Here is a 96,135-nt window from a genome sequence, read left to right as displayed (position 1 = left end):
AAGCTGCAGCAGGAGGCGCGCTTCCCGGAAGCACAGAACATCGTCACGATCGACGGCTTGCGGGTGGAGTATGCGGATGGATTCGGGCTGGCGCGTTCGTCCAATACCACGCCGGTGGTGGTGATGCGCTTCGAGGGCGAATCGGCACAGGCATTGAAGCGCATCCAGGAGGAATTCCGGCGCGCCATCCTTGCCTGCAAGCCCGATGCGGTGCTCGATTTCTGACAGGCGCGTGATGCCGTGCGGTCTTTCCACGGACGAACGGACATTCTCTAACGTATATCAAAACGTCTCCGCGGAAAAGGCCTATTTTCAAAGAGGTTTGAAATCGGCGGTGACGTAACGGAATTCACGACTTTCAGGCGATTTTTTTCACTCGAGGGAAGAAGAAGAAAAATGTTTATCGATACGCGACGAGTTGAACAAGGTACTGCGGTTCAGGCCACTGTCTGCATTATTGGCGCAGGCGTTGCGGGTATCACGCTCGCAATGGAGCTGGACAAGCAGGGGATCGACGTCTGCCTTCTCGAAAGCGGTGGGTTCTCACCGGACGACGGCACGCGCGACCTCTACCGCGGCGAAGATGTGGGCGAATGGCGCTACAACTTTGCCGACGGCAGCCGCAGCCGTTTTCTCGGCGGCAGCAGCAATTGCTGGGGTGGATGGTGCCGTCCGCTGGACCCGTGGGACCTGGAACAGCGGGACTGGATTCCGTACAGCGGCTGGCCATTCAGCCTGGATGAACTGCTGCCTTACTATGACCGCACCCACTCGCTGCTCAAGCTCGGCCCGAACAACTACGACCCGGAATTCTGGGAGCGCTCGATCGGCCGTCCCGACGTGCGGCGACTGCCGCTGGTGACAGGCAAGGTGCGCGATACCATTTCGCAGTTCAGCCCGCCCGCGCGGATGGGCAAGCTCTATCGCGAAACGCTGAAACGCTCGGATCGCATTCGCGTGTTCCTGTATGCGAACGCGACGAATATCGATACGGACAGGTCGGCACACACGGTGACGCGCATCCAGGTTGCCACGCTGACCGGCAAGTACATGGAAGTGTCCGCGAAATACTATATCGTCGCGACCGGCGGCATTGAAAATCCGCGTCTGCTGCTGGCATCGAACAAGGTCTTGCCGTGCGGCCTGGGCAACGGCAACGATCTGGTCGGACGCTTTTTCATGGACCATCCACGGCGCTATGTCGGCAACATCCGCTGGGCCAAGGAATGGTCGCGCAACAAGCTGTCCGATGTGAAGTATCACTACATGAATTCGGCTGTGGCTGCGTTTGGTACACATGTGGCGCATCAGTTTGCCTTGACCGAGGACGTGCTCCGCGAGGAGAAGCTGCTGAACGCACGCGTCTGGTTCTGCTCCACCTTCCCGGGCGAAGGCAGCGAGGGTGCGCAGGCGCTGTTCAGGATCAAGCAGGCGCTGCTTCAGAAAGATCAGGAAGACTGGAGCCTGACCAAGGACATCCTGACCATGTTCGCCCATCCGATCGATACCGTCGGCTACGGCTATACCCGTCTGTTCCAGCCGCGCTGGCTGATCCAGGGCGTGAAGTTCCAGCTCATCGTGGAACCGGAACCGGATCCGAACAGCCGCGTGATGCTGTCGCCGTCGCAGAAGGACCAGCTCGGCATGAACCGCGTTCGCGTGGACTGGCGTCTGGGCAGGAACGTGCAACGCACGATCGACCGGACGCTGGAAATCATGGCCGAAGAAATGCGGCGCACCGGCGTTGCCGAGGTTGAACTCGATCCGCCGATGGAAGGAAAGAAGTGGCCTTCGGACCTGGAAGGAACGTGGCACCACATGGGGACGACGCGCATGCACGATTCGCCCAAGTACGGCGTGGTAGACCGCGACTGCAAGGTGCACGGCATGTCCAATCTGTACGTTGCCGGCAGCTCGGTGTTTCCGACCGCGGGTGCGAACTTCCCGACCATCACGCTGGCGGCGTTGGCCTTCAGGCTGTCCGACCATATCGCTGCGCAGATACGCACATCCACTCTTCACTTGGCGGAAGAAGCGGCCTGACAGACCGCCAAGAGAGAGTTGAAGCTGCGTCGGTATTGATGCAACACCTGTCCGGGCGCCGCACCGGGCAGGTGCTTTTTTTCGGCAACGAGGTCTTGCCGCAGGAGCAGTTCACCCGCGTAGCGGGTGCCACTGCGGCGAGGCTCTGGAACTCTCCAACATGACGACACATAAAACGATTCTGGTTACCGGCGCAGCGGGCTACATCGGCTCGCACACCTGCGTGGAACTCCTCGAGGCCGGCCACTCGGTCGTCGCGCTCGACAACCTGTGCAACAGCTCCATCGAATCGCTCAAGCGGGTCGAGAAAATCACCGGGCATCTCATCCCGTTTTACGACGCCGATGTGCGCGACAGGCTGGCATTGAATGCCTTGCTGAAGACGCATCGCATCGATGCCGCAATCCATTTTGCCGGACTCAAGTCGGTCGGTGAATCGGTCGAGAATCCGCTGGCGTATTTCGAAAACAATGTCACCGGATCGATCACGCTCTTGCAGGCGTTGCGCGATGCCGGCGTCAAGAAATTCTTGTTCAGCTCATCGGCCACCGTCTATGGCGATCCGGAATCGGTGCCGATCAATGAGTCGGCGCGGCTCTCCGTCACCAATCCGTATGGACGTTCCAAGCTGATGGTCGAGCAAGTGCTGGAAGACCTTGAGAAGTCCGACTCCTCGTGGGCTATCGGGGTGCTGCGTTACTTCAATCCTGCCGGCGCGCATCCCAGCGGACTGATCGGCGAAGACCCGCGCGGCATTCCGAATAACCTGATGCCGTATGTCGCGCAAGTCGCGATCGGCAGACGCGAACGCTTGTCCGTGTTCGGCAATGATTACCCGACCCCGGACGGCACCGGCGTGCGCGACTACATCCACGTGGTCGACCTGGCGCGCGGCCATGTGGCGGCGCTGGCCGAACTGTTCCGCTCCGAGCAGGGTTTTACCCTGAACCTCGGCACCGGTCGCGGCTACAGCGTGCTTGAAATGGTGCGTGCGTTTGAAGATGCAAGCGGCCGCTCGATACCTTATCAGATCGTTGATCGTCGCCCGGGAGATGTGGCGGTGTGCTACGCCGATCCGAGTCAGGCTGCGCGGGTGCTCGACTGGCGCGCGAAGAAAGGGCTCGCTGAAATGTGCGCCGATCACTGGCGCTGGCAGAGCATGAATCCCGACGGGTTTCATGAAACGCACTGAACGCGATGACGAGCGCGTGATCATCGCCAGCGCCTCAGGGACAATCCTCATGGATCGATCATGCGAGTAAGAAAACATCTTCATCATGCGGCCTTGCTTGCGGCCTGCCTCGCCATTGTCTTTTCCGCCGCGTGCGACGAGGTGAATGTGAACAGCGACGCACTGGCGGCTATCGTTCCTGTTGCGAAAAAGACGGCGAAGCCGGTCGCCAAGTCGCCATTCGGGCAGGATGCCGCGGACTATGTGCTGACCTTTGCGGAAGAGTTCGATACCTTCGACAGGCAACGCTGGAACGATCACACCTGGTACGAGACGCCCAATCCGACCAGGAACTATCTGGTCGAACACGGCATGCTCAAAATCTGGCCGCAGCGCGATGCGTCCGGCAAGTTCTTCAACCGGACGCTCGACACGGACGGCAAGTTCGAGCAGACCTATGGCTATTTCGAAATCGAGGCGAAGCTCCCGCGCGGGAAGGGGACCTGGCCGGCCTTTTGGCTCTTTGCGCATCCCGACAAACGACGCCCCGAGATCGACATCATGGAAGCTTATCCCGGTGGCGTCGAGCCCTGGGGCATGATCGATGACGCTGGCGTCGCGCGGCCGACTGCCTATGGAATGACCGTGTGGCGCGATGAAGGCATTTCAATCGCAAATCGACAGTTCGACGCAGGCACCGACCTGTCCCTCAAGTTTCACAAGTATGCGGTGAAGTGGGAACCGCACGGACAGACTTTCTACTTCGACGGCAAGAAAGTGCTGGAAGTGGCAGAGCGCATGTCGGACCCGATGTACATCATGGTCGATCTGTGGTTCGGCAGCTCGAGCGGCGAACCCGACGAGACAACGCCGCAGGGAAAATCGAATGCCTTCGAAGTCAGCTACGTGCGGGCCTGGCAGCTCAGGCAGCACGCTCCTCGGCACTGAGAGCTCATCTCGGCAAGCTGCAGACGCTCCTACTGAAATGAGCATTAAGAGCGCCTGTCAAAATGCGTAGCAGCGTTTTGGCAGGCGCTCTTGGTCCTTCTTGCAACATCGCGCGCGCATAACCGAAAGTAGTGCGTCCTCACTCGGCATCGTGCCAAATTTTTCATTCTTCACAGATCGACAAGTTGTAACGGCGAGTTACAAAAATTAAGTTCATTTTTGCAGATTCCCCGCGGAACTATTTCTGATCGGAAATGCTCAGAAGAAATTCTTGCTGAGCCACATCAGTAAATTTCATTCCGAAAAGGGGACCATCTTGTCGAATTTATCTTTCCATCGTTTGTCGGTGTCTGCGCTGTCGTCCGCATGCGCAGCGGTGCTGCTTGCTGCTTGCGGCGGCGGCTCTGGAGACGTTGCAACACAGGACACTTCCGCCAACGCAGACTCGACGCTGCTGGCGACGACGACGTCCAGTTATACCAGCTGGACGCGCTGCGCGGTTGAAGGCGGCACCTGCTCATTTTCCGGAACGCGGAAGGTGCGTTATGGTTTGAGCGGCAAGTACGCCTACAAGTCCGCAACCGGTTCCATCGCCTGCACGAACGAAGTGTTCGGTGATCCGTATCCGGGCGCGGACAAGGTCTGCGATTATGCGACAACGACAACAACCACGGCACCTGCTCCGGCTCCCGCTCCTGCACCTGCGCCCGCACCGGCGCCCGCACCTGCGCCGGCACCGGCTCCCGCACCTGCGCCGGCACCGGCTCCTGCACCGTCAACGACATGGACGCAGTGCGCCACTGAAGGCGGTACATGCTCGTTCTCCGGAACGGCCCAGGTACGTTATGGCTTGGATGGAAAGTACGCAACCAAGACTGCAACGGGTTCCATCGCCTGCACGAACGAAGTGTTCGGCGATCCGTATCCAGGTGCGGACAAGGTCTGCGATTATGCGGCAACGACAACCACCACAGCCCCGGCTCCTGCACCTGCACCTGCACCTGCACCTGCACCCGCACCCGCACCCGCACCTGCACCCGCACCTGCACCCGCACCTGCACCCGCACCGACGACAACCGCTGCCGGACCGTACGGCCAGGATGCAAGTTTGTACACCTCCAGCTTCTCGGAAGAGTTCAACAGCTACAACACCAGCCTGTGGAACGACCATATCTGGTATGAGTCGTCCAACGCGACCAAGAACTACACGGTTGAAAACGGCACACTGAAGATCTGGCCGCAACGTGATGGCAGTGGCAATTTCTTCAATCGCACCATCGACACCGATGGCAAGTTTTATCAGACCTACGGCTACTTCGAAATCGAAGCCAAGCTGCCGCAAGGCAAGGGCACCTGGCCGGCGTTCTGGCTGTTCAACCACGTCGGCACTCGTCGTCCTGAAATGGACGTGATGGAAGCCTACGCAGGCGGTGCTGCACCGTGGGGTTTCAAGGACGCCAACGGCATTGCTCATCCGCAAGCCTACGCACCGACCGTGTGGAAGGGCGATACCGACGGCCAGCTGGTTGGCTCGCGCCAGTATGACACCGGGATGGACCTCTCAGCGGGCTTCCACAAATATGCGGTGAAGTGGGAAGCGAACAAGCAGACCTATTACTTCGATGGCAAGGAAGTGCTGACGCTGAACGTGTCGATGAGTGATCCGATGTACATCATGCTGGACCTGTGGTTCGGTAGCGCATCGGGTACGCCGGACAACTCGACGCCGCAGGGGAAGACCAACTCCTACGAAGTCAATTACGTCCGTGCATGGAAGTTCAAGTAATGCCTAGCCGTCCCCGTCAGCGGGGACGCACACTAGTGTTGCATTGACTTGCAAGGAAGGCCAGCTCACATGCTGGCCTTCTTTTTTGTTCTGCTTTCTCACGCCCTCTCGCGACGGGCTCTGCATGCCGCCTCAGCAAGCCGGCGCAACCGTCGGTATGGCGCTTTCCATGACATTGCGCCGCGCGCCCACGTGCCATGTCGTGCAAAAGAGCCACGGACATTGGCCTTCAATTGTTCGATGTGCGCGCGTGGAGTCACGCTGTTTCAGCAAGACCTTGCCGTTCTGTCCATGCAATCCATCCTGCCGCCGCCCTTCGCTTGCCATCTTCAATCTTGTTGCGTCGGCAAACTTGTTTGCAGGCTGCCAAGGAAAGCCTTGTCAAGGAAATTACAAAGGCCAAAAAAAGCCCGCTTTCTTCATATTTCCCGGAACCATTTTCCGTCGGGCAAGCTCTGAAAGGCACTTGCTAGCGAGAATTATTGGTTATCATCAATCTGAAGAAAGAGGAACTATTTTGCATAAAATCACTTTTCACCGATTCGCGATTTCCGCATTGTGTTGCGCCTCCACAACTGTTCTGCTCGCCTGCGGCGGCGGCGGTGGCGTAGGCGATCCGGCTGCCGATGCATCCACAACGCAGACCCTCGCATCGACTGCACAAGTGCAAGCAGTTGCAAAGGCCAATGCCAATGCTCCTTCCGCTGATGGCGGCGCGGCGGCGACTGACGCAGCCACCGGTACAGCTCCCGCATCATCGACAACAACATCAACATCAACATCAACATCAACATCAACATCAACATCAACATCTACTATTCCTGAGGCTGTTCCAGCCCCCGCGCCTGCCGCCGAAACCAAGACTCCTTTCGGCCAGGATGCAGCTGCCTATTCGCTGTCCTTCTCCGAAGAATTCGACAGCTTCAACAGCAGCCTTTGGAATGATCACATGTGGTATGACTCGTCCAATGCGACCAAGAACTTCGCGGTCGAAGACGGCAAGCTGAAGATCTGGCCGCAACGTGACGGCAATGGCAACTTCTTCAACCGCACGGTCGATACCGACGGCAAGTACTATCAAACCTACGGCTACTTCGAAATCGAAGCCAAGCTGCCGAAGGGCAAGGGCACCTGGCCGGCGTTCTGGCTGTTCAACCATATCGACAGCCGCCGCCCTGAAATGGACGTGATGGAAGCCTACGCAGGCGGTGCGGCACCGTGGGGCTTTACCGATTCCAGCGGCGTCTCGCATCCGCAAGCCTATGCGCCGACCGTATGGAAGGGTGATCAGGAAGGGCAATTGGTTGGCTCGCGTCAGTTCGATACCGGTACGGACCTGTCCGCCGGCTTCCACAAATACGCTGTGAAATGGGAGCCGAACAAGCAGACCTACTACTTCGACGGCAAGGAAGTGCTGACGCTGAACGTGACGATGGGCGATCCGATGTACATCATGCTGGACCTGTGGTTCGGCAGCGCATCCGGTTCTCCGGACAACTCGACACCGCAAGGGAAGACCAACTCCTACGAAGTCAATTACGTCCGCGCATGGAAGTTCAAGTAACGCACAGCGTTCCCGCCAGCGGGGACGCTTGATCAGCGAGGAAGGCCAGCTCATATGCTGGCCTTTTTTTCGTCGCCTGTTTTTCCGGTGCATGTTGCCGGAGCGCGCCGTACACGCCATCGTGATGCGCTCTATCTATGACTATCGTTGTAATACCTCAAAGGACCGCATGAGCGTTGGATGATACTGTGAGATGCAATGCCAGAGGGCCATAGCCGGCCGGCAAGCGCTGCAGCCTGCGCGGCGATTCATGCGTTGAGTCATACGAATGGTTCTGGATGATCAACAATCCGCCGGATGCGGACCGACCATCGCATTGTCTCGTTATCGATCATCACCACGGCGGCAATCATGAGGTATCGCGATCTGACGATTTCCTGCTACGACAATGAGGTGCCGTCATTCGTTGAGCCGGAAATCGAGCGTCTCTACGGCAATATTTTTTCGTCCCTGCGCGGATTCAGGACCTATGGCTGGACCGGAAAGGATACCAGCACGTATGTCGTCCGGAAGAGCGGAAAGATCAGCACGCTGATCCTGTTCGAGCGGCGAAACGGAAAGGCGCGCGTATTGAACGAGGGGATCAGGATCAGCGGCGAGGAACTTGGCCGCTTTGTTGACTACCTCTTCGCCACGGATGAATCGCTCAATGTCATTTCCTTCAAAGCAGTTGAGACCGACATCCGCAAGTCGCGCTTTCCCTTGCAGCGATTTAACCAGCTTGAAGACCTCGCCCTCGCTTTGCCGCCGACGAGGGAAGAATATCTTGCCAGTCTGGGGAAAAACACCCGGCGCAACATCAAGCGCTACACCGATCGCCTCCTGCGAGCATATCCGTCGTTCCGCTTCGATGTCTGCGAGAGCGAGAAGGTGAATGAAAAGGATATCCACACACTGATCGCATTCAATCGCGCGCGCATGGCAGGCAAGAACGTAGTGTCCACCTACGATGAGGAAGAGACGCGGCAAGTCGTCGATTTGACAAAGTCATGCGGGCTGGTCGGTATTGCCAGGATCGACGGGCAGATATGCGCGGGAGCGGTCAGCTTCAAGGCGGGCAACAACTATTTCCTCAACCTGCTTTCGCACGACCCGCGATACGACGATTATTGGGTCGGCTTTCTCTGCTGCTATCTGACGATGTGTGAATGCATTGCGCGCGGCGGCAGGGAGTTTCACTTTCTTTGGGGGCGGTATGAGTACAAGTACGCGCTCGGCGCCAAGCCGCGCGACCTCGATAACGTGAACGTGTACCGGTCACGATTGCATGTCTTGCTTAACGCGGACTTTGCGTGGAAGGCTGCGCGGGAGGGCTATTTCCGTCGTGCCAAATGCTGGCTCAAGTATGACGACAGTTCCCTTTCGAAACACCTGAGAGAATTCATCGCGGACCTGTTCATCGTGCGGCGATCGCTGTCCGATATGTTCGGCAGCAGGAGGCGGGCCTTGATCCGATCGCCGCAGGAAAACTAAAACGAATCGCCGCCTTGCGCGCTTCCGGGATAAATCCGGGGCGCCGGGTGCAGGGGGATTTTCTGGAAGAGGAGTGCGTTTCTATGTTGCTGCCTGTTGCGAGGCCACCGTGGTCTCCTCAAGGATTCATCACCTGCAGGATAGGGTGAGGAATTCACATCAGTGCCCGACATCCTCGTCTGTCGGCAACTTTTCCATTAATCAACGGAACACGATCACGGATCGACATCACGTCTCCTGAGTGAGATGAATGACGCCGCCGCATTCGGCCATTTTCATGATTTACGTCATCTATCGTTCCGCTGCACACATTACGATTAACCCATGACAAGACTTGCCATTATTACCAACGAGCCGCCGCCATATCGCCTTCCCGTGTTTCAGCGCGTCAGCCGCACGCCGGGCATTACCTTGCAAGTGATATTCTGCGCCAGGCGAGAACCGAACCGTCATTGGGATCTGCCGCCCTTTGAATTCGATCATGTCTTCCTGCGTGATCGGATCAGTACCGTCAACGGGCGCTATATCCACAACAATCCGGATGTCATTCCCGCACTCAGGCGTTTCGCCCCCGACCTGGTGGTGATCGACGGCTTGAACCCGACCCAGCTCTATGCTTTCTGCTATGCGTGGATCAAGGGCATACCGCGCATTCCGCTCACCGACGGCACCTTTGTGTCCGAGCAAAAGCTGAGCAAGGTTCACAAGCTGATCCGTAGCATCGTGTACTCGCGCTCGTCGGCTTACCTGTCCGCGAGCCTGGGTGGCCGCACTCTTTATGAGAGTTACGGCGTCGCGCCCGAGCGCTGCTTTCGCTCGTATCTCTGCACGGACAACGATGCTTTCATGCAAGCCGGCGAACCAACAGAGAAGAAATATGATCTGATTTTCTGCAGCCGCATCGTCGCAGAAAAAGGCCCGCTGTTTGCGCTTCGTGTCGGAAGAGAAACCGCCAGGCGGCTGGGGCGGAAGGTCAACATGCTGTTTGTCGGTTCCGGCGACGAAGAAGAACGGCTGAGAGCCGCGGCGGCGCAGCAGACCGATCTGGTGGAGAGCGATTTCCATGGATTCGCCAAGCAGAAGGAATTGCCCTCCTTGTACCGCTCGGCACGCATCTTCCTGTTCCCCACGCATGATGATGTATGGGGCGTGGTTGCCAACGAGGCTTGTGCTGCCGGCTTGCCTGTCATTGTCTCGCCCTATGCAGGCGTGGCAGGAGAATTGGTAGTCAATGGCGAAAACGGCTTCGTATGCGACCTGGATGCCGACTTGTGGGCGGACCGCGCAGCGCTACTGCTGACGCAGCCGGAACTCCTCGAAAAATATTCCCGGCGCAGCCTGGACCTGGTGCGTGAATATTCCTTCGACAATGCCGCAGCCGGCCTGGTTGACGCTTGCCGGTTCGCCATGGCCGCAGCCGAGAGCAGCAAGGCACGGCGTCTGGTGTAAGGCGGGTGTGTCGGCATGTCATTCACTTCTTTTACTTTATCCTTGTCCTATGAATGGTTTCGGCAGCAAGCCATGGAAATAATCCGGAGTTGACGATGGGACCTCTGTTTACCTGCTCCATTGACGATGGTCATCCATCTGACCTGAAAACGGCCGAGATGCTGCATAAGCACGGTTTGAGCGGCACGTTTTACATTCCGATCAGGAATTGCGAAGGAGATGCCGTCCTGACCGACGCGCAGATCCGGGATCTCGGACGTCTGTTCGAAATCGGTTCGCACACCTACGATCATCGTTACCTGAAAAAAGTCGACATCTGGCAGGCATACCATCAGATCAACGACGGCAAGAGGAAGCTGGAAGACGTGCTTGGTGCGCCGGTCAACGGATTCTGCTATCCGGGGGGACGCTACTGTCCGCGCGACGTTGAACTGGTCAAGGCCTGCGGCTTCACCTACGCAAGGACAACGATGAACCTCTGTTTCGGCCCCGGTAACAAACCCTATGAAATGCCGACCACCATTCAGTTCTACCCGCATGACAGAGCGGTCTATATGCGCAACTTCCTCGGCTCGGGCAATTGGTACAACCGGATTGACGGACTGCTGCTGGCCATGCAGCATGAAAACTGGATTCGCCGGCTCTACGCAATGTTCGACTATGCGTGCAGGAACAACGGCACCTTCCATCTATGGGGACACTCGAAGCAGATCGACCAGTTGAACGCGTGGCATGAGCTGGACGTCTTCTTCAAGCATGTTGCCTCCAGAATCGCGTCGCCCCGCCGGCTGAGCAACGAACAACTTGCTGCCCGCTCCACATGGGTGCCGGAATCCGGCATCGCGCATTCCATCTGAAGCCATCCGGCTTCACACGCAGACACCTCCATAACCGGATATTGAGTCCTGCCACCGGCGGACGCGTGGCCGCACGACCCATGTCGTGCGGCCCGCTGCTGCCACTCTGACACGAACCTGTGCGCTCGTGACGTTTTGACTATTGGGAGATCTCGCCGGACGTTTTGCCAGCCACGGGCGTGGCGGCGGCGCGCAGGACGCGCGAGTTGACGAAGGGATTCCCCTGGAGAACGATATATCGCTCGCCGAGCAATGCCGCGGCCTTGGCGTTGATATGATTGCCGTCCTTGTAGAGCGCGATGTTCTGCATATAGGTCTTGCATTCCGTCTTGTCGCACATGACACGCTTGGGATCGATGACCAGCACTTGCGGATTCGCCGCCTTGACCTTGTCGATGATCTCATCCGGCGATGCCTGGCTCTGTGCGACAAAGCGGTAGGGAATATTGCAGTTGCGGTTTGGCGTTATCCAGCCGCGCTTGCGATAAAGAATGCAACGCGACAGGTCGGGTTCATAGAAGGGATTGTCCTTGAACAGGACAGGCGTGGCTCCCATTCTCATGATCCTGTCGACGAGCTGCGGAATTTTCTGGTCGAAGTGACGGCCCGGCTCAGACCAGAAGCCGGCGACGACCACGTACTTGAAGTTGCCTGCCAGCGCGAGCAGGTCCTCGTTGCGCTTCTGGCAGGTCGATGCCTCCTCGGCGGCCTTCACCCCTGACGGCGGAAGATCGGTGGGGAAGCAGCCGCCCTGTACATGGAACACCGCCTTGAGTCCGGCGTCCTTCGCCAGTTGCTCAACGAAAGGCTTGAAGTGATTCGCATGCGAGTCGCCGATCAGCAGAATGTCCGCCTTTTTCCGATTCATGTCGCCAAACGCGCAGTGCTCCACTAAGTGCGCCATCGTGACCTTCTGATAATCCTCCGCACGGATCGAGCAGGCTCGCGCCAGATCCCGCTCGAAGGAGTAGCTGGAGATGAGATCCCGCATCTCGCTGGAGAAACGATTCGGCGCGCCTTCCGTCACATAGGAATACAGGCCGACCGTCATGAAGGCCGCGGCAGGTACGAGATAGAGCTGCAGAAAGGCTTTCCGGAAGCGAATCGTCTTGTTGCGCCGGATGGGACTTTCCACGCATTGCCAGGTCAGGTAAGCCAGCGCGAAAGCGAGCGCAATGGCGGCAGCGATCACCGGCACGCTGAAATCGATCTTGCGATAGCGCAGGAAGGAGAAAATCGGCCAGTGCCACAGATAGAGGGAATAGGAAATCAGGCCGACAAAGACAAAGGGGCGGCTGGCGAGGATTGGCTTGATCACGTTATCCGCGCTGCCGGCATAGATCACCAGCGCCGCACCAATGCAGGGGTAGAGCGAATTGACGCCGGGGAATGGCGTCTCCTGGTCGATCAGGAAAAGAGAACCGAGCATGAGTGCCATGCCGACGGTCGCCAGCACGTTTGGCACGACACCCTGCCGGACGGGAACCCGCTGCGCCAGGAAGAAGGCGAGTGCGCCGATGATCAGTTCATGTGCGCGCGAGGTGAGCAGGAAGTAGGACTTGATTTCGCCTGTCTTCAACTGGGAGATCGCGACAAACAGGAGGCCGAGCAAAAGCAGCGCAGAGACGATATGCCGCCTGGAGTAGCGGAACAGGAAGATCAGCAGGATAGGAAAGACAAAATAGAACTGCTCTTCGACGGACAGCGACCATGTATGCAGTAGCGGAAATTCCTCTGTGCGCTGTCCGAAATATCCCCAGCTCAGCATGGAGAAGAAGACATTCGACAGGAAGGCCCACGACGCCGCCAGCGACGTGGTGTAGAAGATGTAATCGTTGGGAATGAGCAGGTAGGTGGACACGGCCAGCGTGGCCAGCGCGACGACGATGTACGCCGGGAAGATGCGCTTGATGCGCCGTGTGTAGAACTCGGTGAAAGAAAAGTTGCCGGACTCGATGCCGTTCGCAATGAGCCCGGTGATGAGATAGCCGGAAATCACGAAGAAGATGTCCACGCCAATGAAACCGCCGGGAACGATGCGTGAGCTGGCGTGGAAGGCGACAACGGCAAGTACGGCAATCGCGCGCAGGCCGTCGATATCGGGCCGATAGGAATGTGTTGGGATCGCTGAGTTCAATGTCATTGGCAGATGGTTGGATAGTCAGAAGTTTTAACGCGGCACGAGCAGAAGTCTGCTTGCCGATTCCTGAACAGAGAGGCCGATATGCGACTGGCGCACGGCCAGAATTCCATGCAGGGCCGGGCCGGCGCCTGCCTGATTCGCAATAGATCTCGTTATCGCCACTATTCGTACAACCGGGATGCGACGAAGTGTCTATGATTCCATTTCTGGCTGTTACATGATTGATGTGGCGTAAGCGCTTGATTTGATCGCACGCAATTCAGATGGGCTGGAGAAATGCTTGTCAAGACGCTGAACGCGTTGCGACAGCAGGTGCCCTGGACGGGGCCTGCGGGAAATTTTCATCATTGGACATGCAGGGATTATGCGTCGCTCAGCGGAAGTTTTGCGATGACGATCTGGCGCAGGAATCCGAGCACGAACAAGGTGTTCGTCACCAGATAGCGCTTGAACAGTCGGCGCGGCTCGGAGCCGAGTCGATACAGCCATTCCAGCCCGTTGCGCTGCCACCACAAAGGTGCGCGCTTGATGACCCCGGCGTGATAGTCAAAGGCGGCGCCGACACCGATCATGACCGCATTGATGCGGCCGCGATGGTCGGCCATCCATTTTTCCTGCTTCGGACAGCCGAGGCCGACGAAGACGACATTCGCTTCCGAGCTGTTGATCTCCTCGATCGTCTGTTCATCCTCTTGCAGCGACAGAGGACGGAAGGGCGGCGAAGACATGCCGGCGATGCGCAACAGCGGGAACTTCTTGGCGAGCGCAATGCGCAGTTTCGCCAGGGTTGCATCGGTGCTGCCGTAGAAGTACACCTTCTGATCCAGGCGTTCTGCTTCGGCGAGGTATTTCATCATCAGGTCGGGACCGTTGATCCTTTCCTGCGAGGGATGGCCCAGGCGACGCAGTGCCCAGGCGATCGGTGCGCCGTCCGGCGTTGCCATGTCCGCGTTGTTGACCGCAATCTTGAATTCGACGTCGCGCGTCGTGGTCACCACCGAATGCACATTGCAGATACAGACATAGCGCGACTCCCGCGCCGCACCCCATTGCGTGATGCGCGCAAGCGCATCGTCCCACGACAGTGCGTCGATGAATGCTTCGAGCACGGCCTGGCCATCACGCGGCGCGGCGTTCTCTGTGTCCTGTAGAAATAGCATCTTCATATATGTCCATGAGCATTTCGTAATTGCGATCCGGCGTGTACTGCGCGTCATACTCGGCGCGCGCCGCATGGCCCATGCGCGCCATCTGTTCCGGGTGTTCGTTTGCCCAGTCAATCTTCGCGGCCAGATCGGCCGGATCGGCAGGATTGAAAAGCAGTCCGGTCACGCCGTCGTGCACCATATCGGCAAGAGCGCCCAGGCGGCTTGCGATCACCGGAAGGCCGCAGGCAAACGCCTCGACGATGGTGCGTGGCGAGTTCTCATAACAGATGCTCGGGAGTACCATGAAGCGCGCCTTGCCCATACGGTCCATGATGTCGCTCAGCGGCCGCACGCCGAGATAGCGTTCGCCAAAGGCGTCTTTCACTGCCGCTTCCATCGGGCCGCCGCCGATGACTTCGACTTGTGCTTCGCGTGTGAGCGGCATGGCTGCCGTCAGCACGCCAATGCCTTTCTCCGCCGAGAGTCGTCCGACATACAGGCCGCCGCTACGGCGGTCCCGGACCGGCGATACGGTCGCATGCACGAAGTTCGGCTTGATCCTGAATCGTTCAGCCGGCAAGCCGCCTTCGATGTATTTGTCGCGCGCAAACCGGTTGAGCGCGATGTACCGCGTCACGCGTTCCCGATAAGTTCCGATCATGCGGTGGGTAGCCAGCATGGCGGTAATTACAGCCGATTGCGCTGCCGAATCGCGATAGCATTTTCTGGCGACCGAGCGCCACGGCAGTTTTCCGATGCAGTCTTCGCAGATCTTCCCGTCGCGCAGGAATATCGCTTGCGGACAGAGCAGGCGGAAGTTGTGCAAGGTTTGCACGACCGGCACGCGCCTCTTTGCCGCGGCCCAGTACAAGGATGGCGAAATAAGGGGAAAGGTGTTGTGTACGTGGATGACGTCAGGTGCAAAACGGTCGCACAAGCTGTCGATCTCATCGGCGGAGCGCTGCGACCAGATCGCCGACACGGCCGCTGCCGAGCGAGACATCTCCTTCAGTGCATCATTGTGCCGGGCGTAGACCTCGACCTCGTGCCCGAACTGGCGCAGCAATGCGATCTCGGCGTCGACGACAACGTCTTCTCCGCCTCGATGTTGATATGCATTGTGTGCGATAAGTATCTTCATGGTTTATGCATGCCGCGCAAATTGCGTCGGCTGTTCGCCTCGACCGTTCAGCGGAATTCCTTGCCTGCGTTCCCGCGTTTTTCGGAATTTTTCTCTTCGATGGCGTAGCTGCAGGCGTCGACAATGCCGGCAGCAGCGTGGTCGAAGGTATAGTTGCTGACCAACGCCACGCTTCGCTTTGCGAGACGCCGGTAAAGTACCTCGTCGGTTAGCAATGCTGCTACACGCTCCGCCCACAGTGAGACATCCAGCTTGCAGATGAAGCCATTTTCCGCTTCAACCACGAGCTCGCCGGCGACTCCCGCGTGCGGCGATACGATCGTGGGCAGACCGGCCGCACAGGCTTCATTGGCGACCACGCCCCACACGTCGCGGGCTGTCGGAAACAGGAAGATGCGCGCTGATCCATAGAGGGTGGGCAATTCATCCTGCGATGCATGACCATGAAATTCCGCCTCGATCAGAGGCGACATGTGTGCGGCTTCTTCCTTCACCTGTTCTTCCTGCTCGCCGGTGCCGATGAAAAGGATGCTGATTTTGCGATTGAGCAGTCGCGCGGCGCCTTCTGCAACCGCAAGCGCGAACAAGGGGTTTTTTTCCTGCACCATCCGCCCGCAGAAAACCAGATCGTGTTGTTTCTCTTCATGGTCGACCTGCCGTGCATAAAAATCATTGTCGATGCACAGGCACGACTGGAAGCAACGATTGGCGGGAACGCCATAGCTCTGGTACAAGCGTATTCCGCCATGGCTGGCGGCGATGAAAGCCTGCGAGCGGGAATAGACCATGCGGCGTATCAGCCTGTGCGGCCCGCTCAACGATCTCTCGGAGATCTCGGTACCGTCCGTCATCGGAACATGCGGGATGCCTTTTGCCAGCGCGTAGCCGAATGCATAGAGGAATGTCGGATTGAAACCGGTGGTGATGATGACATCCGGAGCAAGCCGTCTTAACGCACCGAACACATCGGGATTGTTGTGGATGAAGTTCGAGCCGCGCGTGAGAAAACGTTCCCTGAGAAAGACATGATTGAATCGGAGCGGTGGCAGCTCCCACTGCCGGTTGGGCTCGCGCGCGCTGCAAAAGACCGCGCGCAGGTCGACCCCCGGCATGCTCCCGATCTTCTCGTAGATCGGGATTCGAAATGGCGGCGGGTGATTGGTGATCAGCGCAATCCGTACCGATGACGCTTCACACATCGGTCCCGATTGATGCGGCGATTCAATTGCGGAGGCAAGGCGTCTCACCTTGCTTTTCGATTCATCCATCCTGGAATACTCGATTGGTTTCGACATGGCAGAAACTTCCCCTGCGAAACGGCCCTCCGCTATGCTCGGCAAACGAGGTGATATCAGCGTTTTCATCCGGTATGTGCTTTTATTGTTGTGCCGACTATGCGGCGTCGATGTGCTGCTCTCTGAATTTTGATCGCGACCCGTGCACGCGTTCCGCTTTAGATCAAAGCAGATGAATTTCTCCGGGGTTTCTTTTGTAACATAGTGTGTACATTCCCCAGCAACCCTTTGGCACCGCGGGCCGTGCCCGGGCGCTGCCCGGATTGCCCGTCTCCGGATGCAAGCCGGTATCGATGACGCGTTTACGACTTGGTGCGCCGCCAGCCGAGCATGCCGTCGAGCCGTCCCAGGGTCGTTGCAAAACCGAGCGCAAGTTCCGCGCCGAACGATCCTTTCATCAGGGGGCGCAGCAGCGGCGCCGCCAGGCCGCGCGCAATCACCCATGCCGGCAGGCGATGTTTGGCGTACAAAGCGCCGGTGCCGCGCGCGCGGTGCCGCACAGCGAGGCGGGCCTGCCTGGTCGCCTGCGGTTTTTCCGGATTGATTGCATGATGCACTTCTGCCAGCGGCTCGTACGCGAACTGCGCGCCGGCACGCAATGCTCTCAGGACAAAGTCTGTTTCCTCGCCCGCGCCAAACCATTGGCCGACGCCGAGTCGGGCGTCGAAGCCGCCGATTTCCTTGAACAAGGCGCGATGGCAAAACATGGTGATGGAACTGACGGGGATATCGCGGAAAGCGCGGGACCGCTCCCATGACAAGGAGGCGGCGGACAAGGGTTGTTCGTCCTGCTCGACCCAGCGCACGATCAGGCCGGTCGGCTTGTCCGGGCGATTGAAGCGCAGCGCCAGGCGTTCGAGGAGACGGGCGTCGTACCAGCAGTCGTCGTCGGGGAAGCCCAGCCACTTTCCCTTGGCGGCGTCAATGCCGGCATTGCGGGCCGCGGCGAGATTGGCCGGATGATGCTTCAGGTGCTTGACTGCGATGCCCAGATAACGAGCGCGCTCCAGATGCGAAAGCAAGCGGTCATCGTCGTTCTGGTCGACAACCACCACTTCGAAATTGCTATAGGTTTGTCCCGCCAGCGATTCGAACAGGCGGCCGAGCTCATCGGTTCTTCCGACGGTTGCCAGGATCAGCGAAATATCAGGCCGTCTCATGCGTGCCCCTTCGCCTGCATGATGCGACGGCGCCGCACGAAGTAGCGCGCATAATGCGCCAGCCGCTCGATCGGGTTGTTGCTGGCATAGGTCAGCCGCACGCGGAAATCCTCCGCCATGGCGGCGAGGCGAGTGCGTGAAGATGTGGACAGACTGCCTTCGTGTTCGCGGAAAGCGGTAAGCGCATCATCAAGCTGCACCGGTTCGCTCAGCGTGGCCAGTTTCAGCCAGAGGTCGTAGTCCATCGCGTACTTCAGGTTGGTGTTGAAACCGCCGGCACGCAGCATCAATTCGCGCCGCACGAAGGTCGCCGGATGCGGCACGAAATTGCCGCGCAGGAGATTGTTGTAGCTGAAGCGCGGCGCAACATAATTGTCGGGGCGCAGCTCATGTCCGATCAATGCCATGGTGCGGCCGAACAGCCAGCCGCGTCCGCTTTCTTCCAGGTGGCGCGCGACCGTCGACAGAACATCCGGACGCAGATAGTAGTCGTCCGAATGCAGATAGGCGATCACATCGCCGGTGGCGACTCGCAGTCCTTCATTCATGGCACGGCTGACGCCGCCGCGCACGTTTTCCAGAAGCTTGTAGGGACGGTGCAGTGCATGAATCTGCTCGAGCGTGCCATCCTTCGATCCGCCGTCGACAAAGATGTATTCAATGTGCGGATGATCCTGCGCAAGCACTGATGCAATCGATTCACGCAAGTACTGCGCGCTGTTCCAGGTGCAGGTAATGACGGAAAAAGTAAGTGCCATGAACTAACCCATTAACAAGTGGAATGGCCCGGAGGAGCCTGGTAAATCTGCAATAACTTTTGCGCCGCATCGTCGGCGCTGCCCAATCCTTCTGGCGCGAAACCATAGCTGGTACGCGGCTTGAAGCTGATCAGATCGTTCACGAGCGATGACATGTCCGGATGCAATCGCAACTGCCCCGGCTCCGCCTGATAGGCCGCAAGTTCCGGCGTGCCTCCTCGATGCAATGCAAAGGTCGGCTTGCCTAGGAAAAGCCCTTCCAGCACGGTCGTCGCACATGACTCCTCGCAGATCGAGGGCACCACCACGGCGCTCGATGCGGCAGCCAGCTTCAAGGTCTTGTCCTGCGTACACCAACCGAGAAACTGGACCTGGTTGCTTTCAAAGTGTCTACGCAGGCGTGCTTCATCCCCGCCGTCGCCGACCACCGTGACGCGCATGTGGGAGGGGAGGCGTGGGATGAGCGTTTGCAGGAAATGCTCGACGCCTTTCGCCGGGTAGAGCTTGCCTGCGATGAACACATGGAATTCGTTCGAAGGGGGAAGCATTGTGGCCGCTTCGCGGATGTCCTCCAGCAGCGCGCGATCCACGAAGTTGTGCACGGTGGCTCCCCACGGACCGGGGCCGAGGGTACGGGTGAGATTGCGCGCCAGCAGTTGCGACACGAATACCGTCTTGTGCCTGCGGAAGCTCGCTGCCACTTCACCACGAAACTTTCGCACCGCGATCGCCGACACCTCGCGCTGCACGACATTCGGCTTCTCACGCAGGCATCCCGCGCAATCCTCCGGATTCGCGGACGTGCAGATCTCGCCGTTCTTGAAGCGCGTATGCCGAAAACAATCGCTGCCCTGGTCATGACGGGTCTGGACAAAGTTAAGATCCGCAGGCACGAACAGCGCAACATTCGGGAGGTGGCCGTGGTAGTGCACCACGTCATAGTTCGGCGCGTGGCGCATGATGATGGATGCGAATCGCCTGGCCAGCGCGGTCCGCTTCGGGGGCATGTACATGCCGAGGCTGATTTCCTTCCACCCGGCGTGATAACCGTTGAGCTCGCCGAAAAAGCGGCCGCCGAACTGGCCTTCCTCGCCGCACACTGTGATCGGATGTTCGTCATTGCCGAGAATATCGACCGCATGGCCGGCGCGCACCAGCGCACGCGCGAGATTCAGAGCATGCTTGGCAAGGCCACCCATGCTGGGATACGGAATGTCTTCGCTGACGAGTAGAATGCGCATCAATACAATCCTCAAGAACGAAGCCGTCGGGCAAAGGCCATCATGGCGGCACGTTCATCCACATCGACGATCAGGAACAGGCCGGCCAGGGTCAGCGTCAGCAAGGCGGCCGAGACGATCGCCACGGTTCCGACCAGTCCGGCCGGCATCAACCACTTCACGGGCAGCAGCGCGCAGATGATCAGTGCGCCGACCGCAAGACTGCGACCGAAACCGGTACGCAGGGTTTCCGTGAACGTAATCGGCACCGTGCGGCCGTGCACGAAGAGCAGGAAGCCGATGCCAAGCGCCGCCGACGACAACAGATGCCCGGTTGCGGCGCCGACAATGCCGCCCATGGTTGTCCCGAGGTAGACCATCGCCACGCCGAAGACGCCATTGGCGAGTGCGAATCTCCCGCTGATGCGGGGATGACCAAGTGCGTCATTGACCAGCGAGGGGATGTTGGTGAGCGAATCGACCAGCAGCGCGAGGGTCATGAGTACCAGTACCGGATAGCCCTTCAGCACGAACTCTTCGCCGACCCAGCGGCGCAGGAACTCGTCGCCGGCCAGCACGATCACGCCGAGCGCGGCAAGGTTGATATAGGTGACATAACGCATCACGCCCAGATAGACCGGACGCAGTTCGTTGATGCGGCCGGCCCCGGCGAGTGCCGACGCACGCGGATAGATCACGCTGGAGAGGCGATAGGTCAGGCCGAGTATGCGGCCGGCCAGCGTAACCGGCACGGTGTAGAAGGTGAGGGCGACCGGCCCCGCGATTGCGCCGACGATCAGCTTGTCGGCATGCTGATGCAGGGTCGATGCGATCTTGCTCAGGTACGCATAGGCGCTGAACGACGTGAGCGAAGCGCGCACTTCCTTGCGCGGCCAGCATGGCGCGAGGCCGAGATCGAATCCGCGGATCAGCCACACGAGGTACAGCACATTCACGGCCGAGACAGCGACGCGCGCCGCGATCACTCCGGCGATGCCGGCGCCCGCAAGCGCCGCGGCAACCGAGGCAAGATTCACGACGATGCCGAAGAAGGCCTCGCTCTGCGCAGAACGGTCATACCGCTGCAGCGATTGCGGCACGACCAGCAGATAGTTTTGCGCCTGCGACAAGGCGAAACCGAGTGCACCGATCTGGAAAGCCTGCACCGTTGCGTCATGCATCGCCGGCGTGACTTCAAAGAAGCGGTTGACCAGTGCATGCGCCCCGAAAAAGACGGCTGTTGCGCCGAGCATCCCCAGCAGGCCATAAAACATGATGCCAAACCAGAAGGTCTCGGCAAAACGCTGGCGGTCGTCCGCCGCATGATGCTCGGACAAATACTTGATCGCACCGGCGCTCAGGTTGACGTCGAGTACGCCGAAGTAGCCGATCACCGAGCCGATCAGCGTGACGATACCGAATCCTTCGGTGCCGAGGGCATGAATCAGGAGAGGCACGGTCGCAAGGGCGACCACCATCGGGATCGCCGAACCGGTCAGATTCCAAAGAGAGTTACGCAGCAGCATATTGGGATTCTTGGTGGAGGTATCGACGGACCTGGTAGTTCTGCATGCCGACCGCCACGAATGGCAGCGCCAGAGAAAAGCCGAGCATCATCATGCTGCGGAATTCAATGATCGGCGTGCCGATCAGCAGGGTAGGGATCCAGAACAGAAAACCCGCAAAGCCGGCATCCGCGATCAGCCGCTCCTTGCCGGCGAGATAGCTTCGATGCTTGCGGTAAAAGGAAACATAGGCGCCGAGGATGCAGATAAACAGTGCCAGGCCGACAAATCCGGTCTTCAGCAGCACATGTCCGAATCCGCTATGGACGAAGCTGAAATCATTGCCGTGGTAGGACAGTGCGTCCTTGTCGCCGACGAAGGTGCCCCAGGTGCCCCGGCCGAACAACCAGTTTCCATCCATGCTTTGCGCCGCCGCATACAGTTCGTAGAACCGGTTTTCCTTGATGCCGCCGCGATCCGGTGCAATGTCGTAGATCAGCGATTCAAGAATGCCGCCCGTGGTGTTGAACTGCAGCCGCTGCTGGAAGAAAACGGACGCGACCACCACGAGCGCGGAAGCGCCGAGCAAGGCAAACACCATCTTTCTCCTCCCCGGCAACTGCAGGAACAGGAAGCCGAACATCAGCGCAAGACCGATCAGCGAGGAGCGGCGGAAGGACAAGGCCACAGCGGCAATCTCCAGTCCGATGAACAACAGGATCAGCAGTCGGGTATACCAGCGCATCCTGAACTGCGGTGTAGTCAATAGCCATGCCGCGCAGAACGCTGCCAGGGATGCCACGAAGTTGTCGTTGATATCGAAGAAAAAGATCTTGATGTCGAGGCCCTCGAAGTTGCGGTAAGGATTGGCACTGTCGCCGTCGAACAGAAAATAGCGGACGGCGCCGAAGGCCGCCCGGATACCGGCCAACGCGAGAACGGTGACCAGCAGTCGCGTCGAATCCTTGTCCTTGTCGAGCGCCATGATCACGACATACATGAATATCAGCATGTTCAGGATATTGAACACGCCGTTGTATCCGAGGATGACGTTGAGGTCGATGCCCAGCATGAGTCCCATGACGACATGGGAAAGCAGCAGAAAAATGAATGCGACGAAGTATTTCGAAATCGATGGCGCCAGCTGCGGCCCGTGGCGGATGGCCATGCGCTTGATCAGCGCCGCGACGCCCGAAATCAGCAGAATCAGGTTCAGCAGGGAGAAATAAAACATCCCCGCGCCGCGCGAATAAATGGTCGCCTCCTGTTCAATCTGGCCCCAGGTTGAATCGGAAAACATGAACAGAACGCCTAATAAACCGAACACGATCAGCTTCGGCGCCTTGATGAATATCCCGGCAACAATGGGGATGACGAATAGCGCGGCAAGGAGATTGATAAGAATCTGGCCTGTTGTCAGTGCTGGTGTCATGGCTGTGTTCAGTGGGTTGAACGAAAGTCCAATCGGACGTACTCACGATCGGGTCAACGCGGATGCCGTCGGCACGCAGGGAGCGGATGCTCCGTCGACGATGGCCGGCGGACAAGCAACAGTGCGGGTTTAGATAGCTGCTGATCGCGAACCGGCGGCACGCTTCATTTGCTGCTCATCATGTGCACCAAGCACGGCCCGACGATCGCTGTTTCCTCTGTGCCGCCGCGATGGCCTCGGCATGCCGGGCACGACTCTTCCTGGTACGCAAGCTTCATCTCGATGGCCTGTTCGTGTTCCATTTATCTGGTTCGGCGAATGCGCAAGCATTTTTCATTCCCTGCTCGCGCACTCCGGTTTCCATAGTCGATTCAAGCTGTTTCCGAGCAATTACTGCTGTTGCTGCTCGGCCTTAAAGCATTCATAGGTCTCCTTGATGCCTTCACCCAGGCGCATGCCGGGCCGCCATCCCAGAGCCGTCAGTTTTGCCGTGTTCATCAGCTTGCGCGGTGTGCCGTCCGGCTTGCTGGAGTCGAACTCGATCGCACCATTGAAGCCCACGACTTTCCTTATGATCTCGGCAACTTCACGTATTGTGACGTCCTCGCCTGTCCCTACATTGATATGGGACAACATAGGTGTCGTATGCTTCTCATAGGTATTACGATCGAGATCCATGATGTGTACGCAGGCATCCGCCATGTCATCGACATACAGAAATTCGCGACGCGGCGTACCTGTTCCCCAGATCACCACTTTGTCTGCGCCGCTCATCTTTGCCTCGTGGAAACGGCGAATCAGCGCGGGAATCACATGGCTGTTTTCCGGGTGATAGTTGTCGCCCGGCCCGTACAGATTCGTCGGCATCACGCTGCGGAAATCCGTGCCGTACTGGCGGTTGTAACTTTCGCACATCTTGATGCCGGCAATCTTCGCGATGGCGTAGGGTTCGTTGGTCGGCTCCAGCGATCCCGACATCAGGTACTCTTCCCTGATGGGTTGTTCGGCCAGGCGCGGATAGATGCAGGACGATCCCAGGAACAGGAGCCGTTTGATACCGCTGCGCCATGCTTCATGAACGACATTCGATTGAACCATCAGGTTGTCGTAAATGAACTCGGCCGGGTAGGTGTTGTTGGCATGGATGCCGCCGACGCGCGCCGCCGCCAGATATACCTCGTCGATTTGTTCCGATTCGAAGAATGCGCGGACCTGCGCCTGGTCGGTCAACTCCAGCTCGGCATGCGAGCGCGTGACGATGTTGTTGTAGTCCCGCTTTCGCAGTGCGCGCACGATCGCCGAGCCGACCAGGCCGCGATGTCCGGCGACGTAAATCCGTTTGTTCAGGTTGGGTTTCATTATTCACTTCCTCTCGATGGGTTGCGGGCCAGCCCGATCGCGAATCGTCCGATGCCCGGATTGGAGATGCACGGGGCGAGGCACGCCCCGGCGTTCACTCCTGGTACGTGTATGGCGCGTTGTCCGTCTGCGCGAGCAACTGGTCCTTGCCTGCGGAATCCAGATCCGCGCGCACCATCTCCCTGACCAGCTGTTCGAACGACACGCTGGGTTGCCAACCGAGTTTGTCGCGTGCCTTGCCGGGATCGCCCAGCATGCGCTCCACTTCGGTCGGCCGGAAATAGCGTGCGTCCACGCGCACGATGACCTGTCCTGCCTTGACGCCCGGATGCGGACCCGGATCAACGACGGTGGCGGTCTCGTCGATGCCGTGCCCGTCCCAGCGCAGCGTCATGCCCAGTTCGGCAGCAGCAGCGGTCACGAACTCGCGCACGCTGTGCTGAATGCCGGTCGCAATGACAAAGTCCTCCGGGGACTCCAGCTGCAGCATCCTCCATTGCATTTCCACGTAATCGCGCGCATGGCCCCAGTCGCGCTGCGCATCGAGATTGCCGAGATAGATGCAGTCCTGCAGATTCAGTGCGATGCGTGCCAGGCCGCGCGTGATCTTGCGCGTGACGAAGGTCTCGCCGCGCAAGGGGGATTCATGGTTGAAGAGAATGCCGTTGCAGGCATACATGCCGTAGGCCTCGCGATAATTCACCGTGATCCAGTAGGCATACAGTTTTGCGATCGCGTAGGGACTGCGCGGACGGAAAGGTGTCGTCTCCCGTTGCGGAGATTCCGAGGCATCTCCGTACATTTCAGAGGTCGATGCCTGGTAGAAGCGCGTCTTCTTTTCAAGGCCGAGCTGGCGAATGGTTTCCAGTATGCGCAGCGGTCCGAGCGCGTCGGCATTCGCGGTGTATTCCGGCTCTTCAAACGACACCGCGACATGACTTTGCGCGGCAAGGTTGTAGATTTCGTCCGGCTGCGCTTGCTGGATGATGCGCCACAAGGACGATGAATCCGTCATGTCGCCGTGATACAGGATGAAGCGCCGTTGCTCCTCCTGCGGTCCCTGATACAGATGATCGATGCGGTCCGTATTGAAGCGCGAAGTGCGTCGCTTGATGCCATGGACAATATAGCCTTTAGCAAGCAGGAACTCGGCGAGATAGGCACCGTCCTGTCCGCTGATACCAGTGATCAGCGCGACCTTGGGCTTTTGGCCGGAACGAGAAGGCACCAGATGTTCCGGCATCTGAGGATTGGTCGTCATGGTGTTTTCCTTCATCTCCATGGCTTAACCCGTGCAGGCTACCGCTTCCGCGGCAGGCGTTTCAGTGAGTGACGCTTGCGCTGGCACGGTGGATTGGGCGAACGGCAGGTGTTGCAAGAAAGTGCGAAAATCTTCGCGCACTTCGGGGTGGCGCAATGCGAATTGCACCGTTGCCTGCAGGTAGCCGATCTTGCTGCCGCAGTCGTAGCGAATGCCTTCGAACTGGTAGGCGAGCACGGTTTCCTCCGTCATCAGGGACGCAATGCCGTCGGTCAGCTGCACTTCGCCACCGGTGCCCGGGCGCACATTGTGCAAATGCCGGAAGATGGCCGGCGTCAGGATGTAGCGGCCGACCACGCCGAGCCTGGATGGCGCAAGTTCGGGCGCGGGTTTCTCGACGATGCCATGCAGCTTTATCAGGTGCTCATCGAAGGCGGTCCCGGCGACGACGCCATAAGAGCGGCTATGTTCGCGCGCAATCGTCTCGACGCCGATCAGGCTGTTGCCGCGTTCTTCAAACAGCTCGGTCATCTGGCGCATGACCGGCACTTGGCCGTCCAGCAAATCGTCCGCAAGAATCACTGCGAACGGTTCATTGCGGACAAGACGTTCCGCGCAAAGCACGGCATGCCCCAGGCCCAATGCTTCGGCCTGGCGCACGTAGAAACACTCCACGTTGTCGGGCTTGATGCCATGAAGCACTTCCAGCAAGGCCTGCTTGCTTCGCGCTTCCAGCTCGGCTTCCAGCTCATAGGCCTTGTCGAAATGGTCCTCGATCGCGCGCTTGTTCCTTCCCGTGACAAAAATCATTTCGGTGATGCCCGCTGCGATGGCTTCCTCGACCGCATACTGGATCAAGGGCTTGTCGACGATCGGAAGCATTTCCTTCGGGCTCGCCTTGGTGGCGGGAAGAAAGCGTGTCCCGAGTCCGGCGACTGGAAAGACTGCTTTGGTAATCTTGTTGTTCATGGTCTTCTTTGTAAAAAGTATCCAATGTGCTGGCGCTTATTTCCGTCGTTTGGCCGGGCCTGCTGCGTCGGGTCTGGGTATCATTTCGAGGGAGAGCCAATGCGTGAAAAGAAGTAGGACGACGCAAGACGCCGACGCAAGCACATCGAACTGCCAATCGAGCCAGTTCGCGTCGCGGTAAGGCATCAATGACTGAATCGATTCGTCGATGCCGCCCAATAGAGCGGCGATCAGAACGGTCTGTGCGGCGCGATACAGCGGCCGGCTGGTGACCGCGCCCCAGACGAGGCCGGTCAGAAACGCGTAGGCGGTCACATGCAAGAGCTTGTCGTAGACCACGGTCGACAGCGCCTGCGCCTGGCCGGGGATGGCCCCGACGCCGACCATGAGCGAGAAGAACGCGGCGGCGGCAAACAGATAACGGCGCGGCGTCATGGACGCATGTAGGGGCAGCAGTGGATAACGCATGAGGTTTTGCTTGTCCTATGTTGAGTGTCAAAGCAGCGCGACATCTCGAACTGCGAGACAGGTGAAGAGCGGCACCTTCGCCAACAGGCTTGTCTTAATATGCATTCGTTCCTGTCCACCCCCTGAATGCCGTCCAGGCAATGATGCGTATATCCATCCAGAGCGACCAGTTCTGGATGTAATGCAGATCGAATTTCACGCGGGCCGCCATCTTGTCGACCGTATCGGTCTCGCCGCGAAGCCCGTGGATCTGTGCCCATCCCGTGATGCCGGGCTTGACGCGATGCCGCAGCATGTACGTCTCGAGCAAGTCCTTGTACATCTCGTTGTGCTGCAAGGCGTGCGGACGCGGTCCGACGACCGACATGTCGCCGAGCAGGACATTGATGAACTGCGGCAATTCGTCGAGGCTGGTACGCCGGAGGAATCCGCCGATCGAGGTGATGCGCGGATCGTTCTTGGTTGCTTGCGTGACGGTCTCCTGTTCCTGATGCACTTTCATCGTGCGGAACTTGTAGACATTGAAGTGGCGTCCGTTCAGGCCGAGCCGCGGCTGCCTGAAAAACACCGGGCCGGGGGAAGTGCGCTTGATGGCGATCGCGATCACGATGAACAGCGGAAGAAGCAGCACCAGCACGACGATGGCAAAAACGCGATCGAAGATTTCCTTGATGATGCCGTTCAGCCCGCTCGAAATCGGCTGATTCAGATCGACGGCGGGCAGGCCGAGGAAATTGCCCATCTTGTTGCTCAGCATTTGCACGCCGAGTATGTCCGGCACCCAGCGCATGTCCACGAAGGTATTGCGCAGGAGATACTGCAGCTCCTGCAGCTTGGGCGATGCCAGCAGGGGGAGCGTGATCCAGATCTCGTGGACCTGATTGGCTTCGACGAATTGCTGGACCTCCTGCAAGCTTGCGATGCGCGTGACGGAAGGATCGAGGATCTTGTCCATATCTTCCGGTGCGGCGTGCACGGCCTTGACGTCATAGCCGGCCCAATCCTGCTCCATGGCGCGGCGATGCATTTCGCGCCCGGTGCTGCCGTATCCGACGATGACCACCCGCTTGTTGTTGAGTCCCTTGGTGCGCAGGAAGCGCAGCATGAAGTAGGCAACGGAACGGTAAAGCACGAGGAAGGCGACGCCAATCGCGTACCAGTAGAACATCCACAGGCGAGAGACATTGCCTACATGATGGATCAGGAAGCTGAAGAACAATCCGATCAGCAATACCAGTGCCCAGGATGCCGCGAGCCGGACAAACATGTCCGGCATCGAGCGGCCGCGCCACGAGCCATACAAATCGAGTTGAGGGAAAACGAGAAAGGCGAGGGCACTGCCAAAGTGCAGCAGCACGGTGTGGATCGGCGCCGTTTCGCTCAAGGGAACGTGGAAGTGCATCAGGCCCGCAACTGCTCCGGCAAGCTCAAGCGCCAGTATGTCCATCAACCGCATTGACAGTTCCAACCGGGATGAATTTGTGATGATGAAATCTCGCATGGCGTTTCTAGCGTTTCGTCGGTTGCAACAATCTCAAACCAGTGACATGTGGTTACGGTATGCTCGTCGCTTCACGCACTTGCTTGTGGCCATGCGGGTCGGCGGCTGCATTTCCGTGCGATACAAAGGCTGTCTATGTGGATATCAGGTTGTCGAAAATGGCTCTCTGGATGTCAGTAGTGTTATTACCTTTTAGACAATGGTAATCACTAAAGAACCCGATAATTTGCTAAGTACTGTTTGCTTGCGTACGCTCAAACAGGCGGTTGCTGGGCGTCAAACTTGCTGTTGCGAAGTATCAAACCGGGGCGGTTCGCGATCCGTTTGGCAACATCATTTCCGGGCGGACATTGGCCGGCGGCTATCATCGAGCGCGAACTTCTTTCCATCTGCGCATCGCTTTCCTTGCGCGCAGGAACTTGATTCCGTGGCGACATTCAATGCGCTATCATTCGGGGCATGGCAATTGAAGAATCCCAAGAGAAGTCCGCGTACGAACAGGCAGGCGGAAGCGAGAAACTGCGCGAGCTGGTTGATCGGTTCTATGACCTGATGGATCTGGAGCCGGAATTCGCAGACATCCGCGCGATGCATCCGACTACACTCGACGGTTCGCGCGACAAGCTTTACTGGTTTTTATGCGGCTGGATGGGTGGCCCGGACATGTACATCGAGCGATTCGGGCATCCGCGCCTGCGCGCGCGTCATTTGCCCTATGCCATCGCGTCGAAGGAGCGCGATCAGTGGTTGCGATGCATGGCGCTTGCCATGCAGGACGTTGGCATGGCGGAATGCTTGCAGGAGCGCCTGATGCAATCCTTCTATCAGACCGCCGACTGGATGCGCAACCAAGCCGGTTGATCGCCGCACATTGAAGACAAGCGCATTAATCCCTACGGGTCATCATTTTCATGAATTCAATCGAAATTATCATTCTGTTGCTGAGTGCAGCGATCATCGTTCTGCAAGTGGTGCTGCTGCTGCGGTCGCGCGGCGCGGACGCTTCATCGCAGTTGCTGCAGATTCAGAATGCATTGCAAGGACATCAGCAGCAAACCGGCGAGCGCATCGAACGCGAATTGCGCAACCAGGTGCAAACCAGCGCACAGGGTACGCGCCAGGAGCTGAGCGGAAATCTGCTCCAGTTCCAGCAGGCACTGACCGCGCAATTGACCAGCGTCGCGACGATCCAGAACAACCAGATCGATTCCTTTGCGCAGCAACTTGCCAAACTGAATGAAGTGAACGCAAAGCAGCTGGAAGCGATGCGCGACGCCATCACCTTGCAGGCAAAGGCCGGCCGCGAGGAACAGGCGACAGCCTTGAAACGTTTCGGCGACACGCTGAACCAGACCCTGGCGACGCTCACAGAGTCGAATGCGCAGCGCATGACGGAAGTGCGCGCGACCCTTGAAGCAAAGATCAAGGATCTGCAGACCGATAACGGCGCGCGCCTGGAAGAAATGCGCAAGACCGTCGACGAGAAACTGCACGCTACGCTCGAACAGCGCCTGGGCGAATCGTTCAAGCTGGTTTCCGACCGCCTCGAAAAAGTGCATCAAGGCCTGGGCGAGATGCAACAGCTCGCCATCGGCGTCGGCGATTTGAAACGCGTGCTCACCAATGTGAAGACGCGCGGCACCTGGGGCGAGGTCCAGCTGGAAATGCTGCTCGAACAGGTGCTCACGCCCGATCAGTACGCGAAGAACGTGGAGACCGTGCCGGGCTCCGGCGAACGCGTTGAATTTGCCATCAAGCTCCCGGGCCAGGACGACGGCGGCCGGCCGGTCTGGATGCCGATTGACGCCAAGTTTCCGAAGGAGCAGTACGAACGCCTGGCCGAGGCTGCCGAACGCGCCGACACGGACGGCATTGCGACGGCGGGCCGCGAACTGGAACGCGCAGTGCGGCTGGAAGCGAAAACGATTTCCGAAAAATACCTGTCGCCGCCACTCACCACCGATTTCGCCATCTTGTTCCTGCCAACCGAAGGGCTGTATGCGGAAGTGATGCGCCGCCCGGGATTGGCCGACGAATTGCAGCGCGCATGCCGCGTCAGCATTGCCGGCCCATCCACCTTGTCGGCGCTGCTCAACAGCCTGCAGATGGGTTTCCGCACCCTGGCGCTGGAGAAACGCTCGTCGGAAGTGTGGCAGGTGCTGGGCGCCGTCAAGACCGAATTCGGCAAGTTCGGCGATGTCCTTGCCGCCACCAAGACGACGCTGGAACGTGCCGCAAAGAACATCGAGCAGGCGGAGACGCGCACGCGGCAAATGTCGCGCAAGCTTAAATCGGTTGAAGCATTGCCGTCGGAAGCCGCCCAGCTGCTGCTGGGAACCGACGGCTCCGAGATCAATGACGAATAGTCCTCACCCCATGCCGGAGCAGCGCGCCACCGCATCTGATCAGGCAGAATTTCCGCGCTCCGATAGACGAGCGACAAGGCATGCTTGCCGCAGGCGGATTTAGCATGCAAGTATCTGTAATAATTTCTCGACATCCTCCTGCCCTGCGGTCGCATGGCGGGACGCATCTGTCTTTCACACCTCGAACGCCCGATTGGGACTGATCTATGGAAATCGCGATATTACTCGGTCTGATTCTCGTGAATGGCGTGTTTGCCATGTCGGAAATTGCATTGGTAACAGCGCGCCGGGCGAGGTTGCAAAGACTGGCGGAAGCCGGCGACGCGGCGGCGGCAGCAGCGATCGAACTCGGCGACGATCCAAACAGATTTCTCTCGACCGTGCAGATCGGGATCACATCCATCGGCATCTTGAACGGTATCGTGGGCGAGGCGACACTTGCGCATCCATTCAGTGTCTGGCTGGCCCACATGGGGGTGGAGGGACGGGTGTCGGAGTATCTGGCAACCGGTCTGGTCGTGGTGTCCATTACCTATTTTTCGATCGTGCTGGGCGAACTGGTTCCGAAACGAATCGGCCAGATCAGTCCGGAGCCGATCGCACGCATTGTCGCCCGTCCCATGCTCTGGCTGGCCGCGCTGACCAAGCCTTTTGTCCGATTGCTCTCCGGTTCGACACAGCTCGTCTTGCGCACCTTCGGCGTGACGGAACGCGGCGAACCCAGCGTCACCCAGGAAGAGATCAACCTCATGCTCGCCGAAGGTTCCAGCGCCGGCGTCATCGAGCATCACGAGCATCAAATGGTGCGTAACGTGTTTCGGCTGGATGATCGTCAGATCGCGTCGCTGATGGTTCCTCGTGGCGAGATCGTCTATTTCGACGTGAACGACCCGCTGGAAGACAACCTCATGCGCTTCGAGGAAAGCGACCATTCGCGCTACCCGGTCGTGCGCGGTGGTTGGGAAGAAGTGCTGGGCGTGGCCAACGCGCGCCAGATGCTCGCCCAGACCTTGCGCGGGGAAAAGCCGAGCCTGACCGAGAACCTGCAACCCGCGGTGTTCGTGCCCGAATCGCTCACCGGAATGGAGCTGCTGGAAAATTTCAGGAATTCCGGGGTCCAGCTTGCCTTCATCGTCGATGAATACGGCGAAGTGCAGGGCATCGTCACACTGCAGGACGTCATGGAGGCCATCACCGGCGAGTTCAAGACGCACCGCGCGGAAGACGCCTGGGCGGTGCAGCGGGATGACGGTTCATGGCTGCTGGACGGCTTGATCCCGATTCCCGAACTGAAGGACCGCTTGTCCCTCAAAGGCGTGCCCGAGGAGGAGCGAGGCCGCTACAACACGCTCAGCGGCATGATCATGCTGCTGCTCGGCCGGATTCCCCAGACGGCGGACCACTGCGACTGGGAAGACTGGACCTTCGAGATCGTGGACCTGGACGGCAAGCGTATCGACAAGGTGCTGGCGACGCGCAGGGCGCCGCTGCAGGAAGAGCTGGCACTGCCTTCTTCTTGACCGAGATCGTGGGCGCCATGGGCATGGCTTGCTATCCTGAGTGCGACTGCATTCGCACGGGCGCAGTTCAGGCATAATTACCCGCAGGCACTATCATTCCGCCAACGCAGCCGAGGCGGCCGGTTCGACAAGCCATTACGGAGGCATGCATGGTACATCGCATCCCGGATCCCATGTCAGGCGGTTCGCGTCCTTCCAGTCGACACAAGATCGTCTCCGCGGCCGAGGCGGTTCGCCTGATCCATGACGGCGACACGATTGCCACCGGCGGTTTTGTCGGCATCGGTTTTGCGGAAAACATTGCTGTCGCCCTCGAGAAACGTTTCCTCGACGCCGAGGACGAACTGCTCGGCATCGGAAAACCGAGCAATCTCACGCTGATCTATGCTGCAGGACAAGGCGACGGTCAGGATCGTGGCCTGAACCACCTGGGACATGAAGGGCTGGTAAAGCGCGTCATCGGCGGGCACTGGGGCCTGGTACCCAAACTGCAGCAGCTCGCAATCGCCAACAAGATCGAGGCCTACAACCTGCCGCAAGGCGTCATCACGCATCTATTCCGCGACATCGCCGCCGGCAAGCCCGGGCTGCTTTCTACGGTCGGCCTCGGCACCTTCGTCGATCCCCGCTACGGCGGCGGCAAGATCAACGAATCAACTACCGAAGACCTGGTGGAATTGATGACGGTCGGCGGCAAGGAATACCTGTTCTACAAGTCGCTGCCGATCAACGTCGGCATCATTCGCGGCACGACCGCCGATCCGGACGGCAACGTAACGATGGAAAAGGAAGCCCTGACCCTGGAAGCGCTCGCCATTGCGATGGCTGCGCATAATTCCGGCGGCATCGTGATCGTGCAGGTCGAGCGCATCGCAGAAAGCGGCTCCTTGCATCCGCGACAGGTGAAGATTCCCGGCATTCTGGTGGACTGCGTGGTCGTCGCGGAAAAGCCGGAATACCATATGCAAACCTTCATCGAGCCGTACAGCCCTGCATTCGCGAGCGAAATCCGCGTGCCCATGTCTTCCATTCCTGCGATGGAAATGAGCGAGCGCAAGATCATCGCCCGCCGTGCGCTTCTCGAACTCAAGCCGAATAATATCGTCAATCTCGGCATCGGCATGCCGGAAGGTGTCGCCAGCGTCGCGGCCGAGGAAAAGGTGCTGGACCTGGTGACATTGACCGCCGAGCCTGGCGTCATCGGCGGCATTCCCGCCGGTGGTCTTAATTTCGGTGCCGCCACCAATGCCGCAGCGATCATCGACCAGCCGTATCAATTCGACTTCTATGACGGCGGCGGACTCGACGTCGCCTTCCTGGGGCTGGCGCAGGCGGACCGGCAAGGGAACCTCAACGTCAGCAAATTCGGTCCGCGACTGGCCGGCGCAGGCGGCTTCATCAACATCAGCCAGAATGCGAAAAAGGTCGTGTTCGTCGGCACCTTCACCGCCGGCGGGCTGGAGGTCGCGATCGCTGACGGCCAATTGCGTATCAAGCGCGAAGGCGCGGCCATGAAATTCATCGACTCGGTGGAACACCGCACCTTCAGCGGCGAATATGCAATGCAGCGCGGGCAAGCGGTTCTGTACATCACCGAGCGCTGCGTATTCCATCTCGTGCAGGAGGGGCTGGAAGTGATCGAGATTGCTCCCGGCGTCGATCTTGAACGGGATGTGCTGGCGCAGATGCGTTTCCGGCCTGCAATCAGCCAACAGCTGAAGCTGATGGACGCACGCATCTTCCGAACCACGCCGATGGGACTGCGCAACGATATCCTGTATCTGCCGCTGGAGCAGCGCCTTGCCTATGACGCCAAGCGGGACATGTTCTTCGTCAATTTCGAAGGCTATGAAGTGAAGAACGTGGCCGACATCGATCAGATCCGTGATCTCGTCGAAGCCCACCTGCGGCCGCTCGACCGCAAGGTTCCCGCGATCGTCAACTACGATAATTTCTCGATCACACCGGATCTGCTGGATAACTACGTCGAGATGGTGCACGAACTCGCCGAGCGCTTCTACAGTCGCGTCACGCGCTACACCAGCAGTGCGTTCATGCGCAGCTATTTCGGCACGGCCTTCCAGCGTCATCATACCGATCCGGCTCTGTATGCGAGCCGCGAGGAAGCGATATCACACCTGCGCGAGTAGAACGCGCAGAGCGCCTGTCACTTTCAGCAAAGACCGTCGAACAGGACCACATCCACGGCATCGCCGGCGTTCACGCTGCCTTGTTCATGGTGCAGGATGATCATGCAATTGGCTTCCGACATCGAGCGCAGGATGCCCGAACCTTGCGAGCCTGTGACGCGCACCTGAGGATGACCATTCGTGTCCGCAGACAGAATACCGCGCTGGTACTCGGTGCGTCCCGGCTTCTTTCGAATCGACGACTGTGAAGTCGCGCGCATGAGCGGCAAGGGATCGTTCGCGGCTCCCATCATTTGCAGCAGTGCGTCACGCGCGAAGAAGTAGAACGTCACCATCACCGCCACAGGATTGCCCGGCAGGCCGAACAGATACGCGCTCTTGCCGTTCGATGCGATCCTGCCAAAACTCATGGGCCGCCCCGGCCGCATGGCAAGTTGCCAGAACATGACATCGCCCAGCTTTGCCATCATCTCCTTGGTGTAATCCGCCTCGCCAACGGAAACGCCGCCGGACGTGATGATCGCGTCGGCGCTTTCGCATGCCGTGTGCAAGGCTGCTTCCAACGACTCGCGATCATCCTTGACGACGCCCATGTCGACAACTTCGCAACCGAGGCGGACCAGCATGCCATGCAGCGTGTAGCGATTGCTGTCGTAGATGCAGCCCTCGTCAAGGTGCTCGCCGATGGAGCGCAGTTCATCGCCCGTGGAAAATATCGCGACCCGCAGCCGGCGCTGCACCGGTGCATTTCCGATGCCGAGGGATGCCAGCAGGCCGAGATCCGCGGGACGCAGGATTTTTCCTTTACACAGCGCCGGTTTGCCGGCCGCCAGATCTTCGCCTTTCAAGCGCCGGTTGTCGCCTGGCTTGACCACGCCCGGTTCAAGTGTGATCGATGCATCGCTCGCGCTTTTCACCAGCTCTTGCGGCACCACCGTATCGCAATCCGCAGGCATGACTGCACCGGTCATGACGCGCACGCATTCGCCTTCAGCGACAGGGCCATCGTACTTGCGGCCGGCATAGGCAATGCCGACGATCCTGAATTCCCGGGCAGCGGCGGCGAGCGCATTGCCGCGAAACGCGTAGCCATCCATCGCCGAATTGTCATGCGCCGGCACGTTGATCGGTGAGATGACATCCTCACTCAGCACTCTGCCCAAGGCAGCGTGCAGGCCAACCGTTTCAACAATGTCGACGGACTGCACGAAGTCACGAATCCACTGCTGCGCTTGGGTGACGGTCAGCGAGTCGGGATTGTGTGCGGGCAGGCGAGAGCTGATTTCGGAAAGTGTGGGGACGGTCATGGTGCTTCGAGCTTGTGCAATTCTTCCAGCGTATTGATATTTTGAAAGGCCTCTTCGTCATCGAAGTGCACCTTGATCGCGCGCAGCGATCCGAACCAGGTGCCCATCTTGCGTCCGCCTGTTTGCAGGTACGCGCTCAGGCTGGGCAGCACCGAGGTCTTTAACAGGCAAAAGACGGGATGCGATTGGCGGGATTCGCCCTCGCCAGTCTCGGCGAAGGAGAGGTCGGCGCTTTCAGTCTGCAGAGCATCCCTCAGTCGTGCGACCAAGTCCATAGGCAGAAAGGGGGAGTCGCAGGGCGCCGTGACGAGATACTCCGTATCGCAATGCATCAGCCCCGTTTGCAGGCCGGCCAACGGCCCGGGAAATTCCTCCATGCGGTCCGGCCACACCGGCAGGCCGAAACGCTGGTAAACATCCAGATTCTGATTCGCATTGATCGCGAGTATGCCAACCTGCGGTGCAAACCGGCGCATCACGTGCGCCACCATCGGTTCGCCGCGAAATACTTGCAGGCCCTTGTCCACGCTACCCATGCGCGTTCCTCGTCCACCCGCAAGAATCAATCCGGTAATCGACATAGCTCAGCCTCCGATGTAGGACATCTCGACTTTCCTGGTTGCCTGATCGAAGCCCGCCGTGTTGGCGGTTCGCAGTTCCGAATACCGGTCCGCACGGGCGCGCCACACGTGCGCAATCGCCGTCGAAATCTCTTCATCACTACGGCCGGCGCGTACCAGCGCGCGGAGATCGTGTCCTCCGGTCGCGAACAGGCAGGTGTACAACTTTCCTTCGGTGGACAAGCGCGCGCGGGTGCAATCGCTGCAAAAGGCCTGCGTCACGCTGGAGATCAAACCGATCTCTCCACCGCCATCACGGTAGCGCCAGCGTTCCGCCGTTTCGCCCGTGTAGTTCGGGTCGATTGCTTCGAGCGGCATCTCCTCATCGATGCGGCGCATGACTTCGGCGGAAGGCACCACTTCGTCCATCTTCCAGCCATTGCTCGTGCCGACGTCCATGTATTCGATAAAGCGCAGGATGAAAGGCGAGCCTTTGAAATGACGGGCCATCGGCAGAATCTCCTGATCGTTCATGCCGCGCTTGACCACCATGTTGATCTTGATCGGACCAAGCCCGGCCTTGTGCGCCGTCTCGATACCGTTGAGCACATCGGCAACCGGAAAATCGACATCGTTCATGCGGCGGAATACTGTCTCATCGAGCGCATCGAGCGACACCGTCACGCGCTGCAAGCCTGCATCCTTCAATGCCTGCGCTTTCCTCGCGAGGAGCGAACCGTTCGTGGTCAGCGTCAGGTCAAGCGGATGCCCCTGCGGGGTGCGCAGCGCGCTCAGCATTTCGATCAGGCGCTCGATATCCTTGCGCAGCAGGGGTTCACCACCGGTAAGACGAATCTTGCCGACGCCATGCGCGACGAAAATACGGGCAAGGCGCGTGATTTCCTCAAACGAGAGCAAGGCGGCGTGTGGCAAAAAGGCATAGTCCTTGTCGAAGACAGCTTTCGGCATGCAATACACGCAGCGGAAATTGCAGCGATCGGTCACCGAAATGCGCAGGTCCTGCAGCGGACGCGCAAGCGTATCCGAAAGCAGCCCGGTGGGGGCTTCCAGCGGTGATGGAATAGTCGGGCCAGTCGTCGTCAGACGCTGGTCGACGAGGGGAATGAATCTGTCTGTCATGCTTGGAGAGAAAAACGGAGGGCGCAACGAGAGTTGCGCTATCGAAGATAAGATACCACGAGCCCCGCCAGCGCACATGCGGCGATCAGCTTGATCGTGCCGAGCTTGAAGCGGAACAGTGCAAGTGTTGCCAGCAGTGCAATGGCAATCGACGCGAAGTCCCACTGCATGACAGGCATCGCCAGCCTGAAAACATGCTCGGCAAAGAATACCGCCAGGCTCACGATCACCCCCACGACGGCTGCGGAAATAGCCGTCAGCGGCGCGGTCAGCCGGATATCGTCGCGTGTGGATTCCACCACCGGTCCGCCGGCGAGAATGAACAGGAAGGATGGCAAAAAGGTGAAAAACGTGGCAACGGATGCTCCGGTCACGCCGGCGAGCAGCAGATGGTCCGGGCCGAACAGGATTTTGGTCCAACCGCCCAGGAAGCCCACGAATGCCACGATCATGATCAAGGGACCCGGCGTCGTTTCTCCAAGCGCCAGGCCGTCGATCATCTGTATCGGCGTCAGCCATTGGTAGGTCTCGACCGCGCCTTGATATACGTACGGCAACACCGCATAGGCACCGCCGAAGGTCATGAGTGCGGCCTTGCTGAAAAACACAGCCATTTGCGGCAAGGGGTGATGCACGTTCGATATCAGAACAATCGTTCCCCACGCGGTGACCCCAAGGAGTGTTCCTGCCATGCTGAACGCTATCAGTTTGCGCCAGGAAAAGCGTGCATGTTGTGGAGGCGGCGTGTCGTCGTCAATCAGAGCCAGGCCAAACGTGGTGCTGGTAGTGGCATGATTGCCTCCGAGCCGGAACAGGTCTGGCGCAACTCGCCCGCCAAACAGACCGATCACGCCGGCGGCGATAACGATGATCGGAAACGGCAGTTGAACGATTGCGATCGCCACGAAGGCCGCAACCGCGATCATGATCAAGACCGGGTTTTTCAGCGTCCTGGAGCCAATGCGCCAAGCGGCTGCCAGCACAATGGCCACAACCGCCGGTTTGATGCCATAAAGAATGCCTGCGGCCAGCGGCGCATTGCCAAACGTCAGGTAGATCCACGACAGGATGCACAGGATAATCAGCGACGGCAGCACGAACAGTGTACCGGCAATAATGCCGCCCCAGGTCCGATGCATCAACCAGCCGATATAAATGGCAAGCTGGGTCGCCTCCGGGCCGGGCAGGAGCATGCAATAGTTGAGAGCATGCAGAAAGCGACGCTCCGATATCCAGCGGCGCTTTTCGACGAGATCGGCATGCATGACAGCGATCTGCCCCGCGGGGCCGCCAAAGCTGATAAAGCCGAGTTTCAGCCAGTACCAGAAGGCTTCGCTCAGGGTGATGTGGGCAGGGCGTTCTTGCTCGTTCGTGGGCATTCGGAATTTGTGTCAGCTGGTGGTCGAGGTATTGTGACGGCCTGAACGAAAAAAGGGAGCATTCGCTCCCTTTTTTGAAGTAACACCTGACGCTCCGGCGTTCGACACCGGAGCGAAGGGTTCATTACCGGCGAGTTTCAACCTGGACCAAGGGCTCGTTCGAAACCGGCGGCAAGGGCTTGCGCTCACGCGGAACGCGAGGCGCGGGCACATTGCGCGACGCGGCTTCCTGTGCGGCGCGCAACTTCTCCGGATCGGTGACAGCCAAGGTCAGGCCGGCTGCCGCCAGCATGTCACTCAGATGTTCCAACGGCATGGGCTCCGTTGCGACTGAGGCCGGTGCTGCCACAGGGCTTGCAGTCGGCGTCACAGGCGCTTCAACTGCCTGGGCGGGTTCCGGTGCTGCTTCCGCCACAACGGGGGCAGGAGCCGGTTGCGGTTCAGGATGGATCTCCGGCGCGGCAACAGGTTCCGGCGCAGGCTCTGCAACCGGTGCCGAAATCGACTCAGCCACAGGTTCAGCGGCAGGTTCCGTGACCGGCGCCGGTGCAACTTCTTCCGGACTCACAGCGACAGGTTCTGCAACTGGAACCGGGGTAGCTTCGACTTCCTTGGCAAGCGCTTCTTCCGGAGCACTGACAATCGCAGCCTCAGGTGCCGAGGCAATGGGCGCTTCCGTTTCCGAAGGGGCAACCACTTCGGAAACCGCCACCGCTTCAGTCGGCATCGCCACTTCGGCGATTTCCAGCTGAACCGCTTGCTGCCTGACGACTTCATCACCAGCAGTTTCCTGCTCGGTTCCAGCAGCCAGTTCGCCACCTTCACGCTCACGACGGTTGCGATTGCGACCGCCACGGCGACGGCGACGGCGGCGCTCCTCGCCTTGCTCGGCGCTACCTTCTTCGCCGCCCGGAGCAACTTCCATCAACTCGGCTTCACCGGCAGGAAGTTGTACCTCGGCAAGAGGGACGACAGGAGCTGCCACCGGAGCAGTCAACAGCTCTTCGGCTGGCGCTTCCTTGCGCTCTTCGCGCTGACGCTGCTGCCGTTCTCCGCGCTCACCACGTTCTCCACGCTCGGGGCGTTCGCCACGTTCGCCGCGTTCACCGCGTTCACGGCGCGGCTCATTGGCCTCGCGTGGCTCGCGTTGCTCGCGCGGTTCACGAGGCGGACGCGGCTGACGTTGTGCCGGCTGGGCTTCCACGGCAGGTGCCGCGGGCTGCTTTGTCGTCTCGTCGCGTGCTTCTACACGTCCGGTTTCACGTTCCTCGCCGCGCTCACGGCCGCCACGTCCGCGGCCACGATTGCGACCACGTCCATTGCGCTCGCCGCGCTCACGGGTCGGCTGCGGTTTCTCTTCGACCACTGGAGCCGGCGGCGCAACTGGCGCAACGGCCTTCTTGCGGAAGAATCCGAACATCCGGCTGAAGAAACCTTCCTCGGCAGGCGCCGCCACAGGAGCCGGAACCGGGGTGGGCTCGACCGGCTTGCGTTCGACGATCGGCGCCGGCTGGTCTGGCGTAATGCCTTTGACGACAGCTTCCTGGCGCGGACGAATTTCTTCTTTCTGACGCTTGCCGTAGCTGATGTCGGTATCCGCTTCCTCGGCCATGTCGTAACTGGCCTGCGGTTCTTCCAGGCGCGCGTCGTCGTGCTTGATGCGCTCCAGCTTGTAGTGCGGCGTCTCGAGATGCTTGTTCGGAATCAGGATGACCGTGACGCGATGGCGGGTTTCGATCTTCAGGATTTCGCCGCGCTTCTCGTTCAGCAGGAAAGCGGCAACGTCGACCGGTGCCTGCACGTGGATGGCCGCGGAGTTTTCCTTCATCGCCTCTTCCTGGATGATGCGCAGGACTTGCAATGCGGAAGATTCGGTATCGCGGATATGCCCGGTGCCGTTGCAGCGCGGGCAGGTCACATGGCTGCCTTCGGAAAGCGACGGACGCAGGCGCTGACGCGACAATTCCATCAGGCCGAAGCGGGAAATCTTGCCCATTTGCACACGAGCTCGATCGTAGCGCAGCGCATCCTTCAGGCGGGTTTCCACTTCGCGCTGGTTCTTCGCGTTCTCCATGTCGATGAAGTCGATCACGATCAGGCCGCCAAGGTCGCGCAAGCGCAACTGACGGGCCACTTCATCGGCGGCTTCAAGGTTCGTATGGAGCGCGGTGGTTTCGATGTCGCTGCCGCGTGTGGCGCGGGCGGAGTTGACGTCGATGGAAACCAGAGCTTCGGTGTGATCGATGACGATGGCGCCGCCCGACGGCAGCGGTACGGTGCGGGAGTACGCGGTTTCGATCTGGTGTTCGATCTGGAAGCGCGAGAACAGCGGCACATCGTCGCGATAGCGCTTGACCCGATGCACCATGTCGGGCATGACATGGCTCATGAACTGCTGGGCCTGCTCGTAGATCTCGTCGGTGTCGATCAGGATCTCGCCGATGTCAGGCTGGAAATAGTCGCGGATGGCGCGGATTACCAGAGACGATTCCTGGTAGATCAGGAAGGCGCCCGGCGCGGATTGGCCGGCACCTTCGATCGCACGCCACAACTGCATCAGGTAGTTCAAGTCCCACTGCAATTCCTCGACATTGCGGCCGATACCCGCGGTACGAGCAATGACCGACATGCCGGAAGGCAGATCCAGTTTGTCCATGGTCTCGCGCAGTTCCTGCCGGTCTTCGCCTTCGACCCGGCGCGAAACGCCGCCACCGCGCGGATTGTTGGGCATCAGGACCAGATAGCGGCCAGCCAGCGAGATGAACGAGGTCAGGGCAGCACCCTTGTTGCCGCGTTCCTCCTTTTCCACCTGGACCATGATTTCCTGGCCTTCGCGCAGGGCGTCCTTGATGGATGCGCTGCGGACATCCACGCCATCCTTGAAGTAGCTGCGGGCCACTTCCTTGAACGGCAGGAATCCATGACGTTCTTCGCCATAGTTGACGAAGCAGGCTTCGAGGGAGGGTTCGATGCGGGTGATGACCCCTTTATAGATATTCGATTTACGTTGCTCGCGCCCCGTTGTTTCGATATCGATATCGATCAGCTTCTGCCCATCGACAATGGCCACGCGCAATTCTTCCTGCTGCGTGGCGTTAAACAACATCCGTTTCATTTTTTTACTCCGTGACTCTAAGGTCAACTCTAAAGCCGCAATAGGCAGGATTCACCAATGCGGCAAAGTACAAGGATGTATGCGAGGGCGGAGTGCTTGATGGAGGGAACTGCCTTAGTGTGCGGCAAATCGCAGCAAGAGCGCGAAAGCCGCAACGGGGCGCGGATGGGGTTGATAGCGATGCCGAGTATGCTGTTCATCCGCGCCGCGCAGGTCGAACGGGCCGCAATGGGCCGGGTCGGGCGCAGCGTCAGGTAGCGAACAGCTTGGTGGAGCCAAACAAAACATGAGGTCCAGCAGAATCGGCAAACAGGCTTCTCAACCACATCAACCAGCAAGCATCCTTCGCAGGAAGTGCTTGCCGGACTTATCCTTGAATTTCAAGCAATCTTGTCCAACACCGATGCGCGCGATCCGATTGCAACTGCGGTGCAACCTTGATTCGCACAAGGGTGATGCATACACATCTTTCGGCCATCTCTAATCATTATTCGCCTAAAGCGCCCACTCTCAAGTGCGCGGTGCTAAAAGTACCTAAACGTACCTGTCCACGTCGCGAACCGGCTTTGGGCGCTTATGTCAATTTTTAGAGATGCCTTTTCCATCGAATTTGCAAATCGGCAGGGCCGATGGAGACGCCCCTGTGTAGAATGTGCTTTTTATTCTTACACACGCACCGGATTTGTAACCGATGCGAAACAATTATATATTCAAAATGAAGGACTTAGCGAGATTTTCTGGGGAACAGGCGAATCCCGCTGTGCTTGACCGGCCCTCACAAGCGCCCGTGCAAGTCCGACTGATCACGATTTCCGGCGAAGAAGCAGAGCAGCGCATCGATAATTACCTGTTGCGCATATGTAAAGGCGTGCCGAAAAGCCATATCTATCGTGTCTTGCGTTCCGGCGAAGTCAGGGTAAACAAAGGTCGTGTCGATCAAACCTACCGACTGAAAGAGGGCGACGTCGTTCGCGTCCCGCCGGTGCGTGTTGCCGAGAAAGCAACGCATTCGGTGCCTGGCGCGGAATTCGAGATTCTTCTTGAAGATTCCCATCTTCTGGTCATCAACAAACCGGCCGGCGTCGCGGTGCATGGGGGGTCTGGAGTCAGCTATGGCGTGATCGAGCAGTTACGCGCCGCACGACCCGAAGCCAGGTTTCTGGAGCTGGTGCATCGTCTGGACCGCGAGACCTCGGGCATTCTGCTGCTCGCGAAAAAGCGCTCCGCATTGACGAACCTGCATGAACAGATTCGGGAGGGCCAGCTCGACAAACGTTACATGACATTGGTTCACGGAGACTGGCAAAATACCCGCCAGCATGTCAAGCTTCCCCTATTCAAGTACACGACTCCGGAGGGAGAACGGCGCGTACGGGTCCAGGCGGACGGCATGCCTTCGCATACGATATTCAGCCTGATACGGCGTTACGGTGAGTTTGCACTGCTCGAAGCCGAGCTGAAGACGGGCCGGACACATCAGATCCGTGTCCATTTGGCATCAAGCGGCTTTCCGATCGTCGGCGATGACAAGTACGGCGACTTCGGACTGAATCGCGCGCTGCAAAAGCCGGATGGTTCACGCATTGCTCTCAAGAGGATGTTCCTGCATGCGCACCAAATTACCTTCCGGCATCCTGAAAGCGGCCTGCCGGTTACCCTGAAGGCGCCGCTGCCACCGGAGTGCACGAGGTTCTTGAAAAGTCTGGAACTGCCCAACAACTAAAATCGTTTAATTCCAGCAATCCAGATAAGGCAGTTGCACGCACTTCGACAAACATGGAAAAAAAGCAATTTGATTTAATCGTCTTCGACTGGGACGGTACGCTGATGGATAGCACCGCCACCATCGTTGCCTGCATCCAGGCAGCGGCAAAGGATCTCGGGCTGCCGATTCCTGACAAGAAGCAGGCATCGTATGTCATCGGCCTCGGCTTGCAGGACGCAATGCAGGCCGTATTACCGGGGCTGGATTCCAAATACTATCCCCATATGGTTGAACGCTATCGCTACCACTATCTTGCCAAGGACAAGGGGCTGACGTTGTTCGACGGCGTGCGCGAAATGCTGAAAGATTTGTCGCAACAGGGATATTTCCTCGCAGTTGCTACCGGCAAGAGCCGTGTCGGTCTCAACCGGGCACTCGATGCTGCCAACTTGTTATCGGTATTCGATGCTACTCGCTGTGCGGACGAAACCTTTTCCAAGCCACACCCTGCAATGCTGCATGAGTTGACTCGCGAGCTCGGTCAAGACATGCAGCGCACCGTCATGATCGGCGATACGACGCATGATCTTCAGATGGCAATCAACGCGGGCGCTGCAGGGATTGCGGTGCATTACGGGGCGCATTCCGCGCCTGAATTGCAGGCGCTGAACCCGGCCTATGCGGCAGCATCCGTGTTTGAGTTGCACGCTTGGTTGAATGAAAATGCATAATTCGGAAATGGACGACGTTCTCATTCCAATTTGCGCATCGTCTGATCTGGTGGACGGAGGAAAAGGCATTCGTTTTCCTCTCACCGCCGGCGGGGAAGACGGCACCGGCTTTGTGGTGCGCTATGACAACGCAGTCTATGCTTATCTGAATCGATGCGCTCATGTGCCTATCGAGCTTGATTGGAATGAAGGGGAATTCTTCGAATCAAGCGGTTTGTATCTGATGTGCTCCACCCATGGCGCGATTTACACCCCGGAGAATGGAAGATGCGCCGGCGGCCCATGCCGCGGCGGACGTTTGCGACCAATTACCGTATTCGAAAAAGACGGCCAGATATTCTGGCGTCCCGACGATTACATCAAACCTGCGCGAGCTTGAGTCGCGCTGAATAACCAGAGCAAATTGCGATGATGGACAATAATTTCGAGCAAAACAATCAATCGACATCCGGCACGCCGTCACGCAAGGAAGGATGGGAGCGCGACATCCTGGAAAAACTCGCCCTCGCCACGCTGAACGAGCAGCGTGCACGACGGCGCTGGAACATTTTTTTCCGCTTTTTGACGCTGGGCGTTATTGCCTTCGGCCTGTGGATTGCATTTGGCATGGCCAACAAGGAGGACGAAATCCTCGGGCCGCACACGGCTTTGATAGAGATAGACGGCACCATCGAAGCAGGCACCTCGGGCGCCGCGGATTCGGTGATTCCCGCTTTGGATCGGGCCTATTCCGAGGATAACGCTGTTGGTGTCATCCTTCGCATCAATAGCCCTGGCGGTAGTCCGGTGCAAGCCGGCATGATCAACGATGAAATCATCCGTCTGCGCAAAGAGTATCCGCGCAAGCCTCTCTACGTCGTGGTCGATGAAATCTGTGCCTCTGGCGGCTATTACATCGCTGCCGCGGCGGACAAGATTTTCGTCAACAAGGCCAGCATTGTCGGTTCGATTGGCGTACTGATGGACGGTTTTGGTTTTACCGGGTTGATGGACAAGCTAGGCGTTGAGCGACGCCTGATGACTGCCGGTGAAAACAAGGGTTTCCTGGATCCATTCAGTCCGCAAAGTGCAAAGCAGAAATCCTATGCACAGGAGATGCTGAACGAGGTTCACCAACAGTTCATCGACGTGGTCCGACAAGGCCGTGGCAAGCGCTTGAAGGAAACGCCGGAAACATTTTCCGGATTGTTCTGGAGTGGAAGCAAGGCGGTCGAAATCGGCCTGGCGGACGGTTTCGGCACAGTGGATTCCGTCGCACGGGACGAACTCAAGGCGGAAGACATCGTTGACTATACGCAGCACGAAGGCCTGTCGGAGCGCCTCCTCAAGAAATTTGGTGGCGCGGTCGGTACTGCGGTAATGGCGTCGATTTGGAGTAGTGCGGCGAAACCGGGTTTCCGGTAAGACGTATAGCTCGGCGAGCGGGGTAATGCAGAACTCCTTCGCCTCGATTGCGCCTTGAAACTTGAGCATCGCGGCGTATACTTTAGCTGTCTGATTCTGTTTCGATTCTGTCACGCATAAAAAGCACGTTACGGGAAAAACTCACGAACCAGACGTTACGATACCGCGTCTCGGACGCGGTTCCGAGAAGCTCCTGTCTTCTCGAAAACTGCCCGATCGGGCATGCAAAACGGCGGCGCAATACCGCCGTTTTGCGCGTCTGACGCTGTGTTTTTCTACGCGGCGAGCAGCAGGAATACCGTAGGCCTCTTGTGAAAATCCGGCGCTTTCCTGGCGGCCAGATCTTCTTTCCATTTTCCCGCAGTCTGCGTCCTGATTGATTCCGTTGTGAGGCTCAAATCCGTGGCGACACACACCAAGGTATTTGTATGGCAAGTCGAGACAATCGCCTCCAGCAAAGCCCCGTTTCGATAGGGGGTTTCAATGAACAACTGGGTTTGCCTTTCCGATCGCGACCGTTCCTCCAGCGCTTTCAACCGTTTCGAGCGCTGCGTGGCGTCCGTGGGCAGATATCCGTTGAAGGCAAAACTCTGACCGTTCAACCCACTTGCCATAACGGCAAGCAGTATGGATGAGGGGCCGACTAGCGGCTTGACTGGTATGCCATGGGAATGTGCCAAACGGACGAGATTCGCGCCGGGGTCAGCAACGGCCGGTACACCTGCCTCGGAAATCAGACCCGCGTCTTGTCCGGCCTGCAATGGCTCCAGTAGTGCCGGCAGGGCGGCCGCATCGGTATTGACATTGAGTTCGCGGATTAAAATTTCTTGCAGCGGTACGGCCAGCGGGTGCTTGATGGCAATCAGCTTCAAATAAGCACGCGTTGTCTTGGCGCTTTCTGCTACGAAATAGCGGATCCCCGCGGTCACAATCTGCACATGTTCCGGAATGCATTCTGCGAGGGGGTCTTCCTGCGAGAGATCCGACGGGCCCAAGGTGTTTGGAATGAGATAAAGAGTGCCAGGCATCGCTCTATTCGCCAAAGAACGTTACGCCTGCATTGCGCAGCATCGTGGTGAGAGTAATCAGCGGCAATCCTGTTAGTGCCGTGGGGTCGTCGCTTTTGATTTTTTCGAGAATCGCAATGCCAAGCCCCTCGTTTTTTGCGCTGCCAGCACAGTCATAAGGTTGTTCGATGCGCAGGTAGGCATCCAGTTCATGGTCCGGAAGGTCGCGAAACGTGACAAAGGTCTGTACATTCTGCAATTGGGCTGCCTTTTCGTCATCTTTGCGCCGTCCATCCCACAAACACAATGCGGTGTGAAAGACGACTTGGCGGCCACGCATCTTGCGCAATTGCTCAAGGGCGTTGGCATGTGTGCCTGGTTTGCCGATTTGTTCGCCGTCGAGAGTCGCTACCTGGTCGGAACCAATCACCAAGGAGTCCGGGGTTTGTTGTACAACGGCAAAAGCCTTCTCTTTGGCTAGTCGCAATGCGGTTGTTTCCGGTGTTTCTCCAATGCGCGGGGCTTCGTCAATTGCCGGTACCAAAATCTCGAACGGGAGGCGCAAACGGGAGAGCAATTCCTTTCGGTATTTCGAGCTGGAGGCAAGGATCAGGCGAGGAAGAGCGGTCGAGGAAGGCATCTTTGCTGTCTTATTTGAATAATCGTCCAATAAAAGCAAGCTAACGCTTTGACGAATAAGGGAAAAGCCTGTTATTATCGCAGGTTTTCCGGGTTCGGCTTGTGGTATGAATGCTTTTGTGATCGACGCGTTCGAATTCTGTCGGCTCAAAGAGCGCCGCGAGGGCGAAGTCGCGGTTGCTGATCTGCCCAGATTGGCGGAGGAGTCGGCTGATCGGTCTGGTACAGTGCGCTGGTCTCTGCAGGGTGGCAGCAATCAACACGGACATCCGCAATTGGCGCTTTCGGTGACGGGGACGGTTAGCCTGATGTGTCAGCGTTGCTTGAAGCCGTTTGCATTCGAAATCGCATCCGAATCAGTCTTGGTGCTCGCGCCGGATGAGGAAAGTGCGGATGAAATCGATGCCATGCTTGGCGACGAGTCCGTTGAGGTCATCGTTGGCAGTCGCAATTTCGATATCGCGCAACTGATTGAAGATGACGCATTGCTGACCATTCCTTTGTCGCCTAAGCATGCGGCCTGTCCGGATCAATTGATGCCGGAAATGGAGAAAGAAGCGGAAAAGGAATCCCCATTTGCAGTGCTGAAAAGCTTGAAGAAATAAAGCTTTGTGCGGCGAAAGATGCGCGCCGAAAAACAATAAACGCAGCAGGAATTCCCGGTTTGCAAGAGGTTGGCAGGCCGGATATGTTAAAATTTCAGATCTTTAGGTTTAGGAGTCATCATGGCCGTTCAACAAAATAAGAAGTCCCCGTCCAAGCGTGGTATGCACCGTTCGCATGACCACCTGTCCGTGCCGCCGCTGGCAGTCGAACCGACCACTGGCGAGACACACCTGCGTCACCACATCAGCCCGAATGGCTACTATCGCGGTCGCAAGGTCCTCAAGACCAAGAACGACGAGTAATCTCGGTCATTGTTTTTCGATAAAAAGCGGCGCGGGGAGTTTGACTTGGCGCCGTTTTTTCATATGCTGAAAAAACGCATTGCGTCATTTTGAATCGCACCGGATCTGGCCCGCCGGGAGCCCGCAGGCTCCGGAAGTTAGAGCGAGGTACTGAGTCAAAACAATGACAATCAAAATTTCTATCGACTGCATGGGTGGTGATAATGGCCCGTCAGTCACCATTCCTGCTGCCGTCTCCTTCGCTAATCACGAACCTGACGCCGAACTCATTTTGGTCGGCCTTGAGGATGTTATTCGTGCCGAGTTGAAAAAGCAGGACGCATCGACTCACCCCCGTCTTTCCATCGTCAATGCGACGGAAGTCGTCACCATGGACGACCCGTTGGAGGTTGCCTTGCGTCGGAAGAAAGATTCGTCGATGCGGGTTGCCGTCAACCTTGTGAAGGACGGTAAGGCGCACGCCTGCGTGTCGGCCGGCAATACCGGAGCGCTGATGGCGGTATCTCGCTATGTACTGAAAACCATTCCCGGCGTCGACCGCCCTGCGATCTGCTTTCCAATGCCGAATCAAAAGGACTCGCCGACCTACATGCTGGATCTTGGCGCGAACGTCGACTGCGAGCCGCAACATCTCCACCAGTTCGCCCTGATGGGTTCCGCGCTGGTATCTGCACTGGAAGACAAGCCGAAACCCACTATCGGCCTGCTGAATATCGGCGAAGAGGATATCAAAGGCAACGAAGTCGTGAAGCAAACGGCAGCACTGCTGCGTGCAGATCACGAAAAAGGTGTTCTCAACTTCTACGGTAACGTGGAGGGTAATGACATTTTCGAAGGCACCACTGATGTTGTCGTTTGCGATGGCTTCGTTGGAAATGTGGTGCTGAAGGCTTCGGAAGGACTGGGACGCTGGGTCAAAACGATCTTCAAAAGCGAATTCAAAAGCAGTCCGATCAATATTCTCGGTGCCTTCATCGCCCAGGGTGCGCTCAAATCGATTTCACAGCACATGAATCCGTCCCGCTACAATGGTGCCAGTTTCCTCGGCTTGCGGGGGCTGGTTTTCAAGAGCCATGGCGGTGAAGACGCATACGGATTCGAGTGGGCGATCAAGCGCGCGTACGACGCAGCGAATCATGATCTGCTATCACGTATAACCAAAACCATTGCGGAACTGATGCCGCAACCAGGCCCGGGTTCAGAACCTGAGGCCGCAAGCGCACTCACTGAATTAACCAAACAGAAAACGGCATGACTCTCTATAGCAAAATTATAGGTACGGGAAGTTATCTGCCACCCAAACGCGTCACGAATCATGATCTCGCCGCACAGTTGGCGAAAAAGGGGATCGAGACTTCAGATGAGTGGATCGTGTCCCGCAGCGGGATTTCGGCTCGCCACTATGCTGAACCGACCGTGCAGTCGAGTGACCTTGCGGTCGAAGCTGCGAAGCGCGCTCTCGACATGGCTGGCCTGAGTCCGAACGACGTCGATCTGCTGATCCTTGCAACCTCAACCCCGGATCATTTCGGCGGATTTCCGAGCACTGCATGCGTCGTGCAGCGCAAACTTGGTATCAGCAATGGCAGTCCGGCATTCGACGTGCAAGCGGTTTGCAGCGGTTTTGTCTATGCGGTCTCGATTGCCGACAGTTTCATCAAAACCGGAGTACACAAGAACGTACTGATCATCGGTGCGGAAGTGTTTTCAAGGATTCTCAATTTCGATGACCGCACCACGTGCGTGTTGTTTGGCGACGGTGCTGGTGCAATGGTGCTGACTGCAGCTAGCGAGCCAGGTGTACTGGCGACGAAATTGCATGCCGATGGCCGCCATGGCGATATCCTTTGTGTTCCGGGAAGCGTTAGTGGCGGTGCGGTCGAAGGCAGCGCTTTCCTGTATATGGACGGGCAAGCTGTTTTCAAACTCGCCGTCTCCGTGCTCGAAAAGGTCGCCAATGAAGCTCTGGACGCTGCCGACATGAGCCCATCTCAAATAGACTGGCTTATTCCGCACCAGGCCAACATCCGCATTATGCAAGGTACTGCGAAAAAACTTGGATTGCCGCTTGAAAAGATGGTGGTGACTGTCGACCAGCACGGCAATACGTCAGCCGCATCGATACCGCTGGCACTCGATGTTGCCTTGCGTGATGGCCGTGTGAAGCCGGGGCAAAACGTCATGATGGAGGGCGTCGGCGGCGGATTCACTTGGGGTGCGATCCTCGCACGCATGTAAACTTTTTTCACGAATCAAGCATGACCAAATTCGCATTTGTCTTCCCAGGCCAGGGCTCGCAAGCCATTGGCATGCTGAATGGCTTTGCCGACAATGCCGTCGTCAAGCAGACGATCTCGGAAGCGTCGGACGTTTTGCAATTCGATCTTGGCAAATTGATTGCAGACGGCCCGAAAGAAGAGCTCGACCTCACAACAAACACGCAGCCGGTAATGCTGACTGCTGCCGTTGCCTGCTATCGTGCGTGGATTGCCGCCGGCGGCAAGACGCCGGCCATCGTTGCTGGTCATAGCCTTGGCGAGTACTCGGCTCTTGTCGCTGCAGGTGTAATTCCCTTTAAGGATGCGGTACCGCTGGTGCGGTTTCGCGCCCAAGCCATGCAAGAAGCGGTGCCAGTCGGGCAGGGCGGCATGGCAGCGATTCTCGGATTGTCGGATGACGACGTGCGTGCCGCATGCGCGGAAGCGGCGGCGGGTGAAGTGGTAGAGGCGGTGAATTTCAACGCGCCGGCGCAGGTCGTGATCGCCGGTCACAAAGCTGCGGTGGAGCGCGCTTGTGAAGCCGTAAAGGCAAAGGGCGCAAAGCGCGCGTTGCCACTACCCGTTTCTGCTCCATTTCATTCCTCGCTCTTGAAGCCTGCGTCGGACCGTCTGCGCGAATACATGCAGAACCTGCCGTTCGCGGCGCCCCGAATTCCGTTAATTAACAATGTTGATGTCAACATTGCTCAAGATGTTTCCAGCATCAAGGACGCCCTCGTTCGCCAGGCTGCGAGTCCGGTGCGATGGGTTGAAACCGTGCAAAAAATGAAGGCTGAAGGAATAACGCATGTCATCGAATGCGGCCCGGGCAAGGTGCTGGCAGGCTTGACCAAGCGTATCAATGGCGAACTGATTGGTGAGGCAATCGTCGATCAGGCATCTCTCGACAAAGTTTTGGAGCTCCTCAAGTGAATCTGGTTAATCAAGTGGCGCTGGTCACCGGCGCTTCGCGCGGCATCGGTCGTGCCATTGCGCAAGAGTTGGCGAGGCAGGGGGCGAAGGTCGTTGGGACGGCAACGACTGAGGCAGGTGCTGCAGCGATTTCCGAGTATCTGGAAACGGCTCAACCTGGATGTGGCAGAGGTGTGGTGTTGAATGTAACCGATGCCGAACGCTGCTCTGCCGTAATAGACGAGGTACAAAAGGAATTCGGCAGTCTGTCGATCCTTGTCAATAACGCCGGCATCACGCAAGATCAACTGGCAATGCGCATGAAAGACGAGGAGTGGGACGCAGTCATTGCAACCAACCTCACAGCCGTTGCGCGCCTCTCTCGCGGGGTTTTGAGGGGGATGATGAAGGCCCGGTATGGTCGCATCATCAATATCACCTCGGTGGTGGGATCGGCCGGCAATCCTGGACAAATGAATTACGCCGCCGCGAAAGCCGGGGTGGCAGGAATGAGCCGTGCCCTCGCACGTGAGATCGGCAGTCGTAGTATCACGGTTAATTGCGTCGCCCCTGGATTTATCGACACGGATATGACCAGGGAGCTGGGCGAGCAACAGGTCTCTGCGCTCATGCAGCAGATCCCGCTTGGCCGATTCGGTATGCCGGAGGATATCGCTGCTGCAGTGGCATTCCTTGCTTCTCCACAAGCCGGTTACATCACTGGTACAACGCTGCATGTCAATGGCGGCATGTACATGAGTTAAACAATAATTAGACACAATTGGCTGAAGTTAGAGCATTATTCAAAACAAAAGCCAAAAGTGAATTTTCACTGCGCAAACCTGATAAAATGCGCGCACTTTCTGTAACCCACTGGAGGGATAATATGTCCGATATCGAACAACGCGTTAAGAAGATCGTCGCTGAGCAACTGGGCGTCGCCGAAGCCGACATCAAGAATGAATCGTCTTTCGTCGATGACCTCGGCGCCGACTCGCTTGACACAGTCGAGCTCGTGATGGCACTCGAAGACGAATTCGAAATGGAAATTCCGGACGAGCAGGCTGAGAAGATTACGACGGTGCAGCAGGCGATCGACTACGCCAAGGCTCACGTCAAGGCCTAACATAGATTTGATTGAATCCAGGAGAACCGCTTGAGCCGCTCACGTGAACGTCGCGTCGTAGTGACTGGCCTCGGTTGCGTTTCACCCATCGGCAACACGGTCGCCGATGCGTGGGCCGCGCTTACCGAAGGCAAATCGGGCATTGCGACCATCACAAAATTTGACGCCACGCCTTTCTCCACGCGTTTTGCGGGTGAAGTAAAGGGCTTCAATATCGAGGATTACATTCCCGGTAAGGAAGCGCGCCACATGGACACTTTCATCCACTTCGGCATGGCTGCGGGGATTCAGGCTGTTCAGGATAGTGGCTTGGCTGTTACCGATCAGAATGCCGAACGCATCGGCGTTGTCATCGGTTCGGGTATCGGCGGCTTGCCGATGATCGAAGAGACGCATGCAGAACTGACCAATCGCGGACCGCGAAGGATCAGCCCGTTCTTCGTGCCGGCATCGATCATTAATATGATTTCCGGTCACTTGTCGATCAAGTACGGCTTCAAGGGCCCGAATCTGGCGATCGTGACGGCATGCACGACAGGCCTACATTGCATTGGCGCGGCCGCTCGAATGATCGAGTACGGCGATGCCGACGTAATGATTGCCGGCGGTGCCGAATCAACCATTTCGCCATTGGGTGTTGGCGGATTCGCTGCTGCTCGTGCACTGTCTGCACGTAACGACGATCCTGCCACAGCGTCGCGTCCATGGGACAAAGACCGCGACGGCTTCGTACTTGGCGAAGGCGCGGGTGTTATGGTCCTCGAGGAGTACGAGCACGCAAAGGCTCGCGGGGCAACGATCTATGCGGAGGTGCTTGGTTTCGGTATGAGCGCGGATGCTCACCACATGACAGCGCCGCTTGATGATGGCGATGGCGCGCGGCGGTGCATGATTGCGGCGATGAGCAATGCACAGATCAACCCTGATCAGGTTGATTACGTGAATGCGCACGGCACGTCCACGCCGCTCGGCGATCTCGCAGAGACTATTGCAATCAAGCGCGCGCTTGGCGAACATGCGAAGAAAACAGTCGTCAACTCCACCAAGTCGATGACCGGGCATTTGCTCGGCGGCGCTGGCGGACTGGAGTCGGTTTTCACCGTGCTCGCGGTACACAAACAATTGTCGCCACCTACGATCAATATCTTCAATCAGGATCCCGCCTGCGATCTGGACTATTGTGCAAACAACGCGCGCAATATGCCTATTAATGTCGCGGTCAAGAACTCGTTCGGCTTCGGTGGCACGAACGGGACTCTCATCTTCGGCAAGGTCTGATATCGCGCTTCCTTCCTCACAAAGAGGAGGGAAGCTGTCCTTGGCTTATCTTCGTCATGTCTATCGCGGTATCCGCCGTAGTACGTCCATCCCGGTCTTTGCGAGCGATGCTTGGCACTATGTCGGCTGCGGGCATTCTCATCGGCGCTGCAATGGGCGCCGGCTGGATCGGCGATCTATCCACCATAGCTCGATTCGTAATGGCAGTCCTCACGATTTTCCTGTCATTTTTTGGGTTTTATCATGACGCGCAACAGCGAAAACCCATACATATTGATATCACCGGAACAGGACAGTTGCGATTAGCTGAAGTAAACGCCGAAAGGCCTTGCGCAGAAACGGACTGGCCACATCTTAGAAAGAATGGCGAAGTCGTTCACTTATTGAGGGGAACGACATTGTGGCCGTGTTTGCTTCTGCTGCACGTGCAGAACGAAGACGGCGTGAAAAGGTCATTGGCTATCTTGCCGGATTGCGTGTCGAAGGATAGTTTTCGGGCATTGTCGGTGGCATGCCGATGGGTGATGGGGCAAGGCACACAACCCAAAAATTCTAGAAAATGTTCGAAATAAATTGAACTTCTTGCATTTCCTACAGTCAACTACTCTAGCCGCGCATATGTTGCAACGAAACAAGGGAACGGGGATTGACGACAGAACGCGACATTGATCAACTGCTTGTCGAGCGTGTTCAGCGCGGCGATAAAAAAGCGTTCGAGCTCTTGGTTACCAAGTATCAACGGAAACTGATGCGGCTCGTGTCGCGGCTTGTGCGCGACCAGGCTGAAGCGGAAGACGTCGTGCAGGAAGCCTTCATCAAGGCATATCGTGCATTGCCGCAGTTCCGTGGAGACTCTGCGTTTTATACGTGGTTGTACCGGATAGGTATTAATACTGCGAAAAACTACCTCGTTACGCAGGGGAGGCGTGCGCCTACATCGACCGAAGCAGATGCTGAAGAGGCAGAAACTTTTGATGACGGCGAGCACCTAAGGGACATCAATACGCCTGAGTCGATGCTCGCGACGAAACAGATCGCTGAGACAGTGAATGTGGCAATGGATGCACTACCTGATGAGCTTCGCATTGCAATTACGTTGCGTGAAATCGAAGGGTTGAGCTACGATGAAATCGCGGAAGCAATGGGATGCCCGATCGGAACCGTACGAAGCCGGATTTTTCGGGCTCGTGAAGCTATCGCAGAAAAGTTGAGGCCATTGCTGGGCACTGCAATTGACAAACGCTGGTAGTGGACGAGACGAGCAGACAAGGTTCTTTGTGATGAAAACGAGGGTTGGCGCAGCCCGAACGAGGTAGTGATGAATACGAATGAAATAACTCGGGAACAGATTTCTGCACTTGCCGATGGGGAGTTGGCTAACCAGCAGCTGGATGCGGCGTTGGCGGCATTGCGGCAAGCGGAAGGGCAGGGGGATTGGGAGGTCTATCATCAGATCGGCGACGTATTGCGCTCCACTGATATGGCTGTACCGTTGAGTGCCGGCTTTTCTGCACGCATGGCCATGCGACTGGAAGCCGAGCCGACAATCGTCGCCCCCGGTTTGATCGCTTGCAATATTGACGAGCGTCCGGCTTCTTTGCTACAGCCACGCTCGATGACGAAACGGTGGACAGTGCCGAGCATGGTTGCTGCAGCCGCTGTTGCTGCAGTGGCATTTGTCACGACGCCACAGCTGATAGTGGCCATCAAAGGCAGGCCTGATGGTGCTGCGGATTCCGCGATTGCCGCCGGATCGTCAGCTGTGCAAGGTGCGGTGATCGCAGCATCAGCGCCTGAAGGTGTCGTTCTGCGCGATCCGCGTATCGATGATTACCTGTTAGCGCATCAACGTTTCTCCCCTTCCGTCTACAGCACAGCGCAATACGCACGCTCGGCTACCTTTTCCAATAAATGATTCATATGCGGCAAACACTTGTTTTATTTCGGTTTGTCGTTGCTCTGTCTTTTTTTTGGGGATTGTCGGCACAAGCCGAGAATCCCGACCCGCTGGCAGAAGGACGGGAGGCTCAGTCGTGGTTGAAGCGAATTCAGTCATCGGCGCAGAGGCTCAACTATTCCGGGACGTTTGTTTATCAGCAGGGCAATCAGATGCGCACCTCGCGTATCACGCATGTTGTGAGCGGTAAAAACGAGGTTGAGAAGCTCGAGATCCTGGACGGCAAACCGCGTGAGTACATTCGCAATAACGAAGAGATTGTCTGCTACGTTCCGGAGACAAAAACGCTCCTGGTCGAAAAGCGCGTAACGCACGACATCTTCCCCGCAATACTGGCTGCCAATCCTGCTGATCTGGCGCAGTTCTATGACGTCAGGAAGGCTGAGGCAGGGCGAGTCGCAGGGCACGACTGTCAATCAATCGTGCTTGAGCCGAAAGATAATCTCCGCTACGGCTATAAGCTTTGGGCAGAAAAATCCTCGGGCTTGCTGCTTCGCGCCCAAACCTTGAATGAGAAGCGCGAGGCTGTTGAGCAGATTTCCTTTACCCAGATTTCGATCGGCAATATCGACCGCGCGCAGGTAAAACCGAGCATATCGAATACCAGCGGCTGGCATGTCGAGAACGCGGAGATGAGTCAGGTAAATCTTTCAGGATGGACGGTAAAATTTCTTCCGCCGGGATTCAAGAAGGTTCGTGAAGTCAAGCGCATGGTATCCGATCGACCCGCGTCGGCGAGCGCATCTGCAAGCGCAGTGTCGAATCAGCGCGAGGTCTCGCAGATGGTTTTTTCGGACGGGCTCGCGGCTATTTCGGTTTTTATCGAGCCGGGGTCTCAGAGCCGAACCGAAGGATCGATTCAACAGGGAGCAATGAATATCGTTGGTAAGCGCCAAGGCGATTTTTGGCTTACCATCGTTGGAGAAGTGCCGTCAGCGGCAATCAAGCAAGTCGCCAATTCGATTGAATTCAAACCAAAATAGCTAAAAGAAACAGGATTCTATGAAAACAACGCCTTTTGTCCGCAACACCGTTCTGGCAGTCTTTCTGACCGCTGCTGCCGCATTGATCGATTCGTCGGTATTCGGTATTGTCATTTCATCCGCGCATGCCGCCTCTGTTGCAGGATTGCCGGATTTTGCCGACCTTGCAGAGAAAACGGGACCTGCCGTGGTCAATATTCGCACGACGGAGAAAGTCAAACCCGGTCAAGGGACAATCCCTGGCGGAGATGACGAAGAAATGCAGGAATTTTTCCGTCGCTTCTTTGGCGTTCCCATCCCGCGTCAGCAGCCCGATCGTTCGCCGCGTAACCGAAAACAAGCGCCTCAACAGGAAGAGGAAGTGCCGCGCGGCGTCGGCTCTGGTTTCATCATTTCCGGCGATGGATTCATTCTCACCAATGCGCATGTTGTAGACGGTGCTGATGAAGTGTATGTGACGCTGACCGACAAACGCGAGTTCAAGGCAAAGATTGTCGGTGTGGATAAACGCACCGATGTGGCTGTGGTGAAGATCGAAGGATCGAGTTTGCCGCGATTGACAATCGGAGATCCGAACAAGCTGCGTGTGGGCGAATGGGTGATCGCAATCGGTTCGCCTTTTGGGTTGGACAATACCGTGACGGCTGGGATTATCTCGGCCAAGGCTCGCGATACAGGTGAATATCTTCCCCTGATCCAAACCGACGTTGCGGTCAATCCGGGTAATTCGGGCGGCCCACTGATCAATATGCGCGGAGAAGTTGTTGGCATTAACTCGCAGATTTATAGCCGCTCGGGTGGCTATATGGGCATCTCCTTCGCAGTGCCGATTGACGAGGCGATGCGTGTTGCTGAGCAGCTGAGAACGACAGGTCGCGTTACGCGCGGTCGCATCGGTGTGCAAATCGGCGAGGTGACAAAGGATGTCGCAGAATCGCTGGGCTTGCCGCATGCACAGGGTGCGTTGATTCAGCGGGTGGAGTCGGGTGGGCCCGCAGAGAAGGGCGGATTGGAAGCCGGCGATATTATCTTGAAATTTAACGGAACTCCAATCGAAAAGGCCACGGACCTGCCGCGTATGGTTGGGGCAACCAAGCCGGGTACGCGCTCCATCTTGACGATTTGGCGCAAGGGAGCAACCAAGGATGTGGCCTTGACGGTCGCAGAGCTGGAGCCGGAAAAAACCGCCAAGAAAGAGGAGCGCAAAGCAAAACCTGAGCAGACGCCTAACGCTTTGGGTCTGGTCGTCAGCGATTTGACAGAGGCTCAAAAGAAGGAACTCAAGATCGATGGCGGTGTGATCGTCGATGCTTCCGAGGGGCCCTCGGCGCGAGTTGGCCTGCGCGCCGGTGACGTTATTCTGAGACTGAACAACAATGACGTGAAGGATGCAAAGCAGTTCAATTCACTTGTTGCCCGACTGGAACCGAAGAAGATGGCCGTACTGCTGGTGCGACGTGGAGACGCGTCGCAGTTTGTGCCGATCAGGCCGAACGGGCAGTAAAGACAGTATCTTCGGTGAAAGCCGCAATCCGGTTAGGGTTGCGGCTTTCTTTTTACTATACTGATTTGATTGCTTTTCAGCTCAAGCCCGTTCGGTCAACTTCAAATATCCATGGTTCATTTCACGCTCTATTCTCGCGCATACTGCCATCTGTGCGACGATATGCTGGAAGCCTTGCAGGCATTAAGCGGCGAGTATCCGTTTACCGTCGAGGTGATGGATGTGGACGCGGATGAAGCCCTGCTCGCCCAGTTTGACGAGCTGGTTCCGGTCTTGTTTGGTCAGAAAAGCAACGCCGAGTCGGTCCAGATTTGCCACTATTTTCTGGATGAAGGCAAAGCCAGAGCGTTCTTGACGGAGGCATAGGCCGGCAAAAGGCATACAAGCTTTGCGCGCGTCTCTTGCAAGAGAAATTCACGGTGACCGGCCATCATTGGTCGCTCAACCCGCGGAAATTCAGCCGCACGAGGCGGGCGCCCCAGTGATTTTTGGGCTTTCCCCTCTGAAATCCGGTAAAATGCCGGCTATCGAACAACCTTCAATCATAAGGCGCTCGCTTGGGGTAAATTTCCCCGCTCAGAGCGCCTTTTTTGTAGTCGCATCTTAGTTAATGGACAACATTCGCAATTTTTCCATCATCGCCCATATTGACCATGGGAAATCGACGTTGGCTGACCGCATCATCCAGATATGCGGCGGCTTGTCCGACCGCGAAATGGAAGCACAAGTCCTCGATTCGATGGATCTGGAGCGTGAACGCGGTATTACCATCAAGGCACAGACAGCCGCCTTGTCGTACAAGGCGCGCGACGGCAAAACCTACAATCTGAACCTGATTGATACGCCGGGACATGTCGACTTCAGCTACGAAGTCAGCCGCTCGCTGTCGGCGTGCGAAGGAGCATTGCTCGTCGTCGACGCATCACAAGGCGTTGAAGCGCAGACCGTGGCCAATTGCTATACAGCGCTTGATTTGAACGTCGAAGTGGTACCGGTTTTGAACAAGATCGATCTGCCCTCAGCGGATCCTGAAAACGCGATCAGTGAAATCGAAGATGTAATCGGTATCGATGCGACCGACGCCGTGCGTTGCTCAGCCAAGACGGGCATGGGGGTCGAGGATGTGCTGGAGGCGCTGATCGTCAAGGTGCCCGCGCCAAAAGGAGATCCCAATGCGCCGCTGCAGGCGCTGATTATCGACTCGTGGTTCGATAACTATGTCGGCGTTGTGATGCTGGTGCGCATCGTCAACGGCACATTACGGCCAAAGGACAAGATTTCGCTGATGGCGAGCGGGGCGCAGTATCTGACCGAAAATATCGGTGTCTTTACCCCGAAGTCCGAATCACGCGAGTCACTTTCCGCCGGGCAGGTGGGATTTGTGATTGCCGGTATCAAGGAACTTAAGGCAGCCCGCGTAGGCGACACGATCACGCTCGCAAACAAGCCCGCTGCTCAACCGCTGCCGGGTTTCAAGGAAGTACAGCCTCAGGTCTTTGCCGGATTGTTTCCGGTAGAGGCCAACCAGTACGACGCGCTCCGCGATTCGTTGGAGAAACTCAAGCTCAACGACGCCGCGCTGCAGTATGAGCCGGAAGTATCCCAAGCTTTGGGTTTTGGCTTCCGCTGTGGTTTCCTGGGTCTGCTGCACATGGAAATCGTGCAGGAACGGCTGGAGCGCGAATTCGACATGGACTTGATTACGACCGCGCCCACGGTCGTCTATGAAGTTGTGCAACGCGATGGCTCGATCATGATGGTCGATAATCCATCCAAGATGCCGGATCCGTCCAAGATCGAGGAAATTCGCGAGCCGATCGTAACGGTCAACCTGTACATGCCCCAGGAATATGTCGGCTCGGTCATCACCCTGTGCACGCAGAAGCGTGGCGTCCAGATCAACATGACCTATCACGGCAAGCAGGTGATGCTCACCTACGAAATGCCGATGGCCGAAATCGTGCTCGACTTCTTCGACAAGCTGAAGTCGACCTCGCGCGGATACGCGTCGATGGATTACGAGTTCAAGGAGTACCGCGCTGCTGATGTCGTGAAAGTGGACATGCTGATTAACGGTGAGAAGGTGGACGCGCTTGCGATCATTGTGCACCGATCCAACAGCCAGTATCGCGGGCGCGCGGTAGCCGCCAAGATGCGCGAATTGATTCCTCGCCAGATGTTTGATGTGGCGATTCAGGCCGCCATCGGAGCGAACATTATCGCGCGTGAAAACGTCAAGGCCATGCGGAAAAATGTGTTGGCGAAGTGCTATGGCGGTGACATTACACGCAAGCGCAAGCTGCTGGAGAAACAAAAGGCGGGCAAGAAAAGGATGAAGCAGGTTGGTTCGGTCGAAGTGCCCCAAGAGGCATTCCTGGCAATTTTACAAGTGGAAGATAAATGAGTTTGCAAGCAATTCTCGGCAACTTTGCATTAATCCTGTTCGTTCTGACGATCGCAACGGGCATAGTCTGGTTTCTGGACGTGTTTCACTTTGCCAAGCAGAGGCGTGTTAAAGCGGATGCCGCCTTGGCCGAGTTCGACTCACGCCACGCAAAATTGCGCGCCGACGGCATCAAGACCGACGACAGTGGTCGCGCCAAGCTTGAGGCCGAGATCCTCAAGCAGCCAACATGGATCGAATACTCTGGCAGTTTTTTTCCTGTTATCGCCCTAGTGTTCTTCCTCCGCTCATTCCTCTATGAGCCGTTCAAGATTCCGTCGAGCTCGATGGTTCCGACGCTCGTGATTGGCGATCTGATCCTGGTAAACAAGTTCACCTACGGGATTCGCCTGCCGATCATCAACAAGAAGATTGTCGAAATCAACAGTCCGCAGCGCGGCGATGTGATGGTCTTTAAGTACCCCAAGGATCCGTCGCTGGATTACATCAAACGCGTCGTTGGGGTCCCAGGTGATAAAATTGTATATAAAAACAAGCGCTTAACGATCAATGGTAAAGAACTTTCGTATCAGGCTTTGCCGGATTACCTGGATGAAGAACATCTGAGCTATTCGAAGCAATTTCTCGAGGATTTGACTGGCATCAGGCACAGGATACTGAATGATGAACGCGCTCCGGCCTATGTGCAAAACCCTGATCCGTTCCCTGGACGTGAATTATGTACCTACAATCTGGAAGGGTTTGCGTGCACTGTCCCCTCTGGACATTACTTCATGATGGGGGATAATCGGGATAACAGCTTGGATAGCCGGTATTGGGGTTTCGTTCCAGATGAAAACATTGTCGGAAAGGCATTTTTTGTCTGGATGAACCTTGGCAATTTCCGGCGCATCGGCAGTTTTCAATAAATAGAATCAGGGAGATGGCGTATGGAGCTAAGGGCGGTTGCTGAGCACAAGCAGAATGGCCTTTCGTTGGTTGGTTTTCTGTTTGTTATTGTCATTGTGGCGGTCCTTGCCGTGCTTGGAATGAAGATTGTTCCGACCGTTGTTGAATTTGCTGCAATCAAGAAGGCAATAGGCAATGCCAAGGCTAATGGGTCGACCCCGCGTGAGATTCAGGACTCGTTCAATAAGCAGCGTACAACAGCCTATATCAGTTCGGTCAGTGGCAACGATTTGGTGATTACCCCGACTGCGGGTGGTTTTGAGATCAGCATTGCTTATGAGAAAAAGATACCGCTGATCGGCCCGGCAAGTTTGGTGATCGATTATGAGGTAAGCACAAGCAAGACCCCTTTGAGCAAGCCTGATCAATGAATAGAGCGTAGCTAGGCGGCAAATCAAGATGGATTTCAAGTTATTGCAGACTCGACTGGGACACGCGTTCAAGGATGCTGCGCTCCTGCAGCAGGCCTTGACGCATCGAAGCCACAGCAGCTTGCATAACGAACGGCTTGAATTCCTTGGCGATTCGGTATTGAACTGCGTGGTAGCATCGCTTTTGTTTGAGCGCTATAGCAAGATTGACGAAGGCGACCTGTCGCGATTGCGCGCAAATCTGGTAAAGCAGCAATCGCTTTACGAAATTGCTCAGCGCTTGGAGCTGTCGCAATTTTTGCGGTTGGGTGAAGGTGAGTTGAAGTCCGGCGGCTTCCGGCGGCCCTCGATTCTGGCTGATACCCTTGAAGCACTGTTTGGCGCAATTTTTCTCGATGCGGGATTTAATGCGGCACGAGATGTAATCCGCTCGCTATATATTCCGATTCTCGATACGGTAGATCCCAAGACGCTTGGAAAAGATGCCAAGACCCTGTTGCAAGAATACCTCCAGGGAAAAAAGATTGCCTTGCCTCAATACAATGTCGTGGCGACACACGGGGCGGCCCATAATCAGGAATTCGAAGTCGAATGTCTTGTTCCCAAGCTCGAAATCCAGGTGTTCGGGACAGGGGGCAGCCGGCGCGCCGGTGAGCAGGCCGCAGCGAAATTAGCCTTGGAAGCCGTCCAGAGTGCCTTGGTGAAGAACACTACATCTGGTCGCAAGAGCCGTCCGCGCGCATCGCAATTGAAACTGGCGGGTATTGCAACCATTCAGCCCGATGCACCCGTTGAGGACGAGGGCAAGAAACCAGTCAAGGCGTCCGTAAAAGCTGAAGTCAAGGCCGAAGCCAAGCAGGATGCAAAGCAAAATAAACTGGATTTGAAAGACGACGGAAAGATTGAGAACAAGCTTGAACCATCGGCAGACGGAAAGTCGGCGGTGGATCAGCCTGCCAAAGCGGACGCACCCGTTACCCTTCCTACACATTCCAAGACCGCATGACGTCAACTGATGTTTCTCCCGACTTTCGATGCGGTTATATCGCAATCGTCGGCCGTCCTAACGTCGGTAAGTCGACGCTAATGAACGCCTTGATCGGCGCCAAGGTAAGCATTACATCGCGCAAGGCACAGACCACGCGCCATCGCATTACCGGGATTCAGACTACCGAGCACGCTCAATTTGTTTATGTTGACACGCCGGGTTTTCAGACGCGCCATTCGAACGCATTGAACAAAACCTTGAACCGGACGGTAACCAATACGCTTACGGCTGCAGATGTCATTCTCTTCGTCGTTGAGGCGGGCACGTACGGCCAGGCTGACAAGCAGGTTCTGGATCTGATACCGAAAAACGTTCCGTGCATCCTGGTCATCAACAAATCCGACCGCATCAAGGACAAGGCAGTCATGATGCCCTTCGCCCAGAAGGTCGCGGCGGACCATGATTTTTCAGCGGTTGTGCCTGTATCGGCCAAACAGCGTTTCCAGATCACGGTGCTTGAAGGGGAAATTCAAAAATATCTCCCGGTAAATCCTCCTGTCTTTAGTGAAGACGACATTACCGACCGCAGTGAAAAATTTCTCGCTGCAGAAATTGTGCGAGAGAAGGTATTCCGTTTTGTCGGCGACGAACTTCCGTACACCAGCACGGTCGTCATTGAAAAGTTCGAGGTAGAGGGAAACCTGCGTCGAATTTTCGCAGCCATTCTCGTCGACCGGGATAGCCACAAAGCCATGGTAATCGGGCAAAAGGGGGCCAAGCTCAAGGAAATCTCAACGCAGGCCCGGCTTGATATGGAAAAGCTTTTCGGTGGCCCGGTTTACCTTGAGATTTGGGTCAAGGTGAAGTCTGGTTGGGCGGACAACGAGGCTGGTTTGCGCGCGTACGGTTACGAGTAGGTTTGCCGCTGCCAATTGCCGGCACTGCGGCTTGACTTGACCAGGTTATACATGTCCCCTCCCATCACGCGAGAAAGTGACCTACCGGTTAACGCTCCGGATGAAATGCCCTTGAATGTGGCGGATACCAAAGCGTTTCAAGCACAAGCGGGTGGCACAAAGATTCACGCAGCGCGACCCGCTGCCCGCAACAAGGCGCATGAAAAGGAATACCGGGTGGCGAACCAGCCGGCGTTCGTCCTGCACAGTTATCCATACAAGGAAACCAGCCTGATCGTCGAGGTATTTTCGCGCGACTATGGCCGTGTAGCGCTGATTGCCAAGGGCGCAAAGCGGCCGCATTCCAAATTGCGAGGCGTGCTGCAGACTTTCCAGCCCCTTTCCGTTGGATGGAGCGGCAAGGCTGAGGTTCGGACGCTGACTTCGGCAGAATGGATCGGCGGTCTGCTGCCAGTGGAAAAATCGGCATTGCTTTGCGGTTTTTATCTAAATGAACTACTGGTTAAACTTCTCGCACGCGACGACCCGCATCCCGCGTTGTTTGATCACTACGTCGCCACACTGAATCAGCTCGCGCACGATGAGCCCGCGCCCATCGTCTTGCGCAAGTTCGAGCGGGCATTGTTGAAGGAAACCGGCGTCGGCGGCAATTTCACGATATGTGCGACCACACGACTCCCGATCGAGGCGGAGCAGATCTATGTCGTCGATCCGGAGCGCGGACCGCGGCCTGCACATCCAGCAGATAATTCACCGCGCGTGTCGGGGAAAACCTTGCTCGACATGGAACGAGAAGATTATTCTGACAATACAACCCAGTTGCAAAGCAAGTTTTTGATGCGGTTTCTTCTTTCGCACCATCTGGGTGGCGTGCCGCTCAATACGCGGCAGATTCTGATAGATTTGATGCAGTTATAAGCCAAAATTATCTCCTATGAGTCTCTTACATCCCCACACTCCCGTTATTGATCTCGGCGTCAACATCGACCACGTTGCCACCTTGCGTAATGCGCGCGGAACGACCTATCCCGATCCTGTACAGGCGGCACTTCTGGCGGAAGAGGCCGGAGCCGATTGCATTACCTTGCATCTGCGCGAAGATCGCCGCCACATCAAAGACGCAGATGTCGAGGCGATCCGACCTCAATTGCGTACGCGCATGAATCTCGAATCGGCGGTAACAAGCGAGATGCTTGATTTCGCCTGTCGCATCAAGCCCCAGGACGTCTGTCTGGTACCTGAGCGGCGCAACGAGGTGACGACCGAAGGCGGCTTGGATGTCGTCAAGTATTTTTCAGAAGTTCAGGCCGCCGTGAGGCAACTGGCGGCAGAAGGCATTCGCGTCAGCTTGTTCATCGACGCTGATTCGGCACAAATTCACGCAGCAGCCGAGACGGGTGCACCGGTGATCGAAATTCATACCGGTCGGTACGCGGATGCAATAACCGAAATCAATATTCAGCAAGAGCTGGAGCGCGTACAGACTGGCGTGCTGGAAGGCGTCAAGCACGGCTTGCAGGTGAATGCCGGACATGGCTTGCATTACACGAACGTGCAAGCGATTGCCGCGATTCCGGAGATCGCGGAATTGAACATCGGCCACGCGATCGTCGCTCAAGCTATTTTTATCGGATGGCAGAATGCAGTCAAGGAAATGAAAGCGATTATGACTGCGGCACGCCTGGGCCTACACAAGAAATGATTTACGGGATAGGCACCGACATCATCCAGATTTCGCGGGTGGAAGCAGCGCTCGCTCGCAACGGTGAACGTTTTGCCGAAAAGATCCTGGGCCCGGAAGAACTCGACAAGTATCGCCGCCGCAAGGCGAAGGTGGAAGCGCGCGGAATTCGATTTCTGGCGACGCGATTCGCAGCAAAAGAGGCATTTTCCAAGGCGATCGGACTCGGCATGCACATGCCGATGACCTGGCGCGCAATGCAGACATTGAACGCGCCGAGTGGAAAGCCGATTGCAGTGACTAGCGGAACGCTGAAAGAATTTATGGAAAAAAACGGGCTGACCGCGCAGATATCGATTACCGATGAAGCCGAGTATGCGGTCGCCTTCGTTATCGTGGAGAAGAAATGAATGCAATAGCGGCAAATGCCAATCTTGGCCCCGTCATGCTCGACGTTGTCGGAACGACGTTGACCGAGGACGATATTCGGAGGATTCAGCATCCGTTGACCGGAGGGGTGATTCTATTCGCGCGGAACTACCAGAATCGGAAGCAATTGACGGCATTGACCGGTGCGATCCATGATGCGCGACCGGGCGTGCTGATCGCGGTCGATCATGAGGGTGGACGCGTGCAGCGGTTCAAGTCGGACGGCTTTACCAAGCTGCCCGCGATGCGCAAGTTGGGGGAAATGTGGGACCGGAATGTTCTGGACGCGATCAAAGCCGCGACCGATGTCGGTTTTGTTCTCGCAACTGAATTGCGGGCATGTGGCGTCGACTTGTCGTTTACGCCGGTACTCGATTTGGATTACGGTGAATCGAGCGTGATCGGCGATCGCGCGTTCCATCGCGATCCACGCGTGGTAACCGTGTTGGCGAAGAGCCTGAATCACGGCTTGGCGCTGGCGGGAATGGCGAACTGCGGCAAGCATTTTCCGGGACACGGTTTTGTCCACGCGGATTCGCATATTGCCATTCCTGTTGATGATCGCGGCCTCAAGGAGATTCTGAGTGAGGACGCTGCCCCGTATGACTGGCTTGGCCTTGGCTTGTCGGCAGTGATGCCGGCACATGTAATTTATCCAAAGGTCGACAAGAACCCGGCGGGCTTCTCCAGGAAATGGTTGTCGATCCTGCGCCGTGATATGGGCTTTCAAGGCGTGATATTCAGCGACGACCTGAGCATGGAAGGAGCGAGTGTCGCTGGCGGCGTAGTCGATGGGGCAAGGGCCGCACTTTCGGCAGGTTGCGACATGGTCTTGATCTGCAATGCGCCCGACAAGGCCGATGAATTGCTGGGCGGGCTGAAAATGAAGATGAGCGCTGCAACGAAAGAATCGTCGGCGCGCATCGCAGCACTGCTGCCGCAAATGCCCGTACTCGACTGGGACGACTTGCAGAGCGATCCTCGCTACCGCGCGGCGAAGCAGACCGTGCAATCGTTGATGGGCGCATAAGGACCATTGGAGCCGATGTCTGAAGCTGTTACTCCCGATCCGCGTGCGGCTGTTCTGGAGACGGTCGCAAAACTGCCGCACTTGCCTGGCGTTTATCGCTACTTCGACGCGGATAATAATCTTCTGTACGTCGGAAAAGCGCGCGATCTAAAGAAGCGTGTATCGAGTTATTTTCAGAAGACGTTAAGCAGTCCGCGCACGGCAATGATGGTCGAGCGCATCATGCGGCTGGAGACGACTGTCACACGAAGCGAGGCGGAGGCCCTCCTTCTGGAAAACAATCTGATCAAGACGCTGCAGCCGCGCTTCAACATTCTGTTTCGCGACGATAAGTCTTATCCTTACCTGAAAATCACTGCGGAGGAAACGCCGCGCATGGCGTATTACCGCGGTGCGGTAGACAAGAAAAACCAGTATTTCGGACCGTTCCCCAGTGCGTGGGCGGTGAAGGAGTCGATGCAGATTCTGCAGAAGGTGTTCCGCCTGCGAACCTGTGAAGACTCCGTCTTTGCAAACCGTACCCGTCCTTGTCTGCTCTATCAGATCCAGCGTTGCAGCGCGCCCTGCGTGCACGCGATCAGCCAGGAAGACTACGAGCATGACGTCGAGAATGCAGCGAAATTCTTGCGTGGACGGCAGACCGAGGTGCTGGAAGCGCTGGAAAAGAAAATGCATGGATTTGCCGCGGAGCTGAAATTTGAGCAGGCTGCGGCAGTACGCAATCAGATCACCGCGCTGTCGCGCGTTCTTCATCAGCAGAGCATGGAAACCGTCGGTGATGCCGACATCGATATCATTGCTGTCGTGGTGCAGGGAGGGAGAGCATGCGTCAACCTGGCGATGGTCAGGGGCGGCAGGCATCTGGGTGATCGCGCCTACTTTCCGACTCACGTCGACGATGCGATGGCGACTGCGGATGGCACAGTCGAGGTCGAAGTGCTGAAGGCGTTTTTGGCGCAACACTACATCGAGAAATTCATTCCGGGCACGATTATTCTCAATACAGAGCTTGATGAACCTGCGCTCATGACTGCGCTGATGGAACAATGCGGCCATCGGATCACGCTGGTGTTTCAGCCGCAAGGGCAGCGCCGGCAATGGCTCGAGATGGCACACAAAGGCGCGGAAATCGCGTTGGCGCGTTTGCTGTCGGAACAGGGTTCGCAGCAGGCTCGTACGCGCGCGCTGATTGATGTTATCGGGCTGGATGTCTCAGACGTCGACTCCTTGCGGGTCGAATGTTTTGACATCAGTCACACGCAAGGCGAGGCCACCCAGGCATCGTGTGTCGTGTTCCATCATCACGCCATGCAGAACGGCGAATATCGGCGATTCAACATTCATGACATTACACCCGGCGATGATTACGCAGCGATGCGACAAGTGCTGACGCGACGTTATGAAAAGGTGGCTAATGGCGAGGGCGTGATGCCGGACATTGTGCTGATCGATGGCGGCAAAGGGCAGGTCGAGATGGCAAGGCAGGTTTTCAGCGAACTTGGTTTGGATATCGGGCTGCTTGTCGGTGTTGCAAAGGGCGAGGGGAGGAAGGTTGGATTGGAGACCTTGGTATTCGCCGATGAGAGGCCGGCGCTTGAGCTTGGCAAAGAGTCGGCGGCCTTGATGCTGATCGCGCAAATTCGCGATGAAGCCCATCGCTTTGCGATCACCGGAATGCGTGCAAAGCGAGCGAAGGCCAGGCAGTCCTCGCGCCTGGAGGAAATCGAAGGCATTGGCGCGAAAAGGCGCCAAAAACTTCTGGCCCGGTTCGGTGGATTGCGTGGTGTCGCGGACGCGAGCGTGGAAGAACTGGCATCGGTTGAAGGTATTTCACGACAGCTGGCCGAGGAGATTTACAAGCAGTTGCACTAATTGCAGCAGTCGGCTGTAGTGAATTCGCAATTGCAGTGAAGGCAATTTCCACGCGATAATCAGGCTAATTCAAAGGCGCTGACTATGCCCCTCAATATACCGATTCTTCTTACTTGGCTGCGGGTAGCCCTAATTCCGCTCGTGGTGGGCGTGTTCTATCTCCCCGATATTTGGCTGTCGCCCTTTGCCAAAGGCGTCGCTTCTACGGCGGTCTTTATCGTCGCTGCGATTACCGATTGGTTTGATGGATTTCTGGCGAGGCGCTGGAATGAAACCTCGGCCTTCGGCGCCTTCCTCGATCCGGTTGCCGACAAACTGATGGTAGCCGGCGCGCTCCTGGTGCTGGTGGAGTTTTACAACGTCAATGCCGTCCTTGCATTCATCATTATCGGTCGCGAGATTGCAATCTCGGCATTGCGCGAGTGGATGGCGCAACTCGGTGCGTCAAAGTCGGTTGCGGTCAGTTCTATCGGCAAGATAAAGACCACCGCACAGATGATCGCCATTCCAATGCTCTTGTATCGCGAGGCGCTGTTTGGGATTGACACGCGCTTCTGGGGCACGCGTCTGTTGGAAATCGCGGCAGTTCTGACTGTTTGGTCGATGTTTTATTACCTGAAGAAGGCGTGGCCGCTCATCAAGGAAAAGGCGGGAAGGATCGTTTAGCGATAAGGATTAACGCTTGACAAAAAACGGCAGATCTCTATAATGCTTGTCTGTTGTCGACGCGGGAGTAGCTCAGTTGGTAGAGCGCAACCTTGCCAAGGTTGAGGTCGAGAGTTCGAGACTCTTCTCCCGCTCCAGGATTCTGAAAGGAAGCTTGCCAAAGCAGCTTCCTTTTTTATTTCGCGAAGTTTTGCGGTGGATCTTTCGGTGCGCTTCGCGATGATGTAGTGTGATGAAACGGTTTTGCGGGAGTAGCTCAGTTGGTAGAGCGCAACCTTGCCAAGGTTGAGGTCGAGAGTTCGAGACTCTTCTCCCGCTCCAGATTCAATGAAAGTGTTTCGCTTTCATGCGATGTGAAAGTCGTGTCAAGCCCGGCAAGTGTCGGGCCAAATTGGCGACTGCAGCATGGCTTCAATTTTGTGGTTACAATACATGCCCATGGCGGGGTAGCAAAGTGGTTATGCAGCGGCCTGCAAAGCCGTCTACGCCGGTTCGATCCCGACCCCCGCCTCCAACATTCAAGGACTTAGCTCAATTCGGGCTAAGTCTTTTTTGTTTTATACCACTTAAAACATGTGGCATGCGACCTCTTAAATAACCATCCTCCCGTCGACTGCGCCCGGTACGCGACAGAAAATTACCAAATGTCGAAGCGCGAATAACGCTCCAAGTGCTGTGCGACTGTACGTCATCAGCAAGCTTCAATTGAATCCGCTGGATGCGAGACTCGACTCAGTCCTTTCTGTGCGAACCAAATCCGGTCAGGAGATCTGGACTGAGTCGCGCTGCACTGCTGAATATATCCGCCACAAATCGTCGCCGGTCTTCGGTGCAAAAACTACCGATCGCAGCTTCCACGAGCTGTGTCATGAGGCGACACGCCGGGCGCATGAGAAAACAAAATTATTCGATGTGCTGGCTGCCATAAATGCAGGGCATCGGTAAGCGCTAGTCTCCCCGCAGCGCCATGGAAGAATTCAAACCCTTGGCATTTTCTCCCGTATTAAGAGCCCATTTCGGTAGGCAGTGCCCGCAGCTTACAGGCCAGGAATGACGGATACGGCGTTACTCGTCGTTGCCATAGCCACTGCTATGTCGCCTCCTCGCGCCTTGTCTGCGCCATTCCTGCCCTGCAATCCGCAGACACTGCCTACCGAAATGGGCTCTTAGTTGCGCTTCGCCGGGCTAGGCGCTTCGTCTGCGCGCCACCAGCGACGTGTCGAGCGGACCGCATAGCGGCGCCGGTATTCGCTCGGGGTGAGTCCGGTCTCGCGCCGAAACAGGCGACGGAATGCTGATGCATCCTGGTAGCCGCAGATTTCCATGATTCTCGGCAAATCAAACAGCGTGAGCTCCAGTAACTGCTTGGCGCGTTCAATTCGTAATTTGTGCAAATAATCCAGCGGCGTCATGCTGAGTACATCGCGGAAGTAGCGCAGCAGAGTACGGGTGCTGACCGCTGCTGCTTGCGCGGCAGCTTCCAGGCTGTACGGTTCGGCGATGTGTTGCTCGAGCCACTGCTTTGCCTTGTACACGACGCCATCGCGGGTGGTGAGGGGCAGTTCGGTCAACATCAATCCTGACTGTTCGAAACGCAGCGGTTCGTACAACAAGCTGTTGGCGCAGGTTTGGGCCACTTCATCGCCTGCGAAATGGCGCACCAGGGCCAGTGCGAGGGAAATGTGGGAAGCGGGTGCACCTGCGCAAAACAAGGAACCATCGATCGTCATTGGGCGATCCATCATGAGTCGGACTTGTGGGAAGTTGCGGGAAAACCATCCGACGATCAGCCATGTAATCGTTGCATTTCGTCCATCCAGAATGCCCGCGCGGGCCAGCATGGCAGGTCCGGTGTAGCTGGCGGCAATAACACTTCCGGCTGCATGGCGTGCCGCGATCAAGGCGATTTCCGCTTCGGCGTTATTCAACAGGTGCGTCAGGTGCGGCACACTGCGCATTGCCATCCCCGGTACGAACAAGGCAGTTTGTTCCGGAGAGAATTCGGGTTCGGGTTCGGGCAAGGCCAGCGTATTGGCCAGCCAGTCGGGCAGGGGAAGCATGGCGCCGCTTGCATCGATCAGGCGCCAGTACAGCGGCCAACTGCGACTGCCGGGATTACGCAGGCGCCACACGATATTTGCGCTGCGCAAAACATCAATCGTATTGAACAAGGCGCCTGACATGCAGTCGGGGCTGAACAGCAGATCGATACGAGCGCTCATGATGAGATTGCGGAATTCAGGAATTGTGGAACAGGTCCAATTCGAGGTACGGGCGCTGCCAATACCGTCTTCCATGCGCGTATGGTTTGGGCCGCGCGGCCATCAAGTTTGCCTTCGACTGGTTAACTCCTTAAGAGCATGACGGGCCAATAGTGATTAGAGGATAGAGCCATTCCTGCCATTGCCACAAGTGCAACGCATCTGCCATGTGCATTGCATGCGCACATGTCATGGCGGCCTGTTTCGTTCTGTCGCGTGCTTGGTGGCTCGTGGATGAAATCAGTTCCATCAGGCATGGCATCGATTCGACTATTGCGGGCAGACCATGGCGAAATCGGCTTTGTAGTTGTCGATTTCCATTACTTACAAAGCGCCGTTCGCCTACTAGACTGTCGTCAAGAAAGTTGCCAATTTCCTGCGTAGAGATCAGCGCATAGTGTGCCCATGCCGATCACGCGCCGGAAATCATATAAGAAGCGAAGGCCAACAAGGAGGGAGACAATCATGTTCAAGCATGCGAGCAGCATTCCAGAAACAAGCGAAAGCGAGACGGCATCGAGTCCGTCACTTTCAGTCTCGGATTCAATGCGCCGTCGCGCGACGATCGCGTCCGTCCTGGGTAATGCGCTGGAGTGGTTCGATTTTGTGGTTTACGGCTTGCTGAGTGCCATGATTGCGCGGCTGTTCTTCCCGTCTGACAACCCGACCAACTCAGTTCTGCTCGGTTTTGCCACCTTGGGCATCTCGTTCGTAGCCCGCCCGATTGGCGGCTTGGCGTTCGGCATCTATGCGGATCGCTATGGCCGCAAGAAAGCCCTGACGCTGATCTTCTGTCTGATGGCGCTCGGGACACTGATGATCGCGTTTCTGCCGACGTATGCGTCGATCGGCATCGCGGCGCCGCTCACGCTGGTGCTGGCTCGCATGATCCAGGGGTTCTCTGCTGGGGGTGAATTCGGAAGCGCGACCGCGACACTGATCGAGTTCGCACCCAAAGGCCGGCGCGGCTTGTACGGCTCGTTCCAGATGGTCTCTCAGATTGTTGCGATGCTCCTGGCATCGATCTTCGTGGTCGTCCTGACGAAGACGTTCCCTGAAAGTGCGCTGACGAACTGGGGCTGGCGTTTGCCGTTTCTGGTCGGCGCGCTGGTCGGGCCGGTCGGTGTCTATCTGCGCCACCGCCTCGCCGAGTCGCCTGAATTCCAGGCCGAGGTCGAGCGCTTGGGCGATCGTCCGTCGACCCCGTTTCGCACTGTGGTCGAGAACCATCGTGTCGAACTCTTCGCATCATTCTGCATGGTGGCCGCGTTGACGGCACGGAACTACGTCAACTCCATCTATCTCCCCAACTTCGCGGTGACCCACTTGGGAATGGCACAGGCCAATGCCTATCTCACAGTCATGATGGCTGCCTGCGTAATGGGCGTGCTTGTTCCCTTTACCGGCTGGTTGTCCGACTATGTGTCCCGACGCTGGGTGATCGGGTTCGGCCTGCTGGCCAATGCGGTGCTCTATCCGATTTTGTTCACCCGCTTCGCCGATGCCCATACGTTCGTCGCGCTTGTGCAGTTGCAGCTTGGCAGCGCCGTCGCTTATGCATTCGTGGTGGGGCCTGCCGCGGCACAGCTCGCCGAGATCTTCCCGGTGGGCGTGCGTTCAGTCGGCGTGTCCCTGGCATACAACGCCGCAGTCATGCTGTTCGGCGGCATGGCTCCCTTCATCCTGGCCTGGTTTGGATCGGTGGCGCAGAACGCCTATGGACCGGTTTACTACATCGCAGCGGTGGCCTTGCTTTGCCTGATCGGCTTGCGGCTTGTCTCCTTATCCAGGGAGCGCCATGCGTCTCAATGCGCAGCCCCTGGCGAGGCTGCCGTCGCGAGTCCTGCACGGGAGCAGCAGGCATGAGCTGCAGCGCACACTTCTCGCAAAGCTATGCTGAAGCCCGTGCGAAGTTTCTTGCGGCGGCCGCGGCAGCCGGGCTCAACATCACATCGCACATGCATCCATTGCCTGGGCGTCATGGGGAGCCGTTGGCGATGGATGTATTGTTCGACGGCCCGAAGGATGCGCAGCGGATGTTGATCATCTCCAGTGGATGTCATGGTGTGGAAGGTTTTGGCGGCTCCGGTGTTCAGCTTGCGTTGCTCAGTGATGCGGCCTGGCGGTCTGCGGCGCGCCAGGCCGGTGTGGCCGTACTGTACATCCATGCCATCAATCCGTACGGGTTCTCGTGGTGGCGACGCACGACGCATGAGAACGTCGATCTGAATCGCAACTTCCATGACTTCTCGAAGCCGCTACCCGCTAACCCGGGTTACGACAAACTCGCTGATTTGCTGATCCCGTCTCAGTGGCCGCCAAGCTTGTTGAACAAGCTTTCGCTTCTGAGTTTCGTCGTCAGACATGGCGCCAAGGCGACTCAGGCTGCGGTCTCCGGCGGTCAGTACCGTCATCCGCGCGGCCTGTTTTACGGCGGATGCGGCGCCACCTGGAGTCACAAGACTTTGCGCGAAGTATTGCGTGAGCATGGTCGGCAGCGCCAGAAGATCGGCTGGATCGACGTGCACACCGGCCTGGGCCCCAGCGGCATAGGGGAGCGCATCCTCGCTTGCCGGAACGAGGCCTTGCAGCGTGCGACTGACTGGTGGGGGCCGAACGTGACTTCTGCTCAGGACGGCAGTTCTACCTCGGCGGTGCTCGAGGGACAAATGTGGAGCGCTATCTACGATGAATGTCAGCAAGCGGAATACACGGGCATCGCACTGGAATACGGCACGCAGCCGATGCGACAGGTGTTCGAGGCCTTGCGCGCGGATCAATGGCTGGAGCTTCATCCCGAGGCGTCTGATGGAAAGAGGCACCGTATCAAACGTCAGATCCGGGACGCGTTCTATACGGATACCGATGTGTGGAAGCGGCAGGTGGTGGAGCAGGCAAAGGAAGCGGCGCTACAGGCGATTCAGGGCTTGGCCTCCAGGTGAAAATCGCGCGTACCGCGGCGGCTACTCATGGCACAGCACATACTCAGAAAACATTTTCATCAGGGAGCAGCACATGAATTTGAACAATCGAATTAACGGCATATTGACCTTGTCCGCGCTAGTCGCCGCACTGGTTGCGTTTCCTGCTTTCGGTGTCGAAGTCGATGGCGTCCAGCTGGATGACTCCGTGCGCATCGCGAACGATGAGCTGAAGCTGAATGGCGCCGGCACGCATTACAGAGTGATTTTCAAAGTGTACGCCGCGGCTTTGTATCTGCCCGAAAAAAAGACAAGTGCATCGGAGGTGCTTGCACTTCCGGGCGCGAAGAGGTTGACGATGGTGATGCTGAGGGATGTGTCGAGCAATACATTCGCGCAATCGTTCATGAACGGGCTGAAGCGAAACACGAGCTTCGCAGACAGAACGAAGATTGTTAACCAACTACTGAGCTTTGGACAGATGTTCGCCTCGGTCCCGGAATTCAAGAAAGGCGATGTTCTGACCTTCGACTGGGTTCCTGGAGCGGGCACCTTATTGCGAATCAACGGAAAGAAAATTGCCGAAACTATTCCGGATGTCGCGTTTTACCAAGCCTTTCTGCGGATATGGCTGGGGCAACAACCGGCTGATGAGAAGTTGAAGCGATTGATGCTCGGCGAGAAAACGGAAGGACGTGATCGCGCCAATTTTTGATATCGAGCGTCGGTACTCTTGACAGACTCGATGCCTGCAGTCGACCGAGGTGTCGGTTTATCGGTAACTCTTAATCTGCTGTTGAGCGTGAATGAGTGGCTATCGACCGCAATCCCGGAGTCGTTCAGAACCACGTCGCGTACCTGGCCTGACTTCGTTCCGATGCCTATCGGCACATACTTTGGTATGGATTAAAAAGCGGAATATGCGCTGCTATTGTTCATACCAAGGTTGTAGATCGTCAACCGCCATCTTCGCGCTCTGCGCTTGGTGGATTGCGGTGAGGATGGAACCTCGATTCCGCCAGACGGTGCGGGAACATTGCTACTTATTGCACGCTCGTGGGAGACATGGATGGAAGTGACTTTAAAAGTAGTGCACAGAGACCTGTTTTCGTTTCTTTCAAACGCGGTTTCTTCCCTGCCTCGCTCATTCAAATGTGTATCGATCAAATGGAAAATCGAACTTGTTGAAAGCGAGCTCAGGCCGGCAGATTTTGTGACGTTTTCCGATTCGCCGAGTACATTTCTAGTGTGCGCGAGTGATGTCGAAACGATCCGTTCGATTCGCGTCATGCAGAATGAAATTCATGCACTCAAGAGCAAAAATCTCGGCCTTCCGCTTGTGCTGGCGCCGGTTATCTGCGCAGTGCAGGAAAATGCCGGAGGCGCCCGTATCGACGATTTGCCGGATTTCATGTCGGACTGGATTTATGCTCCGATCAATATTCAGGAGCTGGGGCGGCGCATCATTTCTTGTCTGGTGCGGCAAAGGCTGATGACGGCGCATTTGCGCGCCGGCATGGTCACGCTGATGCCGGACACGCGTTCCATTTCCTGCGGAGGCAAGACCTTGCGTTTGTCGCCGTCTGAGTTCATGTTGGCCGATCTGTTTTTCAATCAATTCGGCACGATCATTTCATTTGATCAGCTCATTCAGTTTTTCAGGTCAAAAGGGAAATCGACGGAAGCCAGCAATATCCGTGTCGCGATTTATCAGTTACGCCTGAAGCTCGACATGCTGACCAAATCGCAAATCAGTTTGGCGAGCGTCTACAAGAAAGGTTACTGCCTGCGCAGCGATGGCGGCAAAGGGGCGACGCATTGGGATTCGCCGTATGGTCCGCAGTATGCCATGGCAGATAGAAAGACGGAGTCCTGGACAGCCAGTATGGGAGCACAGAATGATTAGTATCGGAAGCGGGTGCGGCAACGCGTTCGGGACTCTCGCATCCCCAAGTAATGCGGATACACCAGCCAGGCAAACTCTGTCTGTGGTGGGGCAGCAATGCTATAACCTTCCGCAGGTAATTCGGAATGCCTTAACGACTGACGCAGATCGCTTGATCGGCTTGGCTCCGCAGTCAGTGGAGCCTCTCTCCGTTTCTGCGGGCGGGCGAGACGGACTACCCGGAGGCGTGAAAAAGTATCTCAGCGGGACTGCGCAATAGGTCTCAGCACTGCGACCGCGGTACAGCAAGCCGGTTGTCATGAAGCAGGGCGAGGAATTGAATAATGGCACTGTGCCGATCGGCTTTTCCGTTGCAATCAATGCGAGTCTATCCATGCATAATCCTTTGTTTTCGATGCTGATGCTTGGCGTATTCGAGGAGCTGGGCTTGTCCGGCTCGGCGGAGCCAGGATATGAAGTCTATACACTGAACTTCGAGCGCGACGAAAGCCTGCACTTTATCAATCGACAGGATGATTATCTTGACGTCATCACTGAAGCGGGCAGGCTGACCGAGCCTTACTCCGCCGACATGCTGCTGTCTCTGCTTGAGCTCAATGGTTACGACGGCATGGAGTTCCCGTTGAGCGTCAGTGTCGAGCGCGAAAGCGGCACTCTTTTAGTGTGTTACATGCAGCGTCTGGCGATACTGGATGTGCCGACCGTGATCCGTCTGACAGGCAGCATCCGCGCAAAGGCGGCGATGGTATCGCGCACGCTGGTGGAACCTTCCGTTTGCAGGCCCACCTCGGATGAGGACAGGTTGTTGCTGATGAAGGCCTGATTCCTCATCGTGGTGTGCGAACGTCTGCAGACCTCACTGAGCGAACTCAAGGCAGGCCGGGCTCGATGGCCAGCATATCGGAGGACTGTGGACTGACGTGCAAGAGCTGCTCAAGCGCTTCGCGCAATGCGGTGGCCTGAATCGGCTTGTGCAGCACGGGCAAGCCGCTCGCCAGGGTTTCCCGGATCAACTCGGGTGTGGTATCGCCGGTAATAAGCAAGGCCGGGATGGGCTCATTGAATTCCACATGCAAGGCTTGCACGACATGCAGTCCGGTTTCCCCGTCGAGCAGGCGGTAATCGCAAATCATGCCATCCGGTATTTTTCGGATCGAGCCCAGTTGTTGCAGGGCGTCTTGACCGGAAGTGGCGGTGAGCACGATGCATCCCCATTGCTGCAGCAGCACCCGCATAGCGTCGAGAATCGTTTTTTCATCATCCACGACCAGGACGAATTTGTCGGCGAGCTCGGCCTGTGCTCGCAAGGGCACGGCACTTTGCGCCAGCGTCTTTCCCGGGCGCGCTGCCTGCGGCAGATCGATGGAAAACATCGAGCCTTGTCCCGGCTTCGATACCAGGGTCAGCGGCGTTGATAACAGCCGCGCTAGGCGCCGCACGATGGCCAGTCCCAGGCCGAGGCCGTTGGCGCGGTCGCGTCCGCGATTGCCGGCCTGGTAAAACTCGTCGAACACCGCGCGTTGCTCGTCGGGCGCAATGCCGATGCCGGTATCATAGACTGCCAGGCGCAATCGCCGGCCTTGACGACGACAGCCGACCAGGACCGTGCCGCGCTCGGTATAGCGCACCGCATTGGTCACAAAGTTGCGCAAGATGCGTTCGACCAGGCTGCGATCGCTATGGACGAATGCGGTACACGGGGCCACGCGCAAACACAGCCCCTTGGCCCGTGCCTGCGGCTCGAATTCGACCCGGATGCGTGCCAGCAGTGATGCGATCGGAAAGACTTCCTGGTGCGGTTGCACCACCCGGGCATCCAGGCGGGAAATGTCCAGCAGCGCCAGGAACATGTCGTTCAGGATTTGTGCGCATTGCCGCACGTCGGCCAGCAAGGGGCGCACGGGTTCGGGCAAGTCATAATTGACAAAGGCACCCAGATAGAGGTTCAGCGCATGCATCGGCTGCCGCAAATCGTGACTGGCCACAGCGAGAAACCGCGTCAGCTCCATCGTGCGGGCGACGACCCGTTCTTCCATGTACGCATACAGGCGGGCATTTTCAATCGAAATCGCAGTTTGCGATGCCAGAAGCTGCAAGACTTGCAGGCGATGCTCGGCAAATGCGCCGGTGACCGCATTGTTTTCCAGGTACAGCAATCCAGTCAGCTCGCGCTGATGCAGAATCGGCAGCATCAGCAATGAGCGTGGATGCCGCGTTTGCACATACGTATCCTGTGCGACCAGTTTCGCCTGGGTGGCGTCGTCGATTACCACGCTTTGTCTTGTGTTGGTCACGTATCGCACCAGCGACAAGGGCAGCAGTTGTGCGGCGCGCGTCGATTCGTCCACCAGCACCGATTGCAATACTGTCGCTTGCGCCTCTTCGTCGGTCTGTGAGGCCTCCAGGAACCAGCGTTCATCCTTTTTGAGCAACACCATCCCGCGCTGCGCTCCGGCGTTTTCAATCACCACCTGCATCAAGCGCTTCAACAGGTTTTCCAGTACGATTTCCTGCGACAAGGCTTGCGACGCTTTCGTGATGGCGGCAAAATCCAGCATGCCTGCGGTGCCGGCATGGCTGACTGACGTTCCGCGGCTCGCCGGTACCATCTGCGCGTCAATCGCATCCGGCATGCGGAGCCAGCGCGGATAACGCTGGGCCAGATCGTTAACCTTGGCCAGGGCGCCCCAACGGAGGTAGCTCTGCTGCGCTTGCTTCAGGTAAACCCGCGCCAGCGTTTCCTGGCCGCGCTCCAGATAGAATTCTCCCGCCAGTTCTTGCGCCAGCGCTTCTTCCTGCATATATCCGTTGTCTGCGGCGAGCCGGATCGCTTGCTCATAACAGTCGATCGCTTTCAGTGGCTCACCGCGATGCCGCGCCAGTTCCGCTTCCACCAGCATCCACTTGTTCCGGAAATTTTCAGGCCCATGTTTGGCCCAATGCTGCAGTTTTTTTTGATTCTTCTTCACGCGTCGCAGCACGCCGATCCGATTCATGCCTCTGGTTTTTCCCAGTAATGCCAGATGCGCGAGCGAGTCATAGAAGTAAAACTGGCTGCACCCAAACGAACCCAGCAAGGATTTCACATACCTCGCGGCGGTGACTGCCTGCGCGTGCGCTTCCCGAAAGCGCCGGAACAGATAAAACAGGAAAAGCCGGCAGGACGCCAGCCTGAACATCAGAATCTGATCGTCGGTCATCCGTTGCGCTTCCTGCAATTGATGCGCATCGTAGATTGTCCCTTGCAGAAGGGTCGGGTCAGGGTGGTCGCCCCTTAGATTCTGCACAAGCTGCCACTGGCATTTATGCGCATTGAGGTGGGATGCCCGTTGTGTCAGCGCTGTGACGTAATCGGCGAATTCCTTTTCCACTTCCTCCAATTCATTCCCGCAATGGAAGGAGATGTAACACAATAGCGCCGCCGCATTCGCGGCGTATTCCATGTCGCCCGAGGCCATGGCGGTGAGATAGCTTTGCCGTAAGCCGTCCACGCTCTTACGCAGTGGATATTTCCATGGTTGAATGTACCCATGGACCAGACATAAGGTCGGACTCCGTTGGATCGCCATTTCAGGTCGTTCCTGCAGTCGCAATGCCAGTTCGCCGAAGCGTATGCTCTGCTTGATGTCACCAACGATGCCACGCAGGATCATGCCACCATAGCCGGCACAATTGGTTGCCGCTCCCGGTCCATGTCCATACTGCAGTGACAAGTCAATCGCCTTGCACAAAAGGAGCGGGAAATACATTGGCATCGTGAAGTATGCCGCGACCCCGATCTTGTGCAGGAGATTGCTGACGGCCAGCATATGCGGATCGGTCATGGTCGGCAAACTTGCCAGCTGCTCCATGCTCTTGCCGCGCAGCGCCCATTGGGTCTTGATCACGGAGGCGATTACATGCCATCGGGCAGGACGACCGGGAAAGGACACGCCCAGCAAATCGAGCGCTTGCAGCCCCTGAGCCACGGCTTCCTGTGGCCGGCCTTCCGCGAGGTGGGCCTGAATCCGGATTTCATAGGCTTTGGCCTGATCCAGCACATCGTGTGCATGCAGCAGAACCAGGGCGAGGTAGCACTCCATTTGTTCAAACCCGGCGCAAAGATACGCTACTTCCGCCGCTTCCAGGTGCAGCGCCAGCATCAGGTCGTAGTGCGTTTCCCAGTCTTCGCAGGACACCAGTTCGAGCGCAACTTGCGCGTATCCCAGCGCCGGCTTGTATGCTGCCGATGCTTTCGCGCGGCGCGCTGCGTCGAGATTCAGGCGGGCCAGGTTCTGGCGCTGCAGCGCGTCGGCGATCAGGTGGCGGCCCAGGTTGAAATGATTGACCCACTCGAACAGGCGCGCTTGCTGTTCTGCCGGCGGCAGTGACTGCAGCCAGAGCCGGCCGATGGCCAGGTGCATTGCAGGCTTGTCGGCCGCGCTGCCCAGCAGGTACGCCGCCTGCTGTATCCGGTCGTGCCGAAATCGGTAGGTGGCCACCAGGTCGGGCCCGCTTCCCTGACCGGACTGGCCCACATACTGGTAGCGATCTTCCAACGGTACGACCAGTTCTTCGCGCAATGCGTCCCACAGCAATTCGCCGGTGCTGGCTTCGGAACGTTCGCAGATCAGGGCCAGCATGCGCAGATCGAACGCTCCGCCCAGACAGGCCGCCGCTTGCAGCACCTGCTGCGTGGGCAGCGGCAGCTTGTGCAGCTTGGCCACCATCAATTCCACAATGTTGTCGGTGATGCCGGCCTGCTCGATGCGATTGATCTCCCATTGCCAGTGCCCCTGGGTGGCGTCAAAGCGCACCATGCCGTCCTCGGCCAGAATCCGCAGGAACTGCTTGAGAAAGAAGGGGTTGCCCTGCGTCTTGTCAACGCACAGGCGTGCCAGCCTGTCGACCGTTGCCGTATCGGCGCGCAGCGTATCGCGCAGCAATTGGTGCACATCGTCCTGGGCCAGCGGCGCCAGTGTGACGCTGCTCAGCGAGGCGCCTTGCTGCGCTATCTCTTTCAAGATTGCCGATAGCGGATGGTCGGGCGTGACTTCATTGTCACGATAGGCGCCGATCAGCAGGACATGCGGCAGTGCCGGCGCACGCAGCAGCAAGGACATCAACTGCAACGAGGGCAGATCGGCCCATTGCAAATCGTCGAGAAACAGGACGAGCGGATGTCCGAGCGCGGCAAATACCCCGACGAACTTTCGGAATTCATGGTTGAAGCGGTTTTGCGCCTGGTCCGGCGGCAATTTCGGTACCGCCGGTTGCGGCCCGATCAGCAGGCCCACATCAGGAATGACATCGATGATCACCTGGCCATTCTTGCCCAAAGCCTGCAGTAACTCGGCACGCCATTGCATGACCGCGTTCTCGTCTTCGGTCAACAACTGGCGCACCAGTTCCGTCAGCGCCTGCACCAGCGCGACATAGGGAATGGCGCGTTTGAGCTGGTCGAATTTGCCTTCGATGAAATAGCCGCGGCGCTCGGTGATCGGCTTCTGGATTTCATGCACCAGGGCCGATTTTCCTATGCCTGAATAGCCGGTCACGAGCAGCAGTTCCGATGGACCGTGACGAGCCCGTTCAAAGGCCGCCAGCAGCGTTGCGACCTGATGTTCACGGCCATACAGTTTTTGCGAAATCTGCAAACGCTCGGAGACATCGCTGCTGCCCAGCGTAAAGACAGGAATATTGTCGGCGTCGTCCAGCGTGCGCAGACAGGTCTGCAAATCTGCCATCAGGCCCGCCACACTCTGATATCGCTCCTCCGCCGTCTTGCCCATCAATTTGCCGATGATGGCAGACAGCATGGCGGGAATGCCTGGCCGGATGCGCTCGACCGGCACCGGCTGGCGCGCGATGTGCGCATGCACCAGTTCAAGCGCATCGTCGCCGGAAAACGGCAACTGGCCCGTCAATAATTCATAGAACGTGACACCCAGGCTATAAAAATCGGTGCGGTAATCAACGGCACGGTTCATGCGGCCGGTCTGTTCGGGGGACAGGTATGGCAGGGTGCCTTCGATCCATTCCGGATGCCGGGTTTCCGGCAGCTCGCGCGACAGGGCCGTTGCCAGGCCCAGATCGATCAGCTTGACTTCGCCGGTGTGACGATTCCAGATGAAATTGGAAGGATTGACATCCTTGTGCATGACCTGCTGCTGATGCAGTTGCCCCAGGCATCGCGTCATGCGTATGGCCAGTTGCAGCCAGGCGGAGAGCGGCAGGGCGCCGGCGATCGGCAGGCGATCCAGCGAGGTGCCGCCGATGTCTTGCAGGACCATCGCCTGCACGCCGCGATACGACTCGAAATGGTATGCGGTGATGACGCCTTGCAGTTGCAGCCGATGGGTAAGCGAGTATTCCTGTCGAAAGCGTGCACGCCTCTGTGCCGATGCCTCCTTGTCATTCAGGATCTTCAGGATCACCGGCAAGCCGTCCTGTCGGCTGCCACGCCATACTTGGGAATGGCGGCTTTCGTACAGCAATTCCCCAAGGTCGTACCCCGGCATCTCCAACATGGTGGCTTACGCTCCCCACTTAAATAAGGCGGCTTTGCCTGCAGATTGATCGTCGCGATGATTTGTCGATCGACCTTGCGCATCTCTAATTCTGCTGCGATGCAGCACGCATCCTGTCAGCGGCACGTGCCATGGCAACGATAGCAGAATAGCATCTGCAACGTCATCCATATGCTGACGGGTGTGGCGAATGGGGCACGAACAGGGCAAGAACGGCAGGCGAATCGGTTGATCGCCAGGTCGAGTTCATGCCCGCCGAAAGCTCGTACAAGTGGGCTGCGATGTATAAATGTTTTGCTAGTGTTTGTCCGTCATTCCGGCTATGCTTTTTCTGTCTTAATTGGCAGGCAAGGAGGCGCTTCCTCCGTGCATACTCCCCATCTGACAAGGTGACCGCTCATGATTAACGTGCCTGGCTACCGCGCCGATGAACAGCTGTATGAGAGTCGGCAATCGCGCATTTATCGTGGACATCGACTGCTGGATGGCGTGCCGGTGGTGTTCAAACTCATGAATGACGAGCTGCCGTCGCCTGAGAAGCGTGCCCGGTTCAGACAAGAGTTTCACCTGATGCGCAAGCTGCAATCGGATGGCATCGCGAGCGCCTACAGCCTGGAATCCCATCAAGGGATCCAGGTGATGATCGTGGAAGATTTTGGCGGCACCTCACTCGACAAGTTGTCCATCGCTGCCGCCATGCCGCTCGGCGAATGGCTGGCCCTGGCAATCCGCATTACCGGCTGCCTGGAAAAACTGCATCAGCAGCGGATCATGCACAAGGACATCAACCCGTCCAACATTGTGTGGAATCGTCAGACCGGCCAGGTCAAACTGATCGACCTGGGGATTTCCACGGAGCTGACACGCGAGATCCCTGAAATCCGCAATCCAGACTACCTGGAAGGCACATTGCCGTACCTGTCTCCCGAACAGACCGGCCGCATGAACCGCGCGCTGGATTACCGCACCGATTTTTATAGCCTGGGCGTCACGTTCTATGAATTATTGACGGGCCAATTGCCATTTTCCGGCGACGATGCGCTCGAACTGGTGCACGCGCATATCGCCAGGCAGCCTGTCCCGGCACACCAGATCAATCCGCGGATACCGTCGGTGCTGTCGGCGATCATCGGCAAGCTGATGGAAAAGACGGCGGAGGCGCGCTACCAGAGTGCGGCTGGCTTGAAAGCCGACTTGCAATGGTGTCTGGATACGCTGGACGCGAAGAGCAATATCCCGGAGTTTGCGTTAGGCAGAAGCGATTTCTCCGATCGCCTGCAGATCCCGCAAAAACTCTATGGCCGCGATACGCAAATCGCCACGCTCATGCAGGCATTTGAGCGCGCGAGCAATGGACCCGCTGAATTGCTGCTGGTGAGCGGTTACTCGGGAATCGGGAAGTCTGCGCTAGTGCACGAGGTCCAAAAGCCGATTACGCAGCGCCGCGGCTATTTCATCGAAGGCAAATTCGATCAGTTCAAAAAAGATATTCCTTATGCGGCATTGACGCAGGCGTTTGAAGAATTGATTCGTCATCTGCTGACCGAAGGCGATGCCGAGATCCAGCGCTGGAAGGACAAGCTGTTACTGGCCTTGGGTAATAACGCGCAAGTGATTATTCAAGTCATTCCGAATGTGGAATTGATCGTTGGCGCACAGCCTGCGGTTGTCGACCTTCCGCCTGAACAGGCACACAATCGCTTCAATCAGGAATTCCGGAAATTTGTCAGCGTATTTGCATCGATGGAGCATCCGCTCGTCGTTTTCCTGGACGACTTGCAATGGGCGGACTTGCCCACCTTGCAGGTGATGTCCTTGCTGCTGCGTTCGCCGGCCACTCCGCATTTGTTATTGATCGGCGCCTATCGCGATAACGAGATCACGCCAGTCCATCCGTTGCCACTGATTTTGCAGGAAATGGAAAAGAATGGCGCGGCGATACGAACCATCACGCTGCAGCCCCTCCAGCTTGACGAAGTGAAGCGACTGTTGTGCGACGCCCTGCATGTCAATTCCGACGGGGTCGAATCGCTGGCCCAGATCTGCTTGAGCAAAACCCAGGGCAATCCATTCTTTTTGAACCAGTTTCTGGGATTGCTGGTCGATCGGCAGATGCTGCGCGGCGATGTGATGAAGGGTTGCTGGCAATGGGATATCGCTGCGATTCAACACGCGGACATCACGGACAATATCGTCGAGCTGCTGGTGGCGAAGTTGCAAAAACTATCGGCCGCCACGCGACAGGTGCTGCAGGGCGCAGCTTGCCTGGGCAACCAGTTTGACTTGAGGACTCTGGCCATCGTCTGCGCCATGGCCGAAGCCGACGCCGCCAGTCTCTTATGGGATGCTCTGGCGGAAGAACTGATTGTGCCTCTGGATGATTACTACAAGTATGTGCGCCAGTCCGACACTGAAGTGGAACGGGACCTGATTCCCGCGTACCGGTTCCAGCATGACCGCGTACAGCAGGCGGCCTATTCGCTCGGCAGCGCAAACGAAAAGACGGCGATCCATCTGACTATCGGCAGACTGTGGCTCAAGTCGCTTTCTGCGGCCGAACAGCATGGCCGGTTATTCGATCTGGTCAATCATTTCAACCTCGGGCGTGCGCTCATCACGGACGACACGGAGCGGGAGCGTCTGGCGCGTCTCAATCTGGATGCGGCGCGCCGGGCCAAGACGTCCGCCGCGTATAAACCGGCGCTCGCATATCTGCAAACGGCCATGGAACTCATGTCCGATCCGGCGTGGCAGCGAGACTATGAGCTGCAGCTTCCGCTTCATCTGGACGCCGCGGAAGCCGCCTATTTCTCTGCCGATTTTGCACTAATGGAGCGCTATCTCGCAATCGTCCTGGAGCGGGCACGCGATGTGCTGGATCTGGCCAAGGCCTATGAAATCCGGATTCAGGCGTACATCTCCGAAGACAGATTTCACGATGCCGTGATGCAGGGGCTGGAGATACTCCATCAGTTGGGCATGCCGTTTCCCAAACAGGCGACGCGGCTTCACATCGTGACCAATCTGATCAAAACCAGAATGGCGCTGAGCAGGAGGGAGATCGAATCTCTGACGCAGTTGCCGGACATGACCGATCCGCACATTCTCGCCGCCAGCAATATCCTGCTCAAGGTCATCATGGCCGCTTATTATGGAATGCCGACGCACTTTTTCCTCTTTCTGTGCAAGACGATCCGCCTGGCGCTCAGATTTGGTCATAGCCCGGTATCGTCGATGAATTTTGCCGGCTACGGCATGGTGCTCAGCGGTGCGTTGGGAGATGTCGAACAGGGCGCAAAGTTCAGCGAGCTGGCCTTGCAATTGCGGAAGCGCTCTACGGCAGTGGTAAGCAAGATCCGTACGATGCTGATGGTGTATAGCAGCCTCGAAGCATGGACGAAGCCGCTGCATACAACCCTGGATCCATTGCGGCAGATCCACCTCGATGGCATGGTGGCGGGTGACCTGGAAACCGCCGCGAACGCGGCCACCTTGTACTGCATTTACGCGCTCTTTTGCGGCCATGAATTGACACAACTCGAAAAAGAAACCGCTGCATATTGCGGTGCCATCGAGTTATTGCAGCGGCCATCGATTTTCAAGAATCAGAAAATTCTATGGCAGTTTCAACAGAACCTGATAGGGAAATCCCAGGATCCGGCCATCCTGCAAGGCGAGGTGTGCGACGAACAGCAATTACAAGAAATTGAACTGATGGTCGATGACCATTTTCTGACGAGTACGCTGTGTTTCTTTCGCTGTCTGTCCTTGTATTTCTTTCGCCGTCCCCGCGAAGCCCTCGCGGCCATTGAGATCAATGGAAAGTATGTGGATCGCCTCGTTGGCAATTATGGGGCCAGCCAGCACTATTTCTATGATTCCCTGGTGCGCCTGGAGGTGCTGGGCGATGCGTCCTTCGCCGAGCGTGTCGGCCATCTGCGCAAGATCAGGAAAAATCAGAAAAAGATGCAACACTGGGCCAGGCATAATCCGAAGAACTTTCTGAACAAATGGATCCTGGTTGAAGCCAGGCTGGCACAGCACGCGCGCAAGCCGTTGAAAGCAATGCGGCATTTTGAACAAGCGATCCGGCTTGCAAGAGAAAACGGGTTCTTGCAGGAAGAGGCGCTTGCAAAAGAACTGGCCGGAGAATTTCACCTTCGTCTTGGACAGGACGCGCTGGCTCAGTTCTATCTGCGGGAAGCGCAGCAGAGCTATCACCGCTGGGGGGCGCTCGCCAAGGTGGCCGACCTTGTCAAGCGTTACCCGCAATGGTTGCACGAGCCGAGCGCCGCTCAGGCAATCGCGACGCTCACCAATCCGACAATGTCCACCACCAACAGCGAAATCAGTTCATCGGGCATTCTGGATTTTGCGACAGCGATGAAAGCATCGCAGGCATTGTCGCAAGAAATCGTCCTGGAGCGGCTGCTGAAGCGCCTGCTGCAAGTCGTTATTGAAAGTGCCGGCGCACAACGAGGCATCTTGTTGCTGAAGAAGGACGATCGCTGGTTCCTGGAGGCCGAGCAGGGAGACGGCGACACCGCGGCCACTGTGCTGCAATCGATATGCCTGGACGAATCGAGCCGGGACGAGATACCGCTGCCCTTGTCCCTCGTGCATTACGTGGAGCGCACCAGGGAAAGCCTCGTTGTCCACGAGGCGACGCAAGAGAAACTGTTGGCCAATGATCCCTACGTTCAACGACATGCGCTGCGTTCTTTATTGTGCCTCCCGATTTTGAATCATCGGGAAATGACCGGCATGTTGTACCTGGAAAATAATGCAGTGTCTGGCGCCTTCACCGTAAACCGTCTGGAAGTGCTGCAGCTGCTCGCATCGCAGGCCGCAATCTCGATTGAAAATGCACGGCTGTACGCTGACATGGAGGGTCGCGTAACTGCGCGCACCGCCGAATTGAAAGTCATGTCGCAGCGCGACGGGCTGACCGGCGTGGCGAATCGCAAGGCCTTCGACGAGCGGATGCAGGAAGAATTCAATCGCGTGCAACGCAGTGGCCAATCCTTGTCGCTGCTGATCATCGATATCGATCATTTCAAACAGGTCAATGACTCGTATGGCCACCTGGTTGGCGATGAATGCTTGAGACGGATGGGAAACGTTCTGGCGGGCGTAAGTCGGCGCGCCAGCGACTTCGTCGCGCGTTATGGCGGGGAAGAGTTTGTCTTTATCCTGCCCGATACGGATTTATCCGGCGCGGTTTTATTCGCAGAGCGTGCCTTGTGTGCGGTGAGGGGGATCGATCTCGAAGTGGACCAGATTCACCATCCCATTACGGCCAGCATTGGCGTGGCGACCGCAAGCGGAAAATCGACCACGGATGTCGCCGGGTTGATCGCCAAGGCGGACCGTTGCCTGTATGCGGCCAAACGAGCCGGCAGAAATTGCATCGTTCACGTAGATCCGATGAGTATCCCGTCCGCGGAAATGTTCAGTGAAGAATAAGCAGAAATCGCCTGATCGCGGGGGGGCACGAGAGTTCTTCAGTCGATTGATTGCGCGCGCCAGAGTGAGGAGCGGCGATTGCCTCGAACACGGAGAGTGCCCGCCCTGACAGCAAATTATTAGCGCGCTGCCAGGCCTTGGATGGCCTGAACGGCTGCGTCCTGCGCCTGCTCCACCACACGCCTCTTCCAGTGCTCGTTATCCACATAAAACGCATCCCGAATCTGGCGCTTGATCTGGATGCGCTGTTCTTCCGGTGCGTCAGGATGATTCTCAAGCCACTGCTCTGCTCGCAAGGCTTCCATTACCTTGCGCATTCGCAGCGTGCCGTATTCCATCGTAATGCCGGTGTATTCCGCATGCGGGCATTCGTCGTATATGGCCGACCACATTTTTCCGGATACCGCCGCTGAGATCGAGCTGCCGTCATGGGTGGATGTTACATGCGGCCCCCACCAGGTACGCGCACGCTGCAATGCAGCTGCTTCATTACGGCAGGCGAAAATTCGCTCGCCCACGCCGCTTGGGCCAAGTCCGCTGTGCAAGTCGATCCATGCAATTTTTTTTCGTGGCTGCCCATACTCGCGCAGCACCGAGCGCAGCGCTTTGTTACTCCATGTAGCGCTGTTCCCACCAAAGAACAAGCCCTGCGGCTGACTATGCTGGCCACCCGAAATAACCGCCTGGGTCGTCCGAATTCCCTTTCTGGCGGTAAAACCCCAGATTGCCAACTTGTTTGCCAGCGAGGGCGGCCATTGTTGCGGCACCAATAGCGACGCGATCTGGTCATATGCCGGGTTTTCCGGCAATGGTTTCGAGAAGTCGTGAAAATTGCGGTTCAAATCGACGTTTTCATGGGTTGTACGCCGACACCATGAGAATCCGTACGGGTTAATCGCATGGATATACAGCACGGCCACATTCGCATTGCGCGCTGCCTCCGTCCATGCCGAATCGCTCAACAACGCACTCTGGATGCCCGAGCCGCAGTATCCTTCCACGCCGTGGCATGCGCTGGAGATGATCAGCAGATACGGCGCATCTTTGGCGCCACTGAGAACGACGTCCATTGCCAATGCTTCTCCGTCCCGGCCGCGCAGAGGATGCATGAATGAATTGACCTCAAGCTTTAATGCTGCAACCAGTGAAAGAAACCTGGAGCGAGCCTCGGCATAGCTCTGAGAGAAATGTCGGTTGTAATTCATGCTTCATATCCCGGCTTGCCATAACCGACGCGGACCTCGCCAAGGCCGACGCGCTGACCATGTCGACGCTGCCCGGACAAGGAGACAAAACGCATGCCGATCAGCCCGACGATCGCGATACCCAACAAATAGTAGACCGGCCCATACAAAGCCTGGGTCGTCGACCTGAACCAGGCAAGCGTAAGCGGCGCGAGGCCGCCGAACAGCATGACCGCAAAGTTATACGCCAGCGACAATCCCGTCGAGCGCACGCCAACCGGAAAGATCTCGACCGCCTGCGCGGCCGCTGGACCCACCACGAATGCAAACGCAAAAGCACAGCCGAGCTGCAAATGCAGCAGTGATGCGAAGGTGTGCAATTCGATGAATCTTGCGTACAAGACGGGATAGATCACGGCAATGGCCAGCAAGCCGCCGGCAATCACCCGGGTCCGCTGGACGCGGTCAGAGATCCAGCCGGCGAAAGGGACAAGGATCATCATCAGACAGGAAGCGAGCATCACGGTGAGATAAGCATTAGCCTGTGGTATTCCCATTTCCATGATTGCCACGCTGGGGAGATAGACGGTATTGACATAGTTCGGTGCCGCCAGGGCGGCAACCAGACAAAAGGAAGCAAAGAGCTCGCCGCGATATAAAGTGACGACATCGCGGAACGGGGTAGACGGAAGATGGCCGGTACGCTTGATCTCGGCGCGGAATTCGGGCGACTCGACAAGGCGACGCCGCAGGTATACCCCAACCGGGCCGACGAGGGCACCGAGGAGAAACGGCACCCGCCATCCCCAGCTCATCAAGGCACTCTCTGAAAGAAGTTTGGTAATCAGGACGACCGCCAGCGCCGCAAGGACGGTTGCAAAGATCTGCGAAACCATCTGCAAGGAACCATACAAGCCGCGTTTGCTTGATGGGGCGAACTCGATCAGGGTAGCGGTTGCATTGGCAAATTCGCCGCCTGCGGAAAATCCCTGGATCATGCGCGCCAACACCAGCGTGATGGGCGCTGCGATGCCGATCGCCGCGTAAGTGGGCAGAAGCGCGATAGTCAGCGTGCCGGCAGCCATCAGCCCAAAGATGAGGGTGAGCGCCTTCTTGCGTCCGTAACGATCCGCATAAATTCCGAACACCAGTCCGCCGAGCGGACGGACGCCAAAGGATATGCCAAAGGTCGCAAATCCCAGCAGGGCTGACGTTGCCGGATTATCAGCGGGAAAATACAGTTTGGCGATCGTCGCACTGAGCAGGCCGTACACCACATAGTCGAACCATTCCAGCGCATTTCCGAGGGTGGATGCGATGGTGGCGCGACGGCGCATTGATGCATGGTCCGGAGGCAAAGCATTAGCATCTGCTCCGGCCCGGATGAGATCTGGGCTACCGACACAGTCGTTTGACATGATTCCTTGTCTCCTTGATGGATTTCGCTTCTTTTGAATTCAGGGAGCCGTCGCGTCAGCACATGGTTTTGACACACGGACCTGATAAATTTGTGGTGAAGAGTCTAGTGCCTTACTGATACCTTGCAAGGATCCGATACCGACATTAGGGGAGCCGATTTGGTCATCGAGCCGCCATCACAACATTGCAAAGAAGCTTGCAGCACGGAATGGAACCAATATCATCGTCGTGTCACTAAGGCAGACGGCCATGCAAGTCCGTTTTCGCCACTCAGAAAAATCAACATGAGCGCACGCATTGATCTGTTGTACAGTTCGGACTGCTTGTCGGGCGCCTTGCTCAATACGATCGATGTGCTGCGCGCTGCAAACACGATATGGCGCCTGCGCAATCCCAATGAGCGGAATTTGCCGCTTTACTGGCGCATCATCGATGGCAATGGCAATCAACTGCCCTTGCCGCCATGGTTGGCCGATACCCTGGTTTCGCCTGGGCCGATGCCGGATCTTCCGGCAGAAAGAACCGCACTCTTCGTGCCGGGGTTATGGACGCACAGCACCCACCACCTGACGCAGTTGCTCGGTAATGCAAAAGCGGAATCGGCGCTGATTGCGGCCCGTCATGCGGCCGGCGCCGTGCTGGCCGCCAGCTATACCGGCCCGGCCGTTCTTGCCCATGCAGGGGTGCTCGACGGGCGTCATGCCACGGTCACGTGGTTGATCGCCGGCTGGTTTGGGCGAACCTTTCCCAAGGTGCGGCTCATGATGGACCGGCCCATCACTGCCGACGGCAACATATACTGTGCGGGCGCTCCTGCTTCCCATACTTCGCTGGTCCTGGCCTTGATACAACACTTCGTCGGCGATGAAGTGGCGCAAACCTGCGCCAACGTAATGCAGTATGAACCGATCCGGTTCCAGCAGGCAGGGCTGATATCCGGCGAGCTGTCGAAACATACACGTGACGGCGTGGTCTACAAGGCGAAACAATGGCTGGAACAACATGTGACTGAATCCTACAGCCTGAATGCGACGGCACAAGCCGCGGCAGTAAGCCCTCGTACGTTGTTGCGCTATTTCAGAGAGGTGGTCGGCATGACGCCGCTGGACTATTTGCACAGACTGCGGATCGAGCGAGCCAAGCAGTTATTGGAAGTCACTCTATTTGATTTGCGGCGAATCATCGAGATGTGCGGGTACCAGGATCCGTGCGCGTTTCGTCGCTTGTTTCGTCGCGAAACAGGCATTTCTCCAAGCGAATATCGGCGCGCTTATGCGGTCCGATCAACCCGCCGCTGGTGGCGCGCCGACGATACGCCGCATTCCGCAGCCACCGACTGACAAAGATTCGCCTCACTTCTTGACTCGCCGGTTTCAAGACTACATTCATAGCCTCACGACGCCCGGTGAGGGACGGGTGGCGCCGGCCTCGGTAGTGGCCCCTCATTAACGGCTCGGCTGTCCGCGAAACTCCTGGCGGTGGAAGAGCGTAGGGCGTGCACAGCGTACCCTACTCCCAAGGGGGCTTGCGAACTACAGCTTCGATAGGAGCGGTTCAGCCGTATTTGCTTTCCGCTCCGCTTTCTCCAAGATCTGCTTCTGATTCTCGCGCTGCGCATCGATCGGCTGACTAAACCTGCGATCCAACGCAGTAGTCAGTGCAGTGGTATCGATCTCGCCTTCGCGCATTGAGCGATAATCAATTTCCTCGCGTGGCATTGCCGACCTTGACCGGGCAGGTCAGCGAGGCGAAGCGGAAAGTAGCGGAAAAGCCGCTGGCGACATTCATGCAGCGTATCCGCGAACTGACGAGCCGATCCTGCGGACGCAGCATGCCGCAGACCGTCGCGAAGCTGCGTTCCTACATGCTGGACTGGAAAGGGTACTTCCGACTGGCACAAACGCCCAAGGTATGGCGGACACTCGATGAATGGTTGTGTCACCAGCTGCGGGCGATCCAGTTCAAGCACTGGAAACGCGGTACCGATCATGTATCGGGCGCTGCTGAAACTGGGAGCGCCGGACGCGGTGGCGAAACAAGTGGCGGTCAACAGCCGCCGCTGGTGGCGCAATAGTGACCGGCTCCTGAAAAGCGTGCTCACGATTGCGTACTTCGACCGCTTGGGAGTGCCTCGCCTGTCTTGACCTCAACTTCTCGAACCGCCCGGTGCGGACCCGCGTGCCGGGTGGTGTGGCAGGGGCGTAGCCTGATGGCTACCCCTATGCCGATCAGCGGGGACTTTGCGAGGACTTGTAGCTCCGAGGAATTCCCTCAATAGAAAATAAACGTAATGAGTGGGAACCAAAAGAAGAAAATTTCCACTCAGTGGCTGAATCGGAAACTCACGACGCCTAAACCCTATTTTGGAGTAGATATGATCCCCATCGGACAACCTTTGGCTCCTCAGTTTCACCCCGGCGATCCAGACGGCCAGGGATTAACTACGGCTGCGACTACTCAGGCGCCGGTGCAGGAACAGGAGGGGGAGCAGCAGGTAGTGCTGTTGGAAATGACGGAACAGGAGCTGGCGGAGCTGCGGGAGCGAGATCCGGCGCTGGTGGCGCAGCTGGAGGTGGCGCAGAGAGAGGCGCTGGCGCGGAATCCGGACCTGGCGCAGGCGATGGCGCAGGAGGAACCTGGGGCGAATCGTTGGGCCTTCAGTCCGGCGGCCTCTGCAAGCGCGAGGGCGACGGGTACCTCTCTTTTGTTAATGCTCGTTCCCATTGTGAAGAATGCGACCGGTTCATACGCTCTTGCTTATGGCGGGGCGGCCTTCGCAGGGCAGAGCGTGGGCGCTGTTCTCAGCAAGATACTGCCGAAAGGCAGCCAGGAGTACACGGTAGCCGCTGAAGATGCCGGAAGGCTGAGACAAGCCAAGCTTTTTATATCGCTAGGGGCCTATATGGCGTCTCTTTCGGCCGGCAAAGAGCTACCTAAGTTTATGTCCGGCGGTCCGTTAATCGGGACGGCGCTCACGATATCGTTGTTCGTTGGACAGTTGATTCAACATGGGCCATTTAAGTGGCAGCAGTTCATGGGGCGCGAAGTCTCGGCGCGTGATCTGACACGCCCGGGCACCGTGGCAACAGCAGTGAACCTAGGGATGGCCGCCATTATTGGGACGGGTGCTGGGGGGATGGTTGACGGTTCAAATGCAATCATGGCAGCAGCGCCCAACTCCACTTTTGACGGAGAAGCCGGCGTAGCATTTAGCTATGGAACGCTCTTTACTGCCGTAGCGACGTTTACTACTGCGATGACTTACTTGCCGCCTTTACTTCAGAAGCTTCTAAGTCCAAAGCCCGCCGCCCCCGCAGAGAACAATGCTCCTGCCGATCCTTCTGTAAATAATCAAAACGTTGACGGGGCGGCCGACGGTGAAGATCTAGAAGCAGCACCAGGCGGAGTGCAACCTCCTGCTGACTTGCCCCCTGCTCACGCCGAGACTCAGCAGGGCGGAACTCGGGAAAGCGATAGCGCCGGCCAGCGTCGCGGAGATCTATCAATCGTTTAAGCTCAAGGAAGAAGCATGCAAAACGACACGATCATCGACACGGAGTTGGTGGAACAAATTACTCAGCCGCCGGAGCGTTTTCTGGCCGTGTTACAAGACTTCTGCCGTCTGGTCAGGTTGAACTTTGACGAAGTTTTGGCAGCCGGCGAGGTGGTACTAGGCGATGTGCGTATCGGCTTCATGCATTTTGGTGCGCTCAATCCAACCTGCATGAGGCTTATCGTTGAAATAAATCTGCCGTCATCAGAGCGAAATGAAAAGGTCTTTCTTCAGCTATTACAGGCAAATGCAGTGCTGCCTGTAGAAGGTCTCGCGTTTGCTTCGTTCCCGGAATCGGACCGGCTTGCGTTCGTGCAGACGCTGCCGCTTGATGAGCAACGTGGCCTGAACGGCCAACAACTGCATGAAAAAATCCTGGCTTTGGTCGAGATGTCACGAACGGGGCATGAGATCGTCGAAAAATCATTTGGTCAGGCGGTATTTTCCGGCTTCAATAAAGTCTGATTCAGCTGGGTGGCGATGCAATCAACGGTGATTGCATCGTCATCGGCGATCTACACATCGCGGACGACACTGACGGCGGGAATAGCCGACGAAATGGATTTTATTGAGCCGGCATCTGCGTCCTTGAAAAGTTGAATGCGTCAGTACATTCCAACGCGGCTCACATCATTGGCGGATTCAAGTACACGCATCCCAGCTCAATAATAGAAGATCAAAAATATAAACGGCTAGCCAGTCTTCATTTAATCGATATGGACTAGAGCAATTTGCGCTTCGATGTAGAGTGCGCTCCGCGCACCGGCATCCTTGCTACGGTATCGGTGCGCAAAGCGGCGGAGAAAATAATTATGTTTAGAGCGATGCGCAGTTTGTGTTGCTACAACGCGAATGCTGCGCAGCCTCCTCTTCAAGAGGAAAATACGCCATCCGTGCCGTCGCCTGTTCCTTCCATACATCATGCCGCCGTAGTGAAGTAGCCCCCTGAATCTCCGGACCATTGGTATTCCTTAAAATTACGACTAGGAATACTTCTATGGATATGCCTA

General features: G+C 57.3%; 76 protein-coding genes, 3 tRNA genes and 2 pseudogenes. 55 read left to right on the top strand and 26 right to left on the bottom strand.

Annotation, left to right across the window (positions count from 1 at the left end):
• From E6W33_RS25630 to E6W33_RS25585, 9 genes and pseudogenes are all read left to right on the top strand, one after another.
• Nucleotides 1-225 (top strand): annotated as a pseudogene (locus tag E6W33_RS25630) (phosphomannomutase/phosphoglucomutase); the annotation flags it as partial.
• A gap of 171 nt (nucleotides 226-396) precedes the next feature.
• Nucleotides 397-2,043 (top strand): GMC family oxidoreductase, encoded by a 1,647-nt coding sequence (locus E6W33_RS25625; protein WP_136420211.1) that lies wholly within the window; start codon nucleotides 397-399, stop codon nucleotides 2,041-2,043.
• Nucleotides 2,044-2,203: 160 nt separating this feature from the next.
• Entirely contained in the window at nucleotides 2,204-3,235 is a 1,032-nt protein-coding gene (gene galE / locus E6W33_RS25620) for a UDP-glucose 4-epimerase GalE (RefSeq protein ID WP_136420210.1), read from the top strand.
• 60 nt (nucleotides 3,236-3,295) lie between these two features.
• Entirely contained in the window at nucleotides 3,296-4,162 is an 867-nt protein-coding gene (locus E6W33_RS25615; protein WP_247869795.1) for a glycoside hydrolase family 16 protein, read from the top strand.
• Between the two features lie 316 nt (nucleotides 4,163-4,478).
• A complete protein-coding gene (locus E6W33_RS27700) occupies nucleotides 4,479-5,948 on the top strand; it encodes a glycoside hydrolase family 16 protein (RefSeq protein ID WP_247869794.1) in 1,470 nt (489 codons plus the stop codon).
• A gap of 517 nt (nucleotides 5,949-6,465) precedes the next feature.
• Nucleotides 6,466-7,512, top strand: coding sequence for a glycoside hydrolase family 16 protein (locus tag E6W33_RS27695; RefSeq protein WP_247869793.1), 1,047 nt, complete (start codon nucleotides 6,466-6,468; stop codon nucleotides 7,510-7,512).
• Between the two features lie 351 nt (nucleotides 7,513-7,863).
• On the top strand, nucleotides 7,864-8,985 hold the full coding sequence (locus tag E6W33_RS25595) for a GNAT family N-acetyltransferase (RefSeq protein WP_136420206.1): 1,122 nt from the start codon (nucleotides 7,864-7,866) through the stop codon (nucleotides 8,983-8,985).
• Nucleotides 8,986-9,309: 324 nt separating this feature from the next.
• A complete protein-coding gene (locus E6W33_RS25590) occupies nucleotides 9,310-10,434 on the top strand; it encodes a glycosyltransferase family 4 protein (RefSeq protein ID WP_136420205.1) in 1,125 nt (374 codons plus the stop codon).
• Between the two features lie 95 nt (nucleotides 10,435-10,529).
• Nucleotides 10,530-11,291 carry a polysaccharide deacetylase family protein gene (locus tag E6W33_RS25585; protein WP_136420204.1) on the top strand — a complete coding sequence of 254 codons (762 nt, stop codon included), beginning with the start codon at nucleotides 10,530-10,532 and terminating at the stop codon, nucleotides 11,289-11,291.
• Between the two features lie 139 nt (nucleotides 11,292-11,430).
• On the opposite strand, the gene E6W33_RS25580 is transcribed toward E6W33_RS25585, so the two are convergent.
• The 14 genes from E6W33_RS25580 to E6W33_RS25515 all read right to left on the bottom strand — a co-directional run bounded on the left by E6W33_RS25580 (nucleotide 11,431) and on the right by E6W33_RS25515 (nucleotide 28,606).
• Entirely contained in the window at nucleotides 11,431-13,434 is a 2,004-nt protein-coding gene (locus E6W33_RS25580) for an acyltransferase family protein (protein WP_136420203.1), read from the bottom strand.
• A 362-nt stretch (nucleotides 13,435-13,796) separates the two neighbouring features.
• A complete protein-coding gene (locus E6W33_RS25575) occupies nucleotides 13,797-14,600 on the bottom strand; it encodes a WecB/TagA/CpsF family glycosyltransferase (protein WP_247869792.1) in 804 nt (267 codons plus the stop codon).
• A complete protein-coding gene (locus E6W33_RS25570) occupies nucleotides 14,554-15,723 on the bottom strand; it encodes a glycosyltransferase family 4 protein (RefSeq protein WP_136420202.1) in 1,170 nt (389 codons plus the stop codon). Before E6W33_RS25570 ends, E6W33_RS25575 begins: the two co-directional genes overlap by 47 nt.
• 47 nt (nucleotides 15,724-15,770) lie before the next feature.
• On the bottom strand, nucleotides 15,771-17,018 hold the full coding sequence (locus tag E6W33_RS25565; RefSeq protein ID WP_247869791.1) for a glycosyltransferase family 4 protein: 1,248 nt from the start codon (nucleotides 17,016-17,018) through the stop codon (nucleotides 15,771-15,773).
• A gap of 302 nt (nucleotides 17,019-17,320) precedes the next feature.
• Entirely contained in the window at nucleotides 17,321-18,178 is an 858-nt protein-coding gene (locus E6W33_RS25560; RefSeq protein ID WP_136420201.1) for a glycosyltransferase family A protein, read from the bottom strand.
• Nucleotides 18,175-18,936, bottom strand: a complete 762-nt coding sequence (locus E6W33_RS25555; protein WP_136420200.1) for a glycosyltransferase family 2 protein — start codon at nucleotides 18,934-18,936, stop codon at nucleotides 18,175-18,177. Before E6W33_RS25555 ends, E6W33_RS25560 begins: the two co-directional genes overlap by 4 nt.
• Before the next feature lie 11 nt (nucleotides 18,937-18,947).
• Nucleotides 18,948-20,177 carry a glycosyltransferase family 4 protein gene (locus tag E6W33_RS25550; protein WP_136420199.1) on the bottom strand — a complete coding sequence of 410 codons (1,230 nt, stop codon included), beginning with the start codon at nucleotides 20,175-20,177 and terminating at the stop codon, nucleotides 18,948-18,950.
• Between the two features lie 11 nt (nucleotides 20,178-20,188).
• On the bottom strand, nucleotides 20,189-21,682 hold the full coding sequence (locus E6W33_RS25545; protein ID WP_136420198.1) for an oligosaccharide flippase family protein: 1,494 nt from the start codon (nucleotides 21,680-21,682) through the stop codon (nucleotides 20,189-20,191).
• Nucleotides 21,669-23,093, bottom strand: coding sequence for an O-antigen ligase family protein (locus E6W33_RS25540; RefSeq protein ID WP_136420197.1), 1,425 nt, complete (start codon nucleotides 23,091-23,093; stop codon nucleotides 21,669-21,671). The genes E6W33_RS25545 and E6W33_RS25540 overlap by 14 nt, the downstream gene beginning before the upstream one ends.
• Before the next feature lie 390 nt (nucleotides 23,094-23,483).
• Entirely contained in the window at nucleotides 23,484-24,452 is a 969-nt protein-coding gene (locus E6W33_RS25535) for a GDP-L-fucose synthase (protein ID WP_136420196.1), read from the bottom strand.
• Between the two features lie 94 nt (nucleotides 24,453-24,546).
• Nucleotides 24,547-25,713, bottom strand: coding sequence for a GDP-mannose 4,6-dehydratase (gene gmd, locus E6W33_RS25530; protein ID WP_168798764.1), 1,167 nt, complete (start codon nucleotides 25,711-25,713; stop codon nucleotides 24,547-24,549).
• Nucleotides 25,714-25,737: 24 nt separating this feature from the next.
• Entirely contained in the window at nucleotides 25,738-26,682 is a 945-nt protein-coding gene (gene galU, locus E6W33_RS25525; RefSeq protein ID WP_136420195.1) for a UTP--glucose-1-phosphate uridylyltransferase GalU, read from the bottom strand.
• A gap of 36 nt (nucleotides 26,683-26,718) precedes the next feature.
• The gene (locus E6W33_RS25520) at nucleotides 26,719-27,150 is read right to left on the bottom strand and encodes a VanZ family protein (protein ID WP_136420194.1); all 432 of its coding nucleotides are present in this window, start codon (nucleotides 27,148-27,150) and stop codon (nucleotides 26,719-26,721) included.
• 94 nt (nucleotides 27,151-27,244) lie between these two features.
• Nucleotides 27,245-28,606 (bottom strand): undecaprenyl-phosphate glucose phosphotransferase, encoded by a 1,362-nt coding sequence (locus E6W33_RS25515; protein ID WP_247869790.1) that lies wholly within the window; start codon nucleotides 28,604-28,606, stop codon nucleotides 27,245-27,247.
• Between the two features lie 504 nt (nucleotides 28,607-29,110).
• On the opposite strand from E6W33_RS25515, the gene E6W33_RS25510 reads away from it, so the two are divergent.
• The 4 genes from E6W33_RS25510 (at nucleotide 29,111) to E6W33_RS25495 (ending at nucleotide 34,687) form a co-directional block, all read left to right on the top strand.
• Nucleotides 29,111-29,512 carry a group II truncated hemoglobin gene (locus tag E6W33_RS25510; RefSeq protein ID WP_136420192.1) on the top strand — a complete coding sequence of 134 codons (402 nt, stop codon included), beginning with the start codon at nucleotides 29,111-29,113 and terminating at the stop codon, nucleotides 29,510-29,512.
• Nucleotides 29,513-29,562: 50 nt separating this feature from the next.
• Complete coding sequence (gene rmuC, locus E6W33_RS25505) at nucleotides 29,563-31,017, top strand: DNA recombination protein RmuC (protein WP_136420191.1); 1,455 nt, start codon at nucleotides 29,563-29,565, stop codon at nucleotides 31,015-31,017.
• Nucleotides 31,018-31,223: 206 nt separating this feature from the next.
• Nucleotides 31,224-32,537, top strand: coding sequence for a hemolysin family protein (locus E6W33_RS25500; protein WP_136420190.1), 1,314 nt, complete (start codon nucleotides 31,224-31,226; stop codon nucleotides 32,535-32,537).
• A 149-nt stretch (nucleotides 32,538-32,686) separates the two neighbouring features.
• Entirely contained in the window at nucleotides 32,687-34,687 is a 2,001-nt protein-coding gene (locus E6W33_RS25495; protein WP_247869789.1) for an acyl CoA:acetate/3-ketoacid CoA transferase, read from the top strand.
• Nucleotides 34,688-34,710: 23 nt separating this feature from the next.
• Here E6W33_RS25495 and glp read toward each other — a convergent pair whose 3' ends face one another.
• The 5 genes from glp to E6W33_RS25475 all read right to left on the bottom strand — a co-directional run bounded on the left by glp (nucleotide 34,711) and on the right by E6W33_RS25475 (nucleotide 42,188).
• Complete coding sequence (gene glp, locus E6W33_RS25490; RefSeq protein WP_168798763.1) at nucleotides 34,711-35,994, bottom strand: gephyrin-like molybdotransferase Glp; 1,284 nt, start codon at nucleotides 35,992-35,994, stop codon at nucleotides 34,711-34,713.
• Nucleotides 35,991-36,575, bottom strand: a complete 585-nt coding sequence (mobA, locus tag E6W33_RS27170) for a molybdenum cofactor guanylyltransferase MobA (protein WP_168798762.1) — start codon at nucleotides 36,573-36,575, stop codon at nucleotides 35,991-35,993. Before mobA ends, glp begins: the two co-directional genes overlap by 4 nt.
• A gap of 3 nt (nucleotides 36,576-36,578) precedes the next feature.
• The gene (moaA, locus tag E6W33_RS25485; RefSeq protein ID WP_136420189.1) at nucleotides 36,579-37,694 is read right to left on the bottom strand and encodes a GTP 3',8-cyclase MoaA; all 1,116 of its coding nucleotides are present in this window, start codon (nucleotides 37,692-37,694) and stop codon (nucleotides 36,579-36,581) included.
• A 38-nt stretch (nucleotides 37,695-37,732) separates the two neighbouring features.
• Nucleotides 37,733-39,073: a chromate efflux transporter gene (gene chrA / locus E6W33_RS25480; protein WP_136420188.1), complete on the bottom strand. Its 1,341-nt coding sequence runs from the start codon at nucleotides 39,071-39,073 to the stop codon at nucleotides 37,733-37,735.
• A gap of 124 nt (nucleotides 39,074-39,197) precedes the next feature.
• Nucleotides 39,198-42,188, bottom strand: coding sequence for an Rne/Rng family ribonuclease (locus tag E6W33_RS25475; RefSeq protein ID WP_136420187.1), 2,991 nt, complete (start codon nucleotides 42,186-42,188; stop codon nucleotides 39,198-39,200).
• Between the two features lie 715 nt (nucleotides 42,189-42,903).
• On the opposite strand from E6W33_RS25475, the gene E6W33_RS25470 reads away from it, so the two are divergent.
• From E6W33_RS25470 to E6W33_RS25455, 4 genes are read left to right on the top strand one after another with little or no spacing between them, the layout of a single operon-like run.
• Nucleotides 42,904-43,911, top strand: a complete 1,008-nt coding sequence (locus tag E6W33_RS25470) for an RluA family pseudouridine synthase (RefSeq protein ID WP_136420186.1) — start codon at nucleotides 42,904-42,906, stop codon at nucleotides 43,909-43,911.
• Between the two features lie 53 nt (nucleotides 43,912-43,964).
• Nucleotides 43,965-44,624, top strand: coding sequence for an HAD-IIIA family hydrolase (locus E6W33_RS25465; protein WP_136420216.1), 660 nt, complete (start codon nucleotides 43,965-43,967; stop codon nucleotides 44,622-44,624).
• Nucleotides 44,625-44,631: 7 nt separating this feature from the next.
• Nucleotides 44,632-45,003, top strand: coding sequence for a Rieske 2Fe-2S domain-containing protein (locus tag E6W33_RS25460; protein WP_136420185.1), 372 nt, complete (start codon nucleotides 44,632-44,634; stop codon nucleotides 45,001-45,003).
• 29 nt (nucleotides 45,004-45,032) lie between these two features.
• Nucleotides 45,033-46,028, top strand: coding sequence for a S49 family peptidase (locus E6W33_RS25455; protein ID WP_247869788.1), 996 nt, complete (start codon nucleotides 45,033-45,035; stop codon nucleotides 46,026-46,028).
• 275 nt (nucleotides 46,029-46,303) lie between these two features.
• Here the strand turns inward: E6W33_RS25455 and E6W33_RS25450 are convergent, their stop codons facing one another.
• Together E6W33_RS25450 and E6W33_RS25445 are read right to left on the bottom strand one after the other, a co-directional pair.
• Nucleotides 46,304-47,056, bottom strand: coding sequence for an SAM-dependent methyltransferase (locus E6W33_RS25450; RefSeq protein WP_136420184.1), 753 nt, complete (start codon nucleotides 47,054-47,056; stop codon nucleotides 46,304-46,306).
• 4 nt (nucleotides 47,057-47,060) lie between these two features.
• Nucleotides 47,061-47,675, bottom strand: a complete 615-nt coding sequence (locus tag E6W33_RS25445) for a Maf-like protein (protein ID WP_136420183.1) — start codon at nucleotides 47,673-47,675, stop codon at nucleotides 47,061-47,063.
• 106 nt (nucleotides 47,676-47,781) lie between these two features.
• Here E6W33_RS25445 and E6W33_RS25440 point away from each other — a divergent pair, with 106 nt between their 5' ends.
• From E6W33_RS25440 to E6W33_RS25305, 28 genes are all read left to right on the top strand, one after another.
• Nucleotides 47,782-48,279: a YceD family protein gene (locus E6W33_RS25440; RefSeq protein ID WP_211097430.1), complete on the top strand. Its 498-nt coding sequence runs from the start codon at nucleotides 47,782-47,784 to the stop codon at nucleotides 48,277-48,279.
• Nucleotides 48,280-48,399: 120 nt separating this feature from the next.
• A complete protein-coding gene (gene rpmF, locus E6W33_RS25435) occupies nucleotides 48,400-48,582 on the top strand; it encodes a 50S ribosomal protein L32 (RefSeq protein ID WP_057293158.1) in 183 nt (60 codons plus the stop codon).
• Nucleotides 48,583-48,745: 163 nt separating this feature from the next.
• Nucleotides 48,746-49,837: a phosphate acyltransferase PlsX gene (gene plsX / locus E6W33_RS25430; protein WP_136420181.1), complete on the top strand. Its 1,092-nt coding sequence runs from the start codon at nucleotides 48,746-48,748 to the stop codon at nucleotides 49,835-49,837.
• Nucleotides 49,834-50,820: a beta-ketoacyl-ACP synthase III gene (locus E6W33_RS25425; protein ID WP_136420180.1), complete on the top strand. Its 987-nt coding sequence runs from the start codon at nucleotides 49,834-49,836 to the stop codon at nucleotides 50,818-50,820. Before plsX ends, E6W33_RS25425 begins: the two co-directional genes overlap by 4 nt.
• Nucleotides 50,821-50,840: 20 nt before the next feature.
• Entirely contained in the window at nucleotides 50,841-51,773 is a 933-nt protein-coding gene (gene fabD, locus E6W33_RS25420; protein ID WP_136420179.1) for an ACP S-malonyltransferase, read from the top strand.
• Nucleotides 51,770-52,516 carry a 3-oxoacyl-ACP reductase FabG gene (gene fabG, locus E6W33_RS25415; protein ID WP_136420178.1) on the top strand — a complete coding sequence of 249 codons (747 nt, stop codon included), beginning with the start codon at nucleotides 51,770-51,772 and terminating at the stop codon, nucleotides 52,514-52,516. Before fabD ends, fabG begins: the two co-directional genes overlap by 4 nt.
• A 122-nt stretch (nucleotides 52,517-52,638) precedes the next feature.
• Entirely contained in the window at nucleotides 52,639-52,878 is a 240-nt protein-coding gene (gene acpP / locus E6W33_RS25410) for an acyl carrier protein (RefSeq protein WP_040041346.1), read from the top strand.
• A gap of 30 nt (nucleotides 52,879-52,908) precedes the next feature.
• Complete coding sequence (gene fabF / locus E6W33_RS25405) at nucleotides 52,909-54,156, top strand: beta-ketoacyl-ACP synthase II (RefSeq protein ID WP_136420177.1); 1,248 nt, start codon at nucleotides 52,909-52,911, stop codon at nucleotides 54,154-54,156.
• A 56-nt stretch (nucleotides 54,157-54,212) separates the two neighbouring features.
• Nucleotides 54,213-54,728 (top strand): protein YgfX, encoded by a 516-nt coding sequence (locus E6W33_RS25400; RefSeq protein WP_136420176.1) that lies wholly within the window; start codon nucleotides 54,213-54,215, stop codon nucleotides 54,726-54,728.
• 74 nt (nucleotides 54,729-54,802) lie between these two features.
• On the top strand, nucleotides 54,803-55,405 hold the full coding sequence (gene rpoE / locus E6W33_RS25395) for an RNA polymerase sigma factor RpoE (RefSeq protein ID WP_040041344.1): 603 nt from the start codon (nucleotides 54,803-54,805) through the stop codon (nucleotides 55,403-55,405).
• A gap of 69 nt (nucleotides 55,406-55,474) precedes the next feature.
• Nucleotides 55,475-56,071 carry a sigma-E factor negative regulatory protein gene (locus E6W33_RS25390; protein ID WP_136420175.1) on the top strand — a complete coding sequence of 199 codons (597 nt, stop codon included), beginning with the start codon at nucleotides 55,475-55,477 and terminating at the stop codon, nucleotides 56,069-56,071.
• A 5-nt stretch (nucleotides 56,072-56,076) separates the two neighbouring features.
• Nucleotides 56,077-57,096 carry a MucB/RseB C-terminal domain-containing protein gene (locus E6W33_RS25385; RefSeq protein WP_136420174.1) on the top strand — a complete coding sequence of 340 codons (1,020 nt, stop codon included), beginning with the start codon at nucleotides 56,077-56,079 and terminating at the stop codon, nucleotides 57,094-57,096.
• A 19-nt stretch (nucleotides 57,097-57,115) separates the two neighbouring features.
• Complete coding sequence (locus E6W33_RS25380; protein ID WP_136420173.1) at nucleotides 57,116-58,600, top strand: DegQ family serine endoprotease; 1,485 nt, start codon at nucleotides 57,116-57,118, stop codon at nucleotides 58,598-58,600.
• A 111-nt stretch (nucleotides 58,601-58,711) separates the two neighbouring features.
• Nucleotides 58,712-58,966 carry a glutaredoxin family protein gene (locus tag E6W33_RS25375; RefSeq protein WP_136420172.1) on the top strand — a complete coding sequence of 85 codons (255 nt, stop codon included), beginning with the start codon at nucleotides 58,712-58,714 and terminating at the stop codon, nucleotides 58,964-58,966.
• A 244-nt stretch (nucleotides 58,967-59,210) separates the two neighbouring features.
• Nucleotides 59,211-61,004, top strand: a complete 1,794-nt coding sequence (gene lepA / locus E6W33_RS25370) for a translation elongation factor 4 (RefSeq protein ID WP_136420171.1) — start codon at nucleotides 59,211-59,213, stop codon at nucleotides 61,002-61,004.
• Complete coding sequence (lepB, locus tag E6W33_RS25365) at nucleotides 61,001-61,912, top strand: signal peptidase I (RefSeq protein ID WP_136420170.1); 912 nt, start codon at nucleotides 61,001-61,003, stop codon at nucleotides 61,910-61,912. Before lepA ends, lepB begins: the two co-directional genes overlap by 4 nt.
• Before the next feature lie 21 nt (nucleotides 61,913-61,933).
• Nucleotides 61,934-62,323: a DUF4845 domain-containing protein gene (locus tag E6W33_RS25360; protein WP_136420169.1), complete on the top strand. Its 390-nt coding sequence runs from the start codon at nucleotides 61,934-61,936 to the stop codon at nucleotides 62,321-62,323.
• 28 nt (nucleotides 62,324-62,351) lie between these two features.
• Nucleotides 62,352-63,329 (top strand): ribonuclease III, encoded by a 978-nt coding sequence (rnc, locus tag E6W33_RS25355; protein ID WP_136420168.1) that lies wholly within the window; start codon nucleotides 62,352-62,354, stop codon nucleotides 63,327-63,329.
• The gene (era, locus tag E6W33_RS25350; RefSeq protein ID WP_136420167.1) at nucleotides 63,326-64,228 is read left to right on the top strand and encodes a GTPase Era; all 903 of its coding nucleotides are present in this window, start codon (nucleotides 63,326-63,328) and stop codon (nucleotides 64,226-64,228) included. Before rnc ends, era begins: the two co-directional genes overlap by 4 nt.
• Before the next feature lie 51 nt (nucleotides 64,229-64,279).
• Nucleotides 64,280-65,146, top strand: coding sequence for a DNA repair protein RecO (recO, locus tag E6W33_RS25345; protein ID WP_247869787.1), 867 nt, complete (start codon nucleotides 64,280-64,282; stop codon nucleotides 65,144-65,146).
• Nucleotides 65,147-65,162: 16 nt separating this feature from the next.
• A complete protein-coding gene (pdxJ, locus tag E6W33_RS25340; RefSeq protein WP_136420166.1) occupies nucleotides 65,163-65,930 on the top strand; it encodes a pyridoxine 5'-phosphate synthase in 768 nt (255 codons plus the stop codon).
• Nucleotides 65,927-66,319 (top strand): holo-ACP synthase, encoded by a 393-nt coding sequence (acpS, locus tag E6W33_RS25335; protein WP_136420165.1) that lies wholly within the window; start codon nucleotides 65,927-65,929, stop codon nucleotides 66,317-66,319. The genes pdxJ and acpS overlap by 4 nt, the downstream gene beginning before the upstream one ends.
• On the top strand, nucleotides 66,316-67,368 hold the full coding sequence (gene nagZ / locus E6W33_RS25330; protein ID WP_136420164.1) for a beta-N-acetylhexosaminidase: 1,053 nt from the start codon (nucleotides 66,316-66,318) through the stop codon (nucleotides 67,366-67,368). Before acpS ends, nagZ begins: the two co-directional genes overlap by 4 nt.
• Nucleotides 67,369-67,383: 15 nt before the next feature.
• Nucleotides 67,384-69,240 (top strand): excinuclease ABC subunit UvrC, encoded by a 1,857-nt coding sequence (gene uvrC / locus E6W33_RS25325; protein ID WP_136420163.1) that lies wholly within the window; start codon nucleotides 67,384-67,386, stop codon nucleotides 69,238-69,240.
• An 84-nt stretch (nucleotides 69,241-69,324) separates the two neighbouring features.
• Complete coding sequence (gene pgsA / locus E6W33_RS25320) at nucleotides 69,325-69,906, top strand: CDP-diacylglycerol--glycerol-3-phosphate 3-phosphatidyltransferase (protein WP_136420162.1); 582 nt, start codon at nucleotides 69,325-69,327, stop codon at nucleotides 69,904-69,906.
• Between the two features lie 61 nt (nucleotides 69,907-69,967).
• A tRNA-Gly gene (locus tag E6W33_RS25315) sits at nucleotides 69,968-70,043 on the top strand.
• A 108-nt stretch (nucleotides 70,044-70,151) separates the two neighbouring features.
• Nucleotides 70,152-70,227 (top strand) — tRNA-Gly (locus E6W33_RS25310).
• Nucleotides 70,228-70,346: 119 nt separating this feature from the next.
• Nucleotides 70,347-70,420, top strand: a tRNA-Cys gene (locus E6W33_RS25305).
• A 652-nt stretch (nucleotides 70,421-71,072) separates the two neighbouring features.
• Here E6W33_RS25305 and E6W33_RS25300 read toward each other — a convergent pair.
• Complete coding sequence (locus tag E6W33_RS25300) at nucleotides 71,073-72,128, bottom strand: helix-turn-helix domain-containing protein (RefSeq protein WP_211097429.1); 1,056 nt, start codon at nucleotides 72,126-72,128, stop codon at nucleotides 71,073-71,075.
• A 504-nt stretch (nucleotides 72,129-72,632) separates the two neighbouring features.
• Between E6W33_RS25300 and E6W33_RS25295 the strand changes: the two genes are divergently transcribed.
• The 5 genes from E6W33_RS25295 to E6W33_RS25275 all read left to right on the top strand — a co-directional run bounded on the left by E6W33_RS25295 (nucleotide 72,633) and on the right by E6W33_RS25275 (nucleotide 77,817).
• A complete protein-coding gene (locus E6W33_RS25295; protein WP_211097428.1) occupies nucleotides 72,633-74,033 on the top strand; it encodes an MFS transporter in 1,401 nt (466 codons plus the stop codon).
• Nucleotides 74,030-75,109, top strand: a complete 1,080-nt coding sequence (locus E6W33_RS25290) for a M14 family metallopeptidase (protein WP_136420161.1) — start codon at nucleotides 74,030-74,032, stop codon at nucleotides 75,107-75,109. The genes E6W33_RS25295 and E6W33_RS25290 overlap by 4 nt, the downstream gene beginning before the upstream one ends.
• 73 nt (nucleotides 75,110-75,182) lie before the next feature.
• A complete protein-coding gene (locus E6W33_RS25285; RefSeq protein ID WP_136420160.1) occupies nucleotides 75,183-75,803 on the top strand; it encodes a chalcone isomerase family protein in 621 nt (206 codons plus the stop codon).
• Between the two features lie 354 nt (nucleotides 75,804-76,157).
• Nucleotides 76,158-76,994, top strand: a complete 837-nt coding sequence (locus tag E6W33_RS25280; RefSeq protein WP_136420159.1) for a winged helix-turn-helix domain-containing protein — start codon at nucleotides 76,158-76,160, stop codon at nucleotides 76,992-76,994.
• 373 nt (nucleotides 76,995-77,367) lie between these two features.
• A complete protein-coding gene (locus E6W33_RS25275; protein ID WP_136420158.1) occupies nucleotides 77,368-77,817 on the top strand; it encodes a CesT family type III secretion system chaperone in 450 nt (149 codons plus the stop codon).
• Between the two features lie 46 nt (nucleotides 77,818-77,863).
• On the opposite strand, the gene E6W33_RS25270 is transcribed toward E6W33_RS25275, so the two are convergent.
• Nucleotides 77,864-83,503, bottom strand: a complete 5,640-nt coding sequence (locus tag E6W33_RS25270; RefSeq protein WP_136420157.1) for an AAA family ATPase — start codon at nucleotides 83,501-83,503, stop codon at nucleotides 77,864-77,866.
• A gap of 399 nt (nucleotides 83,504-83,902) precedes the next feature.
• Here E6W33_RS25270 and E6W33_RS25265 point away from each other — a divergent pair, with 399 nt between their 5' ends.
• Entirely contained in the window at nucleotides 83,903-88,969 is a 5,067-nt protein-coding gene (locus E6W33_RS25265; RefSeq protein ID WP_136420156.1) for a diguanylate cyclase, read from the top strand.
• Nucleotides 88,970-89,088: 119 nt separating this feature from the next.
• Here the strand turns inward: E6W33_RS25265 and E6W33_RS25260 are convergent, their stop codons facing one another.
• Together E6W33_RS25260 and E6W33_RS25255 are read right to left on the bottom strand one after the other, a co-directional pair.
• Nucleotides 89,089-90,174 carry a M14 family metallopeptidase gene (locus tag E6W33_RS25260; protein ID WP_136420155.1) on the bottom strand — a complete coding sequence of 362 codons (1,086 nt, stop codon included), beginning with the start codon at nucleotides 90,172-90,174 and terminating at the stop codon, nucleotides 89,089-89,091.
• Nucleotides 90,171-91,490, bottom strand: a complete 1,320-nt coding sequence (locus tag E6W33_RS25255; protein ID WP_136420154.1) for an MFS transporter — start codon at nucleotides 91,488-91,490, stop codon at nucleotides 90,171-90,173. The genes E6W33_RS25260 and E6W33_RS25255 overlap by 4 nt, the downstream gene beginning before the upstream one ends.
• 366 nt (nucleotides 91,491-91,856) lie before the next feature.
• Between E6W33_RS25255 and E6W33_RS25250 the strand changes: the two genes are divergently transcribed.
• The 4 genes and pseudogenes from E6W33_RS25250 (at nucleotide 91,857) to E6W33_RS25235 (ending at nucleotide 95,590) form a co-directional block, all read left to right on the top strand.
• Nucleotides 91,857-92,912, top strand: a complete 1,056-nt coding sequence (locus E6W33_RS25250) for a helix-turn-helix domain-containing protein (protein WP_136420153.1) — start codon at nucleotides 91,857-91,859, stop codon at nucleotides 92,910-92,912.
• Between the two features lie 410 nt (nucleotides 92,913-93,322).
• Nucleotides 93,323-93,716 (top strand): annotated as a pseudogene (locus E6W33_RS25245) (group II intron maturase-specific domain-containing protein); the annotation flags it as partial.
• Between the two features lie 146 nt (nucleotides 93,717-93,862).
• Nucleotides 93,863-95,086 carry a hypothetical protein gene (locus tag E6W33_RS25240; RefSeq protein WP_136420152.1) on the top strand — a complete coding sequence of 408 codons (1,224 nt, stop codon included), beginning with the start codon at nucleotides 93,863-93,865 and terminating at the stop codon, nucleotides 95,084-95,086.
• A gap of 15 nt (nucleotides 95,087-95,101) precedes the next feature.
• Complete coding sequence (locus tag E6W33_RS25235) at nucleotides 95,102-95,590, top strand: hypothetical protein (protein WP_136420151.1); 489 nt, start codon at nucleotides 95,102-95,104, stop codon at nucleotides 95,588-95,590.
• A gap of 351 nt (nucleotides 95,591-95,941) precedes the next feature.
• Here E6W33_RS25235 and E6W33_RS27345 read toward each other — a convergent pair.
• Nucleotides 95,942-96,135: hypothetical protein (locus E6W33_RS27345; protein ID WP_211097427.1), on the bottom strand; the 194-nt coding region annotated here is incomplete at its 5' end.

Source organism: Herbaspirillum sp. ST 5-3 (genome assembly GCF_004804275.1).
GTDB lineage: Bacteria > Pseudomonadota > Gammaproteobacteria > Burkholderiales > Burkholderiaceae_D > Noviherbaspirillum.
This window is presented reverse-complemented; position numbering and strand designations above follow the sequence as displayed.

Excerpts from the sequence above, each read along its gene's own strand:
- E6W33_RS25625 (WP_136420211.1), top strand. The coding sequence starts at position 397 with ATGTTTATCGATACGCGACGAGTTGAACAAGGTACTGCGGTTCAGGCC.
- galE (WP_136420210.1), top strand. The coding sequence starts at position 2,204 with ATGACGACACATAAAACGATTCTGGTTACCGGCGCAGCGGGCTACATC.
- E6W33_RS25615 (WP_247869795.1), top strand. The coding sequence starts at position 3,296 with ATGCGAGTAAGAAAACATCTTCATCATGCGGCCTTGCTTGCGGCCTGC.
- E6W33_RS25595 (WP_136420206.1), top strand. The coding sequence starts at position 7,864 with ATGAGGTATCGCGATCTGACGATTTCCTGCTACGACAATGAGGTGCCG.
- E6W33_RS25590 (WP_136420205.1), top strand. The coding sequence starts at position 9,310 with ATGACAAGACTTGCCATTATTACCAACGAGCCGCCGCCATATCGCCTT.
- E6W33_RS25585 (WP_136420204.1), top strand. The coding sequence starts at position 10,530 with ATGGGACCTCTGTTTACCTGCTCCATTGACGATGGTCATCCATCTGAC.
- E6W33_RS25580 (WP_136420203.1), bottom strand. The coding sequence starts at position 13,434 with ATGACATTGAACTCAGCGATCCCAACACATTCCTATCGGCCCGATATC.
- E6W33_RS25575 (WP_247869792.1), bottom strand. The coding sequence starts at position 14,600 with ATGAAGATGCTATTTCTACAGGACACAGAGAACGCCGCGCCGCGTGAT.
- E6W33_RS25570 (WP_136420202.1), bottom strand. The coding sequence starts at position 15,723 with ATGAAGATACTTATCGCACACAATGCATATCAACATCGAGGCGGAGAA.
- E6W33_RS25565 (WP_247869791.1), bottom strand. The coding sequence starts at position 17,018 with ATGTCGAAACCAATCGAGTATTCCAGGATGGATGAATCGAAAAGCAAG.
- E6W33_RS25560 (WP_136420201.1), bottom strand. The coding sequence starts at position 18,178 with ATGAGACGGCCTGATATTTCGCTGATCCTGGCAACCGTCGGAAGAACC.
- E6W33_RS25555 (WP_136420200.1), bottom strand. The coding sequence starts at position 18,936 with ATGGCACTTACTTTTTCCGTCATTACCTGCACCTGGAACAGCGCGCAG.
- E6W33_RS25550 (WP_136420199.1), bottom strand. The coding sequence starts at position 20,177 with ATGCGCATTCTACTCGTCAGCGAAGACATTCCGTATCCCAGCATGGGT.
- E6W33_RS25545 (WP_136420198.1), bottom strand. The coding sequence starts at position 21,682 with ATGCTGCTGCGTAACTCTCTTTGGAATCTGACCGGTTCGGCGATCCCG.
- E6W33_RS25540 (WP_136420197.1), bottom strand. The coding sequence starts at position 23,093 with ATGACACCAGCACTGACAACAGGCCAGATTCTTATCAATCTCCTTGCC.
- E6W33_RS25535 (WP_136420196.1), bottom strand. The coding sequence starts at position 24,452 with ATGAAACCCAACCTGAACAAACGGATTTACGTCGCCGGACATCGCGGC.
- gmd (WP_168798764.1), bottom strand. The coding sequence starts at position 25,713 with ATGACGACCAATCCTCAGATGCCGGAACATCTGGTGCCTTCTCGTTCC.
- galU (WP_136420195.1), bottom strand. The coding sequence starts at position 26,682 with ATGAACAACAAGATTACCAAAGCAGTCTTTCCAGTCGCCGGACTCGGG.
- E6W33_RS25520 (WP_136420194.1), bottom strand. The coding sequence starts at position 27,150 with ATGCGTTATCCACTGCTGCCCCTACATGCGTCCATGACGCCGCGCCGT.
- E6W33_RS25515 (WP_247869790.1), bottom strand. The coding sequence starts at position 28,606 with ATGCGGTTGATGGACATACTGGCGCTTGAGCTTGCCGGAGCAGTTGCG.
- E6W33_RS25510 (WP_136420192.1), top strand. The coding sequence starts at position 29,111 with ATGGCAATTGAAGAATCCCAAGAGAAGTCCGCGTACGAACAGGCAGGC.
- rmuC (WP_136420191.1), top strand. The coding sequence starts at position 29,563 with ATGAATTCAATCGAAATTATCATTCTGTTGCTGAGTGCAGCGATCATC.
- E6W33_RS25500 (WP_136420190.1), top strand. The coding sequence starts at position 31,224 with ATGGAAATCGCGATATTACTCGGTCTGATTCTCGTGAATGGCGTGTTT.
- E6W33_RS25495 (WP_247869789.1), top strand. The coding sequence starts at position 32,687 with ATGGTACATCGCATCCCGGATCCCATGTCAGGCGGTTCGCGTCCTTCC.
- glp (WP_168798763.1), bottom strand. The coding sequence starts at position 35,994 with ATGACCGTCCCCACACTTTCCGAAATCAGCTCTCGCCTGCCCGCACAC.
- mobA (WP_168798762.1), bottom strand. The coding sequence starts at position 36,575 with ATGTCGATTACCGGATTGATTCTTGCGGGTGGACGAGGAACGCGCATG.
- moaA (WP_136420189.1), bottom strand. The coding sequence starts at position 37,694 with ATGACAGACAGATTCATTCCCCTCGTCGACCAGCGTCTGACGACGACT.
- chrA (WP_136420188.1), bottom strand. The coding sequence starts at position 39,073 with ATGCCCACGAACGAGCAAGAACGCCCTGCCCACATCACCCTGAGCGAA.
- E6W33_RS25475 (WP_136420187.1), bottom strand. The coding sequence starts at position 42,188 with ATGAAACGGATGTTGTTTAACGCCACGCAGCAGGAAGAATTGCGCGTG.
- E6W33_RS25470 (WP_136420186.1), top strand. The coding sequence starts at position 42,904 with ATGAAGGACTTAGCGAGATTTTCTGGGGAACAGGCGAATCCCGCTGTG.
- E6W33_RS25465 (WP_136420216.1), top strand. The coding sequence starts at position 43,965 with ATGGAAAAAAAGCAATTTGATTTAATCGTCTTCGACTGGGACGGTACG.
- E6W33_RS25460 (WP_136420185.1), top strand. The coding sequence starts at position 44,632 with ATGGACGACGTTCTCATTCCAATTTGCGCATCGTCTGATCTGGTGGAC.
- E6W33_RS25455 (WP_247869788.1), top strand. The coding sequence starts at position 45,033 with ATGATGGACAATAATTTCGAGCAAAACAATCAATCGACATCCGGCACG.
- E6W33_RS25450 (WP_136420184.1), bottom strand. The coding sequence starts at position 47,056 with ATGCCTGGCACTCTTTATCTCATTCCAAACACCTTGGGCCCGTCGGAT.
- E6W33_RS25445 (WP_136420183.1), bottom strand. The coding sequence starts at position 47,675 with ATGCCTTCCTCGACCGCTCTTCCTCGCCTGATCCTTGCCTCCAGCTCG.
- E6W33_RS25440 (WP_211097430.1), top strand. The coding sequence starts at position 47,782 with ATGAATGCTTTTGTGATCGACGCGTTCGAATTCTGTCGGCTCAAAGAG.
- rpmF (WP_057293158.1), top strand. The coding sequence starts at position 48,400 with ATGGCCGTTCAACAAAATAAGAAGTCCCCGTCCAAGCGTGGTATGCAC.
- plsX (WP_136420181.1), top strand. The coding sequence starts at position 48,746 with ATGACAATCAAAATTTCTATCGACTGCATGGGTGGTGATAATGGCCCG.
- E6W33_RS25425 (WP_136420180.1), top strand. The coding sequence starts at position 49,834 with ATGACTCTCTATAGCAAAATTATAGGTACGGGAAGTTATCTGCCACCC.
- fabD (WP_136420179.1), top strand. The coding sequence starts at position 50,841 with ATGACCAAATTCGCATTTGTCTTCCCAGGCCAGGGCTCGCAAGCCATT.
- acpP (WP_040041346.1), top strand. The coding sequence starts at position 52,639 with ATGTCCGATATCGAACAACGCGTTAAGAAGATCGTCGCTGAGCAACTG.
- E6W33_RS25400 (WP_136420176.1), top strand. The coding sequence starts at position 54,213 with ATGTCTATCGCGGTATCCGCCGTAGTACGTCCATCCCGGTCTTTGCGA.
- E6W33_RS25390 (WP_136420175.1), top strand. The coding sequence starts at position 55,475 with ATGAATACGAATGAAATAACTCGGGAACAGATTTCTGCACTTGCCGAT.
- E6W33_RS25385 (WP_136420174.1), top strand. The coding sequence starts at position 56,077 with ATGCGGCAAACACTTGTTTTATTTCGGTTTGTCGTTGCTCTGTCTTTT.
- E6W33_RS25380 (WP_136420173.1), top strand. The coding sequence starts at position 57,116 with ATGAAAACAACGCCTTTTGTCCGCAACACCGTTCTGGCAGTCTTTCTG.
- E6W33_RS25375 (WP_136420172.1), top strand. The coding sequence starts at position 58,712 with ATGGTTCATTTCACGCTCTATTCTCGCGCATACTGCCATCTGTGCGAC.
- lepA (WP_136420171.1), top strand. The coding sequence starts at position 59,211 with ATGGACAACATTCGCAATTTTTCCATCATCGCCCATATTGACCATGGG.
- lepB (WP_136420170.1), top strand. The coding sequence starts at position 61,001 with ATGAGTTTGCAAGCAATTCTCGGCAACTTTGCATTAATCCTGTTCGTT.
- E6W33_RS25360 (WP_136420169.1), top strand. The coding sequence starts at position 61,934 with ATGGAGCTAAGGGCGGTTGCTGAGCACAAGCAGAATGGCCTTTCGTTG.
- rnc (WP_136420168.1), top strand. The coding sequence starts at position 62,352 with ATGGATTTCAAGTTATTGCAGACTCGACTGGGACACGCGTTCAAGGAT.
- era (WP_136420167.1), top strand. The coding sequence starts at position 63,326 with ATGACGTCAACTGATGTTTCTCCCGACTTTCGATGCGGTTATATCGCA.
- recO (WP_247869787.1), top strand. The coding sequence starts at position 64,280 with ATGTCCCCTCCCATCACGCGAGAAAGTGACCTACCGGTTAACGCTCCG.
- pdxJ (WP_136420166.1), top strand. The coding sequence starts at position 65,163 with ATGAGTCTCTTACATCCCCACACTCCCGTTATTGATCTCGGCGTCAAC.
- acpS (WP_136420165.1), top strand. The coding sequence starts at position 65,927 with ATGATTTACGGGATAGGCACCGACATCATCCAGATTTCGCGGGTGGAA.
- nagZ (WP_136420164.1), top strand. The coding sequence starts at position 66,316 with ATGAATGCAATAGCGGCAAATGCCAATCTTGGCCCCGTCATGCTCGAC.
- uvrC (WP_136420163.1), top strand. The coding sequence starts at position 67,384 with ATGTCTGAAGCTGTTACTCCCGATCCGCGTGCGGCTGTTCTGGAGACG.
- pgsA (WP_136420162.1), top strand. The coding sequence starts at position 69,325 with ATGCCCCTCAATATACCGATTCTTCTTACTTGGCTGCGGGTAGCCCTA.
- E6W33_RS25300 (WP_211097429.1), bottom strand. The coding sequence starts at position 72,128 with ATGAGCGCTCGTATCGATCTGCTGTTCAGCCCCGACTGCATGTCAGGC.
- E6W33_RS25295 (WP_211097428.1), top strand. The coding sequence starts at position 72,633 with ATGTTCAAGCATGCGAGCAGCATTCCAGAAACAAGCGAAAGCGAGACG.
- E6W33_RS25290 (WP_136420161.1), top strand. The coding sequence starts at position 74,030 with ATGAGCTGCAGCGCACACTTCTCGCAAAGCTATGCTGAAGCCCGTGCG.
- E6W33_RS25285 (WP_136420160.1), top strand. The coding sequence starts at position 75,183 with ATGAATTTGAACAATCGAATTAACGGCATATTGACCTTGTCCGCGCTA.
- E6W33_RS25280 (WP_136420159.1), top strand. The coding sequence starts at position 76,158 with ATGGAAGTGACTTTAAAAGTAGTGCACAGAGACCTGTTTTCGTTTCTT.
- E6W33_RS25275 (WP_136420158.1), top strand. The coding sequence starts at position 77,368 with ATGCATAATCCTTTGTTTTCGATGCTGATGCTTGGCGTATTCGAGGAG.
- E6W33_RS25270 (WP_136420157.1), bottom strand. The coding sequence starts at position 83,503 with ATGTTGGAGATGCCGGGGTACGACCTTGGGGAATTGCTGTACGAAAGC.
- E6W33_RS25265 (WP_136420156.1), top strand. The coding sequence starts at position 83,903 with ATGATTAACGTGCCTGGCTACCGCGCCGATGAACAGCTGTATGAGAGT.
- E6W33_RS25260 (WP_136420155.1), bottom strand. The coding sequence starts at position 90,174 with ATGAATTACAACCGACATTTCTCTCAGAGCTATGCCGAGGCTCGCTCC.
- E6W33_RS25255 (WP_136420154.1), bottom strand. The coding sequence starts at position 91,490 with ATGCGCCGTCGCGCCACCATCGCATCCACCCTCGGAAATGCGCTGGAA.
- E6W33_RS25250 (WP_136420153.1), top strand. The coding sequence starts at position 91,857 with ATGAGCGCACGCATTGATCTGTTGTACAGTTCGGACTGCTTGTCGGGC.
- E6W33_RS25240 (WP_136420152.1), top strand. The coding sequence starts at position 93,863 with ATGAGTGGGAACCAAAAGAAGAAAATTTCCACTCAGTGGCTGAATCGG.
- E6W33_RS25235 (WP_136420151.1), top strand. The coding sequence starts at position 95,102 with ATGCAAAACGACACGATCATCGACACGGAGTTGGTGGAACAAATTACT.